Annotated in this window: 121 protein-coding genes, 10 tRNA genes, 2 riboswitches and 2 other annotated features (1 of these 135 cut by a window edge); of the genes, 52 read left to right on the top strand and 79 right to left on the bottom strand. The window is 52.8% G+C overall.

Annotated elements, in window-relative coordinates:
• Positions 1-97: 97 nt before the first annotated feature.
• The 18 genes from KNP84_RS08370 to acpS form a co-directional block, all read right to left on the bottom strand.
• A tRNA-Ile gene (locus KNP84_RS08370) sits at positions 98-174 on the bottom strand.
• Between the two features lie 10 nt (positions 175-184).
• Positions 185-261 (bottom strand) — tRNA-Arg (locus KNP84_RS08375).
• A 4-nt stretch (positions 262-265) separates the two neighbouring features.
• A tRNA-Leu gene (locus KNP84_RS08380) sits at positions 266-353 on the bottom strand.
• Between the two features lie 31 nt (positions 354-384).
• A tRNA-Lys gene (locus KNP84_RS08385) sits at positions 385-460 on the bottom strand.
• Between the two features lie 10 nt (positions 461-470).
• Positions 471-542, bottom strand: a tRNA-Gln gene (locus KNP84_RS08390).
• A gap of 7 nt (positions 543-549) precedes the next feature.
• Positions 550-625 (bottom strand) — tRNA-Asp (locus KNP84_RS08395).
• Between the two features lie 23 nt (positions 626-648).
• Positions 649-724: transfer RNA gene (locus tag KNP84_RS08400), tRNA-Val, on the bottom strand.
• A 6-nt stretch (positions 725-730) separates the two neighbouring features.
• Positions 731-805 (bottom strand) — tRNA-Glu (locus KNP84_RS08405).
• Between the two features lie 27 nt (positions 806-832).
• Positions 833-924: transfer RNA gene (locus KNP84_RS08410), tRNA-Ser, on the bottom strand.
• Between the two features lie 9 nt (positions 925-933).
• Positions 934-1008 (bottom strand) — tRNA-Asn (locus KNP84_RS08415).
• A gap of 209 nt (positions 1009-1217) precedes the next feature.
• Positions 1218-3344, bottom strand: a complete 2127-nt coding sequence (locus KNP84_RS08420; protein WP_215114727.1) for a Tex family protein — start codon at positions 3342-3344, stop codon at positions 1218-1220.
• A gap of 75 nt (positions 3345-3419) precedes the next feature.
• Positions 3420-4220, bottom strand: coding sequence for an RNA polymerase sigma factor SigB (gene sigB / locus KNP84_RS08425; protein ID WP_021068185.1), 801 nt, complete (start codon positions 4218-4220; stop codon positions 3420-3422).
• Entirely contained in the window at positions 4186-4662 is a 477-nt protein-coding gene (gene rsbW, locus KNP84_RS08430; RefSeq protein WP_021068184.1) for an anti-sigma B factor RsbW, read from the bottom strand. Before rsbW ends, sigB begins: the two co-directional genes overlap by 35 nt.
• Positions 4659-4985, bottom strand: coding sequence for an STAS domain-containing protein (locus KNP84_RS08435; RefSeq protein WP_021068183.1), 327 nt, complete (start codon positions 4983-4985; stop codon positions 4659-4661). The genes rsbW and KNP84_RS08435 overlap by 4 nt, the downstream gene beginning before the upstream one ends.
• 140 nt (positions 4986-5125) lie before the next feature.
• Entirely contained in the window at positions 5126-5476 is a 351-nt protein-coding gene (locus KNP84_RS08440) for a type II toxin-antitoxin system PemK/MazF family toxin (RefSeq protein WP_029596222.1), read from the bottom strand.
• A gap of 5 nt (positions 5477-5481) precedes the next feature.
• Complete coding sequence (locus KNP84_RS08445) at positions 5482-5760, bottom strand: hypothetical protein (RefSeq protein ID WP_021068181.1); 279 nt, start codon at positions 5758-5760, stop codon at positions 5482-5484.
• A gap of 129 nt (positions 5761-5889) precedes the next feature.
• Positions 5890-6966: an alanine racemase gene (gene alr, locus KNP84_RS08450; protein WP_215114616.1), complete on the bottom strand. Its 1077-nt coding sequence runs from the start codon at positions 6964-6966 to the stop codon at positions 5890-5892.
• Complete coding sequence (acpS, locus tag KNP84_RS08455; RefSeq protein ID WP_029596224.1) at positions 6944-7321, bottom strand: holo-ACP synthase; 378 nt, start codon at positions 7319-7321, stop codon at positions 6944-6946. Before acpS ends, alr begins: the two co-directional genes overlap by 23 nt.
• Before the next feature lie 63 nt (positions 7322-7384).
• Between acpS and KNP84_RS08460 the strand changes: the two genes are divergently transcribed.
• Positions 7385-8110, top strand: a complete 726-nt coding sequence (locus tag KNP84_RS08460; protein ID WP_215114617.1) for a rhomboid family intramembrane serine protease — start codon at positions 7385-7387, stop codon at positions 8108-8110.
• 47 nt (positions 8111-8157) lie between these two features.
• On the opposite strand, the gene argF is transcribed toward KNP84_RS08460, so the two are convergent.
• The 10 genes from argF to KNP84_RS08510 all read right to left on the bottom strand — a co-directional run bounded on the left by argF (position 8158) and on the right by KNP84_RS08510 (position 18526).
• Positions 8158-9084, bottom strand: coding sequence for an ornithine carbamoyltransferase (gene argF, locus KNP84_RS08465; RefSeq protein ID WP_215114618.1), 927 nt, complete (start codon positions 9082-9084; stop codon positions 8158-8160).
• Positions 9081-12101: a carbamoyl-phosphate synthase (glutamine-hydrolyzing) large subunit gene (gene carB, locus KNP84_RS08470; RefSeq protein ID WP_215114619.1), complete on the bottom strand. Its 3021-nt coding sequence runs from the start codon at positions 12099-12101 to the stop codon at positions 9081-9083. The genes argF and carB overlap by 4 nt, the downstream gene beginning before the upstream one ends.
• Positions 12094-13143, bottom strand: a complete 1050-nt coding sequence (locus KNP84_RS08475; RefSeq protein ID WP_215114620.1) for a carbamoyl phosphate synthase small subunit — start codon at positions 13141-13143, stop codon at positions 12094-12096. Before KNP84_RS08475 ends, carB begins: the two co-directional genes overlap by 8 nt.
• Positions 13140-14285, bottom strand: a complete 1146-nt coding sequence (locus KNP84_RS08480; protein ID WP_214836824.1) for an aspartate aminotransferase family protein — start codon at positions 14283-14285, stop codon at positions 13140-13142. The genes KNP84_RS08475 and KNP84_RS08480 overlap by 4 nt, the downstream gene beginning before the upstream one ends.
• Positions 14245-15024: an acetylglutamate kinase gene (gene argB, locus KNP84_RS08485; protein ID WP_215114621.1), complete on the bottom strand. Its 780-nt coding sequence runs from the start codon at positions 15022-15024 to the stop codon at positions 14245-14247. Before argB ends, KNP84_RS08480 begins: the two co-directional genes overlap by 41 nt.
• Complete coding sequence (gene argJ, locus KNP84_RS08490) at positions 15021-16238, bottom strand: bifunctional glutamate N-acetyltransferase/amino-acid acetyltransferase ArgJ (RefSeq protein WP_215114622.1); 1218 nt, start codon at positions 16236-16238, stop codon at positions 15021-15023. The genes argB and argJ overlap by 4 nt, the downstream gene beginning before the upstream one ends.
• Positions 16239-16251: 13 nt before the next feature.
• Complete coding sequence (gene argC / locus KNP84_RS08495; protein ID WP_215114623.1) at positions 16252-17277, bottom strand: N-acetyl-gamma-glutamyl-phosphate reductase; 1026 nt, start codon at positions 17275-17277, stop codon at positions 16252-16254.
• 147 nt (positions 17278-17424) lie between these two features.
• On the bottom strand, positions 17425-17742 hold the full coding sequence (locus KNP84_RS08500) for a hypothetical protein (RefSeq protein ID WP_021068170.1): 318 nt from the start codon (positions 17740-17742) through the stop codon (positions 17425-17427).
• Positions 17743-17775: 33 nt separating this feature from the next.
• A complete protein-coding gene (locus KNP84_RS08505) occupies positions 17776-18243 on the bottom strand; it encodes a hypothetical protein (protein ID WP_021068169.1) in 468 nt (155 codons plus the stop codon).
• A gap of 7 nt (positions 18244-18250) precedes the next feature.
• Positions 18251-18526, bottom strand: a complete 276-nt coding sequence (locus KNP84_RS08510) for a 4a-hydroxytetrahydrobiopterin dehydratase (RefSeq protein ID WP_021068168.1) — start codon at positions 18524-18526, stop codon at positions 18251-18253.
• Positions 18527-18668: 142 nt separating this feature from the next.
• Here KNP84_RS08510 and KNP84_RS08515 point away from each other — a divergent pair, with 142 nt between their 5' ends.
• Together KNP84_RS08515 and KNP84_RS08520 are read left to right on the top strand one after the other, a co-directional pair.
• Complete coding sequence (locus tag KNP84_RS08515; protein WP_021068167.1) at positions 18669-19202, top strand: cysteine hydrolase family protein; 534 nt, start codon at positions 18669-18671, stop codon at positions 19200-19202.
• Positions 19203-19224: 22 nt separating this feature from the next.
• On the top strand, positions 19225-20670 hold the full coding sequence (locus tag KNP84_RS08520) for a nicotinate phosphoribosyltransferase (protein WP_058765505.1): 1446 nt from the start codon (positions 19225-19227) through the stop codon (positions 20668-20670).
• Between the two features lie 39 nt (positions 20671-20709).
• On the opposite strand, the gene KNP84_RS08525 is transcribed toward KNP84_RS08520, so the two are convergent.
• Positions 20710-21012, bottom strand: a complete 303-nt coding sequence (locus tag KNP84_RS08525) for a hypothetical protein (RefSeq protein WP_021068165.1) — start codon at positions 21010-21012, stop codon at positions 20710-20712.
• Positions 21013-21083: 71 nt separating this feature from the next.
• Here KNP84_RS08525 and KNP84_RS08530 point away from each other — a divergent pair, with 71 nt between their 5' ends.
• Positions 21084-21599, top strand: a complete 516-nt coding sequence (locus KNP84_RS08530; protein WP_251131196.1) for a YwpF family protein — start codon at positions 21084-21086, stop codon at positions 21597-21599.
• 74 nt (positions 21600-21673) lie between these two features.
• On the opposite strand, the gene KNP84_RS08535 is transcribed toward KNP84_RS08530, so the two are convergent.
• The 3 genes from KNP84_RS08535 to KNP84_RS08545 form a co-directional block, all read right to left on the bottom strand.
• A complete protein-coding gene (locus KNP84_RS08535; protein ID WP_021068163.1) occupies positions 21674-22150 on the bottom strand; it encodes a DUF456 domain-containing protein in 477 nt (158 codons plus the stop codon).
• A gap of 10 nt (positions 22151-22160) precedes the next feature.
• Entirely contained in the window at positions 22161-22760 is a 600-nt protein-coding gene (locus KNP84_RS08540; RefSeq protein ID WP_215114624.1) for a histidine phosphatase family protein, read from the bottom strand.
• A gap of 66 nt (positions 22761-22826) precedes the next feature.
• Positions 22827-23762: an alpha/beta hydrolase gene (locus KNP84_RS08545; protein WP_214714980.1), complete on the bottom strand. Its 936-nt coding sequence runs from the start codon at positions 23760-23762 to the stop codon at positions 22827-22829.
• 172 nt (positions 23763-23934) lie between these two features.
• On the opposite strand from KNP84_RS08545, the gene KNP84_RS08550 reads away from it, so the two are divergent.
• Positions 23935-24942 carry a metal ABC transporter solute-binding protein, Zn/Mn family gene (locus KNP84_RS08550; RefSeq protein WP_215114625.1) on the top strand — a complete coding sequence of 336 codons (1008 nt, stop codon included), beginning with the start codon at positions 23935-23937 and terminating at the stop codon, positions 24940-24942.
• 43 nt (positions 24943-24985) lie between these two features.
• Here KNP84_RS08550 and KNP84_RS08555 read toward each other — a convergent pair whose 3' ends face one another.
• The 5 genes from KNP84_RS08555 to KNP84_RS08575 form a co-directional block, all read right to left on the bottom strand.
• Positions 24986-25438 (bottom strand): hypothetical protein, encoded by a 453-nt coding sequence (locus tag KNP84_RS08555; RefSeq protein WP_214801489.1) that lies wholly within the window; start codon positions 25436-25438, stop codon positions 24986-24988.
• 65 nt (positions 25439-25503) lie between these two features.
• The gene (locus KNP84_RS08560; protein ID WP_251131197.1) at positions 25504-25962 is read right to left on the bottom strand and encodes a DUF1877 family protein; all 459 of its coding nucleotides are present in this window, start codon (positions 25960-25962) and stop codon (positions 25504-25506) included.
• An 81-nt stretch (positions 25963-26043) separates the two neighbouring features.
• Positions 26044-27486 (bottom strand): alanine/glycine:cation symporter family protein, encoded by a 1443-nt coding sequence (locus tag KNP84_RS08565; protein ID WP_021068157.1) that lies wholly within the window; start codon positions 27484-27486, stop codon positions 26044-26046.
• Between the two features lie 181 nt (positions 27487-27667).
• Positions 27668-30136, bottom strand: coding sequence for a CoA-disulfide reductase (locus KNP84_RS08570; protein WP_215114626.1), 2469 nt, complete (start codon positions 30134-30136; stop codon positions 27668-27670).
• The gene (locus KNP84_RS08575; RefSeq protein ID WP_021068155.1) at positions 30133-30438 is read right to left on the bottom strand and encodes a rhodanese-like domain-containing protein; all 306 of its coding nucleotides are present in this window, start codon (positions 30436-30438) and stop codon (positions 30133-30135) included. Before KNP84_RS08575 ends, KNP84_RS08570 begins: the two co-directional genes overlap by 4 nt.
• A 286-nt stretch (positions 30439-30724) precedes the next feature.
• On the opposite strand from KNP84_RS08575, the gene KNP84_RS08580 reads away from it, so the two are divergent.
• From KNP84_RS08580 to KNP84_RS08590, 3 genes are all read left to right on the top strand, one after another.
• Positions 30725-30991, top strand: a complete 267-nt coding sequence (locus KNP84_RS08580) for a metal-sensitive transcriptional regulator (protein ID WP_021068154.1) — start codon at positions 30725-30727, stop codon at positions 30989-30991.
• Positions 30992-31057: 66 nt separating this feature from the next.
• A complete protein-coding gene (locus tag KNP84_RS08585; RefSeq protein ID WP_016509669.1) occupies positions 31058-31489 on the top strand; it encodes a type III secretion system chaperone family protein in 432 nt (143 codons plus the stop codon).
• Between the two features lie 90 nt (positions 31490-31579).
• Positions 31580-32524: a DUF4003 family protein gene (locus KNP84_RS08590; RefSeq protein ID WP_251131198.1), complete on the top strand. Its 945-nt coding sequence runs from the start codon at positions 31580-31582 to the stop codon at positions 32522-32524.
• 21 nt (positions 32525-32545) lie between these two features.
• Here the strand turns inward: KNP84_RS08590 and KNP84_RS08595 are convergent, their stop codons facing one another.
• The 4 genes from KNP84_RS08595 to KNP84_RS08610 all read right to left on the bottom strand — a co-directional run bounded on the left by KNP84_RS08595 (position 32546) and on the right by KNP84_RS08610 (position 37256).
• Entirely contained in the window at positions 32546-33268 is a 723-nt protein-coding gene (locus tag KNP84_RS08595; protein ID WP_058765494.1) for a YwiC-like family protein, read from the bottom strand.
• Between the two features lie 80 nt (positions 33269-33348).
• Positions 33349-33984, bottom strand: coding sequence for a YitT family protein (locus KNP84_RS08600; RefSeq protein ID WP_215114627.1), 636 nt, complete (start codon positions 33982-33984; stop codon positions 33349-33351).
• Between the two features lie 253 nt (positions 33985-34237).
• The gene (locus KNP84_RS08605) at positions 34238-36361 is read right to left on the bottom strand and encodes an MMPL family transporter (RefSeq protein ID WP_029596244.1); all 2124 of its coding nucleotides are present in this window, start codon (positions 36359-36361) and stop codon (positions 34238-34240) included.
• A gap of 103 nt (positions 36362-36464) precedes the next feature.
• Entirely contained in the window at positions 36465-37256 is a 792-nt protein-coding gene (locus tag KNP84_RS08610; protein ID WP_021068149.1) for a hypothetical protein, read from the bottom strand.
• A 140-nt stretch (positions 37257-37396) separates the two neighbouring features.
• Here KNP84_RS08610 and KNP84_RS08615 point away from each other — a divergent pair, with 140 nt between their 5' ends.
• Positions 37397-37561 (top strand): YycC family protein, encoded by a 165-nt coding sequence (locus tag KNP84_RS08615; RefSeq protein WP_021068148.1) that lies wholly within the window; start codon positions 37397-37399, stop codon positions 37559-37561.
• 18 nt (positions 37562-37579) lie between these two features.
• On the opposite strand, the gene pulA is transcribed toward KNP84_RS08615, so the two are convergent.
• On the bottom strand, positions 37580-39574 hold the full coding sequence (pulA, locus tag KNP84_RS08620) for a type I pullulanase (protein ID WP_215114628.1): 1995 nt from the start codon (positions 39572-39574) through the stop codon (positions 37580-37582).
• Between the two features lie 70 nt (positions 39575-39644).
• On the opposite strand from pulA, the gene KNP84_RS08625 reads away from it, so the two are divergent.
• The gene (locus KNP84_RS08625) at positions 39645-40136 is read left to right on the top strand and encodes a YajQ family cyclic di-GMP-binding protein (protein WP_021068146.1); all 492 of its coding nucleotides are present in this window, start codon (positions 39645-39647) and stop codon (positions 40134-40136) included.
• Positions 40133-40711, top strand: a complete 579-nt coding sequence (locus KNP84_RS08630; protein WP_214715006.1) for a metallophosphoesterase family protein — start codon at positions 40133-40135, stop codon at positions 40709-40711. Before KNP84_RS08625 ends, KNP84_RS08630 begins: the two co-directional genes overlap by 4 nt.
• A 38-nt stretch (positions 40712-40749) precedes the next feature.
• On the opposite strand, the gene argS is transcribed toward KNP84_RS08630, so the two are convergent.
• Entirely contained in the window at positions 40750-42432 is a 1683-nt protein-coding gene (gene argS, locus KNP84_RS08635; protein ID WP_021068144.1) for an arginine--tRNA ligase, read from the bottom strand.
• Positions 42433-42484: 52 nt separating this feature from the next.
• Positions 42485-42697, bottom strand: a binding site (T-box leader).
• Positions 42698-42851: 154 nt separating this feature from the next.
• Between argS and KNP84_RS08640 the strand changes: the two genes are divergently transcribed.
• Positions 42852-44531, top strand: a complete 1680-nt coding sequence (locus KNP84_RS08640; protein WP_021068143.1) for a GGDEF domain-containing protein — start codon at positions 42852-42854, stop codon at positions 44529-44531.
• Positions 44532-44627: 96 nt separating this feature from the next.
• A riboswitch (SAM riboswitch) is annotated at positions 44628-44723 on the top strand.
• Positions 44724-44775: 52 nt separating this feature from the next.
• Positions 44776-46077: a Na+/H+ antiporter NhaC family protein gene (locus KNP84_RS08645; protein ID WP_034797487.1), complete on the top strand. Its 1302-nt coding sequence runs from the start codon at positions 44776-44778 to the stop codon at positions 46075-46077.
• A gap of 27 nt (positions 46078-46104) precedes the next feature.
• Here the strand turns inward: KNP84_RS08645 and KNP84_RS08650 are convergent, their stop codons facing one another.
• Positions 46105-46749: a TVP38/TMEM64 family protein gene (locus KNP84_RS08650; protein WP_021068141.1), complete on the bottom strand. Its 645-nt coding sequence runs from the start codon at positions 46747-46749 to the stop codon at positions 46105-46107.
• Positions 46750-46974: 225 nt separating this feature from the next.
• On the opposite strand from KNP84_RS08650, the gene trhO reads away from it, so the two are divergent.
• From trhO to ald, 4 genes are all read left to right on the top strand, one after another.
• Positions 46975-47916, top strand: coding sequence for an oxygen-dependent tRNA uridine(34) hydroxylase TrhO (trhO, locus tag KNP84_RS08655; protein WP_034804313.1), 942 nt, complete (start codon positions 46975-46977; stop codon positions 47914-47916).
• Between the two features lie 116 nt (positions 47917-48032).
• Entirely contained in the window at positions 48033-48458 is a 426-nt protein-coding gene (locus KNP84_RS08660; protein WP_029596250.1) for a divergent PAP2 family protein, read from the top strand.
• A gap of 102 nt (positions 48459-48560) precedes the next feature.
• The gene (locus tag KNP84_RS08665) at positions 48561-49784 is read left to right on the top strand and encodes a PucR family transcriptional regulator (protein ID WP_215114629.1); all 1224 of its coding nucleotides are present in this window, start codon (positions 48561-48563) and stop codon (positions 49782-49784) included.
• Positions 49785-49913: 129 nt separating this feature from the next.
• Entirely contained in the window at positions 49914-51044 is a 1131-nt protein-coding gene (gene ald / locus KNP84_RS08670) for an alanine dehydrogenase (RefSeq protein WP_021068137.1), read from the top strand.
• A gap of 93 nt (positions 51045-51137) precedes the next feature.
• Here the strand turns inward: ald and murB are convergent, their stop codons facing one another.
• Positions 51138-52058 carry a UDP-N-acetylmuramate dehydrogenase gene (gene murB, locus KNP84_RS08675; RefSeq protein WP_021068136.1) on the bottom strand — a complete coding sequence of 307 codons (921 nt, stop codon included), beginning with the start codon at positions 52056-52058 and terminating at the stop codon, positions 51138-51140.
• Between the two features lie 155 nt (positions 52059-52213).
• Complete coding sequence (locus KNP84_RS08680; RefSeq protein ID WP_029596251.1) at positions 52214-52864, bottom strand: diacylglycerol/polyprenol kinase family protein; 651 nt, start codon at positions 52862-52864, stop codon at positions 52214-52216.
• A gap of 149 nt (positions 52865-53013) precedes the next feature.
• Here KNP84_RS08680 and KNP84_RS08685 point away from each other — a divergent pair, with 149 nt between their 5' ends.
• A complete protein-coding gene (locus KNP84_RS08685) occupies positions 53014-53637 on the top strand; it encodes a DUF1836 domain-containing protein (RefSeq protein ID WP_029596252.1) in 624 nt (207 codons plus the stop codon).
• A gap of 69 nt (positions 53638-53706) precedes the next feature.
• Here the strand turns inward: KNP84_RS08685 and KNP84_RS08690 are convergent, their stop codons facing one another.
• The gene (locus KNP84_RS08690) at positions 53707-54186 is read right to left on the bottom strand and encodes an LURP-one-related family protein (protein ID WP_021068133.1); all 480 of its coding nucleotides are present in this window, start codon (positions 54184-54186) and stop codon (positions 53707-53709) included.
• Positions 54187-54403: 217 nt separating this feature from the next.
• Positions 54404-54889 (bottom strand): restriction endonuclease, encoded by a 486-nt coding sequence (locus KNP84_RS08695; RefSeq protein WP_241764639.1) that lies wholly within the window; start codon positions 54887-54889, stop codon positions 54404-54406.
• A 134-nt stretch (positions 54890-55023) separates the two neighbouring features.
• Between KNP84_RS08695 and KNP84_RS08700 the strand changes: the two genes are divergently transcribed.
• Complete coding sequence (locus KNP84_RS08700; RefSeq protein ID WP_029596254.1) at positions 55024-57198, top strand: PAS domain-containing sensor histidine kinase; 2175 nt, start codon at positions 55024-55026, stop codon at positions 57196-57198.
• Positions 57195-58265, top strand: coding sequence for an SDR family oxidoreductase (locus KNP84_RS08705; RefSeq protein ID WP_214801501.1), 1071 nt, complete (start codon positions 57195-57197; stop codon positions 58263-58265). The genes KNP84_RS08700 and KNP84_RS08705 overlap by 4 nt, the downstream gene beginning before the upstream one ends.
• 17 nt (positions 58266-58282) lie before the next feature.
• Here KNP84_RS08705 and KNP84_RS08710 read toward each other — a convergent pair whose 3' ends face one another.
• On the bottom strand, positions 58283-59662 hold the full coding sequence (locus tag KNP84_RS08710) for a TrkH family potassium uptake protein (protein ID WP_058765479.1): 1380 nt from the start codon (positions 59660-59662) through the stop codon (positions 58283-58285).
• Between the two features lie 480 nt (positions 59663-60142).
• Here KNP84_RS08710 and motA point away from each other — a divergent pair, with 480 nt between their 5' ends.
• Both motA and KNP84_RS08720 read left to right on the top strand, forming a co-directional pair.
• The gene (motA, locus tag KNP84_RS08715; RefSeq protein ID WP_021068127.1) at positions 60143-60925 is read left to right on the top strand and encodes a flagellar motor stator protein MotA; all 783 of its coding nucleotides are present in this window, start codon (positions 60143-60145) and stop codon (positions 60923-60925) included.
• Positions 60903-61679, top strand: coding sequence for a flagellar motor protein MotB (locus tag KNP84_RS08720; protein ID WP_021068126.1), 777 nt, complete (start codon positions 60903-60905; stop codon positions 61677-61679). The genes motA and KNP84_RS08720 overlap by 23 nt, the downstream gene beginning before the upstream one ends.
• 33 nt (positions 61680-61712) lie before the next feature.
• Here KNP84_RS08720 and KNP84_RS08725 read toward each other — a convergent pair whose 3' ends face one another.
• The 4 genes from KNP84_RS08725 to KNP84_RS08740 form a co-directional block, all read right to left on the bottom strand.
• The gene (locus tag KNP84_RS08725) at positions 61713-63137 is read right to left on the bottom strand and encodes a dihydrolipoyl dehydrogenase family protein (protein ID WP_215114630.1); all 1425 of its coding nucleotides are present in this window, start codon (positions 63135-63137) and stop codon (positions 61713-61715) included.
• Entirely contained in the window at positions 63134-63499 is a 366-nt protein-coding gene (locus KNP84_RS08730) for a DUF1499 domain-containing protein (RefSeq protein WP_058765475.1), read from the bottom strand. Before KNP84_RS08730 ends, KNP84_RS08725 begins: the two co-directional genes overlap by 4 nt.
• A 64-nt stretch (positions 63500-63563) precedes the next feature.
• Positions 63564-64943, bottom strand: coding sequence for a sensor histidine kinase (locus KNP84_RS08735; protein WP_021068123.1), 1380 nt, complete (start codon positions 64941-64943; stop codon positions 63564-63566).
• Positions 64940-65632: a response regulator transcription factor gene (locus KNP84_RS08740; RefSeq protein ID WP_021068122.1), complete on the bottom strand. Its 693-nt coding sequence runs from the start codon at positions 65630-65632 to the stop codon at positions 64940-64942. The genes KNP84_RS08735 and KNP84_RS08740 overlap by 4 nt, the downstream gene beginning before the upstream one ends.
• A 125-nt stretch (positions 65633-65757) precedes the next feature.
• On the opposite strand from KNP84_RS08740, the gene KNP84_RS08745 reads away from it, so the two are divergent.
• Positions 65758-66579, top strand: coding sequence for a Cof-type HAD-IIB family hydrolase (locus tag KNP84_RS08745; RefSeq protein WP_214801505.1), 822 nt, complete (start codon positions 65758-65760; stop codon positions 66577-66579).
• 35 nt (positions 66580-66614) lie between these two features.
• Positions 66615-67604 carry an alpha/beta hydrolase gene (locus KNP84_RS08750; protein WP_215114631.1) on the top strand — a complete coding sequence of 330 codons (990 nt, stop codon included), beginning with the start codon at positions 66615-66617 and terminating at the stop codon, positions 67602-67604.
• Between the two features lie 40 nt (positions 67605-67644).
• Here the strand turns inward: KNP84_RS08750 and KNP84_RS08755 are convergent, their stop codons facing one another.
• The 4 genes from KNP84_RS08755 to KNP84_RS08770 all read right to left on the bottom strand — a co-directional run bounded on the left by KNP84_RS08755 (position 67645) and on the right by KNP84_RS08770 (position 71528).
• Positions 67645-69207 carry an aromatic amino acid hydroxylase gene (locus tag KNP84_RS08755; RefSeq protein WP_215114632.1) on the bottom strand — a complete coding sequence of 521 codons (1563 nt, stop codon included), beginning with the start codon at positions 69205-69207 and terminating at the stop codon, positions 67645-67647.
• Positions 69208-69260: 53 nt separating this feature from the next.
• Positions 69261-69457, bottom strand: a binding site (T-box leader).
• Positions 69458-69579: 122 nt separating this feature from the next.
• Entirely contained in the window at positions 69580-70257 is a 678-nt protein-coding gene (locus KNP84_RS08760) for a uracil-DNA glycosylase (RefSeq protein WP_215114633.1), read from the bottom strand.
• An 81-nt stretch (positions 70258-70338) separates the two neighbouring features.
• Entirely contained in the window at positions 70339-70974 is a 636-nt protein-coding gene (locus KNP84_RS08765) for an FMN-dependent NADH-azoreductase (protein WP_029596264.1), read from the bottom strand.
• Positions 70975-71096: 122 nt separating this feature from the next.
• Entirely contained in the window at positions 71097-71528 is a 432-nt protein-coding gene (locus KNP84_RS08770; protein ID WP_021068116.1) for a MarR family winged helix-turn-helix transcriptional regulator, read from the bottom strand.
• 159 nt (positions 71529-71687) lie between these two features.
• Here KNP84_RS08770 and KNP84_RS08775 point away from each other — a divergent pair, with 159 nt between their 5' ends.
• The 3 genes from KNP84_RS08775 (at position 71688) to KNP84_RS08785 (ending at position 73623) form a co-directional block, all read left to right on the top strand.
• Positions 71688-72062, top strand: a complete 375-nt coding sequence (locus KNP84_RS08775) for a hypothetical protein (protein ID WP_021068115.1) — start codon at positions 71688-71690, stop codon at positions 72060-72062.
• A 92-nt stretch (positions 72063-72154) separates the two neighbouring features.
• On the top strand, positions 72155-73042 hold the full coding sequence (locus KNP84_RS08780; protein ID WP_021068114.1) for a diacylglycerol/lipid kinase family protein: 888 nt from the start codon (positions 72155-72157) through the stop codon (positions 73040-73042).
• A gap of 56 nt (positions 73043-73098) precedes the next feature.
• Positions 73099-73623, top strand: a complete 525-nt coding sequence (locus KNP84_RS08785) for a GNAT family N-acetyltransferase (protein WP_029596266.1) — start codon at positions 73099-73101, stop codon at positions 73621-73623.
• Positions 73624-73657: 34 nt separating this feature from the next.
• Here KNP84_RS08785 and cbpA read toward each other — a convergent pair whose 3' ends face one another.
• The gene (gene cbpA / locus KNP84_RS08790) at positions 73658-74293 is read right to left on the bottom strand and encodes a cyclic di-AMP binding protein CbpA (RefSeq protein ID WP_021068112.1); all 636 of its coding nucleotides are present in this window, start codon (positions 74291-74293) and stop codon (positions 73658-73660) included.
• 188 nt (positions 74294-74481) lie between these two features.
• Here cbpA and pdxK point away from each other — a divergent pair, with 188 nt between their 5' ends.
• Genes pdxK through bshB2 form a run of 3 tightly spaced genes read left to right on the top strand, consistent with a single transcriptional unit; the run spans position 74482 to position 76381 of the window.
• Positions 74482-75306, top strand: coding sequence for a pyridoxine/pyridoxal/pyridoxamine kinase (gene pdxK / locus KNP84_RS08795; RefSeq protein ID WP_021068111.1), 825 nt, complete (start codon positions 74482-74484; stop codon positions 75304-75306).
• A 53-nt stretch (positions 75307-75359) separates the two neighbouring features.
• Positions 75360-75731, top strand: a complete 372-nt coding sequence (locus KNP84_RS08800) for a YojF family protein (RefSeq protein WP_029596267.1) — start codon at positions 75360-75362, stop codon at positions 75729-75731.
• Entirely contained in the window at positions 75728-76381 is a 654-nt protein-coding gene (gene bshB2, locus KNP84_RS08805; RefSeq protein ID WP_215114634.1) for a bacillithiol biosynthesis deacetylase BshB2, read from the top strand. The genes KNP84_RS08800 and bshB2 overlap by 4 nt, the downstream gene beginning before the upstream one ends.
• 165 nt (positions 76382-76546) lie before the next feature.
• Here bshB2 and KNP84_RS08810 read toward each other — a convergent pair whose 3' ends face one another.
• From KNP84_RS08810 to KNP84_RS08825, 4 genes are all read right to left on the bottom strand, one after another.
• Positions 76547-77380, bottom strand: coding sequence for an undecaprenyl-diphosphate phosphatase (locus KNP84_RS08810; protein WP_021068108.1), 834 nt, complete (start codon positions 77378-77380; stop codon positions 76547-76549).
• A gap of 88 nt (positions 77381-77468) precedes the next feature.
• Positions 77469-78599, bottom strand: a complete 1131-nt coding sequence (locus KNP84_RS08815; RefSeq protein ID WP_215114635.1) for an MFS transporter — start codon at positions 78597-78599, stop codon at positions 77469-77471.
• Between the two features lie 130 nt (positions 78600-78729).
• Positions 78730-79242, bottom strand: coding sequence for a type 1 glutamine amidotransferase domain-containing protein (locus tag KNP84_RS08820; protein ID WP_021068106.1), 513 nt, complete (start codon positions 79240-79242; stop codon positions 78730-78732).
• 68 nt (positions 79243-79310) lie between these two features.
• Positions 79311-79901 carry a DNA-3-methyladenine glycosylase gene (locus KNP84_RS08825; protein WP_214756390.1) on the bottom strand — a complete coding sequence of 197 codons (591 nt, stop codon included), beginning with the start codon at positions 79899-79901 and terminating at the stop codon, positions 79311-79313.
• A 124-nt stretch (positions 79902-80025) separates the two neighbouring features.
• Between KNP84_RS08825 and KNP84_RS08830 the strand changes: the two genes are divergently transcribed.
• Positions 80026-80499, top strand: coding sequence for an NUDIX hydrolase (locus KNP84_RS08830; RefSeq protein ID WP_215114636.1), 474 nt, complete (start codon positions 80026-80028; stop codon positions 80497-80499).
• Between the two features lie 58 nt (positions 80500-80557).
• Here KNP84_RS08830 and nhaC read toward each other — a convergent pair whose 3' ends face one another.
• Entirely contained in the window at positions 80558-81934 is a 1377-nt protein-coding gene (gene nhaC / locus KNP84_RS08835) for a Na+/H+ antiporter NhaC (protein WP_021068103.1), read from the bottom strand.
• A gap of 208 nt (positions 81935-82142) precedes the next feature.
• Between nhaC and queC the strand changes: the two genes are divergently transcribed.
• The 4 genes from queC to queF are packed head-to-tail and all read left to right on the top strand — an operon-like array spanning position 82143 to position 84434.
• Positions 82143-82787 (top strand): 7-cyano-7-deazaguanine synthase QueC, encoded by a 645-nt coding sequence (gene queC, locus KNP84_RS08840; RefSeq protein WP_021068102.1) that lies wholly within the window; start codon positions 82143-82145, stop codon positions 82785-82787.
• Positions 82784-83239, top strand: a complete 456-nt coding sequence (queD, locus tag KNP84_RS08845; RefSeq protein ID WP_021068101.1) for a 6-carboxytetrahydropterin synthase QueD — start codon at positions 82784-82786, stop codon at positions 83237-83239. The genes queC and queD overlap by 4 nt, the downstream gene beginning before the upstream one ends.
• Positions 83239-83934 carry a 7-carboxy-7-deazaguanine synthase QueE gene (gene queE, locus KNP84_RS08850; RefSeq protein ID WP_251128948.1) on the top strand — a complete coding sequence of 232 codons (696 nt, stop codon included), beginning with the start codon at positions 83239-83241 and terminating at the stop codon, positions 83932-83934. Before queD ends, queE begins: the two co-directional genes overlap by 1 nt.
• An 11-nt stretch (positions 83935-83945) precedes the next feature.
• Complete coding sequence (gene queF / locus KNP84_RS08855; RefSeq protein WP_215114637.1) at positions 83946-84434, top strand: preQ(1) synthase; 489 nt, start codon at positions 83946-83948, stop codon at positions 84432-84434.
• Between the two features lie 29 nt (positions 84435-84463).
• Here queF and KNP84_RS08860 read toward each other — a convergent pair whose 3' ends face one another.
• The gene (locus tag KNP84_RS08860; RefSeq protein WP_215114638.1) at positions 84464-85120 is read right to left on the bottom strand and encodes a TVP38/TMEM64 family protein; all 657 of its coding nucleotides are present in this window, start codon (positions 85118-85120) and stop codon (positions 84464-84466) included.
• A 79-nt stretch (positions 85121-85199) separates the two neighbouring features.
• Here KNP84_RS08860 and KNP84_RS08865 point away from each other — a divergent pair, with 79 nt between their 5' ends.
• Positions 85200-85745, top strand: coding sequence for a hypothetical protein (locus tag KNP84_RS08865; RefSeq protein WP_251131200.1), 546 nt, complete (start codon positions 85200-85202; stop codon positions 85743-85745).
• A gap of 32 nt (positions 85746-85777) precedes the next feature.
• On the opposite strand, the gene KNP84_RS08870 is transcribed toward KNP84_RS08865, so the two are convergent.
• The 3 genes from KNP84_RS08870 to KNP84_RS08880 all read right to left on the bottom strand — a co-directional run bounded on the left by KNP84_RS08870 (position 85778) and on the right by KNP84_RS08880 (position 87643).
• Positions 85778-86272 carry a hypothetical protein gene (locus KNP84_RS08870; RefSeq protein ID WP_215114639.1) on the bottom strand — a complete coding sequence of 165 codons (495 nt, stop codon included), beginning with the start codon at positions 86270-86272 and terminating at the stop codon, positions 85778-85780.
• Between the two features lie 92 nt (positions 86273-86364).
• On the bottom strand, positions 86365-86820 hold the full coding sequence (locus KNP84_RS08875) for a GNAT family N-acetyltransferase (protein ID WP_021068095.1): 456 nt from the start codon (positions 86818-86820) through the stop codon (positions 86365-86367).
• Between the two features lie 58 nt (positions 86821-86878).
• Complete coding sequence (locus KNP84_RS08880) at positions 86879-87643, bottom strand: TrmH family RNA methyltransferase (RefSeq protein WP_214762494.1); 765 nt, start codon at positions 87641-87643, stop codon at positions 86879-86881.
• Positions 87644-87864: 221 nt separating this feature from the next.
• On the opposite strand from KNP84_RS08880, the gene KNP84_RS08885 reads away from it, so the two are divergent.
• The 3 genes from KNP84_RS08885 (at position 87865) to KNP84_RS08895 (ending at position 91635) form a co-directional block, all read left to right on the top strand.
• A complete protein-coding gene (locus tag KNP84_RS08885; RefSeq protein ID WP_058765444.1) occupies positions 87865-89493 on the top strand; it encodes a PTS transporter subunit IIBC in 1629 nt (542 codons plus the stop codon).
• Between the two features lie 52 nt (positions 89494-89545).
• Positions 89546-90337 (top strand): endonuclease/exonuclease/phosphatase family protein, encoded by a 792-nt coding sequence (locus tag KNP84_RS08890; RefSeq protein WP_021068092.1) that lies wholly within the window; start codon positions 89546-89548, stop codon positions 90335-90337.
• A gap of 116 nt (positions 90338-90453) precedes the next feature.
• Positions 90454-91635 (top strand): MFS transporter, encoded by a 1182-nt coding sequence (locus tag KNP84_RS08895; protein ID WP_251131201.1) that lies wholly within the window; start codon positions 90454-90456, stop codon positions 91633-91635.
• 33 nt (positions 91636-91668) lie between these two features.
• On the opposite strand, the gene KNP84_RS08900 is transcribed toward KNP84_RS08895, so the two are convergent.
• The gene (locus KNP84_RS08900) at positions 91669-92373 is read right to left on the bottom strand and encodes an alpha/beta family hydrolase (RefSeq protein WP_214756396.1); all 705 of its coding nucleotides are present in this window, start codon (positions 92371-92373) and stop codon (positions 91669-91671) included.
• A gap of 75 nt (positions 92374-92448) precedes the next feature.
• On the opposite strand from KNP84_RS08900, the gene KNP84_RS08905 reads away from it, so the two are divergent.
• Positions 92449-93714 (top strand): purine/pyrimidine permease, encoded by a 1266-nt coding sequence (locus KNP84_RS08905; protein WP_029596280.1) that lies wholly within the window; start codon positions 92449-92451, stop codon positions 93712-93714.
• A gap of 21 nt (positions 93715-93735) precedes the next feature.
• On the opposite strand, the gene KNP84_RS08910 is transcribed toward KNP84_RS08905, so the two are convergent.
• The 4 genes from KNP84_RS08910 to KNP84_RS08925 are packed head-to-tail and all read right to left on the bottom strand — an operon-like array spanning position 93736 to position 96689.
• On the bottom strand, positions 93736-94128 hold the full coding sequence (locus KNP84_RS08910) for an RDD family protein (RefSeq protein ID WP_029596281.1): 393 nt from the start codon (positions 94126-94128) through the stop codon (positions 93736-93738).
• A complete protein-coding gene (locus tag KNP84_RS08915; protein WP_021068087.1) occupies positions 94125-94772 on the bottom strand; it encodes an NAD(P)H-binding protein in 648 nt (215 codons plus the stop codon). The genes KNP84_RS08910 and KNP84_RS08915 overlap by 4 nt, the downstream gene beginning before the upstream one ends.
• A 34-nt stretch (positions 94773-94806) precedes the next feature.
• Positions 94807-96111 (bottom strand): nucleobase:cation symporter-2 family protein, encoded by a 1305-nt coding sequence (locus tag KNP84_RS08920; protein ID WP_215114642.1) that lies wholly within the window; start codon positions 96109-96111, stop codon positions 94807-94809.
• On the bottom strand, positions 96108-96689 hold the full coding sequence (locus KNP84_RS08925; protein WP_021068085.1) for a xanthine phosphoribosyltransferase: 582 nt from the start codon (positions 96687-96689) through the stop codon (positions 96108-96110). The genes KNP84_RS08920 and KNP84_RS08925 overlap by 4 nt, the downstream gene beginning before the upstream one ends.
• Before the next feature lie 77 nt (positions 96690-96766).
• A riboswitch (purine riboswitch) is annotated at positions 96767-96868 on the bottom strand.
• Between the two features lie 131 nt (positions 96869-96999).
• Here KNP84_RS08925 and KNP84_RS08930 point away from each other — a divergent pair.
• The 7 genes from KNP84_RS08930 (at position 97000) to KNP84_RS08960 (ending at position 103504) form a co-directional block, all read left to right on the top strand.
• Positions 97000-97608: an NAD(P)-dependent oxidoreductase gene (locus KNP84_RS08930; RefSeq protein ID WP_215114643.1), complete on the top strand. Its 609-nt coding sequence runs from the start codon at positions 97000-97002 to the stop codon at positions 97606-97608.
• 60 nt (positions 97609-97668) lie between these two features.
• On the top strand, positions 97669-99222 hold the full coding sequence (locus KNP84_RS08935; protein WP_021068083.1) for an ABC-F family ATP-binding cassette domain-containing protein: 1554 nt from the start codon (positions 97669-97671) through the stop codon (positions 99220-99222).
• Between the two features lie 21 nt (positions 99223-99243).
• On the top strand, positions 99244-100362 hold the full coding sequence (locus KNP84_RS08940; RefSeq protein WP_215114644.1) for a DUF418 domain-containing protein: 1119 nt from the start codon (positions 99244-99246) through the stop codon (positions 100360-100362).
• A 108-nt stretch (positions 100363-100470) separates the two neighbouring features.
• Positions 100471-101475, top strand: coding sequence for an ABC transporter ATP-binding protein (locus KNP84_RS08945; protein ID WP_215114645.1), 1005 nt, complete (start codon positions 100471-100473; stop codon positions 101473-101475).
• Entirely contained in the window at positions 101472-102266 is a 795-nt protein-coding gene (locus KNP84_RS08950) for an ABC transporter permease (RefSeq protein ID WP_215114646.1), read from the top strand. The genes KNP84_RS08945 and KNP84_RS08950 overlap by 4 nt, the downstream gene beginning before the upstream one ends.
• A complete protein-coding gene (locus KNP84_RS08955) occupies positions 102263-103054 on the top strand; it encodes an ABC transporter permease (RefSeq protein WP_021068079.1) in 792 nt (263 codons plus the stop codon). The genes KNP84_RS08950 and KNP84_RS08955 overlap by 4 nt, the downstream gene beginning before the upstream one ends.
• 24 nt (positions 103055-103078) lie before the next feature.
• Positions 103079-103504 carry a GNAT family N-acetyltransferase gene (locus KNP84_RS08960; RefSeq protein ID WP_215114647.1) on the top strand — a complete coding sequence of 142 codons (426 nt, stop codon included), beginning with the start codon at positions 103079-103081 and terminating at the stop codon, positions 103502-103504.
• Positions 103505-103561: 57 nt separating this feature from the next.
• On the opposite strand, the gene KNP84_RS08965 is transcribed toward KNP84_RS08960, so the two are convergent.
• From KNP84_RS08965 to KNP84_RS08985, 5 genes are all read right to left on the bottom strand, one after another.
• Complete coding sequence (locus KNP84_RS08965) at positions 103562-104491, bottom strand: manganese-dependent inorganic pyrophosphatase (RefSeq protein ID WP_021068077.1); 930 nt, start codon at positions 104489-104491, stop codon at positions 103562-103564.
• 96 nt (positions 104492-104587) lie between these two features.
• Positions 104588-104725: a hypothetical protein gene (locus tag KNP84_RS08970; RefSeq protein WP_021068076.1), complete on the bottom strand. Its 138-nt coding sequence runs from the start codon at positions 104723-104725 to the stop codon at positions 104588-104590.
• 94 nt (positions 104726-104819) lie between these two features.
• Entirely contained in the window at positions 104820-105101 is a 282-nt protein-coding gene (locus KNP84_RS08975) for a HesB/YadR/YfhF family protein (RefSeq protein WP_021068075.1), read from the bottom strand.
• Between the two features lie 67 nt (positions 105102-105168).
• On the bottom strand, positions 105169-106128 hold the full coding sequence (locus tag KNP84_RS08980; RefSeq protein ID WP_214801566.1) for a LacI family DNA-binding transcriptional regulator: 960 nt from the start codon (positions 106126-106128) through the stop codon (positions 105169-105171).
• Between the two features lie 11 nt (positions 106129-106139).
• On the bottom strand, positions 106140-106373 hold the full coding sequence (locus tag KNP84_RS08985) for a hypothetical protein (protein WP_131471640.1): 234 nt from the start codon (positions 106371-106373) through the stop codon (positions 106140-106142).
• A gap of 236 nt (positions 106374-106609) precedes the next feature.
• Here KNP84_RS08985 and KNP84_RS08990 point away from each other — a divergent pair, with 236 nt between their 5' ends.
• The 4 genes from KNP84_RS08990 (at position 106610) to KNP84_RS09005 (ending at position 110973) form a co-directional block, all read left to right on the top strand.
• Positions 106610-107899, top strand: coding sequence for an NCS2 family permease (locus KNP84_RS08990; protein ID WP_131434651.1), 1290 nt, complete (start codon positions 106610-106612; stop codon positions 107897-107899).
• 238 nt (positions 107900-108137) lie between these two features.
• Positions 108138-108875, top strand: a complete 738-nt coding sequence (locus KNP84_RS08995) for a (Fe-S)-binding protein (RefSeq protein WP_029596292.1) — start codon at positions 108138-108140, stop codon at positions 108873-108875.
• 2 nt (positions 108876-108877) lie between these two features.
• Positions 108878-110281: a LutB/LldF family L-lactate oxidation iron-sulfur protein gene (locus KNP84_RS09000; RefSeq protein WP_483299380.1), complete on the top strand. Its 1404-nt coding sequence runs from the start codon at positions 108878-108880 to the stop codon at positions 110279-110281.
• Positions 110278-110973, top strand: coding sequence for a LutC/YkgG family protein (locus tag KNP84_RS09005; RefSeq protein ID WP_215114649.1), 696 nt, complete (start codon positions 110278-110280; stop codon positions 110971-110973). Before KNP84_RS09000 ends, KNP84_RS09005 begins: the two co-directional genes overlap by 4 nt.
• 48 nt (positions 110974-111021) lie before the next feature.
• Here KNP84_RS09005 and KNP84_RS09010 read toward each other — a convergent pair whose 3' ends face one another.
• Together KNP84_RS09010 and KNP84_RS09015 are read right to left on the bottom strand one after the other, a co-directional pair.
• Entirely contained in the window at positions 111022-112047 is a 1026-nt protein-coding gene (locus KNP84_RS09010; RefSeq protein ID WP_021068068.1) for a DUF4097 family beta strand repeat-containing protein, read from the bottom strand.
• Positions 112044-112364, bottom strand: a complete 321-nt coding sequence (locus tag KNP84_RS09015; RefSeq protein ID WP_021068067.1) for a PadR family transcriptional regulator — start codon at positions 112362-112364, stop codon at positions 112044-112046. The genes KNP84_RS09010 and KNP84_RS09015 overlap by 4 nt, the downstream gene beginning before the upstream one ends.
• Before the next feature lie 191 nt (positions 112365-112555).
• Between KNP84_RS09015 and KNP84_RS09020 the strand changes: the two genes are divergently transcribed.
• Positions 112556-112654: the 5' portion of a sensor histidine kinase gene (locus KNP84_RS09020; RefSeq protein ID WP_215114650.1), read on the top strand. It continues 1857 nt past the right edge of the window; 99 of the gene's 1956 nt are visible here — the first part of the coding sequence; the start codon lies at positions 112556-112558; the stop codon falls past the right edge of the window.

Raw genomic sequence — 112654 nt, forward strand, 5'->3', positions numbered from 1 at the left:
ATATAGCTCTTTAAAAATGACGAAGCTTGCGCTTCATTCAAAAATTGTAAAACTTTTTTTGCCTCATCGTTCAGTTTTCAAAGTTCGTCAGTTTAAATGGTGGGCCTAAGTGGACTCGAACCACCGACCTCACGCTTATCAGGCGTGCGCTCTAACCGGCTGAGCTATAGGCCCATAATAAAAATGGTGCACCCTGAGAGATTCGAACTCCCGGCCTTTAGATTCGTAGTCTAACGCTCTATCCAGCTGAGCTAAGGGTGCATATTGGTGCGGTCGAGAGGACTTGAACCTCCACGGTGTTAACCACCACTAGGCCCTCAACCTAGCGCGTCTACCGATTCCGCCACGACCGCAGCGTATTAAGGTGTTACGAGGGATAAAAAATGGTGAGTCATGCAGGGCTCGAACCTGCGACCCTCTGATTAAAAGTCAGATGCTCTACCAACTGAGCTAATGACTCAAATTATAAGCTGGGCCGGAAGGGATCGAACCTTCGCATGTCGGAATCAAAATCCGATGCCTTACCACTTGGCTACGGCCCAACGTAAATGGCGGTCTTGACGGGATTTGAACCCGCGATCTCCTGCGTGACAGGCAGGCATGTTAACCCCTACACCACAAGACCGTTATACGTGCTTAAATTTGAAATGGTGGAGGATGACGGGATCGAACCGCCGACCCCCTGCTTGTAAGGCAGGTGCTCTCCCAGCTGAGCTAATCCTCCGTATGATGGTGACCCGTACGGGATTCGAACCCGTGTTACCGCCGTGAAAGGGCGGTGTCTTAACCGCTTGACCAACGGGCCAGATGTATGTGTTTTCTAAAAATTAAGTGGCGGAGACGGAGGGATTCGAACCCTCGCACCGGTTTCCCAGCCTACTCCCTTAGCAGGGGAGCCCCTTATAGCCTCTTGGGTACGTCTCCAAAATAAAATGGCTCCGCAAGTAGGATTTGAACCTACGACCTACCGGTTAACAGCCGGTTGCTCTACCACTGAGCTATTGCGGAACGTTGCTTGAATTTATCGAAGTAACGATTTAAATTGTAACCGCAAACCAGAAACCTGTCAATCACTTTTTTAGAAAAGCTTTAATATTCCATGTCGTCTCTCGGCGACTTCTATAAGATAGCACGGGCAGAAAAGACCGTCAACACTTTTTTATAAAAAAACCCGAGCAAAATGAAAAACATTTTGCCCGGTACTAGTTCCTTCTTATTTAACGCTTCGGCTCCAACATCGTGAGACTGATCCGTCCACGATTGGCGTCCACTTGTTCAATCCATACGGTGACGATATCACCGACTGCAACGACATCAAGCGGATGCTTGACGTAGCGATTCGACAATTTCGAAATATGGACGAGTCCATCTTGCTTCACCCCGATATCAACGAACGCCCCAAAGTCGATGACGTTTCGCACCGTCCCTTGGAACTCCATCCCCACTTGAAGGTCCTCCAAGTTCATAACGTCGGTCCGAAGCAATGGTTTCTGAATATCTTCGCGCGGGTCACGTCCAGGCTTCGCGAGCGACTTCAAGATATCTTCGACTGTCGGTAATCCGGCATCTAGCTTCTCACTTAGCACTTTGGCATCGACCGTCTTTAATCGTTCCCGCAGTTCGGCCGTGCCTACCGCTTGCTTTGAAACACCGAGTTCCTTCAATAGAGAGAGTGTCAGTTTATAGCTCTCTGGATGAATCTCCGTCTGGTCGAGCACATCACTCCCGTTCGTGATCCGTAAAAAGCCGGCTGCTTGTTCATACGCCTTCGCTCCAAGACGTGGTACTTTCTTGATTTCTTTCCGTGTGTCAAAGCGGCCGAACTCGTCACGATACGCGACAATGTTTTTAGCCGTCGTCTTATTCAATCCGGATACATACGTGAGCAGTGACTCCGAAGCCCGGTTCACATCGACGCCGACCATGTTGACGACACTCTCGACAACGAACTCGAGCGATTCTTTCAACTTGTTCTGACTGACGTCATGCTGATATTGCCCGACCCCGACAGACTGCGGATCGACTTTGACGAGTTCCGCCATCGCGTCTTGAATGCGTCGAGCAATTGAGACGGCCGAACGTTCTTCCACTTTCAATTCCGGGAACTCTGATCGGGCAATTTCTGAAGCCGAATAGACACTCGCCCCCGCCTCGTTGACGATGGCATATGCTATCTCGCGTTCCGCCTTCTTTAGCCAGTTCGATACGAATTGCTCCGTTTCACGGGATGCGGTCCCATTCCCGATGACGATAACCGAGATTGGATAACGTTTCACGAGCGACGCCAACACTTTCTCTGAGCCCGCGACATCGTGTTTCGGTGCCGTCGGATAGAAGACACCGACCTCTTCGACTTTTCCAATTTCATTGACGACGGCCCATTTACAACCTGTACGATAGGCCGGGTCAATTCCTAGGACGACGACCTCACGAAGCGGTGGTTGCATGTAGAGCTGTTTCAAGTTTTTTGAGAACACATCGATTGCCTGTTCTTCAGCCGTCTCGGTCAACTCACTCCGGACTTCGCGTTCGATGGCCGGGAACACCGACTTCTTGAAGGCATCCTTCACGGCGAGCGTAACGAGTTCGCGTTTCTCCGTTGGCAAGCGGTCAAACTTACCGAGCGCTTGTCGCATGAAACCCGTCTCGTCGAAGACGATCTTCACTTGCAACACATCCGTGCGCTCTCCACGGTTCAAGGCGAGGATTCGGTGTGGGACGATTCCTGCGATTTTCTCTTCATATTCATAATACTGGGCGAACACTTCTTTCTCATCTTCCGCCTGCTTTTTCTTCTGTGAACGAAGGAGCGCCTCTTTCCGGACTCGTGTACGGAGTGATTGTCGAAGCGTCGCCACTTCGCCCCACTCCTCTCCGATAATCGATTGGACGAACGGAAGTGCTTCTTCAAGCGAGAGGTCCCCTGCTAACGACTGCGCTTCGGTCACCGAATATGGTGTTGGTTGACGATACCAGTCAGCGAGCGGTTGGAGCCCTTTCTCCCGACCTTGTTCGGCTTTCGTCCGTCGCTTCGGACGATACGGAAGGTAGATGTCATCGACTTGTTGCAGGCTCGTCGCCGTTTCAAGCGCACGGGTCAACTCTGGTGTCGCCTTCTCGAGTTCCTCGAGTTTGGCGAGGACGTCCGTCTTACGTTTGTGCAAACTCTCTTCATATTGTAAGGCATCGAGAATGGCTTTGATTTCCACTTCATCGAGATTATCGGTCATTTCTTTACGGTACCGGGCCATGAACGGAATCGTCGCTCCGTCCGCGGCAAGTTGTTGCACCGTCTCGACTTGACTCGTCTTCAACTTCAAATCTTTCGCGACTTTCGTAATCAATCGAATCACTTCCTTTTCTCTTCTCTCTTGAAGTGTAGCAAACTCACGCGTGGACGACAAAAAAACGATGACCGTTTAGTCATCGTTTGAGAATACTTCATTGAGCGGGACTTTGATGGCCTCGCGTAATTTTTCGAGCGCACGACGCTGTAAGCGCGATACGTGCATCTGTGAAATCCCAAGGAGCTCACCCGTCTCTTTTTGGCTCATGTTTTTATAATAAGCACATTCCAGAATCGCCTGTTCCCGTTCATTCAACACGCTGAACGCTTTTTCAAGGATGAGGCGCTGGTCAACCGATTCGTAACCACGTTCTTGACTCCCGACGAGGTCGAGGAGCGTGACGGTCGAACCTTCGTTGTCCGCTTCGATTGAGCTGTCGACGGAAAGGGCTTGGTAGCTCTTACCCATCTCGAGCGTTTCGAGAATCTCTTCATCGGAAACACCAAGGTGATCGGCGATCTCATCGATGCGTGGTGAACGTTGCAATTCGGTCGTTAACTCTTCGACCGTCTTCTTGATTTTCGGTCCGAGCTCTTTAATCCGGCGTGGAACGTGGACGCTCCACGTTTTGTCACGGATGAAACGCTTGATTTCACCGATAATCGTCGGAACGGCAAACGACTCGAAACTGCGTCCAAACTCAGGGTCGAAACGACGAAGGGCAGCGAGAAGTCCGATCATGCCGACTTGAACGAGGTCGTCATGAATGGCCCGGCCTCGCGAAAACTTTCGTGCAAGCGCCTCAACGAGGTCCGAGTATCGGTTGATGAGGAGCATTTGGACTTCTTCATTTTGATCGTCCTGTTGATAACGCTCGATCCACTCTAATACTTCATCATCACTGTGATGGCGTTGTTGAGATTTTGCTGGCACTCTGATCCACCTCGTCCCTGTTAAGGAGTTTCGTCATCGTCACCTTGACACCATTGTCCTTGTTGATCGAGACGTCATCCATTAAGGCTTCAATGAGGAAAAGACCGAGTCCCCCTTCGTGAAGCGATTCGATTTCAGCCGTCTCTTCGACTGGTGCCGCTTGGCGTTTCACGTCGTCGGCAAATGTTTTGCCCGAGTCCTCAATCGTCATTTCGAGACGATCTTGATGGACGCCACACGTAAGCTTCACTTCACCTTCTTGATCTTCATAGGCATGTTGAACAGCATTGCCACAGGCTTCCGAGACCGCGATTTTAATATCCTCGATCTCGTCGTACGTATATCCCATACGGTTAGCGATTCCTGAGACGACTAAACGGACCACACCGACATACTCCGGTTTGGCCGGGAACGTCATCACCGTCTGTTCGATGTTACTCATTGCGTGCCACCTCTTACGTTTGTATTGATCGAAAGCAACTTGTGCAGTCCTGTCAATTCAAAGAGACGGTTGACGCGGTCGGTGACGCCGACGAGCGACAACTCTTTCTCGTTACGTTTGGCTATTTTAAGGGCACCGACAAATACGCCAAGACCAGTTGAATCCATATAGTCCACTTCATCCAAATGAACGGTAACATCCTGCTCCGTAATAGCCGGGTGCAAGACTTCCTTCAATTTTGGTGCGGTATATGTATCCACTTCTCCGGATACGTAAAGGTGTAATTGTTCTCCAATGACTTGCTCGCGAATCGCTAAATCCATCGTATATTCCCTCCTAATGTGCGTACAGAAAAATTGAGTACGATTAAACTAAATTCCCGTTTTACAGAATTCTAAACTATTTTTTGAAGATTTTTTTGAAAAAAAACCGATACCCATGTATCGGTTTCTTTATATGTAAGCTAGAGAGGGATTAATCCCAGACTAATCTCTAGCGCTCGGTCAACTTTGTGCATCGTCTCATCATCGAGATGAGTGACTTTATCTGTCAGACGACGCTTATCAATCGTTCGAATCTGTTCAAGCAAAATCACGGAATCTCGTTCGAGACCATGTTTGACTTGATATACCTCTACATGAGTCGGCAGTTTTGCTTTCTGGATCTGAGCCGTAATCGCAGCGACAATGACGGTCGGGCTAAAGCGATTGCCGATATCGTTTTGAATGACGAGAACCGGACGAACTCCACCTTGCTCTGAACCGACTACGGGCGACAGATTCGCATAAAACACGTCACCACGCTTTACGATCACTCCGCTCACACCCCGCTTACTTGACGTAAGAGAGCATGTTCGGCTTCCGTCTCAATCATCAGCATCTCTTCTGCCATATTCAAATTAAACGCGGCCATCTCTTGATAGCCTCTCGCCAATTCTTCGCGCAGTGTTTGTTGTCGATCAGCAATTTCTTTGGACAAGTACGTCACTACATCGTTCAATGACAATGATTCACGATCTTTCATCGAAATCGGACCCACATGTTGCGAGAACCGATCTGGAACGGACGCTAAAGCACCCGCAGTTCGCTGTTTCAACATCTTACACCTCCAGAATCGTTTCAATGACTGGCGGAAATCTTCCCGCGTTCTTTACCAATATAACACGCGAGTTTGGGAAAATATAGAGGATTCCCGAAAGAATTCAGATAATTTCACACGTTTTCCGCTTTACACATAACGTCGTGGGAGGCGGCTCGTCAATTGACAGACGACCTCGTAGTTGATCGTCTCGAGATGCGTGGCCAGTTCATCAATCGCGACCGGTCCACCGATGAGCGTGACGATCGTCCCGACCGGAACTGACTCGGGAAGCCTCACCATGAAGCGGTCCATACAGACACGACCGACAATCGGACAACGGTGACCGTTTACGTCGACTTTGAAGCCGCTCGCTTTACGAATCCAGCCGTCGGCATATCCGACCGGCACGGTACCAATCCACTCATCTTCAGTCGTCGTATACGTCGCCCCGTAGCTAATCGTCTGTCCGGCCTCGAGTTGCTTCACTTGCATGAGCTTACTCTTCAACGTGAAGGCTGGACGTAAGAATGAATAGAAGGAAGCCATCTCAGCCGACGGATACAATCCATAGAGCGCGATGCCGACCCGGACCAAGTTATACGGCACATCTTGTCCGGCCATGCGGATCGCTCCGGCCGAGTTTGACGTATGAATGTAGCGGAATCGCGAGTGGAGTCCATCTATCAACTGACCGAACCGCTCCTGTTGCTCATAATATAGCTGGCTGTCCGGCTCATCCGCTGTCGCAAAATGCGTATAAATCCCTTCGACGATAAAACGGTCATCTGCCGCTTCTAAAAGGGCATCAAGTTCGGCGCGGGTCCGCAAACCGAGACGACCCATCCCCGTGTCGACTTTCACATGAACGGTGAGTGGACGGTCAGATAGATGTGTGCACGCCTCACGCAACCAGTCGGCCGAAAAGACGGACAACGTCACATCGTGTTCGGCTGCGACGCCCGCAGTTTCTGGGAACTGGGCCTCCATGACGAGAATCGGCGCTTTAATCCCGGCCTCTCGGAGCTCGATGGCTTCTTCAAGCAAGGCCACGCCGAGCATCGTTGCCCCGTTCTCGAGTACGATTTTCGCGACTTCGATGGCTCCATGTCCGTAAGCGTTCGCTTTGACGACGGCCATGAGCGCTTGCGGGATCCGTTTTTTGATTTCGATTACGTTATGCTTGATCGCCGCCCGATCAATTTCAATCCAACTTGGACGAAACATCGTGATCCCCCTCTTCAATGATGACTTGTGCCACGGCGTATTGCTCGCTGTGGCTGATACTCACATGAATCCGGCCTGAGTAAGGCGCCGTCATATGTGGTCGCCCGGCCTCATCCGGTAAGATTTCGATTTGTTGCCACGACAGGCCCCGGGCAATCCCGGTCCCGACCGCTTTGGCATACGCTTCTTTCGCCGCGAACCGTCCAGCGACGAATTCGATGCGGCGTTGTTCTGGATAGGCGTCGGCGAGCGCCCGCTCAGCTTCGGTCAACAGACGCGCGACGAAACGGTCATTCTTGATCGAGCGAGCAATCCGCTCGAGCTCGACGATATCGATTCCGATTCCCACAATCACAGGACACTCGCTCCTTTCCTTTTTCACTCGTTTCCTTATACAATTAAGGAAAGAGGTGATGCTATGTTTAGTCGTACTGAGAATGTTCAAACGTTCGTCCGAGCGTATCCGCTCGTAACGCTGTTCATTGTAATCCAACTGCTCGTGTTTGTCATCGATTCTTTGGTACCTGACCTCCGAATCGTCGCACTCGGTGGGTCGTTCCATCTCGCGCTCGCCCAAGGGGAATGGTACCGTCTCTTGACGGCCAACTTCATCCACTTAGGGCTCGGTCATTTGCTGTTCAACTCGTTCGCTTTGATTATCTTCGGACCTGCCATGGAACGCATGGTCGGCCATATCCAGTTCGCCGTGTTCTATATCGTCGCCGGTGTGCTTGCCAACCTGCTCACGTTCTTCACGGTAAGTGAACTGTTCTATCTGCAAGCCGGTGCGTCCGGTGCGATTTTAGCGATTCTTGGCTTCTACGTGTACATCGGTCGGTTCCGCCGAACGCTCATCTATAGCCAGGACGCGCGACTCGTCTATATCTTCGTCGCCATCAGCGCCGTGTTCACGCTCATCGGGGCGAACGTATCACTGTGGGGACATGTGTATGGTTTCCTCGCCGGATTTGTGCTCGCAATCCCGCTCTCCCGGTTCGCGGTCCCATACTCGCGCCCGCTCCGCTACGGAAAGTACAAGCCGCGCAAATATTCACCCCCAATCATTCATACGGGTGAAGGCAAATGGATTTTCTACGTCATCGTCGGACTGGCCGTGTTCGGTTTGTTCGCCCGCTTCTTATGACAGTAATAAAGAGAGGATTCGCCCGAGCGGCGAATCCTCTCTTTTGTTTAGGCGAGCAAAGTGAGCATGAGCGCCTTTTGCGCGTGTAAGCGATTCTCGGCTTGATCGAACACGACCGACTGCGGACCATCGATGACGTCGGCCGTCACTTCTTCGCCGCGATGGGCCGGGAGGCAGTGCAGGAAAATCGCCTCTGACTTCGCTTGCTGCATGAGCGAAGCATCGACTTGGAACGTCGCAAACTGCGTCAACCGTTCCGCCGCTTCCGCTTCTTGCCCCATGCTCGCGAACACATCCGTGTAAATGACATCCGCACCCGTGGCGGCAGCAACCGGGTCTTGCCAAAGCGTGATGCTCCCCCCTGTCGTTGCCGCGAGTTCATTCGCTCGTTCGAAAATCTCGGTCTCGACCGTATATGCTTCTGGCGAGGCGATGCGGATGTGCATCCCACTGAGCGCGCCCCCGATCATGAGCGAGTGGGCCATATTGTTCCCGTCGCCGATGTACGTCAACGTCTTCCCTGTTCTCGTGCCGAACACTTCCTCGACCGTCAACAAGTCGGCGAGTACTTGGCACGGGTGATGGGAATCGGTCAATCCGTTGATGATTGGAATCGAACCTGCCGAAGCGAGCGTCTCGACCGTCGCGTGGGCGTACGTCCGAATCATGAGCGCATCGACATAACGGCTCATGACTTGTATCGTATCCGTCAGCGGTTCCCCACGCCCGATTTGTAAATCACTGCTGCTCAAGAACAGCGGATAACCGCCGAGTTCGACGACACCGACCTCGAACGACATCCGGGTCCGGGTCGAGGCCTTCTCGAACAAGAGCGCCACTTTCTTGCCGGCGAGCACCGACTGGAACGCTTCCGGTTGTCGTTTCACCTCGGCCGCCAGTGCAAGCAAGTCGTCGAGGGCGGACGGCGTCAGCTCCTCGAGTGTCAGTAGATGATTGATCGTTTTCGTCGTCATAATGGTAGTCCCTCTCCTGTCTGCATCGTTTGAAGTGAACGGACCCGCATCGGTTCCGCTTGCATCGCTTGTTGATAGTATTCGGCAAGATGTGTCTCCGAGATGACGTGGACGCCATTTCGGACCGCCGTCTCACGTGCCGCTTGCTCTTCTGGTGCGTTCGAGAATAGGACCGACACGTTTTGGAACTCGGTCGTCTCATCAAGCGTTTGATCACTATATGACGACCAGCCTTGGCCGGCTACGGTCTCAGTCCGATTCATGACGCGCGTCGTCGTCGCATCGTAACAGAACCGTTCGGACACGTAAGGGGTCATGCTGAATTGGAGTGTCTCTCCGGTCGAGCGCATGACGGGTCCGGTGAGCGGGTCGACGCCTGGCAATTTCAAACTCGAGAACACCGGTGTCTTGATGGCATAGCCGCTCCATACCGGACGTGCCTCTGGGACGACGGTTGCCAACTCATGGCCGAACGCCGCGAGCGTCGCCCATTCGATGAGTGGTTCCCCGGTCACTTTACTGACGATTGGGACCGTCCGAGATGCACGCGGATTGATTTCGAGCACGTAAATGACGTCGCCCTTCAAAACGAATTGGATATTGAGCGCGCCCCGGTACGTGAGTGCTCGCCCGATTGTTTGAACGATGGCTTCAATCTCGGCTTGTTGCGCGAGTGACGTCTTGATCGGCGGCAGAATCATCGTCGAATCGCCCGAATGGACACCGGCTGCCTCAATCTGTTCGAGCAAGGCCGGAACGTAGACGGTTTTCCCGTCAGTGACACAGTCGACTTCGAGTTCACGTCCATCGACATACGCATCGACGAGGAGCGGATAAGTCAAGTGCGGTTCGACTTGAGCCAACTCCGCCGCAGTCCGGATGATATACATGCCTTTTCCACCGATGACGTAGGAGGGACGGACGACACATGGATACCCGAGACGATCGATCGCGGACGTCAACTCGTCAACTGATCCGACCTCTTCTCCAGGGATGTGGGCCACCCCGATTTCGTCAAGGAATTGATAGAACCGATCCCGGTCCTCCATTTGATCGATGACGTCTGCCGTCGCCCCGAGCAAGTGGTAGCCTTTGGTTTCTAGCGCACGGGCGAGTGAGATGCCGGTCTGGCCGCCGAACTGGATGAGGACGTCCTGACAGCCTTCTGCCTCCAATACGTGGACGACATCTTCAAACGTCAACGGTTCGACGTACAGTTTGTCTGCGACCGTGAAGTCGGTTGACACCGTCTCCGGATTGTTGTTGATCATAATCGTCTCGACCCCGAGCTTTTGAAGGGCCCAGACAGCGTGCACCGAACTGTAATCGAACTCGATACCTTGCCCGATGCGAATCGGCCCTGACCCGATGATGGCGACTTTCGGGCGCTCGCTCGGCACGACTTCAGACGTCCCGTGCCACGACCCGTAAAAGTACGGTGTGTGGCTCTCGAACTCGGCGGCACACGTATCAATCATCTGATAGACCGGATGGATGTCGTGTTCGAGCCGCATCGCTGCGACTGCGTCGGCCGTGACGTTCATCTGTTGCGCAATCTGGGCGTCAGTGAAACCGAACCGTTTCGCTCGCAACAAGTTTTCTTTCATAGACAGGTCCAGACGGATTGTCGTCACGAGTCGCTCGAACGTCATCATGAAGTGCGGGGCGATACCCGTCAGCGCTTCAAGCTGTGACGCCGTGGCGATTCCCCGATCGAGTAACGCGAGGCACGCCAGGAGACGACGATCGGTCGGTGCCGAAATTTCAGCGTAGAGCGCGTCAGGATCAGCTGTCGCCATCCAACTCGGATAGAGCGGACTCTGCTCGACACCGGCACCGCGCCACGCTTTCTGTAGCGCTTCTTCGAGTGCTTTGCCCATCGCCATGCTCTCCCCGGTCGCTTTCATCTGCGGTCCGAGCGTCCGGTCCGTCCCATTGAACAAATCGAACGGGAACGTCGGCACTTTCGCCGTCACATAATCGAGGGCCGGCTCGAAGCTCGCCATCGTCCCGTTCGTGACGGGATTGATGCAATCGTCGAGTCGTTCCCCGAGGGCAAGACGGGTGGCAATCTTCGCAATCGGATAACCGGTCGCCTTCGAGGCGAGCGCCGAGCTACGTGAGACACGCGGGTTCACTTCAATCACGTAATAGGCGTCTTCCGTCGGATGAACGGCGAACTGGATGTTACACCCGCCGACGACACCAAGTGCCGAGACGATTCGGAACGCGGCGCTCCGTAACGTCTGATGCATGACATCCGATAGTGTCTGGGCCGGGGCGAACACGACCGAATCGCCCGTATGGACGCCGACCGGGTCGATGTTTTCCATGTTGCAGACGATGATACACGTCCCGTTGGCGTCGCGCATGACCTCATATTCGAACTCTTTATACCCGGCGATACTCTGCTCGATTAAACACTGCGAGATGGGACTCGCCTCGAGACCACGTTGCGCAAGCGTGTAGGCGGCATCAATCGTCTCCGCAATCCCGCCGCCGGTACCGCCGAGCGTGAACGCCGGACGAACGATGAGCGGGACGCCTGTCTCGGCGATAAAGCGATCAAGTCCATCGATCGATTCGATGGTCGTGCTGACCGGGAGCGGTTCCCCAAGTTCGTTCATCTTCTGTTTGAACCGTTCGCGGTCCTCCCCGTCGCGAATCGTCTCGAGCGACGTCCCAAGGAGGGCGATCCCGTATCGTTCGAGCACACCGGCCTCGTCCAAGGCGAGCGCCAAATTGAGGGCGGTCTGCCCGCCGACCGTGGCAAGCAAGTGGGTCGGACGTTCTGTCTCGATAATCAACTCGGCCTTCTCTAACGTCATCGCCTCGATGTATGTGTGATCGGCCAAACCGGGATCGGTCATGATCGTGGCCGGGTTCGAGTTGAAGAGCACGACCTCACAGCCTGCTTCTCGAAGCGCTTGGCACGCCTGTGTGCCCGAATAGTCAAACTCGGCCGCCTGTCCGATGATAATCGGACCTGAACCGATGACGAGTACTTTCTTATGCATAGACGTTCACCCCTTGCTGAATCATTTCGTCGAAGCGGTCAAAGATGGCTTGTGCTTCCTTTGGTCCCGGACTGGCCTCCGGATGAAACTGGGCCGAGAGAATCGGGGCCGTCCGGTGCAATGTCCCTTCGACCGACAAATCGTTCACGTTCTCAAATAGTAGCTCGAGCGGCGTCGCTTCCAAACTGTCCCGTTTGACGACGTACCCGTGATTTTGCGACGTCATCCACACTTCACCCGTCTGGACGTTCCGGACCGGATGATTGGATCCGCGGTGTCCGTAAGCCTGTTTTTCAATCTCACACCCGAAGGTGAGCGCGAGCAGTTGATGGCCCATACAAATGCCGAGCGTCGGATACGCCAGTGACACTTCACGCACATCCTCGAGGTAGTCGATTAAATCACGTGGGTCTCCCGGACCGTTCGACACGAGAATCCCGGTCGGCGCGAGCGCGTGGACTTGGGCGGCCGTCGTATCGAACGGAACGACTGTCACCGCGTACCCTCGCTCCACCATCGCTTGAACCATCGACGCCTTCACGCCGAAATCAAGACAGACGATATGTCCGCTCGCCCCGTCGCCGTGACGCACATGACGTGGCGTCGAAACGGTCTCCGTAATCTGATGTAGGTCCCCATCGAACGACACATCCGATTCCGACGTCATCACACCCCACTGATCCCCGTGTTCACGGAGGGCATGGACGAGCGAGCGCGTGTCGACGTCAGACAGTACCGGCACACCGGACTGCTCCAACCAATCCTTCAAGTCGGTCGCCGCCCCGTTGCCAGCTAACGTCTGGACGAGCACGCCCGCCACTTGAATGTCCGCACTTTCAGATGCTGCGTCGGTCAACCCATATTGTCCGATGAGCGGATATGTGAACGCGACGATTTGACCGGCGTACGAAGGATCGGTCAACACTTCTTGATAACCGGTCATCCCTGTGAAGAAGACGACCTCCCCTTTCGCCGAGCGCGCACTCGTCTCCCACGTCCCGTTGAACTGTTGACCGCTTTGTAACGTCACTGTCCCCGTCATGACACCATCTCCTTTGTAATCACATGTCCAATGATTGCGAGCGCCTCATCCACTTCGGCTTCTGTAAGCAACAAAGACGGCAAGAAGCGAATCACGTCAGGACCTGCCGCAACGACCAAGAGGCCAGCGTCTCGCAACTGTTCGATCCATGCCGCGACCGATTGCGTCGCGACGAGCCCGAGCATCAAACCGAGTCCACGTACCTCGGTGAATGTCTCTCCGTCGACAAATTGTTCCAAGCCCGCTCGTAATCGCGCGCCCATCGCATTGACGTGGGCAAGTGCGTCCGCCTCGAACAAAATGTCGAGCGTCGCTTCCGCCGCGGCCATCGCGAGCGGATTGCCGCCGAACGTCGAACCGTGACTGCCAGCCGTGAAGACGTGTTCCGCACCTGCTGCTGTCAAAATCGCTCCGACAGGAAAACCACTACCGAGCCCTTTCGCGAGCGTGACGACGTCCGGTTTAAGCGGTGTCTGTTCGAACGCGAAACGGGTACCTGTGCGGGCAATCCCGGTCTGCACCTCATCGACGACGATTTTGACACCATGCTCAGTCGCTTTCGCTTGAAGCGCTTCGAGCCATGCCGCGTCAGCGACGACGACCCCACCCTCGCCTTGGACGATTTCGAGCCAGACCGCAGCCGTCTCGTCATCGATCATGCCGAGTGCATCCATATCGTTGAACGGCGCGTGTACAAAATCAGACACCATCGGGCCGAATCCGGCTTTGACCTTGTCTTGTCCGGTCGCCCCGAGCATGGCGAACGAGCGACCGTGGAACGATTTCGTGAACGTCACGATTTTTGTCTTGTTCGTCCATTTCCGAATCAATTTGAATGCCCCTTCGTTCGCCTCGGTCCCGCTGTTACAGAAGAACGCATGCGTCAAATGCGTCCCTGACATGAGCGTCTCGGCGACGCGCGCTTGCCCGCTGATGTTGTAAAGGTTCGAGGTGTGCCACACTTTTTGAAGCTGCGCCTCTAGCGTTTGGCTCACGTGCGGATGACGATGACCCGTCCCGCAGACGGCGATGCCCATGACGAAATCGAGATACCGCTTCCCCGCCGTATCGGTCACGTAGGACCCGCTCGCCTGCTCAATCTCAATATGTCGTTGTCCGTATGTCGGTAGTAGTGAATGCATGGTGCACCTCCTGTAGTGTTGTCCCGGGATGAACCGGGTCCTTGCCGTCACGGATGACGGCGACTGCAATCCCTCCTGCTAGAGCTGCTAAGAGCGCCTCGGTTTTCGGGATCATCCCCCCATAGATATCCCCTGTGGCGATGGCCGTTTGGACGTCTTCACGTGTCAGCGTTTGACGGAACGTCCCATCAATCCGGATACCTGGGACGTCAGTGATCATTTCGAAGCAGTCGGCCTGCAGCGCGACCGCGACGGCAATCGCACAATCGTCCCCATTACAGTTCAACGTGCCTTCCGTACCGTGTAATAATGATGTCACGACAGGCACGTAGCGACCCGCGAGCAACAGCTCGAACAAGTCTGTCTCGACCCGGTCGACTTCACCGACCGCCCCGAGTTCCACCAATTGCTTTCCTGTCAGCGTCTGTCCGTCCACACCCGAGAGACCGACCGCTTGAATCTGATGACGACCGAGGGCAGCGACGATTTCGGTCTGCATCTCCCCCGCGAGCACGCGCTCGGCACCGGTCAACACCTCCGCTGTCGTGACACGACGTCCGTCTTGAAACACCGGTTCGATTTGTTGGTGCTCGCAATAAGCGGACAACGCAGGTCCACCCCCATGAACGATCACAAGTTCATGTCCCGCCTCGAGCCATGCCTGCCATTCTTTGAAATAGTCCGGATGGAGCGTGTCCCAAACGCTCCCGCCGAGTTTGACGATTTTCCGTTGTTTCATGTCCGGTAACTCGCGTTGATTTTGACGTAATCGTAAGTCAAATCGCAGCCGTACGCCTGACCTTGTCCGGTGCCGTCCTTCAATCGGATTTGGATCGAGACGACGTCTTGTCCCATCTCTTCTGTCGCGAGCGCCTCATCGAACCAGACCGGCGCACTTTCCATCAGCACATGCTGTGACCCGATGCGGATGTCGACGTGGTTCACGTCAATCGGTTGCTCCGATGAACCGATGGCGGCGATGATGCGTCCCCAGTTCGCATCTTGTCCATAGACGGCCGTCTTCACGAGCGACGAGCCGACGACTTGTTTCGCAATCATCCGAGCCGCCTCATCCGTCTTCGCCCCGACGACCTCGACCTCAATCAATTTCGTCGCCCCTTCCCCGTCACGAGCAATCGCCTTGGCGAGATCTGTGCACACGTCCGTCAACGCTTGGCAGAAGCAGTCATAGGCTGGTGTCCCTTCGATGATTTCATCCATCTCGGTCAGTCCGCTCGCCAAAGCGAGCACCATATCGTTCGTCGAACTGTCCCCGTCGACGGTGATGCTGTTAAACGAGGCGTCCACGCTCTGTTTCAGCGCCCGTTGTAACACGTCGGGCGCGATGACGGCATCGGTCGTGATGAAGCCGAGCATCGTCGCCATGTTCGGATGAATCATTCCCGAGCCTTTGGCCACACCTGCGATTGTCACGGTCGCGCCTCCTTCGGTGTACTCGACGCCCGTACATTTTGTTCCCGTATCGGTCGTCAAAATCGCTTCCGCGAACGACTCCGCCCCCGTCTCCTCATGGATCGGTTCAAGCAAATCGATCCCGTTCAAGAGCGTCTCCATCGGCAACAGTTGACCGATGACACCTGTCGAGGCAATCGCCACTTCTTCCGGTTTGACCCCGATATGTTCGGCCGCCTTATCGCGCATCGTATACGCGTCCTCGAGCCCTTGCGGACCGGTGCAGGCGTTGGCGTTTCCACTGTTAATCAAGACGGCACGAATCTTCCCGCTCGACGCATGTAGCGTTTCTTTCGTCACTTGAATCGGAGCCGCTTGAAATTGGTTCGTCGTATACACCGCGGCGGCACTAGCCAACTGTTCGCAGACGAGCAGGGCTAAATCCTTACGCTTTCGTTTCAGTCCGGCGTGAACCCCGCACGCTTGAAACCCTTTCGGCGTGACGACGTGGACGACAGGGCTGATCGTTGTTTCAATCATTCGTTCTACCTCCTTATATGTACTGGGGTTGTTCATTCAACCCGGCTGTTTCGTTTAATCCAAAGCGGACATTGGCGTTTTGAATCGCTTGTCCGGCCGCACCTTTTTGCATATTGTCGATGACCGAGATGATGGTCAGTCGATTCGTTCGTTGGTCGAGATACACCCACAAGTCGCAGTAGTTCGACCCGACGGCAGTTCGAATCTCCGGTTCGCCTTGTTGCACCCGGATAAATGGTTCATCCGCGTAAGCCTGTCGCAATGCGTCCACCCAATCCGCTTCGCTCTGCTCAAGCGTCGGGACGACGCTCATCGTCGCCATGATGCCTCGATTGATGGGCAACAGGTGTGTCGAGAGTGACACGGTCGCTTGCGTCCCGCTCACTGCATAAAGCGTCTGTTCAATCTCCGGGATGTGTTGATGCGTATGGATTTTATACAGTTGCACGTTTTCGTTGGAGCGGGCGTGGTGCGTCTTGGCGCTGAGTCCCTTCCCGGCTCCCGTAATTCCGGAGCAGGCCGAGACGATGATTTCGTTCGGGTCGATCCAGCCTCCGTTCACGAACGGCAATAAGCCGAGCGCGACCGCCGTGGCGTAACACCCGGGATTGGCAATCCAATCGGCCGACCTTACAGCGTCTCGATTCCATTCCGTCAATCCATATACCGCCTGTGCTTGAAGCGATGCCGGTACGGCCGGTTTGCCATACCACGTCTCGTAGCTCGATGCCGGCAGACGTAAGTCTCCACTCAAATCGATGACGACCCCTTCATATTCCGTCAACTGCGTCACGTAATGCGCCGACACTCCGCTTGGCGTTGCTAAAAAGATGACGTCGATGTCGTCCAATGCGTCCACCCGGAACGGCTCGAGCGTCAAATCCTCAATCTCTAACCACGGATACAGTTGCGCGAGCGTCAACCCGGTGCTCGAATCGCTCATCGCCCGGACGAGCGTGAACTCGGGATGTTTCCCGATCAGCTTTAACAGCTCCATCCCGGCGTACCCCGTGACGCCGACGATTCCACAAGTGATCATCTGCCGAACCTCCTTAAAAGAATAAATTGATTAAAACATACGTATATTTATACTGTCAATTGTATTTTTATACAAAATAAACAAAGAGAGTCTTTCCAGAACATGAAAAAACAGCCCGGTGCAACAGCACCGGACCGTGGAGATGACTTAGATTTGATTTTTATGACGAGCGTCTTGAAGCGCATCGACCAAGTCTTTCACGTCCTCGACGAGATTTTGAATCGTATCTTGGTTCTCTTCGTAGAGCGCCTTCAAATCCATGACGCGATCTTTCAAACTCGCTTTCGAAGAGGCTTGAAGGCCGACCGAATGAGCTTGTGTAGACGTATCGTGTGACTTGAGTCGTGATTTCATATGCTTGAGCTGGCTGACTTGTTGCTCGCGCGTCTCTCTGTGGAGAAGCGATGCCCCGGCTCCGATGACGGCACCTGCGGCCATACCTAACCAGAAATAGTTCTTGTTCATAAAAAATCCTCCCCTAACGTGACGTTATGTTTATTATAGGTCATCTGTTGCATCGACGACATAGTGTTTTATGATCGGACCTGCTCCTTTTTGTTCGACGGCTTCTTTCAGCCATTCTTGGAACAAGATGTAGTCGGTCGAATCACGAAAACGATTCCCGCCTTCGGTGAATTGGATGAAAACAACCCCGTGGTTGTCTTCTGGGTCGACACCGAGCCGATAGGCGGCAAAACCGCTATGGCCAGACCCAAGACGTGATTTGTCTTTCAACAAACGATGGAACAAGAGCGACCGGGCGTTCGAATCGACCGGAATGTTCGCATAGACAATATTCCCTTTCGGGGCGAATTGTCCTTCTGCTTCTTCGATTTGAAACGTCTTTCCGCTCTGGAACGGAGACTTGTCCCCTTCGGCGAGTAAAATCGTTTCCGTTCCGTTTGCGACGAGCACACCCGGTTGTTGACGCAATCGTTCAGCGACCGTACCTGAGGCAAATGTCATGAATAGCTTAGACAAGCTCCTCACAACCTTTCGCGAGCATGATGTCTTTCTCCGTGATTCCACCTTCGTCATGCGTCGACACGGTCAACGTGACGTTCCGATACTCGATTAAGATGTTCGGATGGTGATCGAGCGACTCCGCCAAATCGGCGACGAGATGGACGAATTGAATCGCCTCTGGAAACGTCTCGAGACGATACGTCTTTTGCAATTCCCCTTCGACAACGTCCCAGCCGTTTAAGCGGGACAGTTGCTCTGACAGTTCGGTTGATGACAGCAGCATGTGCTGATTCCCCTTTCGCAAACAGTTCTTCTTACACCTAGTACCCGACCGCAATCAAAAATAATCTTTTTCGCTTTACGCAAAATGATTTAGAATAAAAAGGATAGCCAACTATTCTTCACATGAGAGAGGAGATCTCGCCATGCGAGCATTGATTGTGATCGACTACACGTTTGATTTTATCGCAGATACGGGTCGTTTGACTTGTGGAAAACCAGGGCAAGACATAGAAGAACGAATCGTCCAGTTAATCGAGGAGTTTGCGGACGAGGATTATGTCGTCATCGCGAACGATGTCCACGACGCCGGCGACACGTATCATCCTGAGACGACGCTCTTCCCGCCCCACAACATCCGCGGCACGGAAGGCCGTGAACTGTATGGAACCGTCAAAGCGGCAGCAGCGCGGGCCGACCATTGGATCGATAAGACACGCTACAGTGCCTTCGCCGGGACCGACCTTGATTTGCGTTTACGCGAACGGGCCATCACGGAAATCCATCTCGTCGGTGTGTGCACGGATATTTGTGTGCTCCATACGGCAGTCGACGCGTACAACCTCGGCTATACAATCGTCGTCCACGCAGACGCCGTCCAAAGCTTCAACCCAGTCGGCCACGATTGGGCGCTCGAACATTTTGTCACGACACTCGGGGCCACTGTGACCGGGAAGTGACGTAAAACAGAAAGGAACGATTATGTTACATCGCAACTTAGCGCTTCACACCGACCTATACCTCCCACGTTGGATGTATATCTATTGGAAACAAGGCCGTCACAACGAACGAGTCGTGTTCGACCTCTATTATCGCTCGAACCCGTTCAGCGGAGGATATGTCGTCTTCGCCGGCCTGCAAAACATCGTCCACTACTTAGAGAACGTCTCGTTTACGGAAGAGGACATCCGTTACTTGAAACAACAACTCGACTTCGAGGACGAGTTTGCGGACGTACTCCGCAACTTCAAGTTCACCGGCTCGCTCTATAGCGTCCGTGAAGGAGAAGTCATCTTCCCGAATGAACAAGTCGTCCGCATCGAATCGACAATTTTTGAGGCGAAGCTGTTCCAGACGGCGCTCTTGAACATCGCCAACCATGAGTCACTCATCGCAACGAAATACGCGCGCATCCGTCAAGCCGCGCCGAATGAGACGTTGCTCGAAGGCGGCGCCCGCCGCGCTCAAGGCGTCGATGCTGCGTATTACGGGACTCGGGCCGCCTATATCGCCGGTTTCGACGTCACGAGTTTGGTTTCGGCCGGACGCGATTTTGATGTCCCTACCGGCGGAACGATGGAACACGCCGACATCCAGTTCCATGATGAGGAGCTTGAGGCGTTCCGCTCGTTCGCCGAGATGTATCCAGACAACACGAGCCTGTTGATTGACACGTACGATACGCTCAAGTCCGGTCTTCCGAACGCGATCACGGTCGCCAAGGAACTCGAGGCGAAAGGTTATCGCTTGAAGTCCGTCCGACTTGACTCGGGTGACTTGGCCTACTTGTCGAAACGGGCCCGAAAAGCATTGAATGCGGCCGGACTCGACTACGTCAAAATCGTCGTCTCGGGCGACCTTGATGAGTACGTCATTCAAGACTTGCGGATGCAGGGCGCTGAAGCCGACACATTCCTCGTCGGGACGCGCGGCATCACAGCCTACGAACAACCCGCGCTCGGCATGGTGTACAAGCTCGTCGCCCGCGAAGGCGCCGACGGGAAACTGAAGCCGGTCATCAAAGTCTCGTCTTCGAAAGTGAAGACGACGACACCGCACAAGAAAGAATTGTATCGCATCATCGATAACGAGACCGGGAAATTCAAAGGGGATTATATCGCCCTAGCTGACGAGCCGGTCGAGACGTATAAAGAGATCGACTTGATTGATGTGCGCGACCCAGCGTTCCGCATCAAGACACGCAACTTTAGTGTCAAACGTTTGCTCGTCCCGATTTTCCAAGACGGCGAACGCGTCTATGACTTACCGAACGCGACAGACATTCGCGCGTATCATCATGAGCAAATGAACGGTTTATGGGAAGAGTATAAACGCCTCCGCTTGCCGGAAGTGTATTCGGTCACCTTCAGTAAACCGCTCTGGGACTTGAAACTCGAAATGATTCGTCAAACACGGATTCCGAAATAAAAACAAGAGGCTGCGGATTTTTTTCCGTAGCCTCTTGTTTTATGCCGTCGTCATCTCATTCGCATGGATTTTATCTTCTTTTCTCCGAAAGTAAAGTGCGATTGAAAGAGAGATCAAAATCAATATGAAGTAAACGGTCCGTTGCCAAAACGTCGCTTCCGTATCCCCTTGGAACAACGCGATGATATAATCACTCCCGCTCACGAAAAACAATCCCGCGAGCAAGAGAAAGATTCGATATCCGGCCCGACTCCGCTCCTGCTTTACTTTGAAGAAAAGGACACCATAATAACCGATTGCTAGAATCGCGATATACCCGATTATGCCAACAACCCAACTCATCTTGATGCCTCCTTGTCCTCTATTTTTTACGTCGCTTCCCCGCTATCGTAACACAATCTTCGAACCAGACTATGTTAAGATGGATTAAAGAAAATGTGGAAGGGATCGATACGATGAAAACGTTCCGCCTAGTCCAAGTTCGCCTCGTCCAAGACGAGTATGGCAACGAGTTGAACCTCCCCGTCGAACTGCTCGATGGGTTGATTATCTCGAAAGAGCATGACAACGAATGGCTCCTCGAGATGCTCGTTCCGACCGAATTTGCCGTCACGCTTCATCACTATTTGAATAAGCGAATCCTACTCCTTGCCGAAGCCGTCATCACGTCACCGGCGAACCGCCCGGCCGCACTCGCGCTGACGTTCACGAGCGAACGGTCGCTCAGCGACCACCACACATTCGTCGCGGAAGGGCTCATGCTGATGCCGAAACAAGACCCGACCAAGCAAGTGCTCGATTCGTTGATTTCCGAAGGCGTGGCGAACGCCGAACTCAAACCGTCCTTCTTCGAAAAACAAGTCGAACAGCAGCAGTCGTTCAGCCGCTCCGCCTTCACACAGCTCGTCAAGACAGGATCGTTCGAATAAGTCGAACGGTCTTGTTTTTCTTTCCCCGTTTTTATAAATAACTCAACCCAAAAAGGCGAAGAAATTTCTTCGCCTCAAATGTAGATGAAAAACAAGATGACCATCATCGTCATCCCGACAACTTTGAGCACCGTGCTGCCGAGGAAAGCGAGTACGGTCCCGACACCGATACTCCACGCTTCACGCGTCGACTTCCCGAGCGTGAGTTCCGCTAAAAATGCGAAGATGAACGGGAAGATGAGTACCCCGACGAGCGGGAAGATGAACGGTCCTGCAATCAAACCGATCGTCGCTCCCCATTTCGCCCGTTCAGAACCGCCTCGTTTATCGACCGTAGCCCGGGTGACGATATAGTCGACCACGAACAGGAAGATCAAGAACAAAATCTGCCAGAGCCAAAATGTCCACGTGAGCGGCTCGAACGAGAAGCCGAAGCCGTAAATCACATAACCGATGAATAAGAACAAGACGCTCGGGATGACCGGATAAATCAATCCTGCGAACGCGACAATAAATGATGCGATGATGAATATCCAGAGCAATGTCGTCATGAGTTTCTCCTCACTTTGCGACAATCACATTCGTAATATGGTCGGCGACATTGACCGCCTTGACCACGAACTGACCATCTTGATGTTCGATATAGTTCGAGCAGGCGTTGCGCATGGCATGACGGAACGTATACGTGTCGTCAATCGCCGATAGCGCAGCTTTAATCGCATGTGAATGACAGACGACAATGACACGTTTTCCGGCATGCGTCTCGACGAGATCGTGCATACCGCTCAAGACACGGGCGCGCATCTCGTCTTCTGACTCGAGACCAGGTACGCGGTCTTGGTGATCGGCTTGGACGGCTTCATAGATGCCCGGCACCGGTTTTCCCGACGCAGCCCCGAATTCACGCTCGATGAAACGCTCGTCTCGGATGATATGTGATTCGTCGATGCCGCACGCCTCCGCGATGTAACGCGCCGTGTCGACGGCCCGTGACAACGGGCTCGCCACGATGACGTCCCATGATTCTTGACTTAAAAAGGCCGCACTCTCTTCGGCCTGCCGATGTCCGAGTGCGTTGAGCGGGATGTCTTCCCGTCCTTGAATGATTTCTTGAAAGTTCCAATCGGTCTGACCATGTCGGACCAAGCAAAGTTCTGTCACGCGAGTCACTCCTTTATGATTCCTAAATCCTACCCCATCGTACCATCTTTGCGAAAAAGCGCAACGTCACATCATCGCGTCATCGATGAAACGATCGATGCGGGCCATGAGTTGCGTTTCTTTGATCGGGTTGTCGGATTGGAGAAAGCTCGCTAACGAATGCGTACCGTTCGGGAAGGAAATCAGTTGCACGTTCGCACCGACTTCGCTCGCATGTTCCACGAAATGGAGCGCCTGTCCGAACGGGACGATTGGGTCTTTCTTTCCGTGCAAGATGAGGATGGGCGGGGCGTCGTCATAAAGATGCGTGACCGGTGAACACTTCACCATCAGCTCGCGCCACGCCTCCCGGCTCCCCTCATAAAATTTCAAATGCGCGAGCCACGTCTGGATGAACTTGAACAATAAGAAATTCGTCGGCGGATAGAGGGCGATGACTCCTTTGATCGGTGGCACGTCATCACCTAGTTCACCGGTGAACTGTTTGCTTCGATCGAGCGCCGTCGCTAAGACGAGGGCCGCACCTGCCGAGTCACCCCAGACGATCAGTCGGTTAATATCCAAGTTGAGCAGACCATCGTGCTGTTTCAAGTAGCAAAGCGCATCGGAGACGTCGATAATGTTATCCGGGAAATAGACCCCGTCCTCGAACAGACGATAGTCGATGCTGATGACGGCGAACCCTTTGGCGAGAAAATGGTCGAGCAACGGATGGAACAATGTCACCATGCCTCGATTCCCTCGTACGAACGCCCCCCCATGGGCATAGACCGCGACCGGGAACGGTCCATCCCCTGGCGGATAATACACGTCAAACTGGAGCGGACGGTCATTGACAATCTTGTACGTGTGAGTCCGGCGTTTGCGGGTCGAGGGGCGCACCGGCAACTCGGGCTCTTGCCAACGCACGAGCGATCCATACTGGTTCCACACGCTGGCCCCGGCTGCCGTGGCGGCCGCGAGCGCCGCGCCACCGACGAACCAGGCGGTCTCCTTTCTCATATACATCCACTCCTCGTTCTTTTTTTAATCATATTCCCTTTTTCTCGAAAAACCATCCATCTGAAGTCGGACTTGACGTGCACGGATTCGCCACCTATAATATAACTCGCAGTCACAGAACGTAACGGTTACGATTTAAAGGTTCACATAGAGAGGACAGGTGGAAGAGTTCATGAATAAAAAGTTATTAAGTGTCGCCGCTGCCGGCACACTTCTATTAGGTGGATGTGCAAGTAATGAAGAGAGCGGTGCGACGGAGGAGACGAGCGACCAGTTGACCGTCTACGCGTCAACGTTCGCCCTGAAATCATTCGCCGAGGAAATCGGGGGCGATCGCGTCCGTGTCGAGATGGTCATCCCGCCTGGCGCTGATCCCCATACGTACGAGCCGACCTCAAAGCAGATGACCGACATCGCCGAGGCGGACTTGTTCTTGACGGTCGGCCATGACCTCGAACCATACGTCGAGTCGATGGAAAAGAGCTTGGCCAATGAGAACGTCACGTTCGTGAAAACGGCCGAGGACGTCACACTCCTCTCGGCAGAAGACACGGTCCACGTCCATGGTGAGGACGAGCATAGTGAGGACGAGCACGGACACGAGGAAGATGACCATGCCGATGAAGAGGCCGGTCATAGCGAAGATGATGGCCATAACCACGGCCAGTACGACCCACACGTCTGGCTCGATCCAATGAATGCCGTCTCGATGGCTGAAGCGGTCGAAGCGGCATTCAGCGAACAGGCCCCTGACTATAAAGATGAGTTCGCGGATCGTTTAAGCACCTTCAAAGAAGAGGCCGACACGCTCGACGCCGAGCTCAAAGCAGCAGTCGACGGCGGCTCGAAGTCTGAGCTCCTCGTGACGCATGCAGCCTACGGTTACTTGGCGGAACGGTACGGCTTTGACCAACTTCCAATCACGGGTCTCACACCTGCAGAAGAACCGTCGCAACAAGCGTTGAAGCGCGTCATCGAAGAGGCACAACTTCACGACTTGACGCACATCGCTTTCGAAGACACGGTGACACCAAAAGTCGCCCAGGTCGTTCAAAACGAAATCGGTGCGGAGACGGTGACGATTTACAACTTGGAATCGGTCACGAAAGAGCAAATGGATAAGACTTACTTCGACCTCATGCGCGAGAACGTCAAAGCGCTTGAGACGGCATTGAAATAAGAGTCTCAAAAAAAAACAGCTCGGCGCGTTGGCGTCGAGCTGTTTATGTGTGTTCTGGTTCCCGGTCGATTTGTCGAAGCCTCGCCCAAATGACGCCGCATACGAAAATCGGCACCGTCAGCATCACTGTTTGAAGAAGCGTATCGCTCATCACGTTCGTCGGGTACATCAGTTCAATGAACACGAAACAGAGCACCGTCAAACAGAGAAGCGTCGCGAGCAGCTTCTTCAAACTCAGCAATGGATTGCGTTCGCGTAGGAAGAGCACACTATTCCCTATGGCGAAGCCACAGTTCACTACAATCAAAGCGTAGAAGAGCATCGAAATCGGATGATTATAGGCTGGACCCGTCGAGATGACGTAAAACCATATAATCAAAAATGCAAACACAGTGACGAGATTGATTCGACCTAACTGTTTACGACCTGCCCGATACGCGAAGATTGGGCTTAAGATACCGATGACAAACGTCATTTGGGCAAAGAAATCAAGCATACGTCCACTCCTTGAGAAACCATTTGTAATAGTTTACCAATTTTCAAGTTGTTTTCATAGCCTGTTCATTCATAGTAAATCAACACGAGCTCATCCCGCTCACTCGCCTCTTCACAGAATCGTTTCAACAGCGTCCATTTGAGCCAAACTTCATCGAACCCGTCATGGTCGACGAACGCCATATCGGCCACATCTTCTTTCGTGAATGCGTTCATCGCATCTTTGACGATATGGAGGAGCTGCGGCGTCAAAATCCCGACAACGACCGCCTGCTTCTCATTGACGATCAACTCTTCCCCGATGACGGCCATCTCTAAGTTATACGTGTCATCCCCATCGATATAAATCTCGATTTGTCCAAGAATCTTTTGGAAGCGTTCGATCCTAGGGAGCGTCAATGTCTCATACGTGTCACGTTGTTGACTGTGCACGTGCAGCAGCCAATCTAAAATCATTTCCGGGTCTTGGCCGAACGAGACCCATACTTCCGGGGAAATGCGTATATAGTGTGTCGTCTCCATCATTGAACGCCCCCCTTTTCTTCAGTTTACCCATCTTTCGGGCGCAAAAAAACCGTCTACGCGCTTTCGTAGACGGTTTGTCGTTTATGAACGGATCGTGCCTGTTTTGACTTCTTCTTCTGATTCCCAAGCTTCGATGTACTCGCGACCTGGCAGATCTTCAATCGAATCGGCGTAGAAGACCGGATCTTCACCTTGACGGCGTTGCTCCAAGTAATCGTCGAGGACGAGACGGGCAACTTTTGCGAGACGGAAAATCGCATACAAATTGACGAGTGCCATGAGACCCATGAACACGTCCGCGATTGACCAGACGAGACCGGCCGAACGGACGGCTCCAAAGAGGACCATGCCGACGACACCGATGCGGTAGAGTGTGACGTAAATCTTTTTATCCGAGATGAACTGGATGTTCGTCTCACCATAGTAGTAGTTTCCAAGAATCGAGCTGAACGCGAATAAGAAAATCGCGATCGTGAGGAACGATGTCGCCATCGGACCAATCTCTGCTGTGAGCGCTGCTTGTGTCAATTCGACACCTGCGAACGACTCTGAACCGGCGACACCTGACAACAGGATAATCATCGCTGTCGACGTACAGACGAGAAGCGTGTCGACGAAGACGCTGAACGATTGAATCAATCCTTGTTTGACCGGATGCGATACTTCAGCAGTCGCCGCTGCGTTCGGGGCTGAACCCATCCCCGCTTCGTTCGAGAAGAGACCGCGTCGGATTCCTTGGAGCACCATCGCTCCGATGGCACCACCGAACAATTGTTGAAGTCCAAAGATTCCTTCTGAGAAAATCAAGCCGAAGACTTCCGGCAACAATGAGGCGTTCGAAATCATGACCCACCCGGCGAGCAAGATGTAACCGCCAGCCATAATCGGCACGATGATACTCGAGAGCACGGCGATTGATTGAATCCCGCCGAAGATGACGATGGCTGTCACGACAGCCAAGACGAGACCGACTGTCGTCGTGCTAATCCCGAACTGGTTGCTGACTGACAACGAAATCGTGTTCGATTGAACCGAGTTGAAGGCGAAGCCGAACGAGAACGTGATCAAGATGGCGAATAAAATCCCGAGCCAGCGCTGACCGAGCGCACGTTCCATATAGTAAGCCGGACCACCGCGCCATGTGCGACCGTCGCGAATTTTATATACTTGCGCGAGCGTACTTTCGACGAATGCCGAAGCCGATCCGATGAGCGCGATCAGCCACATCCAAAAGACGGCTCCCGGGCCTCCGAGCGCGATGGCAGTCGCGACACCGGCAATGTTCCCGGTCCCGACGCGTGCAGCCGTCCCGATGGCGAACGCTTGGAATGACGAGACTTGGCCTTTTTCACGCTTCATGCCGTCTTTGAACAAGAGGCGGAACATTTCAGGCAACATCCGGAACTGGACGAACCCCATGCGAACGGTGAAATACAAACCTAAGGCGACAAGGACAACGATTAGCACTGACGACCAGAGCAGGTCGTTGGCGTTTGTAACGAGATCTTCTACGAATTTCTCCATCTTTAAATCCTCCGTGTATGTGTAAGTTATAAGAAAAAGTTATGTTAACTTTCTTTACATGAGTAGAATTATAGGAAAAACGTTAAAAAAATGCAATCTTTTTCGACAATTTTCATTTTCGGTGTCGAACAACAAAAAAGCGACCGGTCACGTGACCGGTCGACTAGATTATCTCATTTGATTAGATAAAGAGGTTCAAGTTACCACCTTCGGCTGCCCCGAGGTATGCTGCCACACCACCGAGATCGATGCCGTCGATTAACTCTTCTTCTTTAATTCCCATGACGTCCATCGACATCGTACAAGCGACCATTTTGACGCCTGCCTCTTGAGCCGATTTAATCATTTGATCGAGTGACGGGACATTTTTGTCGCTCATCACTTTCTTCATCATCTTCTGACCAACGCCACCGAAGTTCATGTTCGAGAGCGGAAGCTCACCTGCATGAGATGGCATCATCATGCCGAACATCTTCTCGAGGCCTTGCTTTTTCACTTCTGGTGCATCTGGTTTACGGATGACGTTGAGTCCCCAGAACGTGAAGAACATCGTGACGTCTTTACCCATTGCCGCTGCACCTTGCGCGATGATGAACGATGCGAGTGCACGGTCGAGGTCTCCACTGAACACGACCATCGATGCGCCGTCGCCTGCCGGTGCGCCCGCTTGGACGGCTGCAGGGCCTTGGCCTTTTTGAAGGACGGCTTCGACGCGACCGTTCACAAATTGTTTCGAGACGAGCTTGTTGCCCGTTTTCTTCGCCCATGCTTCGATGTCCGCAAAGAAGCCAGGATCACTTGCGAGGACGCGGAGCGTCTCGCCTTCGCCGAGTTCGGCTACTTTTTTATTGACTTCTAAGATTGGTCCCGGGCATTGCAGACCGCACGTATCTAGGAAAATCGGTTCCCCGATCGGTTCATTCATCATTACTGGTGGTGCCTCCTCCGTTGCTGTTGCGGCAGTCTCATTTGCTGCCGATGCGTCTGCCTCGATGGCATCGAAATCGCGTTTTACTTGTGACCACGTCTTGTAGCCACCGCTCAAGTTTTTAACCTTGAATCCGTTTTGACGCAAGATGCGGGATGCGAGATATCCGCGAAGTCCGACTTGGCATGTCACATAAATCGTTTCGTCTTTGCTGTAGTTGTCCAAGTGATCGCGTAGCGAGTTGAGCGGAACGTTGATTGAACCAGGAATTTTGCCAAGTTCATGTTCTGACTCGTCACGGACGTCGAGCAATGTCGCGCCGTTTTGGACCAACTCGTCAATCTCATTCCAGTGCACGACTTCGTTATCGCCGAGGACGACGTTCGACGCGACGTAACCGATCATGTTGACCGGATCTTTCGCTGAGCTGAACGGTGGTGCGTAGCTGAGTTCAAGGTCTGGAAGGTCAAGGACCGTCAAGCCACCTTTCATCGCTGTCGCAATCACATCGATCCGTTTATCGACGCCGTTCATCCCCACGCCTTGCGCGCCGTAGATTTCACCTGTCGTCGGATGGAACAAGAGTTTGAGTGATACGGGTGTCGATCCTGGGTAATAACCCGCATGTGAACCCGGGTGCACGTGGACGGCTTCGAACTCTTTACCGGCTGCTGTCAAACGCTTCTCGTTCCAACCTGTCGAGGCGACGGTCATATCGAATACTTTGGCAATCCCAGTCCCCATCGTTCCGTTGTATTTAACGTCACGACCGTTGATGATATCGGCGACAAGACGACCTTGGCGGTTGGCCGGCCATGCGAGTGGAACGACCGTCGGCTCTTTAAAGATATAATCGAGCACTTCGACGGCGTCACCAATCGCGTAGATGTTCGGGTCTGACGTGAGCATCTTCTCGTTGACGCGGATGGCGCCACGAATACCTGTCTCAAGACCTGCTTCCGTTGCAATCGACGATTCGGGCACGACACCGATTGATAAGACGACCATATCGGTCTCGATGACGCGACCGCTCGTCAAGTGGACACGTTTCCCTTTCTCAGAGAACGAGTCGACACCGTCAGAAAGCTGAAGATCGACGCCGTGAAGGCGCATGTGCTCGTGAACCGGTGAGACCATCTCGCGGTCGAGCGGTGTCATGACTTGATCGGCCATCTCGACGAGCGTGACGTCGACGCCACGCTCCCGTAAGTTTTCAGCCATTTCGATTCCAATGAAGCCGCCACCGATGACCGTCGCGTGTTTTGGCGCTTGATCATCGACGTAGCTACGGATTTTATCCGTATCTGGGATGTTACGGAGCGTGAAGATGTCTTCTGCTTCTTCAATCCCAGGGATGTTCGGACGAATCGGTTTCGCCCCTGGTGACAAGACGAGCACATCATATGACTCATCGTACGTCTCACCTGTCTTGACGTTTTTCACCGACACCGTCTTCTCGGCACGGTTGATTTTCGTCACTTCCGTCAAGTTACGGATGTCGAGTTGGAAACGCTTGTTCATCCCTTCGACGGTTTGAACGAGCAATTTTTGACGGTCTTGAATCACGTCACCGATGTAATAGGGAAGACCACAGTTCGCGAACGAGATATACTCGCCCCGATCGAACATGACGATATGATTCTCTTCATTTAAGCGACGAAGGCGGGCGGCTGCCGAAGCACCACCGGCGACCCCACCGACGATTACGATTTTTTTACTCATTGCGCATTTCCTCCTTTGACGACTTCACCTGGCCAGCTCATCAAGCCATCTTCTATATTGACCACTTTATAACCTTTCGCTTCCATTTGCCAAGTCGCCTGCGTGCTGCGAGCACCTGAGCGACAAAGGACGATGTACTCTTCTTCAGGATTGAGCGTCTCAATCCATTCCGACATTTCGGAGAGCGGATAATTTGTCGCGCCAGCAATGTGCGCTTCTTGGAACTCGTCACGTTCACGAACGTCGACGATGTTGACTGGTACTTCAAAATCCATTTGACGTTTCAAGGCAGATGCTTTCATGTTTGTTTACCCATCCTTTTGATCTATAATATTTCACTTATTTATTCGTCAGCTTGGTAGCGGGCGTTCGACGAAAGTTTGTGATTCGTTGAACATATCGCTTCCACGTCATTAATATACCCCCTGTGGTATTTGATTGCAAGGGATTTGTTTGTCGAATCGGTAAACGTTTGAAAAAGTTTCACATCAAACGTTGTTGCTCGACACATACTCCCCCACGTATTAAGATGAGACTACACAATAAATAGTTGGGTTACTGAACGATTTGAATATAGAGGTGAATCTAATGGAACAGTATCAATACGATGCAAAAGTGTTGAACCGGATGAAACGGGTCGAAGGACAAATCCGGGCCATCATCCGCATGATGGAAGAAGGGAAAGAGTGCCGTGACGTCGTGACACAGTTAAGTGCGGCTCGATCAGCGCTTGACCGCGCCTCGACCATCATCGTCGCGAAGAACTTGGAGCAGTGCATCATCACCGCCCAACAAGATGGCGAAGATACGTCAGAAACCGTCGAAGAAGCCATCAAAATGTTGATGAAACGCTAGTTCCCCTTGCTTTCCCTCCGCAAATGGGCGAAAGTTAGAGTAACGACTTTTAAGGGGGACTTGTTTGTGAACTTCGAAGAAAAAGTAGAATCATTTAAAGCGCTCGTCGCTGAACGCAATATGACGTTCAAAGAGAGCGAAACTGAAACGCATGTCACATTTTTGACGCGTGAAACGACTAAATCCGGGGCTCAGCCCGTTATGATTATCGCCTTCAATAAAAAGACGACAGATGCGGAACTGTATGCCGCGACGGTCACACACGTGCCGGATTACGTCGAAGACCTACCGATTCTGAACGCCTTGAACGAGTTCAACCAAGAGTTCAAATACTTCCGCTGCGTGCTCGACAGCGACCGTGATGTCACGCTCGCCTCGACGCTCGACCTCGACCTCGGCTTCTCGCCAGAGATCATCTTGCAACATTCATTCATGATGTTCCAAGCGGCCGACGAAGTGAACGAGTACATGCAGAAGTTGTATACGCAAGTCCAATAACAAACAGCCGCCCCGGACGAATCCAGGGCGGCTGTTTTTGAATCATTCTTTCGATTGGGCACGTATAAGGAGAAAAAGGAGGAATTGCTGATGATGACACACTATACGCATTACCTCGAAGCGCTCGAGGCAATCAGAGGAGCGACAAAGTGGTTCACCGATGATTTCCGACGCTTGATGGCCATCAATTATGCCATACACGACACCCCGTTCGATGAAACGCGGTTTGAGCAGGCTCAAGCGGCCGTCAAACGGAAAACGAAAGCCTTCTCCAAGTTTCGCGGCAGCAATAATTTCGTCTGGCTGTCGTTTCTCGATGCCAAGTATGAAGACATCGAACCGGCCATCGACGAGGCACTCCGGCTCGATACGTTGCTCGACCGGAAACACTTCCGCTTCAGTATGTTGCGTCCCTTCATCGCGAGCCAACTGATTAACGTCGATGAGCCCGAGCGCCGGCTTGACGAGGCGAGCGCACTCTATCAAACGTTCAAACGAAACCATCCTTGGCTGACGAGCGAAGAAGACCTTCTGTCTGCCCTCGTCCTCGTTCAAGCGTTCAATGACCACGATACGTTGAGTCAACGGATTGAGACGCATTACGAAGCGTTGAAAGCCGAGTTGCCCCGCTCAAACGAGCTCCAACTCGTCTCCCATCTGCTTGCTTTTAGCGACTTGCCTTCAGACGAGGTCATCAACCGCCTGCTCGAGTGGCGCGCGCGGCTCCAAGGACAAGCAATCGCCGTCAAAAATGAGCATCTGCCAGCGCTCGCCCTCTTGGCCATCGTCGCGGCTCCGAACGACAACGACGAGCGCGACCTGATCGACATTACGAACGCTGAGAAGGAAAAGCATCGCTGGTTCCACACCCACGCGTTGACGGTCGCCCTGCAACTCGTCGCGGCAAACAACATCAAGGAAGATGCGAGCGATTTACTGTTGCACGGGACGTTCGCCCATCTGCTCGCCATGCAACAGGCAGCAACGGCAGCGGCGACCGTGGCTATCATTTCGAGCACATCTTCGAGCGACTAAAAAAAGAAGGGTTTCCCCTTCTCAACTAAATAAATACCAACTGAGACAACCGAGCACGAACACTGAGTTGGCGATTTCAACGATCCCGATCTTCATGATGGGGATCGTTTTGCCGTAGAATGCGACCGCCCGGACGAGACTCGGCACGTAAGCGAGTGCCAAGACCGGATAGCCAAACGCGATGAAGATGGCGACGAGCAAAAAGTGATATCCCCATGATACGTTCCGATAAAACAAGCTCTTCTTCTCCCGAATCATCGTTTTGACGAAAAAGATACTTCCGAGGAAATATAAGTACGGCAAAGCGAACATCCACACTATCGTCCCGTCCAAAGCATGTGACCCGAGATAATAGCTCGCCATCCCGCCGATGCAAAATGAGGTGACGGCGCTGACGTCGTTCCAGACGTTGCGCTCATCCTTAATTTTGGCGAAGTAGGCGTTGGTGAGACCGAATGGAATCATAGCAAGGACAAACCAGACAAGACGCCACTCGGACAAAAACACCGGGATGGCGGCTACAATCGCAATCGTCAAATACGTCACGACCGTGCGCAACAGCTCTTGTGACTTTTTTCGTTGCTTAATGTATTGGAACAAGAAAAATGTACCCATATAAACGAACAACCAGGCGATGGCGAACGGGATGTGCGCGAGCGTCCACCCTCCGACAATGCCGCCGAGTAAGAACGGTAAGATTAGCATCGACCAAGCGCCGTGCTGTTTTGGAATCATCCATTTCATGTGACTCCCTCCTTCTATGTGTAGTGTAGAAGAAAGATGACTATAAAACTGTGATAAATTTTACAAAACAAAAAACGATCTCACGCGAGATCGTTTTTTGTTTTTAGTTTGGTCACACTTGGCACGGTTACTTCGACCACATCGTCCGTCAACATTTTCGTGACGACACGACCTGCAATCGAGACCGCGAGAAGCGTATAAAGCGCATTCGACAATGGCAAATAGATGAGCGAGATCGCCAAAACGATGACATCAAATATGATGAGAATCGTCCCGACCGATATGCCGGTCCATTTTGATAGGCCGAGTGCGAATAAATCGTCGCCCCCGGTCGCCCCGCCCGATTTCAAGACGAGACCGAGACCGTAACCAGTCACAATCCCGCTCGCGATGGCGGCGAACAACGTCGCCGGCCACACTTGGATATCGAACGTGAGTAAATCCAACCGATCCCACATGGCGTAGCTGAGCGACAGTGACGCCGCGGCAAGCACGGCTTGCCCGACGAAGCGCCAGCCTTTCCACCAAAGGGCGATTAAAAAGAAGGGGATATCGAGTACGATCATCGAGATCGCCGGATCGATATCAAATAAATAGCGGCCGAGCAATGCTAGCCCGACGAAGCCCCCTTCTGCCAAACCAAACTGTTCATTCAAATAATAATAACCGAACGCCATGATCAGCGTTCCGAGCACTATGGTAGCAACTCGTTTCATTCCGATTGTCCTCCCCGTTTTCAACGGAGAGGAGGATCCTCAGTCGTAGCCGCGGTTCCATCTGTTCCATCTCCGATCTTCCGTTTGTTGATTTTTACATTGATGTCGCTTGTAAAAACTCAACGCTAGAAGTCCGGTAATTGAAACAGAGGCCATGTCCTCTCGGTATCCATAAAGACCTTCCTTTCCCAAATTGCGCGTAATCATGAGACTATTTTAACATACTCTCGCGATTGTTTCATTAAATGTATATTTAGTGTAGATTACGTTTCGGTAAATCTTTCTTACCGAACCACCACCAGTTCCAGTCCCCGAGCAGTTTCATCAAAGATGGGACAAGTAAAATCCGGATGATTGTCGCATCGATAAAGATCGCGAGCGCGATGCCGACACCGAGCTGTTTGATCGGACTGACACCAGTAAAAGCGAACGCCCCCGTGACGACAATCATGATGACTGCGGCCGACGTGATGATTTTACTCGTCTTGGCGAGTCCCATCTCCGTCGCGTAATCGTTATCCCCGGTCTCCCGATAATATTCCTCAATCCGCGAGACGAGAAACACCTCGTAGTCCATCGATAGGCCGAACACGAGCGAGAAGATGAACACCGGGGTCAAGATACTGATCGTCTCGGCATCGTACACGTAGCCTGATTCGAAGATGATGACGAGCAGACCGAACGTCGCCCCGAGACCGAGCACGTTCATGATGATCGCCTTAATTGGAATCAAGACCGAGCGGAACGCCCACATGAGAATGACCATCGTCGCCAAGATGACAGTCACGACCGCATACGGGATACTGTCATAAATCTCTTCATAAATTTCTTCGTTGAACGCGGCTGGTCCCCCGACGTCAAAACCGCTCTCGCGCCAATCTCGGACGAACGCCTGCGCGTCTTTATCACTCGGCGGGACGTTGAAACTAACGTTGACGAGGGCAAGGTCTGTATTCCCTTCGAGCGTGACGAGACGTTCGAACGCCTCGAGTTGCTCTGGTGCCGCTTCAGCGAGTTGTTGGAATTCGGCTGGTTCGAGACCGGATGCCGTCAAGAACGTCGTGACGTTGTCGACAATCGGATCCTCGGATAGCTCATCGGTGAGTGCAGTCAATTCATCGAGAATCATCGAATCGGTCAAGTCATTCGTCTCAAACAAGAGCACCGCATCGGTCGACGTCTCCCCAAACACGTCGTCCCACCGCTCAAGGGCGGCCCGTGACTCGTACGAGGTCGGGAGTGCATCGGCGTCCGGGATGTTCAGTTCGAGGTCACGAACGAACCAGAGGCTTGGCAGTAGCAGCAAGAGCGCGACGAGCGTCATCGTGACGGGGCGTCTCATGACGAAACGGGCCAACTTCTGCCACCGTACTTCAGAACGCGTCTCATTCGTTTTGATAAGACGCCCTTTATTGATCGCATCTCCGACGATATATAAGGCGGACGGCAACAGCGTGAGCGCTGATAAGACCGCGCCCGCCACCGCAATCAGCGCACCGAGCGCGATGGCTTGGAACACGTCGACTTGGATGAATAGCAACCCGGCCAGTCCGACGAACACGCAAAGCCCTGAGAACAGAATCGAACGTCCGGCCGTCGCGACCGTTCGGACGATGGCTGCCTCTCGCGACTTCCCATGTGCGAGCTCTTCCCGGTAACGGTTGACGAGCAATAGGGAAAAATCGATGCCGAGCGCGATGGCGATCATCGCGACCGCATTCAAGACGAAAATGGATAGTTCCATCGTCTGGGCAAAGAAGAACAACGAGCCGGCAGCCACGATGAATGTAATCAATCCAACGAATAATGGCATGACCGCGGCGAGCGGCGTCCCGAAGACGAGCAAGAGGACGAGCAACGCGACCGGGATTCCAATCAACTCGGCCCGAATCAAGTCATTCTTCGACGCTTCATTCAAGTCATCCGCGAAGACCGGCTCTCCGGTCAATCGCACGTCTGTATCCGTATCTCGAATCAAGGCGTTGCGAACGTCATCGATTGACGCCTCGGCCGTATCGTAATCCTCGAACTCGAGCAATAAGTAAGCTGCGTCCCCTGAGCGAGCATCGGGATTCTCGGCTGGCGTGATCACGCCGTCGACCCCATCGACGTCAATCAGTCGATCCCGTTGCTGCTCGATGACCGTATCAAGGTCGCCACCTTCCAACAAGACAATCATCGAGGCCCCGGCCCGGTCGAACCGGTCGTTCAACGTATCTTCCACTTGGGCGAAGCGCCCGTCTTGAATCGCAAATCCATTGCCGCGCAGTTCACTTGGCAACTGTAATCCGAAATATACCGATACCGCGAGCAATACCGTCCAAATTAACACGACAGCGTAGCGCCATCGGACTAACGCTTGTCCTAATCGTTCCATCCCTGTCCACTCCTCTCCATCTAAGAAGACTGTTCCCGTTTTTAGACGAGATTCTGTAAGCCTTCGTAAAAAAAATCCTGAACCATGCCCTGGTCCAGGATTGTCAACGCTCGAACACTTGCAGCCAACTATGGCAGAAGCGACGCGGCGTCGATAGGACGACAAGTCTGTCGCCCGGCTCGTCCAATAAGACGACTTTCAACAATTCGGTCTCGGCACATACTTCTGATGAGAACACTTCACAATCGCGCTCAAACAGTTGGAACGATGTCATCGAGGTGATGGCGGTCGTCACACCCATTTGATCGACGATGACCAAGTCACGGTCACCCCCGTATGGAATCTTCCAACGCGCGCCCGCTTCGACGTCCTCGACCATGAACTGTTGATTCCGTTCATCGTACAAGGTCACGAGGCCAGGTGCCGTGAATCGTTCGAAATCATAGGTCGATTGATATGCGAGTTCGATGATGTTCCCGAACTCCGGGATCTCCTCGTAACGGCTATACCGAAACGTGTGATCGTTCAAGTTCAAGGCGACGATATCTGATTCGGCCGAGTACAAATACAAATCGTCCCCTGACCAGTAGTGCAGGTTACTGAACCAATCGTCATGGAACGTCCGTGGAATTGGGTGACGTTCCATCGTCCCGTTCGTCAAATCCATGACTCCGTATGTCTGCAAATCTCGAAATAGCGCGACGGCTCTTCTACCATGTGGTTCAATATATAGTGCGCAAGGTGCCCATTTCCACTCGAGTTCCCATCGGATTTGGAACGTCTCGTCAAAAAACAGAAACCCGGTTTGCGCCAAATACAACATCCATCCTCCACCAACGCGCTCTAACCATTCAACCGTTTGATGAAATTGATAGTCTGCTACTTGTTTGTACATTTGATCACTTCCTAGTTTCAGCTTAGCAACGCACGACGCATTTTTCGATTTTGAATGTGTTCACAGAACACATTCTCCATCTGTCCACTTTTCCTGTATACTGGCAGTAGCATACCCGTAATTGGAAAGGAGGAACCCTCATGCGCCCACTTCAACTCTCTCCCGAGACGGCGGTTGAGCTTGCCAAAAAGCTAAACGTCCCACTCGAGGAACTCATGCATATGCCAAAACACATCATCGTCAAAAAGATGATGGAGCTCGAGGCAGCCAAAACTGAAACGAACGAGGAAAAGGAGACGGAATGACGTCTCCTTTTTTCGCGCTTACTTTTGTTTCGGTTTCCGTTTTTTCGCAACATACCAGAGACCGAGGATAGCCAAGGCAGCTCCACCGGCGACCGCATATTTGCTGTAATCCGGACGGCGTTCCGTCACGACGAGTGTCGATAACGGCGCGACCGTGACATGCCGCTCCTCGAGGAGACGTGGTGCCGTCAAATTGACGGTGTGATCTTCGACATGGACCTCGAACTTGCCGGACGGTAGTTTCACCTCGACCGCTTCTTCGAGTCCGTTATGGTATACGAGATGGCGTTCGACGTAACCTTCGACGTGGCGACTCAGTTCAAAGGCGATGACGCCCTCGTCTTCATCGAAGAAACGTAAATGTTTACGAATCTGTTCCGCGTTCTCAAGACGGAACAACGGATATTGTTTGCGCAGGCTGATCAAGCCCTTCACATATTCGACGCTCGGCGTCTCTTGCTCGGCCCGCGTCCAATCCAAACGGTTGACGACCTCCCCCGAATTGAAGCTGTTCTCGTCCCCGTCTTTCGTGCGGAAGAACTCTTGACCGCTATGCAGGAACGGGATGCCTTGACTGAGCAACACAATCGATGTCGCGAGACGATGCCGGCGGCGGCGTGTCGTCTCATCGTCGTCCGGATTCGTAACGGCCAGTTTGTCCCAAAGCGTCAAGTTGTCATGGCACTCGACATAGTTCACGACTTGGTTCGGTTCGTCAGCAAAGCTTTGGCTCGTGACTGCACCGGCAATCCCACGTTTGACGTCCGCCGTCATATCCGCGTTGCCGCTGATCCAACCTGGCAAGTCTTCGATGAACACATCCCCACGGACACCGTCGCGAATCGCGTCGTTGAACTGGGCGATGCGCGGCATCTTGTGGGCGTTATGTTGGTTCGCTTTTTTACGGACCGGAAGCGGTGTGTCGAGATCCCAGCCTTCTCCGGTCACGAGAATCGATGGGTCGACGCGATCGAGCGCCCTGCGGACCTGGTTCATCGTCTTGACGTCATGGAGTCCCATCAAATCGAAGCGGAAGCCATCAATCATGAACTCTTTCGCCCAATACGACACACATTCGACGATCAATTTGCGCATCATCGCCCGTTCGGACGCCGTATCGTTCCCGCACGCCGAACCGTCGGCGAGCGTACCGTCCTCGTTCAAGCGGTAATAGTAGTCCGGTACGAACTGTCCGAGCGGCGTCGTCAATGCATCATACGTATGGTTGAACACGACGTCCATGATGACACGGATGCCACGATCGTGAAGTGCTTGAATCATCGCTTTCAACTCGATGATGCGAGCGGCCGGATCATCCGCTGAGGAAGCGTATGAGCCTTCGACGGCAAAATAGTGGACCGGGTCATAGCCCCAATTATAATTCGCCTCACTCTCGCGTGACTCATTCACTGAACCGTAATCGAAGAACGGCATGAGTTGGAGATGCGTGACGCCAAGCCCGGTAATATAGTCGAGACCCGTCGGATAACCCGTCGGTGTCTTCGTTCCGACTTCGGTCATCCCGAGGAATTTCCCGCGATGCATGACACCACTGTCCGGATGACTCGTCAAATCACGGACGTGCGCTTCATAGATGACCGCTTCTTGTGACGAGTGGAAGAGCGGACGTTCTTTGACCCAATGGTCTGGGTTGAGCGTAGATGGGTCGAGCAGACACCCGCGCTTCCCATTGACCCCGACGACTTTTGCATACGGGTCGAGCGATTCGATACGCTTCCCAGCTACGACCGCCTCGAACACATAAAACTGACCTTCGAACAAAGCACGATCGAGTTCGATGACCCACGTCCCTTTCTCGGCCCGTTCTAACGACAACCGTTCGAACTTCCGCGCTCGCGGTGTCCGGTAAAGTTTTACCGTCATCTCTTCGGCAACCGGTGACCAGACCCGCAACCGGATGAGGTCACTTTTAAACGTCACCCCGAGGTCTTTGCCGTGATATGCCATATGGTCTAAATCTACATTTGTCTGTTGATCGATAGTATGTTCCATCTCTTTCACTCCTTCACTACTTCAAATCTGCTATCATTATAACAAAACCCTTGTAAAGGATGGATGAAACATGGCAAAAGACAATTCTTTTGATATTGTGTCAGAAATGAACCTCGAAGAAGTGAAGAACGCGATTCAAATCGCCGAGAAAGAAATTTTGAACCGTTACGACTTTAAAGGTTCGAAGAGTGAGATGTCACTCGATAACGGCGACCTCGTCCTCGTCTCAGATGACGACTATAAACTCGAGCAATTGAAAGACGTCATGATCACGAAATTGATTAAACGTGGCGTACCGACGAAAAACCTTGATTATCAAAAAGTGGAACGTGCGCTCGGCGGCACAGTTCGTCAACGCGTCAAATTGAAGAGCGGCATCGATAAAGACGATGCAAAAAAAATTAACAACGCCATCAAAGAATCAAAACTGAAAGTGAAGTCACAAATTCAAGACGATCAAATCCGTGTGACAGCCAAGTCGCGCGATGACCTTCAAGCCGTTATGCAGCTCGTCCGTGAGCTCGAATTGTCCGTCGATGCCCAATTCACAAACTACCGATGAAACTCGCCATCATCAGTGACCCACATGGTTCGTTTGATGATTTGAAAGCCGTGCTCGAGTCGGTCCGCCGCGAGACGGAGCACATCCTTTGCCTCGGCGATCTGTACGAGTGTCATATCGGTAAGAAACGGCGCAACGAGCGCTTCCATGAAGTGTCCGATGTGGTGACGTACGACCCTGACTACGAGGCGCTCCTCACCTTCCCTAGCCTGCGCGGCAATCAAGAAGAGCGGATTGACGAAGTGCTCGTGGTCTCGCATCCGGTCAAGACACGAATCGCCTTATTACCGGAGCAGACGACGCTCGATGAGGCGCTATTCTTGCATGGACACCAAGTGAAATGGAGTCCGGACTGGGAACCGCTTGTCGAGAAAGGGAAGTATCCGCTCGTCTTTATCGGACACAGCCATATTCCGGGGATTTACCGGAAAGGCCGCTCGATTCCCTGGGAAATCGGACAGCCGTTCGTCCTAAAGAAAAAACGTTACGTCATCAACGTCGGCGCCGTCATCTTCGACCGGGAGTGGTGTCTGTATGACACGAAAGCTCGGACGGTAACGCGGATGAAAGCATAAGAGAAGGGACCCCACGAAACGGGTCCCTTTTGTCGTCCTTACATTTCTTCTGGAGCTTGAACACCGATCAAACGGAGTCCTTCCGTCAATACGATCGTCACCGCTTTGACGAGGGCGAGACGTGATTGTTTGCCTGCATCTTCTTCAAGGACACGGACATGACCGTAATACTTGTTGAATGCTTGCGCCAAATCGAGCACGTAACGGCTAATGATCGATGGTTCGCGGCGTTCGTGGGCACGTGTGATGACGTGCGGGAACGCGTTGAGCATCGTCACGACGCCCCACGTGTGGTCGTCGTTTGCGCCAGTGAACGTCGAGCCGTCATAGTTGCCTTTACGAAGGAGCGAGTTCGCACGCGCGTTCGTGTACTGCACGTACGGGCCCGTCTCACCTTCGAATTTGAGCATGCTATCGAGGTCGAACTCGATGTTGTTGATGCGTTCATTCTTCAAATCGTGGAAGATGACCGCGCCGACACCGACCATGCGTGCCACGTCGTCCGCGTTCGCAAGTTCCGGGTTCTTCTGAGCGATGTTCGCTTGTGCTTTCTCGATTGCTTCTTTGAGCACTTCCTCGAGCAAGACAATGCGACCTTTACGTGTCGACATCTTCTTCCCTTCTTGCAAAATCAAGCCGAACGGCACGTGATGCATGCCATCGACGAAGTCATAGCCGAGCTTGCGCAAGACTGAGAACAGTTGTTTGAAGTGAAGCGCCTGCTCACCGCCGACGACGTAGTTCGCCTGGACGAAGTTGTACGTCTCATGACGATAGACGGCAGCTGCCAAGTCGCGTGTCGCATAAAGCGTCGCGCCGTCTTTCTTTTTGATCAAGCATGGCGGTAAGTTCTCGTCCTCGAGTGAGACGACCATCGCCCCTTCACTTTCGACGAGAAGGTTTTTCTCTTCGAGCATGGCGACGACACGATCCATCTTGTCGTTATAGAACGCTTCCCCGTTAAAGCTGTCGAATTCGACACCGAGGAGGTCATATACTTTTTGGAACTCTTTGAGTGATTCTTCGCGGAACCACGTCCAAAGCTCAGTCGCTTCCTCGTTGCCGTCTTCGAGTTTCTTGAACCACGCACGGCCTTCGTCCTCAAGTTCCGGTTGTGTCTTCGCTTCTTCGTGGAAATGGACGTAAAGCTTCAAGAGCTCAGCAATCGGATGTGCCCGGACCGCTTCCTCGTCGCCCCATTTTTTATAGGCGACCATCAGTTTACCGAACTGTGTGCCCCAATCCCCGAGGTGGTTGATGCCGACGACGTCATAGCCGTTTTTACGGGCGATTTGGTTGATGGCATTCCCGATCACCGTTGAACGAAGGTGTCCCATCGAGAACGGTTTGGCGATGTTCGGTGACGAGAAATCGGTGACGATTGTCTCGTTGCGTGTCGCATGCGTCGCATAGTCCGCTTGTTCATCGAGCACCGTGTTGATGATTTCTTGTGAGACGACGTCACGGCTCAAGAAGACGTTCACATACGGGCCGGCCGCCTCGACTTTCGTGAACAACTCGTCGTTCAAGTCGTTTGCGATATCCGTCGCGATCATAACCGGGGCTTTACGATAGGCTTTCGCAAGTTGGAAACACGGGAAAGCAAGGTCCCCGTGTGCCTCATGTTTCGGTTTTTCAATCAATGCTTCAATCTGGTCGAGCGTCAACTCGTCCCCGATGACACGGGACAAGGCTTCCGCATATTTGCGTTCATAACTCATTCTAATTCCTCCTTATCATTTGTTCATAAAAAAAACGCCCTTTGCACAGATGCAAAGAGACGGGATGGCCCGCGGTACCACTCTTCTTGCCTGCTTGACGCAGACCGCTTTATCGGTGATAACGGGGGTCCCCCGGCTACGCCTACTCAAGTTCGGATAGCATCTCAAAAGTGCGTTTCGCGATGTTTGTCAGCCTAGGCTCTCACCAATCCCTAGGTCGCTTTGTTGACGGAACGATCGTTACTCTCTTTTTCATCGACTTTCGTCTATGTGGTTGAAAAGCAATTTCATTATAGAGGATATTTCATATAGACTCAATGCTAGAATTCCGCCATTATGATGGATAGGCAGGACTCAGGCGTGATTGTGCCGAATCTCCTACCATACATAATTGAATTTTTCCCACATAGGAGGGAACCATGAACCATTTCCGCAAGATGTCCGTCCTTGGTTGGAGTATTTGGAGTATGCTATTCGGTTTGACGCTCATCTTGTTCGCTACAGGCGTATTGAACATGCCGGCCATCGAGCCGTTACCGTTCATCTTGATCGCGTTGCTCGTCATTATTTTTCAAATGGACTCCATTGAACGGAAAGGCGTCTACTTTACCTTTTCAGAAAGTATCGTCTTAATTATTTTTTTATTCTTTGATTTTGAGACAGCGCTGTTCGTCAATCAGATTGGACTACTCGTCTTCCAGTTCGTCAACTTGAAACCGCGCGTCGCGCTTCGACGGTTCCGTTTTACGTATCCGTGGAATGCCATCACGTCATTTTTGGAAATCGCCATCCCGGCCAGTGTCTACTTGGCACTTGGTGGTGTGACCGGTCTCGGATTCTATTCCCAAGACTCGTTCCTTCCGCTTGCCGGTTTGATTATTGCCATCATTTTGAACACGGTCGTCCAAAAGTATCAAGTCGGCTGGTGGTTCCGCGTCGACATCCCGGTCCGTGACTTTTTAAGCATCGCGTTTTACACGTATATCGTCAGTCTCGTCTTCATTTTGGCGGCCTCGCTCTTCCGAGAGACGAACTTGCTCGTCGTCAGCAGTATCGCCGCCGCACTCACGTTCTTTATTAAGCGACTCATCATTCAAAAAGGTCGACAAGACGCCTTCAAATCGTTGATTGAACAATATGATGAAGCAAAAGAAGCCGTATCGCTATCGCAAAGCGAGGCACAAGCCATCGAAGTGTTCCTCAGTCAATGTGAGCGACTCAACGAGTACGATGAAGGGTACGTCGAGTTCAAACTGTTTGATCGCACACTTTACTTTGATTTGAAGACGCGCCAGCCGATCGATCGCCATGTCGTCTTTGAATTACTCGATGCAACCTATCCGAACGAAGCCTCGGTCGAGTACGAGATGCGCTTCGAATGGGACGCCCCGCTGTCGAACGAATTTAATGAAGACTATCATAGCTTCATCTCGGTCCGTTCCGAGGAAATCGAAGGAATCCGCACGTGGATTGTGATGACGGGCGAGCACGTCTATGGCTATCCGCCCATCATTCAACGCGAGATTGTCAAACTGCTCAAGTCGTTCAATCGGACGATCAGTCGTTGTCATGAACGCGACCGCCTCTATACCGAGAGCCGGACGGACAGCTTGACGCTGCTTGCCAATGCGCGGGCTTTTTATGAATACGGGATTCAACAGATCTCGGACGGCTCGATGTATCCGATTTCCGTCGCGATGCTCGATATCGACTTCTTCAAAAAAATCAATGACACGCACGGTCACCAAGTCGGAGACAGTGTGCTCCAAGAATTCGGTCGCCGCATTCGTCAAGTGCTCCGCACCGAAGACTTTGCCGCCCGTTACGGCGGTGAAGAGTTCATCTTGCTCTTAAACCGTTGTGATGTTGAGGCCGCCGTCGAGATCGCCGAGCGCATCCGCCAACAAATCGAGAACAAACCGTTCCACGTCGACGGAATCGATATACCCGTCACCGCTTCAATCGGTGTCGATACGATTCAGTCGTTCGGCGACAAACGTCTTGACGATACGATTCGTAACGCCGACCGCGCGCTCTACGTCGGCGGGAAATACGCCGGTCGCAACCGCGTCGCCCATTATAATTTCTTAACGACCTGACTCGCCCCCACGTTCATCGCGTGGGGGTTTGCTATTGACAAGCAGATTTGAAACAGGTACGTTAGGGAACGTGTCTTATAACTAAATATCACAACTTTTTTATCAAGAGAGACTGAGGGACTGGCCCGATGACGTCTCGGCAGCGGGTAACCTGTGCCAAATCCAGCGAGCGGTCTGCTCGAAAGATGAAAAAAGTGTTTCTTGTCGAGAGAGCCTTTTTTCAGAAGGCTCTCTTTTTATTTTTATGAATGAGGTGAATCGATTGGAACAACCAACAGCTAACAAATGGGCGCTCTTGCCCTTACTCGTCTTCCTCGTCTTCTTTATCGGGGCAGGCATCTACTATGACGACTTTTATAAATTCCCCGTCTTGATCGCGGCCTTGATTGCCGTCATCGTCGCGGCGATGATGACGAAAGGGAGCGTCACCCAGACGGTCGAACGCGTCGCCCAAGGTGCCGGGAACCCGAGCATCCTCATCATGGTGTTCATCTTCTTGCTCGCCGGTGCGTTTTCAAGCGTCGCCGAAGCAATCGGTGCGATTGACGCGACCGTCAATGCGGCATTGACGTTACTACCGCCCTCGCTCCTATTGAGCGGCCTATTCGTCATCGCAGCCTTCATCTCGATGGCGATGGGTACATCGACCGGGACGATTGCCGCACTGGCTCCGATCGCTCTCGGCATCCATGAGGAGAGCGGCGTCAATATCGCTATCGCGGCGGCAGCCGTCGTCGGGGGTGCCATGTTCGGGGATAACTTGTCGTTCATTTCAGACACGACGATCGCAGCCGTCCGCACCCAGCGGACGAACATGCGCGACAAGTTCCGGACCAACTTTTGGATCGTCTTGCCGGCAGCCGTCATCACAACGATTTTACTCGCTGCCCTATCGAGCGGAGAATCGACCATCGAGCCGGCGGCGTTTGAATGGTATAAGTTGATTCCGTATCTAGCGGTTATCGTGCTCGCTTTGACGGGAATGAACGTCATCCTTGTCTTGCTCGGCGGCATCGCCCTGACCGGCATCATCGGTCTATTGGATGGCAGTCTAGCCGTCACCACGTACGTCACCGCCATGGCGGACGGCATGATGGGCATGGCCGAGATTTCACTCCTGACATTGCTCATGGGTGGGCTCGTCGGACTCATCTCGCACAACGGCGGACTCACGTACTTGCGTGACGCGCTCACGTCCCGAATTAAAAGACGGGCCGGCGCGGAGTGGAGCATCGCCGGGCTCGTCAGTGCGACAAACGTCGCGACGGCGAACAACACGATTTCGATTCTCGTGGCTGGTCCGCTCGCCGCGAACATCGCCGACGATTATGACATCGAACGTAAAAAGTCTGCGAGTGTACTCGATATCTTCTCGTGTGGGGTCCAAGGTCTGTTGCCTTACGGGGCACAGCTTCTCATTGCGGCCGAACTGACGAACACAGCGTCGCCGGCGCTCGTGCCGTATATGTTCTATCCGTTCTTGTTGTTCATTTGCGGAGGATTGGCCATCGCCTTCAACTTCCCGCGTTTCAAAAAACGCGCTTAACGAAAACGACCTTGTGAAGCAGTCGCTTCACAAGGTCGTTTGTCGTTTCGCTTCAAGTTCACGTTTCAGCTGCTCGTTACGTTTTCTGAAGGCACGCCGTTTGAGCAGTTCTTCGAGTCCGCGGCTGATTACCCACAAAACGAACAGCAACAGGACGAGCATCGATAATCGGAACGGGCTTTGAATAAACTCTTCCCACTGGTCACCGATGACAGAGAAAATCAAGACGACGAGCAACTTCCCAAACCCGGCCGCCATAATGAACGTCCGGAGCGGCATTTGGATGAGGGCGAGTAAATACGTAATCAAACTGACCGGAATGAACGGGAGCGAGTAAAGAAACCCGAGCGAGACCGGACTCATATGATTGATGCGTTCGAGCCAATAGACGCCTTGTTTATGCCTCTCGAGCCATCGCGTCATCGGCTTTCGAAAGACGTAGCGAACAGCTGCAAACACAAGAATCGTCCCGAGCAAGCTTCCGACCCACGACAATAACGTCCCGAGCCAAAAACCGTACGTTGCTGCGTTCGCCGAGATGATGAGGACGAGCGGGAGAAATGGAAAGATGGCTTCCAGGAAAGGTGCCCCGAGTCCTGCCCAAGGTCCGCCCGGAAGTCCTTGTAGCCATTCAATCAAGTTTAAAATATATTGTTGGAGTGATGTCAGCATGTCAGTTTCCACCTTCAACTTTCGTTATTCCCTTTTTACCCGATTTCGCTCAGGAAGACGCATCCCCCTGCCCACCGCCGTAAAAAATTAAAAAGTATTTGCGAAATTCCGCTGTGATATCTATCATATAATATGGACTTGTGGTTGCAGGCAAGTCCGTTCGTCGAACGACACAACCCAACGTTCGTTTTCCTGCAAAAAACTGAACACAGGGGAGTAACACACATGGAAACAAAACCAATGCGGGTCTTGCTGTACTATAAGTACGTCAATATCGAAGACCCAGAAACGCTCACACAAGAGCACCTCAAGTATTGCAAGGACCTCGGTATCAAAGGACGCATCTTGATTTCTTCCGAAGGAATCAACGGGACGTGCTCTGGGACTTGGGAACAGACCGAGCAGTACATGAACGACTTGAAAGCGAACCCGCTATTCAGCGACATCGAGTTCAAAATCGATGAAGTCGAAGAGCATGCGTTCTCGAAAATTTTTGTCCGTCATAAGAAAGAGCTTGTGACGTGGCGCTTTGATGGTGAGTTCGACGTGCCTAAACAGCACGGTGCATACCTCGAACCGGCAGAATGGAAAGAGATGATGAATCGCGACGATGTCGTCATCCTCGACGTTCGTAACAACTACGAGTACGATCTTGGTCACTTTAAAAACGCGATCAAAATCGATGTAGAGGCTTCTCGTTACATGCCAGATTGGCTCGAAGAGAACAAGGACCTCTACGAAGGGAAAACGTTACTCACGTACTGTACCGGAGGCGTCCGTTGCGAGAAATTTACCGCATATATGCGTGACCAAGGTCACGACAACATTTTCCACCTTAAAGGCGGCGTCGCCATGTACGGCAAAGACGAAGCCACGAAAGGCGAAGACTGGGAAGGTGAGCTTTACGTCTTTGACGAGCGCATCAACGTCCCGGTCAACACGGTCAACCCGTCCGTTGTTTCGGAGTGCATGCACTGCGGAACGAAGACGGTCCGCTACGTTAATTGTGCCAACCCGGTGTGTAATGCCCAACACTTCTGTTGTGAAGAGTGTGAACCGAAACAAATGCGTTCATGCTCGAAAGAGTGCCAGGAGCATCCACGTAACCGCTATATCATCGAGAATATCGCGGACAAACTTCAGGAGACTGAAGGCGTCGTCGGGTAACAAAAATCGACCAGAAAGCACTTCGAGCCTACGCTCGAGGTGCTTTTTTGACAGAAACTTTACGTCTAGCCAATGACAGAATCGGGTATAGTGTAGATACCATTGTCAGACAGGAAGTGAATCGATTGCTCTTTAACGAACCTTTACTCGCCGCCTTGCTCGCTTGGTTCATCGCACAAGCAGCCAAGCTCGTAACCGAACTCATTAAAACACGAGATTTTGAATTAGAAATCATGTTTGCCTCGGGTGGGATGCCAAGTTCCCACTCTTCGACCGTCGTCGCCTTAGCGACCGTCATCGGTCGAATCGAAGGGCTCGATTCCAGCATGTTCGCGCTCGCCTTGATTTTTGCGACGATCGTCATGTACGATGCGACCGGCGTTCGTCAGGCGGTCGGATTCCAGGCCCGCTTGTTGAACGACTACTTCAAAGGAATCAAGCACGAGACGCCCATCTTAAATGAGCTGGTCGGTCATACCCCGTTCCAAGTCATCGTCGGGGCTTTACTCGGTCTCGTGGTCGGACTGTTTTTCCCAATTTAATGTGAATGATGCAGGCATGTCGTTCCCCCCTTCTAAAAACTCACCATCTTTTTGTGAACTTTCACAACAGAGACGGTATAGTGAGAGAGAGGAGGAATCGACATGCCTTTTTTGCAGAAATCTTATGAGTCGCTCGATACGCTCGCCGAAGCAATCGGACAAGCGATTCGGGCCCCCATCACGATTGAAAATCGACACCATCAGTTGCTGGCCTATAGCACCCACCCCGACTCGACCGACCCGGCACGAATCGCGACGATTATCGGCCGCCGTGTCCCGGAAGCGGTCATCGAGGACTTGTGGGAAAGTGGAATCCTTCAAGAAGTGATCGACCGCGACGAACCGGTCGTCATCCCGGCCCGAATGGCCGTCGGTCTCGGTGAGCGGGCGGCCGTCGTCATCAAGCAACAAGGGGATGTGCTCGGTTATATTTGGAGCCTGGCCCGAACGACGCCGTTTTCAGAACAGGAACTCACCGTCCTACAAGAAGGGGCAACCATCGCCAAAAAATTGCTGATGACCATCGCGATGCACGAACGACGCATCGACGCCGAATTGGAACGCTTCTTTTTAGAAGTGCTGGCCACTCCCGTCTTATCGCCATCCCACCGCGATCGCTTGAATGAGCTCGCACCGATTGCCGTCGCCAGCCGCCTCACCGTGATTGAATGTGCCCAGCCGGTCACCCCGCAACTGGCGGAACGACTGTTTTATGTATTGGCGACCCAGCAAGCGATTGAAGTCGTCCTGCACGCGATCGATGGCCAGCAGTTACTCGTCTGGCATTATATGAAATCGGACTTGGCCGAGGAAGAAACGGCGCTCTTGCAGTGGGCCGACCGCTTTGAAACGCAGCTCCGAGACAAGTTCATTGAAGCGGAGCCGCGCCTTGGCATCAGTCGACGCTTTTTTGAGAGCGACATGCTCTATGCGGCGATGGAAGAAGCACGACGCGTCACGTCGCTTCGCCGAAAGTTCCCGTATGAGCTTGCGACATCGCGCACGTTCGAACAGATCGGAATTTATCAGCTCGTACCCGATTTGGCCCGACGCATCGGGCTTCGTCTCGAGACGCATCCGACCATCGAGCGCCTACAGGCGTATGACGTCACGCATCATACCGAGCTCGTCACGACGCTCGAATGGTATTTCTATTTTGATGGGAACGTCAAGCGTGTCGCCGCTCATCTTCACATCCATCCGAACACCGTGCTCTACCGGATTCGGCGGATTGAAGAACTGACGAACATCACACAAGTCTCGCTCCCTGAACGGGCCGCCGTTTATCTCGCCATTAAGGCCGGTCAATACCGCCAAGACGATTAACGCCTACTTTGTGTTTTTTCACAAAGTGGGCGTTATCACTTTTAGAATCCATGCTAAAGACAGCGTTTTCGGATGGGTCTATACTAGAGGTGTGAACAAATTGTGTCAGTAGAGAAAGGGGAACTTTACATGAAAATCGGGGTATTGAAAGAGATTAAAAACAACGAAAACCGCGTCGCCTTGACGCCGATGGGTGCAGCTGTATTAACTGAACTTGGACACGAGGTCCTCGTCGAGACGGAAGCGGGCGTCGGTAGCGGCTTCACAAATATGGAGTATGTCGATGCGGGGGCAACCATCGTCGACACCGCTGCGGACGTTTGGGGAAACGTGGAATTGGCGTTGAAAGTAAAGGAACCGCAACCATCGGAATATCGTTATTTCCGTCCTGACTTGACCCTCTTCACTTATTTGCATTTGGCGGCCGAACCAGAACTTACGAAAGCACTCGTCGATTCCGGTGTGACGGCCATCGCCTATGAGACGGTCGAGATCGACCGCACATTGCCGCTCCTCACACCGATGAGCGAAGTGGCCGGACGGATGGCTGCTCAAATCGGCGCCCAAATCCTTGAAAAACCGCACGGTGGAAAAGGGATTCTCTTGTCTGGCCTGCCAGGCGTACCACGTGCGAACGTCACCGTCATCGGGGGCGGTGTCGTCGGGATGAATGCCGCCCGCATCGCGATTGGTCTTGGTGCCAACGTCACGATTATGGACATCAGCCCGGCTCGCCTGCGCCAAATCGATGATCAGTTCGGCAACACAATCAACACACTCATCTCAAACAGCTACAATATCGCCAAACAAGTCGCTGAAAGTGACCTTGTCATCGGTGCCGTCCTCATTCCAGGCGCGAAAGCACCGAAGCTCGTCACGAAAGAAATGGTCCAACAGATGTCACCAGGTTCGGTCATCGTCGATGTCGCCATCGACCAAGGCGGAATCTGCGAAACCATCGACCATATCACGACGCATGACGCGCCGACGTACGAGCGTTACGGGGTTCAACACTATGCCGTCGCCAACATGCCAGGTGCTGTCCCACGCACGTCGACACTCGGTTTGACGAACGCCACGATGCCGTATATCGTCGAGTGCGCACAAAAAGGGATTTTCCCGGCACTCCGCGAGAACGCAGCCTTGCTTAAAGGATTGAACGTCATCGACGGGACGGTCACGTATGAAGCCGTCGCCCGCGACCTCGGCTACACGTTCGTCGCTCCAGCCGAAGCCATCACGAAGCAACTACAAGCGTAAACGTAAATCCGCCAGCAACGATGCTGGCGGATTTTTTGTTGTTCTCGTCCCATTCAAAAACGCTCGAACCGATCGGTTCGAGCGTTTTTGTGCTTATGCGTTCTCGACGGCGATGTCCTCACCGATGATTTTCACTTCTGGTTCAAGCTCAATCTCGAACTTCTCCTTCACCGTCGCCTGGACGTGTCGGATGAGCGAGATGTACTCAGTCGCTGTCGCTTCATCGATATTGACGATGAATCCGGCATGTTTGAGTGAGACTTCCGCTCCACCGATCCGCTTCCCTTGCAGGCCACAGTCTTGAATCAATTTGCCGGCGAAGTAGCCCGGTGGTCGTTTGAAGACGCTACCGCATGATGGATACTCGAGCGGTTGCTTCGACTCGCGCTTGTACGTCAAGTCGTCCATGACGTCTTTGATCGCTTCATAGCCGAGCGGTTCGAGTTCAAACGTCGCTTCGAGCACAATCAACCCGTCTTTCGAAATCCGGCTCGTCCGGTAGTCGAGATCGAGTTCGTCTTTCGTAAGTGTCATGAGCTGCCCTTCAGGCGACAATACGACCGCACTCGTGATAACGTCTTTCGTTTCTCCACCGTAGGCGCCTGCGTTCATATACACCGCGCCACCGACCGTTCCCGGGATGCCACAGGCAAATTCTAAGCCAGATAACTCTTCGGTCAACGCTTGACGTGAGACGTCGATGATGGCCGCACCGGCTTGGGCGATCAGTTGATTCCCGTCTCGACGAATCGTTTTCAGTTCGTTCAAGTTTAAGACGATGCCACGAAGGCCTCCGTCACGGACAATCAAGTTCGACCCGAACCCGAGAATCATGAATGGGACGCTCTCGCGATGGGCGAGCTCAAGCACGGCTTGAACTTCTTCATACGTGTGCGGGGCCACGAAATAATCGGCCTGCCCACCTAATTTTGTATACGTGTGTGCCGACAGCGGCTCATCTTGCTTCACGCGATCGGCCGGAATGATAGTGAGTAGTTGATTTAAAAAGCTCATGCGTTGCCTCAATCCTTTACGTTCAATTTTAAAGCATGCCTCGGTTCGTCAAGAGAGAGGCAGGCACGTCACTGAATGATTTCAGTACGAAACACAGTATACAAATCTTTGACAGGGGTGACAAGCAACGTTTTCTTTACAATGAAGGAATTGGTTTATAACAATAATGATGTAGCAACGGCAACGACGATAGGAATTGTAAAGTTATCCCAATCTCGATACGAAATTGCTTCTGTGAGTGTGGCAATGATTGAAATAATGAATCCATATGTTACCACTTGCCAAAGTGGAATATCATCCCACAAAAATAATAAAAAGAGAACGGCATACGAGCTGAGGAACATGGCCATGCTACCTTGGAACGAGCGCTTCTGTCCGTATAAATCATAGGTCACTGTCCCGTACTTCCGACCGATGAGCGCGGCCAGGCCATCGCCCCACGCCAAGACGAGCGATCCTGCCAAAAAGGCGAGCGGCTCTGATTCAAAGAAGAAGAACAGGATGACGAGCAAGGCGATCGGATAATAGACGGTGCCGAGCGATTTACGTTCCGTCTGATGAACCGGTGACGGACTCTTATAAAGAAGGAACGCGTTCGCGAACGTGAAAAAGACGAGCGGCACGGCGGCGACGTACCAAGTTTCCATTAACCAAACTGCAAGCAGCGACCAATGGCCGACCGCGATATGTACACTTTTACGAATTGTCTCATCCGTCCAGCCGAGGCGTTTGCCAATCTGTTCAAGACCGACGAGAAACACCAGGACAATGACGATGGACAGGATGGAACTGACCCATTCATTCATCTTTGAACCACCTTTATCTACATTTTTTTGTACGTTTTCATTATACCTTAATCGAGCGATAGCCTAGCTTCCTTTTCAAACATTTGGTAGAATGAGGTCAAATGACTGTATAGCCAACGAACGAAGGCGGCTATAGAAAGGATGCCTGTATGCGCGACGCAATTTCGATTCAAACTTTGGCTGATTGCCTTCACTATATGCGGGTTGGCGACGTTGACCGGGCCATCTCGCTCTTTCCCGAGGACGTGCGCGAGCATTTCCCGAAAGAGCTTCGCAAAATCCACTTGTTTCATATTGAAAAGAACGGACTGTCAATCAATCAAATCGTCGCTTTGGCGAACACGTTGACCGGAGAACATTTATCCGCGACCACGATTCAAAACTGGACGAAGCGAGAAGTCCGCAAAATCATCGGGGTCCCCCGGGTCGGAAAGAAATACTCGCTCCAACAAGCGGCTATCATTTATTTGCTGGATGATTTGAAGCACTTGTTCTCACTTGAAGAGACGAGTTCTCTCCTCGCACTCATCTTCAACAATCCTGACCGCGACGAGGACGACCTCATCTCGCCCATTGACTTTTATCGTCTCTATGCCGAGTACGCCAAGTCGACGAGCCCGATCGAGCTCCTCGACACGCGTGCGAAGCGCTCGATTGAAAAGATGGGGGTCACCCACCCGAACATCTTGCACGTCCTCAAACTCTGTCTATACGCCCATCGCGTGACGACACTCGAGATCGAGGCGAAACACTATTTGAACCGCTTCATTTGATCTTCGTCGAATGAGGCTTTTTTTTAGAAAAAAAACACCAGTCGCAGTGACTGGTGTTCGTCATATTGGTTACACCGATACCGCGATTGGCATCCGTGATTTGACTGTCAACGTTTTAAGGACAGACAACAACTCGAACATCGAGAGTTGGTCGGCCTCTTTCGTCAGGCAGAAGCAATCATCGTCTTGTTTGCGGAGTTCCGCCACAAGCTTACCTGCTTTGTCTCGAACGCTGAACTTGTAACGCTCGACATCGTATTGAATCGTATAGAGACCGCGTTCGTAGACGTTGTACTCACACTTTTTCCCGAATAACGAGAATTTGTCCTTCAACTGACCAATCGCTTGTCCATCGTGGTTCATGACGACCCACTTCTGACAGTTCGGGATATACTTCCCGTGAGCGATTTGACGGCCTGACAAGTTGTGCACTTGAACACTGCCCTCCGCGTCGCGGTGAACAGATCCGATCGCATCATTTGTCTCGTCATAAATGGTCGCTTCTCCTTGCGTAAAGACGCAACCTTTTACATAAATTAATTTGCGCACCGCTTTTCCTCCTAATACGTTCCAACCGTTGATTTGTGTGTGTTTGGTTGGTATTTCTATGAAACCCCCAAATTGGTACTGCGCGTCGCTTTTTCTCGTTTCAGCGACTACATATTTCATATGACGAAGATGATTATTGCACCTATTCGTGAAAAAGACAACCCCTTTTTCTTCGACACAATCCGCCATTCTGTCAAACTTGTGAACACGCCTGATATTATCGCTTGAAACCGGCCTGTTTCAACATCTCTTCGAGCTCCGTTCTTGCAATCAGACGAACTTGATTTGGCTCCGCCAATTCGTATGCACTATCGGTATAAAATGAGTTCGTCACGACCCAACCTTCGTTCACCCCATAGTATGGAACGGAGGCTGCGACTTGTTGGACTGCCTCAAGCCCGACCGCTTTTTCATAGCGCTTCGCTTGGACCGCGATTGACCATCCGTCCTCCGCTTCAAGGAGCAGATCCGCCCCGAAGTCACGCGACGCCGGCGTCACCGTCACCGTGTAACCGAGTGCGGTGAACACTTCTTCTAAAAATAACTCAAATTCACGACCGTCCATCCGATCGATGCGGTGAATCGTCGACAGACGCATACGCCAGATGAGCCAGAGCAGGCCGATTCCTAAACACGCGACGATACTCCATATCGGCGCATCTCCCCACCATAATCCGATGGCGATCAACAAGCTGAGCCCCATTCCCTTCACATCTATCGTCCTCTCTATCTGTTCTTGTCTTCACTTTACCGTTTGGAGGCAGGAAAACAAAGGGGGAGCTGTCGAATGTATTGAAGATGTACCCGTGTGACATACAGAAGGAGGGATCATCGTTAATGGAGAACCGAGGACATCTCCAAAACGAATTGCTGCACGCCTTGCCTTACGGTGTAGCGTTAATCATGACGGACGGGACAATCGTCCAAGCGAACCGGCCGTTTTTAGAGCAATTCCCTGAAGACTTACAAACGAGAACAAACATCTTTCATATGGTCAACCAATCACCGATTACGATGGAGCTATCGAGACGAATGGAGCAAGGCTTGCCTTGGACGTACGAGATGCCGACAATTCGCATCCACGCCATCCCGAACGGTGACGTCTATATCTTATCGATTGAACCTCTCCCGCTCGATACGCGGGTGACCGTCCAACATAACGCTTTCGAAGCGATGATGCACACCGAACTCGACATGGCGATGGTTATGACCGATGCCAATCTGTTAATCAATCGCTTCAATAAAGGGGCGACCGAGCTGTTCGGTTACGAGCCGCATGAAGTACTTTACGAAATGACCCCGTTCGGTCTATTCGAGTCGCGCGAGCTGAGCGAGAAACGGACCCATTATCAAGACGAGACAGAGCGGTTGTTGTCATTCGAACAGATGCTGCGTGTGGCACTAGACCGTGGCGACCGTGAATGGAAGTTCCAACGAAAAGACCGGACCCATTTCGTTGGAAAACTGTTCATGCATCCGGTCTACGAACAAGCTCGCGTCATCGGCTTTTTCTTTTTCGTTTTCGATGTCAGTCCTGAAATCGCCTTGAAAGGCGAATTGCTGCATAAAGAACAACGGTATCGCATGTTCGCCGAATCGGTCATCGAAGCCGTCCTGTTTCACGAGGGCGGGACCATCTTAGATGCGAACAAGGCGGCCGAATCGATTTTCCGAATCCCGGCCGAACAGATGGTCGGTCGCCAAACGATTGAATTTATCGCTGAAGGCTATCGGGCCGACGTGTTGCGCCGGATCCGGAACCACATCCAGACACCTTACGAGGTCATCGGCCGTCGTGAGGACGGGACGTTCCTCGAGATGGAAGTGTATCCGAAAGAAGTGACGTTCCAAGGCCAGACGCTCCGGGTCGCCGTCATGCGCGACATTAGCGATCGGAAGAAAGTCGAGCGGATGCTCGAGCGGGAGAAGAATGCCATCGCCCGGCAACGAGATATCATCCAATCGATTTTACAGGCCTCCAATGAAGCGTTCGTCTTGACCGAATCGAACGGCAGCGTCCTGTTCATGAACGTGCACGCCCGTCGCCTGCTCGATTTGCCAGGAATCGCCCCGAACAAGATGCAAGAGCGGATCCCGCTCCTGTCGACGTTCCGCACGCGCGACCGCACCGAGATGTTGAAAAAAATCGACTTATTACTCGACGGCTCTGCCCGCGAAGTGTCGATGCGTTTCTCCATCCCGCAGCCGAACGACCGGGATGAACAGTATTACGAGATGTACGGGACCGGTATGGATACAAAACGCCAAATCGGAATGGACAGCGGCTTCTTATTCGTGTTCCGCAACCGGACCGAGGAAGAGCGGATGGACCAAATCAAAAACGAACTGGTCAGCACCGTCTCACACGAACTTCGCACCCCGCTCTCGTCACTGTCGGGATATATCGAGCTGATGCTTACCCGCGACTTGAATCCCGAGAAGCGCGAGCGTTACTTAAAGACGATGGCGAAAGAAGCGAAGCGTTTGACCGACTTGTTAAACGATTTTCTCGACATTCAACGCATGGAAGACGGCAATCAAGAGTATAAGAAAGACCATTTCGTCTTGAACGAACTCGTCCGTGACGTCGTCGAACGCTTCCGCGAGACGAGCAACCACTCCATCCATTTCGATGATGCCGATGAAGTGCTCCACCTCGTCGCCGATCAGGACCGCATCGAGCAGGTCATCATCAACTTGTTATCGAACGCCATCAAGTATTCGCCGAACCATCACGAAATCGAGGTACGGGTGCGCAAAGAACGAAATCAAGCCCACGTCTCGATTCAAGACTTTGGTATCGGGATTCCGGAGCATGCGTTCGAAGAACTGTTCAAGAAGTTTTATCGAGTCGACAACTCGGATACACGCCAAATCGGCGGGACGGGTCTCGGGCTATCCATCTGTAAGGAAATCATCGAATCGCACGGCGGAAGTATCGAGGTCGAATCGAGCGTTGGCGTTGGCTCGACATTCACGTTCACGTTGGACTTAGCGGAGGAGACACTATGAACCATTACGCTTTCACCGGTTTCCCCGGCTTTTTAGCCGGAAAGATGATCACGCACCTCGCGTCATTGCCGAATCAGATCGGGACGATTTACGCACTCCACCTCCCGACCGAACGTTCCGGCGCACATGCTTTAAAACAGGAGCTGTTGGAAGCGACGTCGTTACGAGATGATCAGCTCGTGCTCGTCGAGGCCGATATCACGCTACCTGAAGTCGTGCTTGATCCAATCATGCGCTCCGTCATCGAGCGTGAAGTGAATTACGTGTTCCATTTGGCAGCCGCTTACGATTTGAGCATCCCGTATGATGTCGGATATCGCATCAACTTGCTCGGGACGAAACACATCACCTCATTGGCGAAACGGGCACCCTATTTAAAGCGGTACGTCTACTTCAGCACCGCCTATGTGTCTGGACGTCGTCAAGGGACCGTTTATGAGAACGAGTTATGGCACCGCGTTCGTTTTAAAAACCATTACGAGGCGACGAAGTATGAGGCCGAGGCCATCGTCTCGCGCGAGCTCGGCTCGATGCCGGTGACCATCATCCGTCCGGGCATCGTCATTGGCCATAGCGAGACCGGCGAGACGAAGAAGTTTGACGGGGTCTATTTCGTCTTAAAGTTAATGGACCAACTTCGTCAAGCTGCCCCGCTGCCTTACATTGGACGACAGAATATCGAAGTAAACCTCGTTCCTTATGATTACGTCGTCGAGGCAACCGCTTATCTCGCTCACGCTCCGGTCGGTTTGAAGCGGACGTTTCATTTGACCGACCCGTTTCCACACGGGGCCCGCGAAGTGTACCGTATGATTCACGAAGAGATGTTCGGTCGCCCTCCACGCGGGACCATCCCGCATGCGGTCGCGGAGACCGGATTCTCGGCGCTACATCTGTCGGAACGTTACGGCGTTCCGCGTGAGCTACTCGCCTACTTTAAGCATCAAGTCCATTTCGATACGACACAGACGCTCCGCGCACTCAGCGGCACTGATATCGTCTGTCCGGATTTAAAGGACTATCTGCCAAAAGTCGTTGCCTATTACGAGACACACAAAAAGCCCTAATTAGGGCTTTTTGTGTGTCATCCGATTAGCAACTTCTCTTTTGGATAGCGAATCTTCCGGTCCATCTGGCGTGCGACCGTGAAGAGGATCGTCAACGAACCGACACGACCGAGTAACATCATGAACATGATAAAACTCTTACCTGCATCGTTCAGTTCCGCCGTGATCCCGAGTGATAACCCGACCGTCCCGAAGGCCGAGACTGTCTCGAACAAGAGTGCTGTCGCCGGAATATGACCGTTCGTCAAGATAGTCAGTGCGGTAATCAATAAGATGAAGAAGAAACTCGTAATAGCCACGATGTACGCTTTTTTAATTTGGAACGCGTCAATCGTCCGCTCGAGGATGACCGTCTCTTTTTTCCCGACGATGAACGCCCACATATCGGCCAAGATGACGGCTACGGTCGTCACTTTAATCCCAGACCCAGTGGAAGCGGCTCCAGCACCGATATACATGAGAATCAAGACGACCCCGATTGAGATCGGCGCCATCGTCGTGAGGTCGATTGTATTGAAGCCTGCGGTCCGTGTCGTCACAGCCTGGAAGAAGGTGACGTGCATCGCTTCTCCGAACGGACGGCCATACAGTCCGCCCTCATTCGATACCCACTCAAACAACATGAGCGAGAACCAGGCAATCCCGTTGACGATGGCAAGCGAGGCAATCATGATTTTCGAATGGAGGGCGAGGCGCTTCCAACGTTTCACCTCGGTCGCATCCGCGATGGTCGTGAAGCCGAGACCCCCAATCATGAGCAGCACAGCAATCGTGATCACAATGGCCGTATTCTGCTCGAACTGCATCAAATTGTCCGGCCATAGGGCGAACCCGGCGTTGTTAAACGCTGAGACCGCGTGGAAAAAGCCATAATACAGCGCCTCACCAAAGCGATACTCACCGGTGCTGTACAGTTCGACCGTCAAAAACAACATGCCGAGAAACTGGACGATGAGCGTCGTGAAGACGATGTTGCGGACGAGACGGACCGTGCCGCCGGGTCCCGACAGGTTGAGTGATTCTTGGAGCAAGATGCGCTGCTTTAAACCGATTTTCTTTCCGAGCACACTAAGCAGCATGAGCGCGACCGTCATAAAACCTAAACCGCCGATTTGAATCAAGGCGACGATGACGAGCTCACCGAACGTATTAAAGGAAGTCCCAATATCAATTGTCGATAATCCGGTCACCGTTCCGGCCGACGTCGCGATAAACAGACAATCAATCCAGGACACGGGCTGTGTCTGTGCGAACGGCATATAGAGTAACGTCGCCCCTAAAAAAATGGCGAGCAAAAAGCCTGTCGCGATAAAACGGGCCGGCTTTTCAAACACGAGCCGGTAAAGCGCCTCAATTCGTTTTATGCGCAATTCCCGTACGGTCAATCGATGTCGCATCTCGCTATCTCCTTCAAATCAAGTTTTCTAAGGCTCATATTACTCCTCACTTATAAAATTGCCAACTAGAAAAATGTATCGCTAACTGTTTGCCAGATTTTTTGGTAATATGAGAGATAGACTTTATGAATGTTGAGGAGGTTGAATGAAACCGTGGACCCTAGTACGGTAGATCATTCGCTAACGGATGTCTCGCGAAGGTTGGAGCGTCAGTCACAATGTATGCCCGCCCATCTTTATTTCCAGCTCGAAGAACTGCTACATTGGTCACTTGATCAAGAAGTTGTGAATCAATTGTACGCATTATTAAAAAAATACGACGTGTTAACCGATATAGAGCGTGAAGAACGAAATATCAGCATCCAAATGCTGATTGACGAAAACGGCGCTTAACCATCGGGAACGCATTTGCGGGAGACGAGTTAAGTCTCTCGCTTTTTTTGTCTCCTGATTTTTTTTAGAAAGGTGGAAAACATAGACATGGATGTCGTCACGTTAGTAGGACTCATACTTGGGTTCCTCACCCTCGTCGGAGGGATGGTATTGAAAGGAGCCGGGATTGCCCCGCTCATCAACCCGGCAGCACTCGTCATTATTTTTGTCGGGACAGCGGCCGCGGTCAGTATCGCCGTTTCCAAAGAACAGCTGCAAAACGTACCGAAGTTGTTCGGAATTCTCTTCAAAAAGCAGGAGTTACCAAGTAAATCCGGGCTTTTGACACAGTTCGTCGACTTGTCGACGCAAGCGCGTAAAGAAGGACTCCTGTCGCTTGAGACAGCGCTCGAACAAGTTGAAGAGCCGTTCTTGAAACAAGGGATGATGATGGTCATCGACGGCCAACCATCCGAATATATCGCCGAGGTCATGTCGCGCGATATCGAGAACATGGAGCAACGCCATAAAGCGAACTCGGACATCTTTACACAAGCCGGCACGTACGCGCCGACACTCGGCGTTCTTGGAGCCGTTATCGGTTTGATTGCGGCCCTAAAAGATTTGTCTGATATCGAAAAGCTCGGTCACGCGATTTCAGCCGCGTTCGTCGCGACGTTGTTCGGGATTTTCACAGGATACGTCCTCTGGTTCCCGTTCGCCAATAAATTAAAGCAGTATTCGAAGAGCGAGGTCATCATCAAAGAGATGATGATTGAAGGGATTCTCTCGATTCAAAGTGGGGAGTCTCCGAAGACGTTAGAAGATAAATTGTCTGTGTATTTGTCTCCAAAGGAGCGAGCCGACTATGAAGCGCAAAAAGAAGCATGATCATGAGGAACATATCCCGGAAGGTTGGTTAATCCCTTACGCCGATTTATTGACGCTCTTACTCGCCCTCTTCATCGTCTTGTTCGCCTCGAGTAACATCGACCAGACGAAGCTCGAGAAAATGTCTCAATCCTTTAACCAAGTGTTCTCTGGCGGGACGAGCGTGTTCCAAGCGTCAACCGCCTCGAACAGTGACATCAGCCGTACGAACAAGACAGATACGACGGCGAATCCCCGGACATATGAGCTCGCCAAACTGGATGAGTTAAAAGAAGAGGTCAATCAATACATCAAAAAGAACGGGCTCGAACAAGAGATTGAAGCGACCATCAACTCAAGCGGTCTCGTTTTGACGATTCAAGACCGAGCCTTGTTCAGCATGGGGGAAGCGACGCTTGACGCCGAGGCTAGAACGGTGGCCGGCTCGATTAGCGGTATCCTGGAAAAAGCCGGCAATCGTGAAATCGTCGTATCGGGTCACACCGATAACATCCCGATCAACACGGCCCGGTTCCCGTCGAACTGGGAACTCAGTTCAGCCCGGGCCACGGCTTTCATGCGCGGCCTGTTGACGAACGATGCTTTGAATCCCGGACAATTCACGCTTGCCAGTTACGGAGAATACAAACCGATTGCGACGAACGACACCGAAGCAGGGCGCTCGAAAAACCGCCGCGTCGAAGTGTTGATTAAACCACTCGTCGATTTATCAGAAGGCTCACCGAAGATGCTCGAAACGATCGTCTTGCCATAAAAAATCCCACTCTGTCGAGAGTGGGATTTTTCGTTATCGGGTCCATTCGAAGTACTTGCGTGACAAATCCGTGAGCGGGCTGTTGAACAAGCGCTTCCGCCAGTAAAGGTCGGCCACTTTTTTCACGGCCTCGCTCCGCGACGGATACGGATAAATCATGCGGGACAGCTTGCCGATTTTATCGCCTCGTTGCATCGCATAGACGACGATTTGCATCCAATCCCCGGCTGTCATGCCGATGGCGTGTCCGCCGATGATTTTTCCGTTCTTACGCGTAATGATTTTGACGAAACCTGTCTCTTGTCGGTCGGCGACGAAGCGGTCGACCTCGGACAGTTTCGCTTCAAACACCTCGACATCGTCACCATGACGCTCCCGTGCCTCAGCTTCGGTCATGCCGACGTGGAACACTTCCGGTTCCGTGAACGTGATCCACGGCATCTTCGTGTAGTCGACCTTGTTCCAAAGTCCGAACAAGGCGTTGGCCACGACCGCTTTTCCTTCCTCGCCAGCTGCGTGCGTGAACGGTAACGTCTTAATCGTATCGCCAATCGCAAAGATATGAGGTTGTGACGTGCGGTACGTCGACGTGACGTCGACGAATCCGTCTTTGACGTGGACGTGAGCCCGGTCGAGTCGAAGCTCATCGATTCTCGGTTTCCGTCCTGTCGCCACGAGCAGCTTGTCCGCCTCGTACGTGACCGTTTCGCCATCGATTTCGCCGGTGACGTGAACGCGTCCCTCGACTTCCGAGACTTGATTGATGTTGATGCCGATTTTAAGGCGCATCGCCATCTCGAACTGCGAACGGAGCAACTTACTGACCGATTCGTCCTCTCGCGGTAAGAACGTGTCCTGAGCCTCGAGCACGGTCACTTGACTACCAAGACGAGCGAACGACTGGGCGAGTTCGAGACCGATCGTCCCGGCCCCGATGACGATGATGCTCTCCGGCAACGTCTCTTCTTCAAACACTTGCTCATTCGTTAAGTATGACACGTCGTCCAAGCCGTCAATCGGCGGTATGGTCGGTTGCGAGCCGGTCGCGATGACGAATTTCTTCCCAATCAGTAAATCGTCACCGACTTTGAGTTCGTATGGGCTTTGGAACGAGGCCTCGCCGATATACACGTCGACCCCAAGTTTTTCGAAACGTTCCGTCCCGTCATGGTCTTGAATGATGGCACGGGCACGGTCGACGCGTGCTTTCGTCGTCTGGTAATGGTCGCGGCCGTCAAACTCGGCTCCGAGTACTCGGGCAGCTTGCATCATGCTGCTCGCTTCTTTCGAGGCGGCGATCAGCGCTTTCGACGGGACACACCCAACGTGAAGACAGTCTCCACCCAGGTGTTTTTTCTTCTCGACCAAAGCGACTTTCGCCCCTAAATTTGCGGCACCGGCCGCGACCGTCATCCCGGCCGCACCCCCACCAATCACAATCAATTGATAATCCTTCATCTCATCAACCTCCGATAGCGTTCACTCACGTCTTGCATCCGTTTCCGGTTCACTCCAAAGTCAGAGTGACCGAGTCGTGATGCCGAGCGGAATTCAATTTGTCTTGTCTCATCGTCGAATCGAAATTCGACGTCATCTTTAAAGCGCATCAGTTTCGTCGTGACGACATAATGGAGCGTGTCCTCCGTCTCCTTGACGAGCTCGGTCCGAGGCAGTTGCCCCATCACCATCTTGATTGTCTCGATGCTCTCGGCGCGGTCTCGCCCGTACGGGAGCGGCTCCATGCGTAGCGCTTCGATTGTCGTTTCGGTCGAGACGGCGTTCGGACTACCTGACAATGGCTTCAATGATTTCGTTGCCATGAAAAAAACCTCCCTCATTCTACATACAATTACATGTATCCTGAATTCGGAAGGTTTAACCCTTTTAATGCAGTTCGCTCGGGTCGAGCGGCAAGAGAACGGTCACCGTCGTCCCATGACCGATCTCACTTTCGATGACGAGCTTTCCTTCGTGGGCCTCGATTAACTCCTTAGCAATCGCCAGGCCGAGCCCGCTGCTCCCTTTCGTCACTTGCGCCTGATAGAACATTTCAGTGATGCGCTGCAAGTGTTCCCGTGAAATACCAGGTCCCTCGTCAATAATTGAGATGAACGCGACTCGCTCCGATTGCACGAACCTTACCGTCAACGTCCCACCTTCTGGCGAGAAGCGGATGGCGTTCTCGAGCAAGTTTAAAAATACTTGCTTCAGTCGGTTCTCATCGAACAGTCCGATCGACTTTTGCGGATATCGCTCAATGAGCGTAATCTGTTTGTCTTCGAGTGACTGTTTCAATTGAATCGTCACTTTCCGTAACAACGACACGAGATCAAGTTCTTGCCGATACAAGACGAGCCGGCTCTCTTCAATCTTCGTGTAATCGAGCAGCTGCTCGACGAGCCCGATCATCCGCTCCGTCTCCGAATGGATGATGCTCAAACCGAGCTCGGTCTCGTCCGACACTTTCTCGTCCCCGCCTCGAATCGTCTCCGTCCACCCTTTAATCGAAGTGAGCGGCGTCCGCAACTCGTGCGACACGTTGGATAGAAATTCATTTCGCGTCGATTGGTGCTGCTGGACTTTCGCACCTAAATATGTGAGCGTCCGGGCCAGTGCCCCGAGCTCATGTTTTTCATTGGAATAGACTTCAACATCGAAATCACCTTGCGCCATTTCATCGGCCGTCTCAATGATGTCTCGAATCGGTCGCACGAATCGGTCTGCAATCCGAATGACAGCATAGAGCGCGACCAACCAAATCAAGACGCCAATCATGACGACAGCCATCCAAATCTCGCGAATCAACGTGTCAAGGTCGGCGAGCGGCCGCGTGAAGCTGATGGCGAATTCACTCGTCTCTTCCGTGATGATTGGACTCGTCACCGACAAATAGTGATTCCCATCGGCATCGTAGTCTTGGACGACGGACTCGCCTCGAGCGAGATCTTGCAACTGTTCGGTCGAAAAGGCCGCCTGTTGCGCCCGCTGTCCCGTCGTTTTGATGATTTGACCGGTCCGGTCGACAATCGTTAAGTCGGTACCGGGATAGCCGAACGTCCGAACGAGCACCGAGAACGCGCTCGGTGTCTCGAATCCGACTTGCGCCTGTGGATACAGATAGGCGCTCGTCGTCGCATGGCTGAGTAGTGCCTCTGATTCATATTCATAGTAATAGCGGTACGTTCCGTACGACAGGACGCTCACGAGCAAGACGAGCACGAGCGTCATGACGAGCATAATCCGAATGACGAGCTGTTGCTTCATCCGTCATGTCTCCGCCACTTGTACCCATGCCCCCATAGCGTCTCGATATAAGCCGGGTGACTCGGGTCGTCTTCAATCTTTTGACGGAGACGACGGATGTTGACGTCGACAGTCTTTCTGTCCCCGAAGTAATTGATGCCCCAGACGGCATCTAACAGCGCGTCACGCGATAAGACGACTTCCTCGTTTTGGACGAGGTGACAAATCAAATCGTATTCGGTCGGGGTCAAATCAATCGCCTGCCCATACTTCGTCACTTGCTTCGCCGCCAAATCGATGGCGAACGGTCCGGACTTCAACCGTTTCTTTTCTTTACGCTTCACTTTCTCGACACGGCGCAGGAGTGCTTGAATCCGTGCCACAAGCTCACCTGGGCTAAACGGCTTGGCGATATAATCGTCCGCCCCTCTGCCGAGCCCTTCAATCTTATCTTCTTCAAGCGTGCGTGCCGTCAGCATGATGATGCCGACGTTCTCATCTAAGTCGCGGATGGCGGCGCATGCCTCGAATCCATCCATCTCAGGCATCATCACGTCGAGCAAGACGACATCGAACGGCTCACGGTCGAACGCTGTGACCGCTTCGCGTCCGTTCGTCGCCTCAAAGACGTCAAATCCGGCTCGTTTTAAATTAACGATGATAAAGCTGCGAATCGCATGCTCATCTTCGGCTACTAATATTCGATTCATATATCCACCTCTTCTGAAGTTCACTACTCTACATTATAGTTACGTTTTTGCGACAAGGTTGTCAATTGACCTCAAATCGTATTAGGATGGAGTCATTAGATTCTGAAGGAGGACTCCTTACCATTATGAGTTACAAGATGATTGTTTTAGATATGGACGATACGCTCCTCACGAGCGACCATACAATTTCCGCCAAGACGAAAGCAGCCTTGCTAGATGTACAAGAACGCGGACATAAAGTCGTGCTCGCGAGCGGTCGCCCGACATACGCGATGTGGGATGCCGCCCGTGAACTCGAACTTGCCAAATATGGTAGCTATATTCTCTCATTCAACGGTGCCTCCATCATCAATTGTGAGACGAATGAAGAAATCTTCTCGAGTACGTTGCTTCCGGAAACGGTCGCCCATCTCCATGATATCAGTGTCCGGGAAGAAATCGCGATTCATACGTACATCGGTAACGAAATCGTAACCGATCAACCGAACCCGTATACTGATATCGAAGGTGAATTGACGGGGATGCCGGTCATCCATGTCGCCGACTTCAAAGAAGCGGTCAAGACGCCTGTCGTCAAATGTCTCATGCTCGGTGACGGCGACACGCTCGCTCCAATCGAAACGAAACTGCAAGTCGAACTCGAAGGGAAACTTGCGGTCGCACGTTCGAAGCCGTTTTTCCTTGAGTTCACGGAAGCGGGTGTGACGAAAGGGACGAGCCTTGCTTTCCTCGCCGAACACGTCGGAATCGAACAGGCCCACGTCATCGCTTGTGGTGACGGGAACAACGACCTTACGATGATTGAATGGGCCGGCCTCGGTGTCGCCATGGGCAATGCCAACACGACAGTCAAAGGCAAAGCCGACTTCATCACGAAATCAAACAACGAAGACGGGATTGCCCACGTCATTGAGACGTTCATGGGAACGGTCCTCGTCGATCGGTAAGTGAACAAACTGGATTGTACCAAGGAGGAATTACGATGAATAAAGGATTGAAACGAGCAGGACTTGGACTGGTCGGTACAGCTGTCGCAGGTGCCGCCTATGTATTTTTGTCCCCGAAACCGACCTCACGTCTCGTTAAGACCTCATTTGCCGGCGGGAACGAAGTGGCCATCAAAGGGTTTGATGAAGTCGTTCAAAAAACATCGGTCCGGAAAGATATCGACTATCATTCAGCCTATGAGAACGGGACGTTCGACTTGATTCGCTATGAAGGCGAGAAACAAATTGTTCCGACCATCTTTTGGGTGCACGGCGGTTCGTTCGTCGGTGGCGACAAGGCCGACGTCTTCAAATATGCGACGTCAATCGCGAGCAACGGCTATAACGTCGTTAGCGTCAACTACGCCCTTGCCCCTGACGTCACGTATCCCGTCCCGCTCCAGCAGCTTGAAGAAGCATACACGTATATCGCGGAAAACAATGACCGCTTCCGTCTCGACCTCGACCGCGTCTTTTTTGCGGGCGATTCGAACGGGGCCCAACTCGTCGCTCAGTTCGTCGGTATTCAATTGAACGACGACTACGCACCATCGGCCGAAGTGAATCAAGTCGTTCCGAAAACGTCGATCCTCGGCACGATTCTCATGTCAGGTCCTTATGACTTGAAACGAAGCATCATCGAGTCATCGAAGGCGGTCAACCGCTTCTTGTTCAAACGGATCGGTTGGGCTTACTTCGGAACGTACAATTGGGAAGACTTGCCGGTCGTCGCGGAAGCGTCGCCGCTCGTGAATATCCCGGCCACGTTCGTTTCGACGTTTATCACCGATGGCAACACCGGTTCGTTCGAAACGCAAGCGAAAGAATTTGCGACGATCCTCTCAGGTCGTGCGGACGTCACGAGCGTCTTTTATGACCGAAACGAGCACACACTCGGCCACGACTACCATTTTGAGATGGATAAGCCGGCAGCCAGTGCAACGTATCGCCGTTTAATCACGTTCTTGCGTGAAACGACGCGTTAACAAATAATCCCCGCCCATCATTGGGCGGGGATTATTTTTGTCAGTTGAGCAATGCGAGCGCGCGGCCAATCAACTCATGCCGCGACGGTGACGTCTCACGTAACGCGTGCAACCGTTCCGTCAACGCCTGTCGAAGCGCATCAGACTCGACGAGCTCCAAACATTCGATGTGGAGCAACCAAGCATCGGGATGATCGGTAAGAATCGTCGGCACGAGCTCATCAATCGACTCGCCTTGCTCCCGCATATTGCGGACCCGATTGAACATCGGGTCATCGTTCGTCCATACTCGGGCGTCACGTTCGATCTGGACCGGCTTCTCCAAGATGACGAGTTCTTCAATCTCAGTGCCCGGGAAAATCGACGGCAGCGTATCTTGTCTCACTTCGAGTGTCTCCAGTGTAATCTGTCGTCCTTCGATGGTGACGACGACGTCTTCGAGATGCAACGCCTCTGTCGTTTCGCTGACGACTTGACCGTCTAACCGAATGTCCGCTGTCGCCAACACGTCTTGAAGCGGTCCATCGAGCACGAGCAGGCCATGATTATGCAAGTTCGTCAATTGACCGTGATTGACGTTCACACAGTCGTCCCATTGGATGAGGGCATGGGCCCCGGAGCGTGTCACGTGACGAATCACACCGACGCGGTCCGTCCCGTCTTCTAGTCGGACGGTCGATTGACTGCCCGACGCGAGCGCCTTCTCGAGCGAAGCGATCCCACCTTGGTTGACCGCCATCCGTGACTCGAGTTCGTCTAGCGCATCCTTCAACGCTTCAAAGTCTGGAATGACGAATAACTCGCGTTGCATATTCGTCACGTCTTGTTTCGTCTCAAGGGCGTGCTCCAAATTGAATGGATGCTTCGTGACGGCGTCTGTCAAACAGTGACGGCTCTCTCCGACCGAAGATAACAGGCCTGCCCCGTAGATGAGCGGATTGTCTACATCACCGATGAGACCGAACTCAACCGTCCACCAAAAGATGCGGGCGACTTGTTGTGCTTCAGAGAAGCCAGTCACTTGGGCTTTGGCCGCATGAACAGCCGCTTCGGCGGCTGCAATCTCCTCGTCCGTCGAGTTCGCATTCTCCTTCACGACGGTCAATCGTTTAAGTGCTGCGAACGAGGCATGTTCTTCTCGATTCATGAATGCCCTCGCCCCGAGCTGACCGAACCGCTTCACAATCTGTGAAAATTCAGGATCCATCAACATCGGTGCATGGCCGGCCGCCTCGTGGATGATATCCGGTGCCGGACTGTATAAAATATTCTCGACTTTTCGGATATCGGTCGCGACCGGCAACATCCCGTTGCCTTGGAAATCAAAGAAAGCGACGCCTGGAATGAGACCATCGACTGCGACCGTCGACCAACCGGCCGACCGCATCTCTTCGGTCATCTGTTCGACGTTCGGGAGACGCTCCGGTCCCATCCCCGTCTTTTTCAACCCTTCGATGTAGAACGGGTGGGCCTTCCCTTCAAGCGTGTGCAAGTTCAGTCGTAAGACGAAGCGCCAGACAGCATGATCGGTCGGCGTGTACTCGTCGTAGAACTGTGGCGAAATATGAGGGGCCAAATGGCGTGGAATGATTTGTGTGAGCATGATGTTTCCTCCTTTAGTTGACTGAACGTAAAAAAATCCCTATCGATTCACTCGATAGGGACGACGATGCCGCGGTACCACCCTGATTACTAGACGGACGTCTAGTCACTCTACTCCGATAACGGGGGACCGCTCAACACGTGAGAGCTCGCGAACTGTAATTCGATTCATCCTATGGGCGTGTTCACAGCACCACACGCTCTCTGGGCCAGGGAAGATGTCTCTACTTCGGTTCGGTCATCGCTTTTATACTGTTATACAGTTATGCTTCTATGCACATTCGCTTTTAAGTACTAAAGTATCTTGTTGCTAGTAACGATAACAGACGATTTGGACGCCGTCAACAAAAAAACAGTCCGCATCTGCAGACTGTCACAAACACCAATCGATTTCAGGTTGACCCCACTCACTCAACTTCGCATTCACTTGCGAGAACGGCTTCGATCCGAAAAAGCCGCGATGCGACGAGAGCGGACTCGGGTGGACAGAGGTCAAGACGGCGTGTTGCGGGCCAATAAATTTCTGTTTCTTCTTCGCGTCGTTCCCCCATAAGATGAACACGAGCGGCTTTTCCCGCTGCCCAAGTCGCTCGATGATGGAGTCGGTGAACTGCTCCCATCCCTGTCCCCGATGCGAACCGGCTTTGCCTGCTTCGACCGTGAGCGCGGTGTTGAGCAGCAACACGCCTTGGCGGGCCCATGCTTCTAAATTCCCGCTGGTCGGTACGGGACAGCCAATATCGTCATGCAATTCTTGAAAGATATTTCGAAGCGACGGTGGGAAACGTACACCGTCTTGGACCGAGAAGCTCAGTCCATGCGCTTGGTTTGGCCCATGGTATGGATCTTGTCCGAGAATGACGCATTTGACGTCCTTGAACTTCGTATAGACGAACGCATTCCAAATGTCTTCTCGGGCCGGATATACGGTCGATGACGCATACGCCTCATCAACGAACGCTTTCAAGTTAGTAAAATAAGGCTCGGCCATCTCGGATGCGATGATGTCGCTCCAATCCCCGAGCAGGCGATCTGATAACTGTTCTCCCATGTGTTTCTCCCCTTTCCGTCTTATCATACCCGAATCGATGGCACACAAAAAGGCGAGCCCGATTGGACTCGCCCTTGATCATTATACTGTGACCGCGCCTGCGACTTCTTTCGCAAGTGCTTCGGCTTTCGCTTTTGCGTCAGCAACGATTTCTTCGATTTTGTCTGGGTATTGGTTCATGCCTTCAACTGGAAGTGTCGTCACTTCTGTCACGCCTACGAATGCGAGTGCTTGACGAAGGTATGCGTCTGCGAAGTTGAGGTCTGTACCTGTGTAGATTCCACCCGTACCTTGGATGTGGATCGCTTGTTTGTTCTCGAGAAGGCCGACTGGGCCTTGTTCTGTATAACGGAACGTTTTACCAGCAGTCAATACGCTGTCGAGGAACATTTTCATGCGAGCTGGGAAGAAGAAGTTCCACATCGGTGTTGCGAACACGTACATGTCAGCTTCCATGAATTTCTCAAGCATGCCGTTCATCGTCGCGACTTTAGCCGCTTCGACGTCAGTGAGGGCTTCGCCTGAAGCGAATTTGCCCCATGCGCTGAGGACGTCGCCGTCGATTTCTTGAACATCGACATCGTATAATTCGATTGCTTCGACTTCGAGTGACGCATTCTCATTCGTGAGTGTCGTCATGAACGTTTCTGCGACTTGTTTGCTGTATGACAATTCTGTTGGTTTCGGGTTAGCCGATACGTATAATACCTTTTTCATAAATGGGTTCCTCCATAAGTGTGATCTCTATTTTGTAACAACAGTTAGAACTATATCATCTGTATATCTCGCAGTCAATTAGTTTAACTTCAAGATAAATAGTCAAAAAAAACAGGCAGGCGTTATTTGCCTGCCGCGTTATAACCGACTCGTTTCAATAAATCGATTAACTGTTCAGTCTCTTGGTCGCTAAGGGGACCATAGATGTCTTTAAAAATCTCGATGTGCTCTGGATAGACGACGTCCATCAAGCGTTTGCCTTCCTCTGTCAACGAGGCGTATGTGACGCGTCGGTCAGACGGGCAAGCCACACGCTCGATTAAGCCACGTTTTTCAAGCTTATCAATCACGTACGTGACGCTTCCGCTCGTAATCAAAATTTGGTCTCCGATTTGCTGGAGCGGGGTATCCCCTCGTTTATACAAGACGGATAAAACACCGAACTCTGTTGAATTCAATTGGTGGCGTCGTAAATCGTCCTTCACACGGTCACTGATCGCGTCCATCGCTCGTGCCAAGACGATCCATGCCTTCAATTCGAGTGATTCAATCATGTCGGTTTCACCTCAATTCGTTCATCATTTACCTTTAGTATAGCAGGACATGAGCAGTATACGGTGGGAAAAACGCTTCGTCAAGAAACTTCTTCGTTGTCGCCCCTGTCTGAAACGTATAGAATGGAATTATTGCGATTTTTAGAAAGGGTGGACGGTATGCGTGAGTATTACGAGATATCATTGACGATTAAACAAGCCTATTTGAGTACGGTCATCGAGTTGTTGAACCGGGAAGGGATCGCCCCAGACTATGCGCTCGAAAAAGAAGGCGCGGTCTTTTTACTATTCAACCACTTGCCATGGCCGAACGTCACGCGCGAACCCCATGCGGTCGAACGCTTTTTATTGACGTTGTCGCGTGAGGACTATTTGTTCGTCAAAACGAAACGTAAGTCCCCCGTCCCGGACCATGAGCCGGTCGCCTGCATGGGTGCATTCGACTCGCCGTTCCATGAACATTTGAAAATTGAACTCGCCGTCGACGAATCAGATGCAAGCCACCTCGATATGTCGGCATTCCGCCATTATTAAACAACACGTCTGTGTTGTTTTTTTATGACTAGCCTCGCCACAGGACGGGAATAGATGACAATATCTGAATGTGAAAAGGGGAATGTGCTTTGATGGATACAGTCATGTTAATCGTCAACCCGTCGTCCGGGAAAGAGTTAGGGAAAGAACACGCCGCGGCCGCGGAGGAGGTCTTGCGAGAGCGTTACGGCAACGTCGATGTCCGGTTCACGGAGAAAGCAGACGATGCCACACATTTTGCGAAAGAAGCGGCATCGAAACAATATAAAGCTGTCATCGCGATGGGTGGCGACGGGACACTGAACGAGGCCGTAACGGGGCTCGCCGAAGCGGATCATCGTCCTGATTTCGGCATCATCCCGCTCGGTACCGTCAACGATCTCGCACGCGCGCTCGGCGTCCCGAGCGACCCCGCAGATGCCATCGAGGCACTCAAGACGGCGCAACCGACACCGATGGATATCGGCAAATACGAGAACGGCTACTTCATGAACGTCATCGCGATCGGCCTCATTGCCGAGGCTGTCGACGAGGTCAGTGTTGAAGAGAAGACAAAATGGGGCCCATTCGCCTACTTGATTGAAGGCATCAAAGCGTTCCGTGAGCATAGTCCATACGCCTTGTCGGTCCAAGCCGAAGAGCATACGTTCGATGGAGACGCCTATTTGGTCGTCATCGCACTCACGAACTCGGTCGGCGGGTTTGAAAACTTTGAACCGGACGCCGAACTGAACGACGGGTTACTTCACGTCTATCTGTTTGAGAACCTCGGCTTTAAAGACGCCATCCAACTCGCGCCGGCCCTCTTCACCGGCAAGTTGAAAGAGACGGACAGCGTCACGTCGTTCACGACGAAACGGGTCCATGTCGACTCGCCAGAATCACTTCCGGTCAATGCCGACGGAGATACGGGCGGTAAACTCCCGCTCACGTTCGAAGTGCTTCCGAGCCACCTCAACGTCTTGAAGCCGATTCAGTAAAAGGGAGAGTTTTCAGTTCGAGGGCGAAGAAGTATGCCTGAAAGGAGGGGGACTCGATGCCCATCTCGCTCGTCCCATTGCGAGAAGCGTCCGACGCCATCGTCGCGACGTTCAATCGTTGGAATAATGATCCCGCCATCGTCCATTTGATTCGTCCGGCCCGATCCGAAGCCGAACTCGTTGCGGAACATCAGATGACGGTCGCAGACTTGACGGAACGTCTGGACACGCACGATATTTTCTTGATTTACGACGATGACCGGCTCGTCGGCGAGGTGAACGTCATCTATGACGCCCCGCACTTGTATGACAAAGAACGCGGCAGCGCTTGGCTTGGTCTGGTCATCGGTGAACAGACCGGTCGCGGGAAAGGCGTCGGCACCGCAGCCCTCACGTTGCTGGCAGATCGACTTCGTGCCCAAGGTGTGCCACGCATCGAGCTCGGTGTGTTCGGATTCAACGAAGCGGCGCATCGCCTCTATCAAAAGCTCGGTTATCACGAAATTGCCCGTATCGAAGCGTTCACGTACTGGGACGGTCAATTTTGGCCGGATATCCGGATGGAAAAACGATTGGATTGAATAAGGCCTTCCTCGCATCGAGGAAGGCCTTTCGTCAGTTATTTAAATTCTCGACTTCGACGACGCGGAACCCTTTTTGTTCGAGTTTGGCGACAATCTTGTCTTTTGTCTTCTCGTCACAGTCCGGCGGCAACGTGATTAACACGCGACGCAACACCTTGCTCTTGGCATCAAGCGTCATGAGGCTGGCGATTGATGAATATTTGCTGATGACTTTCGTGATTTTCTCGAGCGCCCCTGCCTGCTCACTGAGTGCAATCGTGACGACATAGCTCCCCGTGTCACGGCTCCATGCCTCTTCGAGCATGCCGAGCATCTTCCCGTGTGGCAAAATCCCGTAAAATTCGTTGCTCTCGTCTTTCAAGACCGCGATATACGGAAGTTCTTTGATTGAGAAGAAGACTTTGAAAAAGCCGTCTGACTCGTGAACGTACTTTTGCGTGTTCTTGATGAGTTCCATGACGTTATCGTCTAGGCTCGCCCCACTCATCCCGTGGCGATAAATATGCATTTTATAAATATTACCGCGGAAAAACGTTCCCGTCTCATCGAGTACAGGGACACAACGGTAGCCTGTCTTTTCGAGCGTGTCGAGCGCCTCGCGCAATGTCGCCTTTTCACTGATTGTGACGACATCTTTCTTCGGAATGCATAAGCTATGCACTAACATGCGGTTTTCCTCCTAGCCAAATTGAAAGTGGTCTTCACCCTATTCATTACTATTCCCCAAATACGATTGAAATCCTGCCATCAATTTTTGAAACTTATTCGAGCTTTAATGCGACCTCGGGATTTGTCGTAGCGCCAAAAAGTCGTTATAGTGAAACTATCCAAACAGACAAAGGGGATTGAACGACTATGACGATGAAAAAAGCTTTAACAATCGCTGGCTCGGACACGAGTGGCGGTGCAGGCATCCAAGCTGACTTGAAAACGATGGAAGAGCTCGGTGTTTACGGCATGACCGCCCTCACGGTCATCGTGGCTCAAGACCCACATAACGCGTGGCACCACGAAGTGTTCCCAATTGACACGACGTTGATCGAGAAACAGATTGATACGGTCCTCGCTGGGATCGGTGTCGATGCCGTCAAGACAGGGATGCTCCCGACTCCAGAGATTATCGAACTCGCTGCCCGTAAAATTAAAGAGTACGGCATCCAAAACGCGGTCGTCGACCCAGTCATGGCATGTAAAGGTGCCGACGAGATTCTCAACCCGGACGTCGCGGTCGCGATGCGCAAGCACCTCGTACCGGTCGCTAAAATCATCACACCAAACTTGTTCGAGGCGCGTATGCTCGCTGGCCTCGATAAGACACCTTCAACGATGGAAGAAATCAAAGAGGCTGCTCGTTTGATCCATGAACTCGGCGCTGAAATCGTCATCGTCAAAGTCGGTGGCAAGCTCGGCTTCGACACAGCATTTGACGTGCTTTACGACGGCAACGAGTATCGCCTCCTCGAGAGCGAAAAAATCGACCCTGCCTTCACACACGGCGGCGGCTGCACGTTCTCGTCAGCGATCGCGGCTTCACTCGCGAACGGTCACTCGGTCGATGAAGCCATCGAAATCGGAAAAGAGTTCATCACGGAAGCGGTCCGTCACTCGTTCCGCCTCAACCAATATGTTGGGCCAACGAACCATACCGGTTACCGCAAAAAACTAGCAACACAATCATAACGGGTGGCCCGGGACGCATGTCTCGGGTCATCGTTTCCATTGGAGGGAACCGCGTGAAATCAATTCAACCTACAACCATCCAGACTTATTTGGACGCGCATGTATCCATGCCGCTCTATGTCCATGTCGAGACGACGAACGGGGCGTATGCGACGCATAACGACCCTGATTTTCATAACGCCGGTATGTTTATCCGCAACGTCGTCATCGAATATAGCATCGGCCAAATCAAGGGCGATGGACCATACCGGGTCGGCTTGAAGCTCGATCATGGTTGGCTTTACGTCGAAGGTTTGACCGACTACGAACAGCACGGAGACCAGCTCCTGCTCGCCGGCCATGACCGTCTCGGACGCCTCGCCTGCGCCTTACACTTAGACATCAAACCACTCCCACAAGGAGCCTCGGAGGTGGAAAGCCAATGAATGGACCATTACTCGTTATTTTTCCGCATCCCGATGATGAAGCGTTCAGCTCGGCCGGGACGATTATCCAACACCATAAACACGGATTCCCGGTCACGTACGTCTGTCTGACGCTCGGTGAGATGGGCCGCAATATGGGCTCGCCGATTTTCACGACGCGTGAAGAGTTGCCGAAAATTCGTAAACATGAGCTCGAGGAAGCGTGTGCCGTCATGGGCATCGACGACCTCCGCATGTGGGGACTTCGCGACAAGACCGTCGAATTCGAAGACGAAGCGGAACTCGCGGCACGTTTCAGCGCCTTAATCGAGGAAGTACAGCCGACACGCGTCATCTCCTTCTATCCGGGTTACGCCGTCCACCCCGATCACGAGGCGACGGCACGTGCGGTCGTCCGAGCGTTGCAAGACATCGATGCCTCGAAGCGTCCTGAATTTTTAGGAGTCGCGTTCGACCATCGCACCGACGCCGAACTCGGAAAACCGCACGTCGTCATCGAAGTCGGTCAAGAGAGCGCGGCGAAGCGTGAAGCGTTGCTCGCCCACCGTTCACAGACGGAAGGCCTGTTACGCGCCATCGACAACGCAGAAAACGCCCACGTCATGGAGTTACTCCAACGTGAGCGCTTCTATCACTATCCGTTCTCATGATTCATAGGCAAGGCGTGTCACGTACAATAATGTACCGACAGCTCCTAAGCCGATTAACGTTCCCAATACGACAACGATATGTTCCATGTTCTCACCTCTACTTGGTTATACGAACTTGATGGATCATTGGTTTCAAAGCGCATGTGCTGACATGCGCTTTTTTTCTTAGAAGTACAAGAAGTAAATCACAGCCGCCAACACGATGCGATAAATCGCGAACGGCGTCAACTTCACTTTGTTGATCAACTTCAAGAAGAACTTAATCGACAAGAGCGCAAACAAGAACGCGCTAATGAATCCGACAACGAAGACCGGGAGGGTCGCCATCGTAAAGTACTCCCATTTGCTGTAGAGCGACAGTGCACTAGCACCGAACATGATCGGTACGGCCATAATGAACGTGAAGTCCGCTGCGGCCCGGTGACTCATCCCTAAGAGGACGCCCCCTGAGATGGTCGACCCTGATCGTGAAAAACCTGGCCAGAGCGAGAAACATTGAATCAAGCCGACACCGAGCGCTTGTTTATACGAAATCTCATCGAGCGTGGCCGTCGTTTGACGCTTCACGCCTGACAAGTCCGCTGCAATCATGAAGAATGCCCCGATGACGAGCCCAATCAAGACGGTCTTGATGGAGAACAAGTTCTCATCGATGTAGTCTTCAAACAACAGTCCAAGCACGCCTGCCGGGAGCAGCCCGATGAAGATATGTAGCAAGTTCAGTTTCTTTGTCGGCCCGCTGCTACGAATCGCGAGCAATTCCTTCGGATTCAACAACTCCTTGAACCGATTTCGAAATACGACGATGACCGCTAAAATCGAACCGAGCTGAATTACGATCTTAAACGTGTTCGCCACCTCTTGGCCGAGAAAGCTGCTCGAGTTGAGCCACAGGTCGTCCACGAGGATCATATGTCCCGTTGACGATACCGGAGCAAACTCGGTCAGTCCTTCGACGACGCCTAACAAAAAGCCAATAAATAATTCATACCATTCCATTGTTTATCTCCTACTCCAGTATTGTTTCTTATCATACACAACTTTAACCTCACCCGCCCTAGGTCTTAAGGCGTAAAAAAGAGGAAGCTCATGAAGCATCCTCTCTCCGCGCTATGACCGTGACAATCGATTGATGCAGACAAACGATGATCCCGATGAACAAAAAGGCGGCAAAAAGCGTCATACCTGCCCCGGCGGCGAACAACAGACCGAACAGGATGATCCCGCCATGCAACAACATCGAGACGGACGATTCCGTCGTCGCCCTGATTCCGGATGGGACCCGATGATGCAACACACCGAGATAGAGCGGTTCAACAATACCGATGAGACAGGCCATTCCGACCATAATCACGAGACCAATCGGCCCCGGATAGAGCCCGAGAACGACAAAACCAACGCCGATTCCCCAACCGATCCAGCGTAGCCAACGCTCGGCCGTGGCGAAGCGTAGCAGCACCGGTGCGACCAACTGTCCCGGTATTTGGATGAGCAGCAGGATCGTTGACATCATCCCGAACCAATAAATCGGAAGCGCGACGTCGCGCGCATACAGTTGCCAGAACTCATCGATAAAATTGAACGCACTAATGGTCACGACAAACAACGACGTCACGATGAACAGTTGCCGATGCTGCCGGATGAAGCGGAAACCGGCCGCGATGTCCGCCCACGTCAAGCGCTCGTCCGACACGACTCGTCTCGGTTCGACAAGGCCAAAACTACATGCTGTCGCGATGAACAAACTGACAATCGACAGCACGTAGTTCAGCTCGAACGGGAAGCGTGTCGCCAGCAGACTACCACTGATGGCAGCGAGAACGGCTGCGACGATTCCAATGACATTCAATCGACCGATCGTGCGTTCAAACGTTCCCGCCTTCCCGTCCTGTTCGAGCGTCTCATACAACAACGCGTTCTCGGCCCCGCTCCGAAACGCCGCCCCAATGCCCGACAAGGCGATGGCTAAGGCAAAACCGCCAAACGAAAAGGAAACAAGCAACACGACAAAGGAACCCCACTCGAGCGCAGTCCCAATCTGCAACAGACGTCGACGTTCGAAGCGATCGGCCAACACACCCGTCGGCACTTCAAGCATCACGACGAGGACGGCGTAAAGCATTTCCAGATAGACGACCTCTTGAATTGTGATCGTCCGCGACTCCCAAAACAGACGTTCAATCGTGTAGGCCGGGATGAGCGCATCGAACCAACGCATCCAACCAAGCAACACAACGTTTCGACCGACTTAACTAGGCGAACGTGCTCGTTTCATCATGCATCTCCTCCTTATTTGTCTATTCCCGCTGGCACAAAAAAAGCCACGGAAAAATTCCGTGGCCTGCAAATTATTTAAGCAGATTGAGCATCTCCCGATTGAACGCCGGGATGTCATCCGGTTGTCGGCTCGTCACAAGCTGTTCTTGGCAGACGACGACTTCTTTGTCCGCATACTTCGCTCCAGCGTATTCCATGTCGACTTTAATCGACTTGTAGCCTGTCGCATCGCGGCCTTCGAGCGTCTTCGCCGTAATCAACAGCTGTGGTCCATGGCAGATGGCGAATACCGGCTTTTTCGCGTCCATGAACGCCTTGGCGAACTGGACGAAACGGTCATCTTCGCGTAACAAGTCAGGTGAGAATCCGCCCGGTAAGAGCAGTGCGTCAAAGTCTTCTGGTGAGACGTCGTCGATGGCTTTGTCGATTGTGACCTTCGACTCCCCTTGTTTGCCTTCGACTGTATTCCCAGATTTTTTTTCAATCGTGACAACTTCGTGCCCCGCTTCCACCAATGCGTCGCGTGGACCCGTGAACTCTACGTCTTCAAACATGTCTGTGATTAGCGTTGCTACTTTTGCCATATTGAAACACTCCCTCATTATTTTTATGCACATAGGGAGTGTTCCACACCTAACCGGAGCATAAACATTCAGCGAAACTTGGAGACGTACGGATTCGAGCGTTCAAAGAAACGATACGGATAGTCACGCGCTTCACCCGTGTTAGGAATGCCGATGCGCGGACCGGCCTCGATGTCTGGAATGACGTCCCCTTCGACGATATAGAGCGGTTCATGTTGGAGCGAATGCCCATACAGGTCCATCGTGATCCCGAGCGCTTTCGTCAGCTTGCCGGGACCGTTCGTCTGATCGAACCGTTTGATGCCAGGACGATTCATGTCGATGATGGCCTGTCCTTCAATCGGCTCGATGGCTCGGATGAGGACGGCTTCCGGCGTGCCGACCGGACCGCTCACGACGTTCAAGAGCGTATGCGTGTGCATCTGATACGTATAGACGTGTCCCGGCAATCCGAACATGACCTCGGTCCGATTCGTCCGTCTGCCCCCGAAGCTATGGGCCGCCCGGTCGACGGCACCAAGATACGCTTCGGTCTCGACAATCTTTCCGACGATTTGTCCGTCTAGATGATCGTGGACGAGATAGTGACCGAGCAATGAGCGTGCCAATTCAATCGTCGGTTGCTCGTAAAATGATGGATCGAGTCGTTTCATCGTCATCCCTCCTTCGGTTTATTTTCTCAAATGAAGACGGGGTGACACAAAGAAGATGCCTTTTCTGATCAAAGGGATTTCATGATGAGAGCCGAACTATATGACATACGAGAAAGTGAGGCGAAACAAGGTGGGGTATCTATTAGAGTTAAGACAGACAGTCGGGAGCAGGCCGCTCATCAGTGTCGGGGCGACCATCCTCGTGTTGAATGAATACGGGGAGCTGTTGTTCCAACACCGGTCCGATACGAATGATTGGGGATTGCCCGGGGGATCGATGGAGTTGAATGAGACGTTAGAAGAAGTGGCCGCTCGTGAATTGAATGAAGAGACTGGTCTTGAAACCAATCAATTTGAACTCGTCGGTGTTTGTTCGGGACCGAAGTTTTACTTCAAGTATCCGAACGGGGACGAGACGCATAGTGTCATCAATCTTTTCCATGCAAAGCGCGTGCAAGGGACGTTAGCCATGAACGACGGAGAAAGTCTGGACTTGCAGTATTTCTCCAGAGCCGACTTGCCATCGGACATCGAATCGAGGGCTCAGGCGCTCATCGACCAGTTCGGGGATGCGCTATGGCAACTCGAGAGCTCTTTTACTTGAGACACTCAAAAACCATCCAGGACCTTTAATTGTCCTGGATGGTTTTTGAGTGATTCGATTAAGATGCGATTCGCATCGTCTCACGCTGCTTTCCCAACTTCACGTATCCGAGAATAATCGAGAAAATCGGGCTGAGCCAGAGGAAGAAGGCGAATGGTGCGTATTCAAGCACCGGCACCCCGAGCGTGGCCGCGAAGAACGCACCCGACACGCCCCATGGGATGAGCGGGTTGATGACCGTCCCACCGTCTTCGAGGGCACGTGACAAGTAACGGGGATCGATGCCGCGATCGATGAACCCTTGCTTGAACGCTTGACCTGGGAGCAAGATTGACAAGTACTGTTCGCCCGCGAGCAAGTTGACGCCAATCGAGCTGAGGACGACCGACAACACCGAGCTGCCTGGTGATTTCAATCGTTCGAGCAACGCATCGACAATCGCTTGGAATACGCCGAGCTCACGGAGCAAGCCACCGAACGCGAGCGCAATCAAGACGAGACTGACCGACCAGAGCATCGACTCGAGTCCGCCACGATCGAGCACAGCTGCAATCGTCTCGTTCTCGACACCCGACTTGAACCCGGCCTGCATGACACCGAACCAGTTTGTGACGTTCCAGTTGCCTTGAACGAAACCAGCTGTCAACACTCCGGCGAACATCCCGACGAGCATCGTCGGCAAGACCGGCATGCGACGGAACGCAAGCACCGCGACGAGAACCGGCGCGAGCAGCGTCAACCATGACAAGTTGAATCGTCCAGCGAGTGCTGCCTGCGCTTCAGCGATTTGCGTCGTATCCGCCGCTTGACCGCTCCGACCGAGAAGCGTGAACAAGACAAGGGTGATGAGGATGGCCGGTACGGTCGTCCCCATCATAAAGCGGATATGGTCGAACAGTTTGACACCAGCCACGGCCGGTGCGAAGTTCGTCGTATCCGATAGCGGACTCATCTTGTCACCGAAGAGTGCACCCGAAACGATGGCCCCGGCCGCGAGCGCCGGAGAGATTCCGAGCGCCATCCCGATTCCGAACAAGGCGACCCCGACCGTACCGACTGTCGTGAAGGCACTACCCGTGAACGACGAGACGATCATCGTGATGAGCAGGACGCTCGGCAAGAACCATTGTGCTGAAATTGTATCTAAACCGATGGAGAGGATTGTCGCCACCGTGCCAGACATTTGCCATACGCCAATCAACATCCCGATCAACAGTAAAATCAAGACCGGCATGATGGCTTCACGAATCCCGCTAATCATCGCCGCTTCAATTCGTTTGAAATCACGCGTCCGATAATACGCGTAACCCCCTATTAATACCATTGTGCCAAAGATCGCCATATGTGGCGTCGCTTTGGCCAAAAACATCAGTGCGAGCAGGGAAATACCGCTCATCAGCACGACGAATACAGCCTCTTTTCCTTTCATCTGCATCGACGTCCCCTCCTTTCAGTTCCATTATTTTCTACCTAACCGCTTAAACGCTTTTATGCGCGAAAGTGTTTCAGTGATGTCCTTTACTATACCTGCTTCTCTTTTCCCTGTCAAACGTCTTTTTATGGTAAAGTAAACGCTCGAGGGTGACCTCCGGAGTTCGTAACCTCCTCCGACATCAAAACTAGCGAAAAAGGAAGTGTGCACGTTGCAACACGAAAAAGCATTGGTCGTCTTTAGCGGCGGTCAAGATTCAACCACCTGCCTATTTTGGGCAAAACAACAATTCTCTCATGTGGAAGCGGTGACGTTCGCCTACGGGCAACGCCATGACGCGGAAATCGAGGTCGCAAAAGAAATTGCGGCCGAACTCGATGTCCCGCACCACATCCTCGATTTGTCCTTACTCGGACAACTCACCTCTAACGCGTTGACGAGACATGATCTCGACATCGACAATGCGGATGTCCCAAACACGTTCGTCGATGGACGCAATCACTTATTCTTATCCTTTGCGGCCGTCATGGCCAAACAGCTCGGTATGCATCACATCGTCACCGGCGTGTGTGAGACCGACTTCTCAGGTTATCCGGATTGCCGGGACCAGTTCGTCAAATCCTTGAACGTGACGCTCAACTTAGCGATGGACTATCCGTTCGTCATCGATACACCGCTCATGTGGCTCGACAAAAAGCAGACGTGGGAACTCGCGGATCAGCTCGGTGCGTTCGATTACGTCAAAGAACGGACGCTCACGTGCTATAACGGCATCCTTGGATCAGGTTGTGGCGAATGTCCGGCTTGCGTACTCCGTCAAAACGGCCTCGCCGCTTATGAGGAGGTGCGCGTATGAAGAACGCTCCATTCCTCGCCCCGACGAGTGTCGAAGCTAAACAAGACGGCTCGCTCATCTACTGTCCGCACCGCGTCCAAATCGTCAAAGAAGTGACATTCGATGCCGCCCATCATTTGTTCGATTACGACGGCAAATGCCGCGCGCTGCACGGACATACGTATAAATTGCAAATGGGCATCAGCGGTTTTCTCGACAACCGTGGCATGACGCTCGACTTTGGTGATTTAAAAGCCATCTTTAAAGAAGAACTCGAACCATACCTCGACCATCGTTATTTGAATGAGTCGTTACCTTATATGAATACGACTGCCGAAAACATGTGCTACTGGATTTTCGAGCAGCTCGCCAAGCACTTGCCTGACGAGCGCGACGTCCGCGTTGAATTCGTCAAACTGTACGAGACGCCGACGTCGTACGCCGAGTTCCGCCGCGAATGGTTGGTGGACTGATGAAAATCCCTGTCCTCGAAGTGTTCGGCCCGACGTTTCAAGGGGAAGGCCGCGCCATCGGGCAAAAGACGATGTTCGTCCGGACCGCCGGTTGCGATTATCGCTGTTCGTGGTGCGACTCCGCCTTCACTTGGGACGGCTCGGAAAAACCTGACATGCTCACAGCCGACGAGGTGATCGAACGGCTCGACGCGCTCGGCGTGTACGACTATGTCACCATCTCGGGCGGCAACCCGCTCCTCATCGCCGCGATGAAAGACTTGGTGACGAAACTGAAAGCGCGTGACGTCAAACTCGCCGTCGAGACGCAAGGCAGTCGCTATCAGGATTGGCTCGCTGACATCGACGACGTGACGCTCAGCCCGAAACCACCGTCTTCCGGCATGACAACCGACTGGGAGAAACTAGACGCCATCGTCGAACGGCTGCGCCCCGAACAAACAACGTTCAAAGTCGCCGTCTTCGACGAGATTGACCTCGCCTATGCGAAATCGGTCCAGACGCGCTACACCCCCGACGTCATGTACTTATCGGCCGGCAATCCTGAGCCCGGTGCTGACGGTGACATCACCGACGCCCAGCTCCGTCGCTTAAAAGAACTGTGGGAAGACGTCGCTCGTGACCCGTCATGGCAAAGCGTCCGTGTCCTGCCGCAGCTGCACACATTACTGTACGCCAACGAACGTGGCGTCTAAGGAGAATAACTATGAGACCAGAAGACTTACAAGACTTGTCGCTCCTCGGACAGAAGAGCGTCCCATACATTTTTGAATACGCACCGGACGTCCTCGAGGCGTTCCCGAACCGTCACCCGGAGAACGACTACTTCGTGAAGTTCAACGCCCCGGAGTTCACGTCACTCTGCCCGATCACGAATCAACCGGACTTCGCGACGATTTACATCTCATACATCCCGGACGAGAAGCTCGTCGAGTCGAAATCGCTCAAGCTGTACTTGTTCAGCTTCCGCAACCACGGCGATTTCCACGAGAACTGCATCAACGTCATCGGGAAAGACCTCGTCAAGTTGATGGAGCCACGCTATCTCGAAGTGTGGGGCAAGTTCACGCCCCGCGGCGGTATCTCGATCGACCCGTACTACAACTACGGAAAACCGAGCACGAAATACGAAAGAATGGCTGAACATCGTTTGTTCAATCACGACTTGTATCCTGAGACAGTCGACAACCGATAAATCAAAAAGTAGGCGCTCCCGTTGAGCGCCTACTTCTTTTTATAGCGATTAATTTGTCGTTTGATCGGTTCGCGGAACACGGTCGCAACGAGCGTCAGGACGACTAAGACGACGAGGGCGAGGATGATCATCTTAAAGTCTCCACTCGCGATGCTGCTGCCGAGGAAATTGTTGGCGAACGCTCCTGGAATCATCCCGACCGTGGTCGCGAAGATATAACCTGGGAGGCGCACTTTCGCGAGCCCTGAGGCGTAACTGACCAAGTCAAAGTTGACGAGCGGAATCAAGCGTAAAATCAACACATAGAAGAACCCGTCCTCTTCAATCTTATGCTGCACCTTCTCATAGCTGCTCGTCTCGAAATGATGGAGAAAGCGGTCACCAAAGCGAATCGCGATATAGTAAGCGACGAGCGCACTGAGCGTGGCCCCGATGACCGTATAGACGACACCGGGCAAAGTCCCGAACGCCAAGCCACCGGCGACGGACAAGACGGACGTCGGGAAGAGGATGAGCGGACGGAACGTGAACAAGATGATATATACGAGCGGGGCGAGCCAACCGAATTGAACGATATAATCTCGAATCTCACTCGGACGCAAGTCAATCCACTGATAAAGGAACGTCACAGTACCGAATACGAGCAAGACGACGGCAATGATCCATTGGGTTTTCCATTTTTCCATCGGTCGCCCTCCTCTCTTTCTTTCATCATATCGCCTCGTCTCAAAAAAGTAACGCCTTCCTTTTTTTAGGAGTCACATTATGGTACGGTTAGAAAAAGCAGAAGGAGGAATCCCTATGTATTTGGCAGACGCCATTAAACTGAAACAACTGCTGCTGAAGCAGATTGATAAGTTGCTCGAAGAAGTCGAACGCGTCGCGTTCATCGAACTCGAGAAAGATGAACCGCTCCCGACGATTCAGTCCCGGTCGCTCGAGGATATCGAAGTCGAGCTCGAGTCGATTCGTTGTGACATGCGCCGCCTCGATCGTCTCGTCTGTGAGGCGAACTTGCGTACCGTCGTCGAGACGAATGACGGACCGCTCCCGCTCGTCGAAGCGATGGAGTTCGCCATTCAATTGCGGGCTCAGGCTCGGATGTATCAGGATTTGGCCGAACGTCCGAAGCGCGAGTTCCGAACCGGGTACGGAGAAGGGACGAGCATCATCAAACACGCTCTCTATGACCCTGAGCTGTATCGGTTGAAAGCCCGTGACGTCGAGAAGCGGGCCAACCGCATCGCCAGCGCCATCGAGACGGCCAACCATCGGACCGAGATCGACTTTGATGCAAGCCGCTATATGTAAGAAAAACGCGTCGGGAACGTTCCCGACGCGTTTTACATGTGGTGATTATGATGGTCGTTGTGATGATGATGCGTGCTCGAACTACGTCGCGGAGCCGGCTCGTCGGCGAACTTCTCCCCGTCCAAGATGCCGAGCCGTTTGTATTGGCGGTCGACCCGCTCTTTCGTCTCGTCGTGCACGTGCGACGACTCCATAATCAAGTGATAGCTGCCGAGCGCGACCCGGAACGGCTCCATCTGTGTCCGCTCGACTGGGAACGACGTCACGTCTCGCAAGTAGTCAGCGAGACGGTTTGCCGATTCGTCACTCGGATGGTCGGCCAAGTCTGACGCGAACTGTTGCATGTCTTTCAATAGACTGTTCGTCTTCACTTGCTTACCGATGCCTCCAATAACAGCGAACACGATAATACCGATAATCAGGAAAAAGAATATCGGGAAAATGATTGGTACTCCACTAAAAAACGAATCCCCCATCCCCGTCGAATCGATGTATATTTCTTCTCCAAATGCAAACGCATGGACCATGATGTCTCCCCCTTTTTTTCTATAATACGGATGCGGTCCCATTTGGTTTCATGCCCACAAAAAAACCGTGGCATAAGCCACGGCTTCAGCTGTCAGTTCAATTGTTTCTCCATCATGATGCGAGGCTCGTTATCCTCTGTATACGCCCCCATGATGTCGTAGCCACACAACAGATTTAAAATGATGACCCCTTTGTTCGTGTTGCGCGCTTTCGTTCGAATCGAATGGAACCCTTGTGCTTTCACCCACTCGAGTTGCGTGTCCATCAGCTTGCGGCCGATGCCATGCTTTTGAAACTCAGGGTGGACGCCGCCGGCCCAGCTATAGAAGCGATATGGCTCGGCCTCGTAACCGATTTTGAACCCGACGAGACGCTCGTCTGAAAACGCGAGCAACACGAGCGGGTTCGCATGGCGATACAGCCGTTCTTTAAAACGCAGTTGATCGATGTCCCCGTAAAGCGTGCGGTACAGGTTAAAGAATTCCTCTTCATAGTCTTTGAAATTCGTCGTCACATCTTTCACGATAAATGAACTGGTCGTACTCATCTTTCCATCCCCTTTCCGAATATGGACAAGTTGCTCGTACGCCTGTACCTTTCGCCGTTTACTCTGTTTTTCCTGTCTCGCGCGCAAAAGCGGTCAAACCTTTTTGCTTATACACGCCGAGCGACCGCTTCGGAAGACTCTTCACCATCCAATTTTTTAAGATGCGTTGCTTGTCTTCTGCCTTCAGTCCATAGCCGTCCGTCACGACGTGGCGCGCCCGCGTCGTCACATCGTATAACGAGATGGCAGCAGCGACCGAGATATTTAAGCTTTGGACGTAGCCTTGCATCGGAATCAAATAATTGCCGTCCGCTTTGGCGAGCGCCCGTTCCGATACGCCGTGATGTTCATTCCCGAACAAGAGCACGGTCGGTTTTGACACGTCGATATCCTCGAGCGGGACCGCCTCTTCACTGAGTGCCGTCGCGAGCACTTGATAACCGTCGGCCTTCAATCGGTCAATAGCGTCCTCAATGGAAGGGTGTTCGACCACGTCGACCCAACGATCCGCACTCTTGGCGATAATCGAGTTCGGTTTGAACTTGGCCCGACCTTCGACGACGTGCAACGTCTGCACACCGAACGCGTCCGCCGAGCGGAGCACGGCCGACTGATTGTGCGGATCATCGACCCCTTCCGTCAAAATCGTGATGTGGTTCGTCCGTAACGCCAACACTTCCTGCATCCGTTTGACACGGTCTGGCATCAACATGCTATACAGTAATCGATCTTCTTCTAATAACAGGCCCGACTGCAACAACTCCTCAAGCAAGGCCGCCTGCTCTTCTTTTGATAATGCCGATGTCGTCTGTCTCCATCCCATCGTTCTCGCCCCTTTCAACCTCTAGTATTGTAGCGAGATTCGTTTCGACTGACAAGCTATGGGCGAAACGAGTCGAATCGGTTTCGATTATGAAAATCCATGAAAATTAGGAAAACGGTTGCACAAAGTTATGCAATCGATTACAATCATCTATGCAAGCGATTGCATTGACAGTCGCCATAGACAGATAAAAAGTTCCGTATAGGAAGGAAGCGTATAGCATGAAACAACTCATCTCGTTCGACTTTTGGCAGAAACTCGGTAAGGCCTTAATGGTCGTCATCGCCGTCATGCCAGCCGCAGGTCTCATGATCTCGATCGGTAAATTGATTGGCATGTCAGCCGGAGACGTCAGCATCTTGCTCACGACCGCTCGCATCATTGAAGATCTCGGTTGGGGAATCATCGTCAACTTACATATCTTGTTCGCGGTCGCCATCGGTGGCTCGTGGGCGAAAGATAAAGCCGGCGGTGCTTTCGCTGCACTGATTGCCTTCATCTTGATTAACCGTGTCACAGGTGCCATCTTCGCCGTCAACGGAACGATGCTCCAAGACCCGGAAGCGACAGTCCAGTCACTCTTCGGAGCTGACCTCGTCGTCGCTGACTACTTCACATCAGTACTCGGTTCACCAGCTCTTAACATGGGCGTGTTCGTCGGGATTATCGCCGGTTTCCTCGGTGGTGCCCTTTATAACAAGTTCTACAACTTCAACAAATTGCCGAACGCCCTCTCGTTCTTCAACGGGAAGCGCTTCGTCCCATTCGTCGTCATCCTCGGTTCGGTCGTTGCCGCGATTGCCTTGTCAATCATTTGGCCGACGATTCAAGGTGCGCTCAACAGCTTCGGTGAATGGATTGCGACGTCACGCAACACGGCACCAGTCCTCGCGCCGTTCATCTATGGTGCGCTCGAACGTCTCCTCTTGCCGTTCGGACTTCACCACATGCTCACCGTGCCGATGAACTACACGGAGCTCGGTGGCACGTACACGATTTTGACAGGTGCGACAGCTGGTTCGGTCGTTGCGGGTCAAGATCCGCTCTGGTTGGCTTGGGTCACTGACCTCGTTAACCTTCGCGCCGCTGGTGATACAGCCGCTTACAACGCCTTGCTTGCTGACGTCGTACCGGCCCGCTTCAAAGTCGGTCAAGTCATCTTGTCATTCGCTGCCTTGATCGGTGCTGCTTACGCGATGTACCGCAACGTCGACGAAGACAAGAAAGCACAATACAAACCGATGTTCTTGTCGGCTGGTCTCGCCGTCTTCTTGACGGGTGTCACAGAACCAATCGAATTCATGTTCATGTTCGTCGCTCCAGTCCTTTACGTCGTCTACGCGCTCATGGCCGGTGCCGCCTTCGCTTTAGCAGATGTCATCGACCTTCGTGTCCACGCGTTCGGTGCGATTGAATTGCTCACACGCATCCCGATGATTGTCAAAGCGGGACTCTTGCAAGACTTGATTAACTTCTTCCTCGTCTCGGCTGCCTTCTTCTTCTTGAACTTCGGTGTGTTCAACTTCTTCATCAAGAAGATGAACCTTCCGACGCCAGGTCGTAACGGGAACTATATGGAAGAAGTGACAGAGAAATCGAACGTGACAGGCAACGAACAGGTCATGGGGATTATCGCTCTACTCGGTGGGGAAGAGAACATCGAGGACGTCGATGCCTGCATGACGCGTCTCCGTGTCACAGTCAAAGATATGTCGCTCGTCTCAGAAGAGAGCGAATGGAAAAAGAACGGCGCCATGGGTCTCATCTTGAAAGACCGCGGTGTCCAAGCAATCTACGGCCCGAAAGCCGACGTATTGAAGTCAGATATTCAAGACGTCATCGGTGCATAATCAACAGGCCAGCTCGTACGAGTTGGCCTGTTTTTTCTAAAGGAGGACTATCGTGAATATTTTAACGCTGAACTGTCACGCCTGGTTAGAGGACCGTCAACAAGAGAAAATCGACTCGATCGTCGAACGGATCGCGAGCGAGGAATATGACATCATCGCACTCCAAGAAGTGAATCAACATAAAGAGGCCCCACTCATCGACGGCTTGATTCGAGAGAACAACTTCGCCTATGTGCTCGTCGAGCGTTTGAAAGAGCAAGGCGTCGATTACTACATGACGTGGGACTTCGCCCATTATGGATACGACATCTACGAGGAGGGCGTCGCGATTTTATCGCGCACTCCGTTCGTGTCGACCGAATCGTTCTTCGTCTCCCAGACGATCGACCCGAACGATTACAAATCTCGGAAAATCGTCAAGGCGGTCGTGGACGGCATGGACGCGCCGACGGCGATTTACTCCTGTCACCTCGGTTGGTGGCATGATGCCGATGAACCGGTGCGCCATCAGCTCGATGAACTGTTGCGCCGCGTCGAGGACGACGACCGCGCCTTGTTGCTCGGTGACTTCAATAACGACGCCTTCATCCGTGGCGAAGGGTACGATTACTTGATTGAGCACGGTCTCCAGGATTTGTTCCATTTGGCGACCGAGCGTGAAGGCGATGCGACCGTCCAAGGCAAGATTGCCGGCTGGGACGAGAACAAGCAGGCGCTTCGCATCGACTTGATGCTGACGAACGCCCCAATCCACGTCTCACGCCATGCCGTCGTCTTTGACGGCGAGAACGGTCCGATTGTCTCGGATCATGCCGGTGTCGAAGCAACGGCATTTTGGCGGTAAATGGCACCCTTTTCTTTTCCTCACGGAAGGGAAAAGGGTTTTGCTTTGCGTGGAAATCCTGTATGGTTGAAAACGACTGAAGTCTAACAACCTTGAACGAAAGAAGTGATTTTATTTTGACGACTACCCCATCGCTCAGTCGGACCGACTGGACGCTTATCTTATCGCTCGCCTTGCTCACGTTCGTGCTCGGGACGAGTGAATTTGTCATCGTCGGGATTTTACCCGATATCGCCGATGGCCTATCGATTTCGATTGCCACGGCCGGAACGCTCGTCTCGGCGTTCGCCATCACCTTCGCTATTGGAACACCACTAACGATGTCGTTCACAAGCCATTTGCCGAAACGAAAACTGATGCTCACACTCACCGCTGCGTTCATCGTCTTCAATTTGTTCAGTAGCCTCGCTCCGACGTACGGGATATTGCTCGTACTCCGGATGATGACCGCCGTCGTGACGGGCGTGCTCATCTCGCTCGCCATGCTCGTCGCCAGTGAATCGGTGCCGACCGGGAAGCGCGGGATTGCCGTCTCGTTCATTTTCGGTGGCTTTACGATGGCGAACGTATTCGGTGTTCCGCTCGGCACGTTCATCGGCCAACGGGCCGGATGGGAGACGACGTTCCTGTTGACGACCGCCTTGGGTGTCATCGCGTTCTTCGCCGTCTACCGTGTCGTCCCGAGTCAGTTGACGAGCGTCAAGACGTCGATTGCCGATCAGTTGCGCCTACTGACGAACCCGCGGATTTTAATCGCGTTCTTCATCCCGGCGTTCGGCTTCGGCGCTACGTACGTCGTCTATACGTATCTCGTTCCGATTTTGAAAGGTGTACTCGGCGTCCCGGTCGCCTGGATTAGCCCAATCCTGTTTGCCTACGGGTTCATCTCCATTTTCAGCAATATGGCGGCCGGGAAAATCGCCAGCCATAATCCGATCGGACGGCTCCGGTTCGTCTTTCTCATCCAAGCACTCGTCTTGGCGGCCTTGTATGTGACGACGTCGAACGTGACGCTCGGTCTAATCAATATCGCGCTCATGTCGTTCATGGCGATTCTACTGACGACATCGACGCAAATCTACTTGATCGACTTGGCCGAGAAGTTTAATCCGGACGCCAAAGGCCTGGCTTCATCGCTCATGCCGGTCGCAAGCAACGTCGGCATCGGGATGGGCTCGGCGCTCGGTGGTCTTGTCTACGCGAACGCACCCGTCATGACGCTCGCCCTCGTCGCCGGCGCCGTCGCGCTCGTGACAGCCTTGCTGACCGCGGTCAGTCATCAGCTCGACCAACGTTAAAACAGCGTGCCCCATGATGTGGGCACGCTGTTTTCATAACCAATCCAAGATTTGATCAATCGTCTCGTCGAGTTGTTGTTTGGCGCTGAGCGGGCTATCGTTATCTCCGTCCTGCGGGCCGTACATCCCGAAGTTGGCGTGATTGCCGTCTTTGATTTGATGGAAGACGGCGTCATCCGGGACGTTGTCACGGCTCGCCTCGATATCAGCCGGTGTGGCCAGACCGTCAATCTCCCCGGAGACGGACAAGACACGTAAATCGCTGTCCGCCATCGAACTGATCGGATACGAGGCGAGGAAGATGACCCCCTCGACTTGCTCCTCGTGTTCGAGCGCATAGCCGGACGCCGCCGAGCCGCCGAGTGAATGCCCGCCGACGACCCAACGTTCGATGTCTGGATGGGCGGCGATAATCGTCTCCGCAGCATCGATATCTGCTATCCCGAGATTCAAGCGCAACGATGGGATGGCGACGAAGACACCTTCCTCTGCCAGTCTGGTGCCATAGTAAGCGTACGCCTCTTTCTCGACTTTCGCCCCAGGATACAGGATGAACCCAACCTCGCTGTCCGTCTGCCCGAACTCGAGTCGATTGTCCACTTTCGTCGCCTCAGCCGCGTAACCGCGCGCTTCTTCCGTCGGTCCGTACGTCAGTTGCGTCCACACGAGGAAGCCGATGATGGCGACCAAGATGACTCCTAATAGGCCGAGGCCAATCCACTTCAGTTTTTTCTTCATTATATACCTCCATTTGCATCCACTTCCCCGTCACGGTACACTAGTATTAAAAAAGGGAAATACCAGGGGGACACCATGACCAAAAGTTCTGTAACCACGACGATTCAGTGGTTTATTTTTATTTTAGCTACAAACATTGTACCACCGCTCTCGATCGCTGCCCTATTTGAACTGTCGCCAGGCGAGACGATGACGTTCATCTCACGTTCACTGTTCGTCTTCGCACTCTTCAGCATCATCCAGACGCTTCTCGGCCACCGCCTGCCAATCTTAGAAGGACCAGCCGGGATTTGGTGGGGCGTGTTCACACTCTATGCCTCCATCGGTCCAGCACTTTATGGGAGCGGACAAGAGACGCTCCAAGCGCTCGGTTTCATGTTGTTCTTAAGTGGTGTGCTCGGTGTCGTCATGACTGTCACCGGCCTGTTGCGACGGATGCTGTCGTTGTTCACCCCACAAGTGCTCGGGGTCTATATGATTCTGCTCGTCCTGCAACTGTCGGGTGCCGTCATCAAAGGCGGCTTTGGCGTGACCGAGGACGGCATTAATATCGTTCAAGCCGTCGCGACGGCCGGTCTCGTGTTGTTCGCGCTCACGCTCGAGCGGAGCCGGTTCAAACAGTATGGACTCGTCATGACGCTCATCGCCGGATTTTGGTTGTTCAACTTGCTCGGACTCGGCAACCCGATTGTCCGTTCCGAGTCATTTTTCCTCGTGCCTGAACTGTTCCCGTTCGGAACGTGGGTGTGGGATTGGAACTTACTTCCGACTGCATTCGTCATCACGCTCCTTCTCATGACGAACGTCCTTGCCAATATCAAATTGATTGAACGCATCGTCAGCTCACGTGAGAAGCGTCAAATCGAAGGCAACGTCCCGGCGTCTGGTGTCGTCAGTGGGATCAGTCAAATGGTGGCGGGCATGTTTGGGACACCCGGACCGGTCGCCATCTCTGGAACGGCTGGTTTCTTATCCTCGACGGAGAGCGTCCATCGCTCACCCCATCTCGTGGCCCATGCTGTGATGATGGTGCTCGCCCTCATCGGTCCGTTCGTCTCGCTGATTGCGAGCATCCCAGCCGCCGTCGGATACGCCATCGTCACCCCGCTCATCGCGACGATGATTATCATCGGAATTAACGAGGCAGCGTTCGAATTGAACCAAAAGACGGCGTCACTCACTGTCGGTCTTCCACTTGTGATTGGGGCCGGCGCGATGTTGCTCCCACCTGGGGCGATGAACGATTTGCCGCCGCTCTTGGCGACCGTGTTCTCGAACGGACTCGTCCTCGGAACAATCGTCGCCTTGACGACAGCCATCCTCAGCCGTATCAAAGACTAAAAAAACTGACCTCGTGTGAGGTCAGTTTTTTTCGGTTACGTGCATATGGAACGCAGCGTCGTGCGGCAAGACGGCACCGTCTTCGGCCTCGAAGTGTGCGCGGTCCTTGACGTAGGCGGCAATCGAGATCGTGTCGCGGTGAAGCGCCCGTTTGAACGCTTGCTCGGCCGTCACCGGTGTCCCATCGTCATTTTTCAACTCGAGACCCATCAGCTTATACCCGAGCGTCTGTCCGCCACGGCGCATCTGACATGCCTCGAGCGCGTAGGCGATGAGTGTCGGCGTGATGACGACGTGGACGAACTCGCTCTTCACTTTCTTGCGGACGAGCTGCTCGACACCAAAACTTAGCAATCCGGCAATGACACCGTCAATCAAGACGGCTTTGGTCCGTTTCTTCGTTAATGGGTTCATTGGCTCATCCTCTGCATCATGCCAGACGTCAATACTTCGATGCCTTGTCCTTCTTCCGCGGCCATAATCAACGCGCGCGCCACATGGAGCGCTTGAATCGGTGCAGCATCTGGTAATTTATCGAGCAATAACGGTTGGAGCGGACGGCTGACGACCTCGGCTGCTTTCTCGCCGAGACGGAACTCCTCGCGATCTCCGAGCAAGAGCGACGGACGGGCGATAATCAAGTGTTCGAAGCCAAACACTTTGAGCCCGTTCTCGAGCTCCCCTTTCACCCGGTTGTAGAAGAAAGGTGACCGAAGTGACGCGCCTTGCGCCGAGACGACGGCGTAACGTGTCGCCCCGTGTCGTTTCGCGACACGTGCCACTTCAAGCGGCAAGTCGAGATCGACATGTTTGAACGCCTGACGTGAACCGGCGACGGCAATCGTCGTCCCAAGTGCGCAGTAGACATCATCAATGTGCGGCAACGCCTCGTCCATTCCTTCGAACCCGACGACTTCATGCAGTTTCGGATGACTCCATCGTTTCGAGCGGCGGACGATTATCCAGACTTGATCATACCGTTCTTGTTCGAGCAACTGTTCGACGAGTTCGCGTCCAATCAATCCGGTGGCGCCAACGACAAGTGCAGTTTTCCCCATGCTTGTTCCCCCTAGTTACGTAGTTCCTTTCAGTCTAGCTGACTTGCCGGTTATCGGCAACGACCTCGGCCGGACGGAACCGGTCGACGAGTCGGAAGAACCCGTTCAATAACAAGGCAGTGAACGATCCGGCGACGATGGCACTGTCCGTGAACAACTGCACCGCTTCCGGCATATTTGCGACGATGGCCGGGTTGGCCGTGATGCCAAGTCCGACACCGATCGACAAGGCGATTGTAATCAAGTTCTCATTTTTCGCAAAATCGACTTGGCTCAAAATCCGAATCCCTGACGCGGCGACCGTGCCGAACATGACGAGCATCGCCCCGCCGAGAACCGGTTTCGGGATCAATGTCGTGAACGTCGCGACTTTCGGCAAGAAGCCCAGCAAAATCAACAGACCGCTCGTCCAGAAGATGACGCGACGTGATTTGACGCCTGACAATTGGACGAGACCGACGTTTTGACTGAACGTCGTGTACGGGAAGCTGTTGAAAATCCCTCCGAGAATCGTTGCCACACCCTCGGCCCGATACCCTTTCGTCAACTCGTTCGAGCCAATCGGTTTTTTCGTGATATCGCTCAATGCTAAGAAGACACCGGTCGATTCAATCATCGAGATGATGGCCACGAGCGTCATGACGAGGATGGCCGAGACGTCAAACGTCGGCATCCCGAAGTAGAACGGTTGTACCATTTGGAACCAACCGGCCTCACGGACCGGGCTGAAATCGACGAGACCGAGGAACGCGGCGACCCCTGTGCCAATCAAGACCGCGAACAAGACTGCGGCCGCCCGTGTGAACACGGTACCGATTCGGTTCAAGACGAGAATCAAACCGATGGTCAAGCCACCGAGCGCCAAATTTTGCATCGAAGCGAAGCCAGGCTCACCTGGCGTCCCACCGCCGATATCATTGACAGCGACTGGGATGAGCGAGAGACCGATAATCGTCACGACCGAGCCGAGCACGACCGGCGGGAAGAAGCGAGCCAGTTTCCCGACAAAGCCTGAAATTAAGATGACAATGATTCCGCTCGCGATGAGTGCCCCATAGATGGCGGTGATGCCGCTCGAACTACCGATGGCAATCATCGGACCGACCGCGGTGAACGTACAACCGAGTACGACTGGCAGACCGACACCGGTGAAACGAGTCGTCCAGACTTGTAACAGCGTCGCGACACCACACATGAACAAATCGATTGCGACGAGATACGCGAGTTCCGTCGGACCGAGTCCGATGGCGCCACCGACGATGAGCGGGACAATGGCCGCGCCCGTGTACATGGCAAGTAAGTGTTGGAAACCAAGGCTGGCTGTCTTAAACGTATTCATCGGACCACCTCCACGAAGGAAATCTCACCCGCTTCAAGCTTTGCAATTCGGGCGAGTGACTCAACTTGATAGCCTCGTTCGAGCAACTTGTCCCGTCCCGGTTGGAACGACTTCTCGATGACGATGCCGACACCGGCGACGACCGCCCCGGCGGATTCGACGAGCTGCGTCAAACCGAGAGCGGCTTCCCCGTTGGCAAGGAAGTCATCGATGACGAGCACGCGCTCCCCGGGTTGGACGAAGCGTCGGCTCAAACTGATGCGGTTCGTCTCTTGTTTCGTGAACGAATAAACGTCCGCTTCAACGAGATCGTCTTGGAGCGTGAGTGATTTACGTTTACGTGCGAAAACGAACGGGATGTTCATCTCAAGCGCCGTCATCATGGCCGGAGCGATTCCACTCGATTCCAATGTGACGATGCGGTCAATTCCCGCGTCACGGAACCGGTCTGCGAACTCACGACCAATCGCCTGCATCAAGACAGGATCGACTTGATGGTTCAAGAAGGCATCGACTTTCAATACGTGTTCGGACAACGCTTGCCCTTCATCTCTGATTTTGTCTTCTAACTGCTTCATTGTTTTCCCTCCAATAAAAAAATGCGATTCGTCACCCCAACCCGGGGACGACGAACCGCATGGAAACAAAACGAATGCACACGACAAGCGTCACCCGTAGTCGAACCATTTACGGTGGTTCGGTAGAGACTTGTGAGCCATATTCTCACGGATATACGAGTGCGAATCTTTTATTTATATAAGATAGGACTTATTCTAGACGATATTTTATAAATTGCAACCCGTTTTGGAAAAGACGGCTAAAAGTTCGATTTTTCTGAAACTGCTGTATACTAAAGATACTGGAAAAACGAGAGGAGCCACATCCATTATGAAGCTATTCGTTTTAGGTGCCACCGGCCGGACCGGTCATCAGTTTGTCGACCAGGCCATCGAGCATGGCCACCATGTGACCGCCTTCGTGCGGGAACAGAAAAAACTCATCCGGACCCCGCAACTTGAAATCATCGAAGGCGATGTCACGGACAGTGCCGCACTGACAGACGCCCTCGCTGGTCATGATGCCGTCATCAGCTGTCTCGGGACTGACTTGAGCGACACTGACTTCTTGGCCCGCGTCACCGACGCACTCGTCCCGGCGCTGAAAGCGAACGCCATCAACCGGGTCGTCTATCTCGCTTCTGCCGGAATCGACAAAGAGATTCCCGGAATCGCTGGTACGGTCGTGACGTTCATGCTCCGGAAGCCGCTCCGTGATCACCGGGCCGCGGTCGATTTGTGGCGCAACTCGTCGTTCGATTACACGATCGTGCGGCCGATGCAACTGACGGACGGTCCCCGGACCTCGGTGTATCGAACGTCTATCGACAGCATTCCAGACAACGGAAAACAGATTTCACGAGCCGATGTCGCCCAGTTCATGCTGAACGCCGTTGAAGAACAACTCTTCATCCGCCAATCAGTCGGACTGGCGTACTAATTTTTTTGAATCCATGCTACAATATCGGATAGTCAACTTTGAAGGGAACGAATAAGAAATATGAGTATATTAACAGTACAAAACTTGAGCCACGGTTTCGGTGACCGCGCCATTTTGAACGACGTGTCTTTCCGTCTATTGAAAGGCGAACACATCGGCCTCATCGGAGCGAACGGTGAAGGAAAATCAACGTTCATGAACATCATCACACGTAAGCTCCAACCGGACGAAGGCAAAATCGAGTGGGCGAAAAACGTCCGTGTCGGTTACCTCGACCAGCACGCTGTCCTCGAGCGTGGGATGACGATTCGGGACGTGTTAAAGAGCGCATTCCAATACTTGATTGACACCGAAACACGAATCGGTGAGCTCTACATGGAAATGGGCGATGCAACGCCTGAACAGATGGACGACATGCTCGCCGAAGTCGGCGAACTGCAGGAAATGCTCGATTCGAACGACTTCTATATCATCGACGCGAAAGTCGAAGAAGTCGCACGCGGTCTCGGTATTTTAGATGTCGGACTCGACCGTGACGTCACGGACCTCTCAGGTGGTCAGCGGACGAAAGTATTGCTCGCGAAATTGCTTCTTGAGAAGCCGGACATCCTTCTCCTCGATGAGCCGACCAACTATTTGGACGAGGCCCACATCGAGTGGTTGAAGCGTTATCTCCAGAACTACGACAACGCCTTCATCTTGATTTCGCACGATATCCCGTTCTTAAACAGCGTCATCAACTTGGTCTACCATATGGAGAACCAAGACTTGTCACGCTATGTCGGGGACTACGACAAGTTCATGGAAGTGTACGAGATGAAACGCTCGCAGCTTGAATCGGCTTATAAACGCCAGCAGGCAGAAATCGCCGACTTGAAAGACTTCGTCGCCCGCAACAAGGCACGCGTCTCAACACGGAACATGGCGATGTCGCGCCAGAAGAAACTCGATAAGATGGACGTCATCGAATTGAGTGCGGAACGTCCAAAACCAGAGTTCCGGTTCTTGCAGGCACGCACGTCAGGTCGTCTCATCTTTGACGCCAAAAATCTCGTCATCGGTTATGACGAGCCGCTCTCACGCCCGCTCGACCTCCAAATGGAGCGCGGTCAGAAGATCGCCCTCGTCGGTGCGAACGGGATCGGGAAAACGACGCTGTTGAAGAGTCTTCTCGGCATGATCAACCCGCTTGAAGGAACCGTCGAACGCGGTGAGTTCTTGGAGATCGGGTACTTCGAACAAGAAGCGGCCGTCAGCAACAACACATGTATCGAAGAGATTTGGAGCGAGTTCCCATCACTCAACCAGCAACAAGTCCGTGCCATGCTCGCGAAATGCGGTCTCATGACGAAGCATATCGAGAGTAAAATCGCGGTCCTCAGTGGTGGAGAGAAGGCGAAAGTCCGTCTCTGTAAGCTCCAAAACAACGAATCGAACTTGCTCCTCCTCGATGAGCCGACGAATCACTTGGACGTCGACGCGAAGGAAGAGTTGAAGCGCGCGTTGAAAGAATATAAAGGCAGTATCCTACTCATCAGTCACGAACCGGAGTTCTATCAAGACATCGTCACCGACGTCTGGAACTGTGAATCGTGGACGACAAAAGTATTCTAATCCGTGTAGAGGAAGTGGCGTATGGCTGGCCCGATTCAAGTAAACGAACGCATCGTTCTGTATGATATCATTCGAGGGTTTGCCCTATGCGGCATCTTCCTCGTCAACATCCCAAGCATGCTCGGGAGCGACTGGATTTTCGGTAATCCGATGTATGAGGGAAGCGACCTCTTCGTCCGGACGCTGTTCGATTTGTTCATCCAGACGAAGTTTTACACGATTTTCTCGCTCTTATTCGGAATCGGCTTCTCGATTTTCCTCGAGCGCTCGTATGCGCGCGGGGATTCGGTCGGCCGTTATATCCGCCGCATCGTCATCTTGTTTCTATTCGGACTCGCTCACCTGGCCATTTGGTCGGGTGACATCTTACATACGTATGCGATGTGGGGCTTGTTGCTCCCGTTGTTTTATGGATTAAGCAACCGGGCGATTTTAACGTGGGCATGGGGTTTGTTGATCACAAGCTTTGTATTGTTTTATGGCTCATCAATCTATCTGGAATGGGCATTAGGGTATACGTCTATTGCAGGACCATTCCCGACTGCATTCAATTCTGGATTCGGACCTTGGTTCGACTATCGCTTGGAAACTGAAATCTTCGATATGTTCGTCAACTCGTTGTTCGCCGGTTTTGAAATCTTCAGCCTGTTCTTGTTCGGACTTTATATCGGACGGGAACGGAAACTCCTCACGTGGAGCATCCGAGGATTGACACGGACGGCCATCATCTGTATGATAGCAGCCCTACCGTTCTTCGCAGTCATTATTTGGCATCACTACGGAGACGGCGCGGCATACGGTTCGACAAACTCAGCCGCCGTCCTCATCTCGGGCAAACTGCTTGCGACTGTGTACGTCTGTCTGTTCACGATCGCCGTTCGCAACGGACGTGCATTCCGTCCGCTGCAGGCGCTCGGCCGTATGGCGCTGACGAACTATTTGACGCACACGCTCGTCGTCGTCCTGCCGGTCATCGCTCTCGGCTACTACGGTCGCCTGTCGTTGACGGAAGGATTGTTCTTAAGTATCGCGATTTTGATTGCCCAGGCGTTCTTCTCGATGTGGTGGCTCAAATCGCATCGATACGGCCCGTTCGAGAAACTATGGCGCATTGGAACGTATGGTACACAGGCTAAATAATCATCAGACCGGACTTTCTTGTCCGGTCTTTTTTTATGCAGGTAGGAAATCCCAGAAACTCATGCTATCCTAATTGAGGAAAACGCTTGCATAAACAAGGAGGAACGTATGTCACAGTTAGCCATCGAGGTGAAAGGCCTCGTCAAACAATACAAAATCATGGAACGCGATGCCGGGCTAAAAGGCGCAATCAAGGCGCTCTTCACGCGGAAATATCGCATCAAAGAGGCCGTCAAAGGCATCGACCTCTCGATTGCGCCTGGTGAACGCGTCGGCTATATCGGCTTCAACGGCGCCGGTAAATCGACGACGATTAAAATGTTAGCGGGTGTATTGCGTCCTGATGCCGGCTCGGTCCACGTCTATGGAATCGACCCGCATGAAGAACGGGTCAAAAACGCTCGGCAAATCGGGGCCGTGTTCGGTCAGCGGACGCAGCTGTTCTGGGACATCCCGGTCCGCGAATCATTCGACTTGCTTTGCGAGATTTATGAAGTACCGCGTGACGAATTTCAAGAGACGGTCGCCTGGTTCATCGAACGGTTGCAACTTGAACCATTGCTCGACGTCCCGGTCCGCCAGTTATCGCTCGGACAAAAGATGCGCTGCGAGCTCGCCGCCGCCTTCTTACATCGCCCGCGCGTCGTCTATTTGGACGAACCGACAATCGGTCTCGATATCGACATCAAAGAGACGATTCGGGCGTTCATCCGTGAGATTAGCGATGCTTGGGGAACGACCGTCATCTTAACGACGCATGACATGCAAGACATCGAGGAAGTGTGTGACCGGGTCGTCGTGCTCGATGAGGGGCGAATCATCTATGACGACCGCATCGAGACCCTCAAGCAGACGTTCAATAACGAGCGTACGCTCGAAATCACACTCGACGAAGGAAGCACGTTCGAGTTGCCTCCGGCTGTGACAGGAAGCGTCATGCGACTCGAGACAGAGGATGAGACGATTCAGCTCGCCTTCAACCACCACGAGATCTCGAGCGGACAACTGATTCGTGAAATCGTCAACTGCAATCAAGTGAAAGACCTGTCCGTCGTCGTGCCGAAAATGGAGGCGCTCATCCGGAACTTGTATAAGACCGGGGTGAGCGCATGAGACTACGAAAATATATCGCGCTCGCCGTATCACAAATCAAAGTCGACATGGCGTATGCCGCTTGGTATTGGGCCAGTATGTTCTCAGTGACGATGCGCTTGTTCATCCTTTATTTCTTTTGGCAGGCCGTCTATGAGAATAAGACAGACGTCTCGGGGATTGCGCTCTCGACGATGTTGACGTATGCCATCCTCGCGACGATGCTAGACCAATTTCGCGGCAGTGCCGGCCGTGAGCTCGCCCATCTGATTAAACATGGTGGTGTCGCCATCGAGTTGTTGCGTCCGTATCACTTGCTCGATAAATTGCTCGCCCAAGACCTCGGTGCCAAGACATCGACGTTCTTTCGGGCGACGTTGCCGCTCCTCGTCATCGCGATGGTGTTCATCGGTGTCGATTCGCCGACATCGATGGAGGCCGCGTCCGCTTTCGCCGTCAGTGTCGTGCTCGCCGTCCTGCTCGCGACGTTAATCGATCTGCTTGTCGGGGTGTTATCATTTTACACGGTCAACGTTTGGGGGCTGTCCGTCCTACAGGAAGCCGTCATCACTATCATGTCGGGCGCACTCGTGCCGTTGACGCTCTTCCCGGACTGGTTTCAAACGGTCAGCCTCTACTTGCCGTTCGCATCGCTCGTCTATGTCCCGGTCGCCATCTATACGGGTGAAATCACTGCATCCGGCATTTGGCCATCCATCCTCATCCAACTCGGATGGGTCGCGGCGTTCTTCATCTTCGTGCGTCTGTTGTTCGCCTATGCGGTTCGGAAAGTGACGGTGTTCGGAGGATGAAACGATACGCAAAACTATATTGGTTATATGCCAAAAATCATTTCAAAGTGATGATGGAATATCGGATGGACTTCTTGATTGGGGTCTTGTCCGTCTTTGGTCAACAGTTCGCCGCCCTCTTCTTTTTATCGATCGTGTTTCGTCATATCGAGTCACTGAATGGCTGGGGCTTTTATGAAATCTTATTCATCTACGGCATCGCCTTTCTAGGCCGGGCCATCCACCACATCTTCTTCGATAACTTATGGACGATTGGCTGGCAGTACATTCGGACGGGAAACTTGGACCGGATTCTCATGCGCCCGGTCAATCCGCTCTTTCAAATCATCGCCGAGCGTGTGCAACAAGACGGCTTTGGTCAGCTGTTGATTGGCGGAAGCGTCCTCTGGCTCGCCTCGAACGAGCTCGGCATGGTGTGGAATGTCATTGATTATCTCGTTTTGCTTGTCATGGTGCTCGCGAGCGGCATGATTTATATCGCCGTCAATCTGTTCTTCGCGACGTTCTCGTTTTGGATGATTGACAGTTTGCCTGTCGTCTTCGCTGTCTTCAGCTTGAGTGATTTCGCCCGCTATCCCATGACGATTTACTCGAAAGTCATCATGTTCGTGTTGACGTATGTGATTCCGTTTGGATTCACCGCGTTCTATCCGGCCATGTACTTTTTCGAGGGTCGCGGCTTCACACTGTTCGCACTGGCAACACCGTTCGTGGCTGCGTTCAGTCTCATCCTCGCCTATCGATTTTGGCTGTTCGGGCTTCGGTCGTTCGCCAGTACAGGGTCATAACTCCATGGAGAAAGGAATCATGACATGAACATCACGAAACAGTGGAATCAGGAAGATAGTGAATGGATTCGGCAGCGATTAATCGAATACAATTCAGCTCAACTTCCCGAAGAAATCAAACACCCCGTCCAACAAGTCAGCTTCATTATGAGAAATGAGGATGAAGACATCGTCGGTGGTGTGACGGGAACCATCTTTTGGCAGACGCTGCACGTCAACTTTTTATGGCTCGATGCGAGCGTTCGCGGGTTAGGATACGGAAAACAATTGATGCGTGACATCGAACAATTGGCCATCGACCAAGCCTGCAGACTGATTCAACTCGATACGTTCAGTTTTCAGGCACCGGAATTTTACATCGCCCTCGGCTATGAGGTCGTCGGTGTGATTCACGGCCATCCGACACCGGAGCACCAGCAGTATTACTTGAAAAAATCGCTAACTGTCTAATCGATCATCAAAAAAAGGCTCGAAGCAGATCAATCTGCTTCGAGCCTTTATCGTTTCTTAGTTCGTCGCCGCTGCTGTGAGCACCGGTACGATTTGCTTTTTACGTGAGACGACACCAGGGAGTGTCGCAAGACCATCGACCAATTTGACGTTGAACGCCTGCTCGAATAGATCCGTCTTCTTACCGACAACGAGTGCCTCCGAATCGTTCGTCAAGATGTTCGTGATGGCGAAGACAAACAAATCGAGTTCTTTGTCTAACATCTTCACGGCCATTGCCGCTTCGACTTCAGCTTTACGGCTCAACACATCGTTCGCGTCGACCGTGTTCACTTGAGCAATCTCAATGCGGTAGTCACCCATCGCAAACTCTTTCGCGTCGAGCGAGATGAGTTCTGGAATTGTCTTTTGGCTAAGGTCAGCTCCAGCTTTCAACATCTCAAGACCGTATGTCTCGATGTCTGTACCTGAGATAGCTGCGAGTTCTTTTGCCGCTTTGATATCCTCGTCCGTGCATGTCGGTGACTTGAACAAGAGCGAGTCCGAGATGATCGCCGATAGCATCAATCCTGCCATGTCAGGCGCGATTTCGACACCGTGCTCTTTATAGAGTTTGAGCAAAATCGTCGCCGTGCATCCGACCGGCTCCGCCCGATAGTAGAGGGCATCTGCTGTTTGGAAGTTGGCGATACGGTGGTGATCGACGACTTCAAGGATGCGCACGTCTGCGATGTCTTCCGCACTTTGTTGGAACTCGTTATGGTCGACCAAGATGACCGAGTTCACTTCGTCTGAGACGCGTTCCACGAGGCGTGGTGCCTTGACGCGGAAGTGGTCGAGCGCATATTGCGTCTCCCCGTTCACTTCACCGAGGCGGATTGCCTCGGCGTCCATCCCTAACTTTTTCTTGAGCTCCGCGTAAGCGAGCGCCGAGCAAATCGTATCCGTATCTGGATTTTTATGTCCAAAGACTAGTACTGTACTCATCATACATTCTCCTCACTATGATAGTTTTCCCTTATCCATTATAACGTCTATACTCATTCTTTCAATTCCCAAACAAAAAGAGCCACTAGGGGCTCTTTACGCTTGTTCGTCTTCGTCCGTCTCTTCGAGGTCCGAATGATCCCCTTTTGAATCTTCTTCGTGCGAAATATCCGGTTGGTCTCGTTTCAACTTCTCTTGTTCTTCTTGTTCACGCTTTTTATCTTGTTCTGACATCTGTCTCATCCTTTCGGTTTTGTCATGTCGTAGACTGTTCCCCGAGCTGGATGGCTTCAAACGGATGTATTCTTTCTGTTAACAAACTGTGATGTCACGCTTGAACGAAGACGACCTCGTCGCCTCGAATCTCGACGTTGACGTCTTGTCCTTGGAATAACCACTCATCCTGTTCAGCCACGACGAAGCGAATCCCGTCCGCTTCCGTTTCGACCGCCGCGTTGTCGATATCTTCTGTGATGACCCCCACTGAGAAACCGTGCGTCAAATCGGTCGAACCCCCATATTTAGCGAATAAACGCACCGTCTGGCCTGCCTCGACCTCCATCTCATCTTTAAAAAATTGGAGTGCTTCTTCTGTCACGTTAATCTTCATCTGTCATCCTCCTCTCGACTTCTGTCTCCATTCTAATCGTTTCAGAAAAACCGAGCGAGGAAGTTGCTTAAAGGGTCGTACCCGGCAAATACGTGACGGTTAAACTATTTGTGACTGAAGCCCCACCGCTCATCTCCTCGAACGTCACATCGAACAACGTCCGTCCGATGTCTTCATTTGGCGAGTACATCGTCGACAGACCGAACGCCTGACCGATCGGATGACCATCGAAGCCCAGGATGGCGACTTCATCGGGGATGCTGACACCGCGACGGCGTAATTCCCCTAAAAAACCGAGCGCCACATAATCCGACGAGAAAAAGAGCGCTCGAGGACGCTCTTGTTGACGCAGAAACGCATCGGCCAGTCCGATTCCGTCCTCGCTCGTCAAGTAACCGGTCCAGACCCACCGCTCACGCGCAAGTTCGACTTCATCGAAGTACGCTTGCTGACGCGCGATCGAGCTTGGACTGTCTTGTCTTGACAACACGATGCCGATTTCGGCATATCCCGCTTGCGCCAACACGCGCAAACCGGCGACGAACGCGGTGTAATGATCGACGTGGACCGAAGAAATCGTCTGCGGCGCTCCGACGGTCGCGACCGCAATCGGACCAAACTGTCTATACGTTTCCATCTCATCGAATGACATCGTATGGGATAACAGAATCGCCCCATCGACTTCACGGTGCTTCAATAAATCAAGCGCTTGCCGCTCTTGGTCGAGTTGATATTCTGTCTGCCACATGACGAGTCGATAATCTCTTTGGAGGGCAGCTTTCGCGAGCCCGTTGACGAACAGTCCATAATACGGATGATCCAAATACGGCAACACGACGACGAAACGCTGTGTGCGACCGGTCGATAACGTCAGCGCCTGCTGATTCCGTAAATAGCCAAGTTCGGCCATCGCCCGTCGCACCCGTTCCCGCTTCTCTTTCGACACATACGGATGCTCATTGAGCACGCGCGATACCGTCGTCACGGATACGTCCGCATATTTCGCGATATCTCGGATGTTCGCCATTCCGCTTCACCTCAATCTGTCAGTCTTTGCATATAGTGTACCCACTCTGACTCCTGACTGTCACCTTTCGCAATCACTTGTTTCCGGATGGCTTGGACGAGACGAAACCGTTCTTCGACGGGTAGATGAAGAAACTCGTCTTGGAAACGGGCGCACAACATTCTTCCGAGCGGCGTATACAACTGATTGATGACGAGTTCGTAGACGATCCCACTACACCATGTCTTCCACGTTGTCGGATTCATGAGCTTTCCCTCCTTTGACTTAACCGTACAGTCTGAAACGCGTTTCAGAGCAAGTACTATTTTTATTTTGTCTATTTCCGAACATTCAGCGCTTACATGAGAATATTTTAGGTATTTTCACTCAAAATCATTGACGACAGCCAGCTCATTTTGTATAGTCATCAAGTTGATAACGTTAATTCGAAGATTGACGAACATTATTGTTCGGAAATTACTAATGATAGGGAGTTTTATTCATGAACTTTTTTCAATTGAAACAACATGGGACGAACGTTAAACAAGAAGTGATGGCCGGCATCACAACGTTCGTGACGATGGCATACATCTCCGTCGTCAACCCTGCGATTCTGTCAGATGCCGGCATCCCGTTCGCACAAGCGTTCACGGCGACCATCATCGCCATCTTGATTGGTACCGGACTCATGGCGTTCTACGCCAACCTCCCAATCGCCGTTGCACCAGGGATGGGACTGAACGCATTCTTCGCGTATACACTCGTCGCCCAGCAACAGATCACGCCGTCCGCTGCGCTCGGCGTCGTCTTCGTCTCATCAGTCTTCTTCTTGATTTTGTCGCTGTCACCGATTCGGACGAAACTGATTCAAGCCATCCCGGCGTCACTCAAGCATGCCATCACGACCGGTATCGGGTTGTTCATCGCCTCGCTCGGATTGAAGTTGTCAGGTCTCATCGTTGCGGATGAGGCGAACCTTGTCCGGCTCGGGGACTTGTCATCGCCGAGTGTCTTGCTCGTCCTCGGTGGCTTGATTGTCTCGGCGCTCTTGTTCTCTCGGAACGTCCCAGGGTCGCTCCTCATCGGGATGGTACTTACCGGAATCGCCGCCTATTTCATGGGTCTCTTGAAGATTGAAGGCGTGACGGCGATGCCGACATTGCCGGAAGGACTGATGGTCAATCCGCTCACGGCGTTCTCAGACGTCATCCAATACGGCTTGTTCGGTGCCGTCTTGTCATTCTTCCTCGTCACGTTATTCGATACGACGGGAACACTCGTCGGTGTCGGAAAACAGGCCAACCTGTTGAAAGAGGATGGGACGATTGAGAACGGTCACCGCGCCTTGTTCGCCGACTCGCTCGCGACGATGGGTGGCTCGCTCGTCGGGACGAGCCCATCGACGGCCTACATTGAATCAGCTGCCGGTGTCGCCCAAGGCGGACGGACCGGTCTCACGACAGCGGTCGTAGCCGGTTTGTTCGGACTGACTTTGTTCTTCAGCCCGCTCATCGGTGCCATCTCTGGTGTCGCCGCCATCACGGCGCCGGCGCTCATCATCGTCGGAGCACTCATGTTGACGAACGTCCGCTATATCGACTGGACGGACTTCAGCGAATACTTCCCGGCGTTCATGACGATTCTGATTATGCCGCTCTCGGGCAGTATCGAACGCGGGATTGCCTTCGGATTCATCCTGTACCCAATCTTTAAAGCGATGAACAAAGAGACGGTCCACCCGCTCATCTACTTGTTCGGCGCGCTATTCATCTTGGAAATGTTTTTCTTATAAGTTAAATTCGAACCCTCGTCGACCAACGAGGGTTTTTCTGTTATTCAGCACGGGAACACTGTCGTATATCAGTTCTAGCCTGAATCTTGATTCATTATCATTTAGTTCTCAATTAGGTAGGATTTTACATTTATTTGAGAGATTCGTCCCATTTTTCTGTTTTGTGGCTATTTGTTATGGAATAATAACTGTGAAACCGTTTACGAATAAAACTATGAACAGGAAAGAAGGAATGGACATGCCTAAAGTGGCACTGTTCGTCACTTGTCTCTCTGATACGTTGTTCCCATCGGTAGGACAAGCGACGGTCGAACTATTAGAACATCTAGGTTGTGACGTCAGTTTCCCGTTTGAGCAGACGTGTTGCGGTCAGCCCGCCTATAACAGCGGCTACCATGAAGAGACGAAGAAGATTGCGAAGCATATGATTGAGACGTTCGAGAAGGCCGATGCCGATTATATCGTCGGCCCGTCCGGTTCATGTGTCATGATGATGCGCGACTATCCGCACTTGTTCAAAGATGACCTGGCTTGGAAGATGCGGGCCGAGGCCCATGCGGCGAAGACGTTCGAATTGACGCAGTTCATCGTCGACGTGCTCGAAGTGACGGACGTCGGGGCCAAGTTCTCCGCCAAGGCGACGTACCACGCCTCGTGCCACATGACGCGCCTGCTCGGCATCGAGGCCGCACCGGGGCAGTTGCTCAAAAATGTCGACGGCTTGACGATGCTCCCGCTCGACAATGTCCACAACTGTTGCGGCTTCGGGGGGACATTCTCCGTCAAGATGCCAGATGTCTCGGTGCAGATGGTCGATGAGAAAGTTGAATCGATCTTGAACTCGGGGGCCGAGGTGCTCATCGGGGCGGACGCCTCGTGTTTGATGAATATCGGGGGACGCCTGCATAAACAAGGTCATCCGATCAAAGTGATGCATATCGCGGAAGTGTTGAACGAAGGGGTGAAACAAGCATGAGCATGGGGATTCGGTTAGATGAGAAGTTTCAAGATCGACGCAAAGACGGGATTGATAATCCATTCATGCGCCAAGCCGTAAGTTCGGCCCAGAACCGATTACGTGACGGAAGGCTGAACGCGGCAGGTGAGCTTGGGGATTGGGAAGCGTTTCGGGACCATTCGGAAGAGATTCGCCAACATGTGCTCGAACATCTTGACTATTACTTGTATCAATTGAGCGAGAATATCTCCAAACGGGGCGGCAACGTCTTTTTCGCCGAGACGCCGGAAGAAGCGAACCGTTACATCCGGGAAGTCGTTCGCGCCAAGAATGCCAAGCACATCGTCAAATCGAAATCGATGGTAACAGAAGAAATCGAGTTGAATGAGGCGCTCCATGAGGAAGGATGCACGGTCGTCGAGTCCGATCTCGGGGAATGGATTCTGCAGCTCGACAACGATCCACCGTCGCACATCGTCGCCCCGGCCTTGCACAAAGACCGAAACGCCGTCCACGAGACGTTCACGGCCCACGGCTATGAAGGATCGAACGACCCGACCGAGCTCGGGCGTTATGCTCGCCGTGAGTTGCGGAAAGACTTTTTGAAAGCAGAAGTCGGCATCACGGGCTGTAACTTCGCCATCGCCGAGAGCGGTGCCGTCGGGCTCGTGACGAACGAAGGGAACGGTCGCATGGTGACGTCGCTTCCGGACACGGTCATCTCGGTCATGGGCATGGAACGGATCGTGCCATCGTATGAAGAGTTCGAGGTGCTCGTCAATATGCTATGTCGGAGCGCCGTCGGTCAACGACTCACCTCGTACATCACGACGTTCGCTGGCACGCGCGGTCACGGCGAAGTCGATGGACCAGAGGAGTTCCATCTCGTCATCGTCGACAACAAACGCTCTGGTATCCTCGGCACACAGTTCCAGTCTGTGCTCCAATGCATCCGCTGTGCGGCCTGTATCAATGTATGCCCAGTCTACCGCCATATCGGTGGTCACGCCTACGGCTCGATTTATCCGGGCCCGATCGGTGCCGTGCTCGCCCCGCTCCTCGATGGATACGAGAATTATAAAGAATTGCCATACGCCTCGAGCCTATGCGGTGCCTGTACGGAAGCCTGTCCGGTCAAAATCCCGCTTCACGAGCTGTTGATTGAGCATCGCCGGGTGATCGTCGAAGAGAAGAAACAATCACCGTTCGTCGAGCGCATCGCCATGAAAGGCTTCGCCGTCACGTCCTCAAGTCCGTTCTTATTTGAAGCGGCCGAACACATCGCCCCTTATGCGTCGTCGCCGTTCACGAAAGCGGGACAAATCGATAAAGGGTTACCGGCATGGACGGATTCGAAAGACTTACCGCAACCGGCTAAACAGACGGTGCGGGATTGGTTCAAGAAACGGGGGAATGCAGAATGAATCCAGGCACAATCACCAATCGCGAGGATTTTCTAAAACGGATCGCGGGGCAACTCGGACGTGACGTCGACTTGACGCCGCCGAAACGAGTATACAAGTACCGGCCGCAAGACGAGGTGTTGAAAGACGCGTCAGACGAGGAACTGCTCGAGACGTTCCGTATGGTCGCGACGCGCATCCACACCGACGTCGTTGAATGCGAGTCGGCCAACCTCGATGATACGCTCCGTCTGTTAATTGATCGGTATGAAGGGAAAGCCATCATCGCTGAACATGACGACCGGATTCAGGCGTGGGCCCCAAACACGAGCGAATCGTTTGACTGGTGGGATGTGGAGCGACCGGAAGACAGCCGTTCCCTCGCCATAAAAGCCGATATCGGCATCACGATTGCCGACCAGGCCCTCGCCGAGAGTGCAACCATCGTTCAATACGCAGCACCCGGCAAGTCACGTACAATCAGCCTATTGCCGCGCGACCATATCGCCATCATCCCGAAATCGGTGCTCGTCCCGCGGATGACGCAGGCGGCCAAACAACTAGCCGACCTCGACCGCTCCGGTGAGCTCAACTCGCCGAACGGGGTCAACTTCATCTCAGGTCCATCGAACTCGGCCGATATCGAGATGAATTTGATTGTTGGGGTGCACGGACCGGTCCGTGTCGCCTACTTGCTTGTCCACGATCTGTAAACAAAAAGACTCGCGCGTGAATAGCTCACGCGCGAGTCTTTTTCATGCTTATTCGACGGTGATGCTCCCGTTCGAGCTCGTCAGTTTGAGTTCGACCGTCCCGTCCCCGAACGTCCGCTCGTTCGCCCGGTCGCCGAACAGTTCGACTTTGCCGTTTCTCGTCTTGGCCCGGATGACGGCGTCACGCGGATCTCGCTTCAGACGCACATCGATGCGTCCGTTGTTCGTTTTCAGACGGACCGGATGCTCGAGCACATCTATGACACAGTCGATGCGTCCGTTCGATGTCTTCGCCTCGACTGCCCCTGTCACGTCATGGATATCGAGACGGCCGTTCGACGACTGAACCTCGAGACGATCCACAGTCGAGCCAAGCACTTCCACGCGTCCGTTCGACGATTGCGCGTCAAGGTCCTGCCCTGTCATCGACGTGAGACTGACTTTCCCGTTCGAAGAGCGGAACGAGCCTCGCTTGGCGCTAACAGTATGGGCCGTGATGCTCCCGTTCTCACTCTCAACTTCGACCGATGCGGCCTCGAGATTGCGCACGTCACAGGAGCCGAGACGATTTTTCAAGACGACTTGCTCATATGCATGGCGTGGTAACTCGACGTGTAATACCGGTGCCTTGGTCACCGCCCAGGCGAACAAGTTCGACAGACCAAACCGGCGCTCTGATTCGATTCGAATCTCCAGGGTGTCCCCGACAATCTCCATCGTCACCCCGTGGTCTCGTTCCGTCTCGAGCGTGGCGTAGGCAAAGCCGTCATGAGACGGCACGACTTGGACGTGCGCTTGCAGGACGTTAATCGAGACGTTGCGAAACGCCACGTTCTGGCTTTTGACAACGGCCGGTTCTTTGCGTACCTCAGACGAGAGCTCGTTTGATTCGAGCAACTCGCTCGCGAGCGCGCTTGGCGCCCCGAGTTCTTCAATCATCGCCGCATCTGTCTTCCCGTCAACCCGTCCGCTCGCAAAGTATTCCGACACATCCCGTAAAATATCGACCCGCTCGATGACGCTCATGCCCATCAGTAACCGTTCGAGTTCCAATAAATACTGTTCTTCTGTCATTTGTCCGTTCCCCCTTCAATCAATTCGTTGACACCGGTCGTGAACGCTTCCCATTCCGCACGTAGTTCTGCCAAATGAGCTTTCCCCTGCTCTGTGATCGTGTAGTACTTTCGCGGTGGTCCTTCTGCCGACTCCTTTAAGTACGTTGTGAAATACCCGTCCGAGGTGAGTCGCCGCAGGAGCGGATAGACGGCCCCTTCCGAGATGGCGACTTTTGCCGAGATGGCTTGCACGAGCTCGTATCCGTAACGGTCATGCGTCTCGACGAGCGCGAGCACGCACAAATTGAGCACGCCTTTCTTGAACTGAGGATTCATTTCCTCGCCTCCTCTACTATATATTAAACAATAGCTCATCATTCACTATTATTCAATAGATAATAGTTAAATTTCCGCTTATTTCTTGATTGGTGGAAACAACTGGTTTAAATCTGTACAATGAAGGAACGACACTCGTAGGATATTTGTCATAGTAGGAATGTACGCAGTTCCAGAAAGGAACGGTCTTTATGAAAGCATGGATTGACCAGCGGATCGGAAGACAGTTTTTATTCGTCTTCTATTTATTCATCGGACTGATCCTCCTGACCTCACTCGCCGTGTACATG

The organism is Exiguobacterium sp. s70 (assembly GCF_018618315.1).
GTDB lineage: Bacteria > Bacillota > Bacilli > Exiguobacteriales > Exiguobacteriaceae > Exiguobacterium > Exiguobacterium chiriqhucha.

Bases quoted from the DNA above. Each gene is read 5' to 3' on its own strand.
- KNP84_RS08435 (WP_021068183.1), bottom strand. From the start codon at position 4,985: ATGGATTTAGCGATTCGCGAGCAAGTCATTGGAGAACAATTACACCTT.
- carB (WP_215114619.1), bottom strand. From the start codon at position 12,101: ATGCATAAGAAAGTACTCGTCATCGGTTCAGGTCCGATTATCATCGGA.
- KNP84_RS08980 (WP_214801566.1), bottom strand. From the start codon at position 106,128: ATGGCGAACATCCGAGATATCGCGAAATATGCGGACGTATCCGTGACG.
- KNP84_RS08810 (WP_021068108.1), bottom strand. From the start codon at position 77,380: ATGGAATGGTATGAATTATTTATTGGCTTTTTGTTAGGCGTCGTCGAA.
- KNP84_RS08995 (WP_029596292.1), top strand. From the start codon at position 108,138: ATGCCTAAAGTGGCACTGTTCGTCACTTGTCTCTCTGATACGTTGTTC.
- KNP84_RS08610 (WP_021068149.1), bottom strand. From the start codon at position 37,256: ATGTACAAACAAGTAGCAGACTATCAATTTCATCAAACGGTTGAATGG.
- argB (WP_215114621.1), bottom strand. From the start codon at position 15,024: ATGAAACAACGGAAAATCGTCAAACTCGGCGGGAGCGTTTGGGACACG.
- pdxK (WP_021068111.1), top strand. From the start codon at position 74,482: ATGACGATGAAAAAAGCTTTAACAATCGCTGGCTCGGACACGAGTGGC.
- argF (WP_215114618.1), bottom strand. From the start codon at position 9,084: ATGACGACGAAAACGATCAATCATCTACTGACACTCGAGGAGCTGACG.
- KNP84_RS08680 (WP_029596251.1), bottom strand. From the start codon at position 52,864: ATGAATGAATGGGTCAGTTCCATCCTGTCCATCGTCATTGTCCTGGTG.
- KNP84_RS08750 (WP_215114631.1), top strand. From the start codon at position 66,615: ATGAATAAAGGATTGAAACGAGCAGGACTTGGACTGGTCGGTACAGCT.
- KNP84_RS08705 (WP_214801501.1), top strand. From the start codon at position 57,195: ATGAACCATTACGCTTTCACCGGTTTCCCCGGCTTTTTAGCCGGAAAG.
- ald (WP_021068137.1), top strand. From the start codon at position 49,914: ATGAAAATCGGGGTATTGAAAGAGATTAAAAACAACGAAAACCGCGTC.
- cbpA (WP_021068112.1), bottom strand. From the start codon at position 74,293: ATGTTAGTGCATAGCTTATGCATTCCGAAGAAAGATGTCGTCACAATC.
- KNP84_RS08525 (WP_021068165.1), bottom strand. From the start codon at position 21,012: ATGAGTTGGGTTGTTGGCATAATCGGGTATATCGCGATTCTAGCAATC.
- KNP84_RS08730 (WP_058765475.1), bottom strand. From the start codon at position 63,499: ATGGCAACGAAATCATTGAAGCCATTGTCAGGTAGTCCGAACGCCGTC.
- KNP84_RS08600 (WP_215114627.1), bottom strand. From the start codon at position 33,984: ATGAAACGAGTTGCTACCATAGTGCTCGGAACGCTGATCATGGCGTTC.
- KNP84_RS08905 (WP_029596280.1), top strand. From the start codon at position 92,449: ATGACCAAAAGTTCTGTAACCACGACGATTCAGTGGTTTATTTTTATT.
- KNP84_RS08935 (WP_021068083.1), top strand. From the start codon at position 97,669: ATGAGTATATTAACAGTACAAAACTTGAGCCACGGTTTCGGTGACCGC.
- queE (WP_251128948.1), top strand. From the start codon at position 83,239: ATGAAAATCCCTGTCCTCGAAGTGTTCGGCCCGACGTTTCAAGGGGAA.
- KNP84_RS08970 (WP_021068076.1), bottom strand. From the start codon at position 104,725: ATGTCAGAACAAGATAAAAAGCGTGAACAAGAAGAACAAGAGAAGTTG.
- KNP84_RS08460 (WP_215114617.1), top strand. From the start codon at position 7,385: ATGTTTAGTCGTACTGAGAATGTTCAAACGTTCGTCCGAGCGTATCCG.
- KNP84_RS08825 (WP_214756390.1), bottom strand. From the start codon at position 79,901: ATGACGATGAAACGACTCGATCCATCATTTTACGAGCAACCGACGATT.
- KNP84_RS08875 (WP_021068095.1), bottom strand. From the start codon at position 86,820: ATGAGTACGACCAGTTCATTTATCGTGAAAGATGTGACGACGAATTTC.
- KNP84_RS08695 (WP_241764639.1), bottom strand. From the start codon at position 54,889: ATGGGGCTCAGCTTGTTGATCGCCATCGGATTATGGTGGGGAGATGCG.
- KNP84_RS08520 (WP_058765505.1), top strand. From the start codon at position 19,225: ATGTTACATCGCAACTTAGCGCTTCACACCGACCTATACCTCCCACGT.
- KNP84_RS08765 (WP_029596264.1), bottom strand. From the start codon at position 70,974: ATGAAAAAGGTATTATACGTATCGGCTAACCCGAAACCAACAGAATTG.
- KNP84_RS08860 (WP_215114638.1), bottom strand. From the start codon at position 85,120: ATGGAAAAATGGAAAACCCAATGGATCATTGCCGTCGTCTTGCTCGTA.
- KNP84_RS08700 (WP_029596254.1), top strand. From the start codon at position 55,024: ATGGAGAACCGAGGACATCTCCAAAACGAATTGCTGCACGCCTTGCCT.
- queD (WP_021068101.1), top strand. From the start codon at position 82,784: ATGAAGAACGCTCCATTCCTCGCCCCGACGAGTGTCGAAGCTAAACAA.
- nhaC (WP_021068103.1), bottom strand. From the start codon at position 81,934: ATGCAGATGAAAGGAAAAGAGGCTGTATTCGTCGTGCTGATGAGCGGT.
- KNP84_RS09005 (WP_215114649.1), top strand. From the start codon at position 110,278: ATGAATCCAGGCACAATCACCAATCGCGAGGATTTTCTAAAACGGATC.
- KNP84_RS08570 (WP_215114626.1), bottom strand. From the start codon at position 30,136: ATGAGTAAAAAAATCGTAATCGTCGGTGGGGTCGCCGGTGGTGCTTCG.
- KNP84_RS08865 (WP_251131200.1), top strand. From the start codon at position 85,200: ATGGTACGGTTAGAAAAAGCAGAAGGAGGAATCCCTATGTATTTGGCA.
- KNP84_RS08780 (WP_021068114.1), top strand. From the start codon at position 72,155: ATGGATACAGTCATGTTAATCGTCAACCCGTCGTCCGGGAAAGAGTTA.
- KNP84_RS08775 (WP_021068115.1), top strand. From the start codon at position 71,688: ATGCGTGAGTATTACGAGATATCATTGACGATTAAACAAGCCTATTTG.
- KNP84_RS08590 (WP_251131198.1), top strand. From the start codon at position 31,580: ATGATGACACACTATACGCATTACCTCGAAGCGCTCGAGGCAATCAGA.
- KNP84_RS09000 (WP_483299380.1), top strand. From the start codon at position 108,878: ATGGGGATTCGGTTAGATGAGAAGTTTCAAGATCGACGCAAAGACGGG.
- KNP84_RS08815 (WP_215114635.1), bottom strand. From the start codon at position 78,599: ATGCGTTGGTTCGATGCGCTCATCCCGGCCTACACGATTGAACGTCTG.
- argS (WP_021068144.1), bottom strand. From the start codon at position 42,432: ATGAGTTATGAACGCAAATATGCGGAAGCCTTGTCCCGTGTCATCGGG.
- KNP84_RS08725 (WP_215114630.1), bottom strand. From the start codon at position 63,137: ATGAAGGATTATCAATTGATTGTGATTGGTGGGGGTGCGGCCGGGATG.
- KNP84_RS08505 (WP_021068169.1), bottom strand. From the start codon at position 18,243: ATGACATTTGCCTCAGGTACGGTCGCTGAACGATTGCGTCAACAACCG.
- KNP84_RS08565 (WP_021068157.1), bottom strand. From the start codon at position 27,486: ATGGAGAAATTCGTAGAAGATCTCGTTACAAACGCCAACGACCTGCTC.
- KNP84_RS08785 (WP_029596266.1), top strand. From the start codon at position 73,099: ATGCCCATCTCGCTCGTCCCATTGCGAGAAGCGTCCGACGCCATCGTC.
- KNP84_RS08950 (WP_215114646.1), top strand. From the start codon at position 101,472: ATGAGACTACGAAAATATATCGCGCTCGCCGTATCACAAATCAAAGTC.
- KNP84_RS08665 (WP_215114629.1), top strand. From the start codon at position 48,561: ATGCCTTTTTTGCAGAAATCTTATGAGTCGCTCGATACGCTCGCCGAA.
- KNP84_RS09015 (WP_021068067.1), bottom strand. From the start codon at position 112,364: ATGAATCCTCAGTTCAAGAAAGGCGTGCTCAATTTGTGCGTGCTCGCG.
- KNP84_RS09010 (WP_021068068.1), bottom strand. From the start codon at position 112,047: ATGACAGAAGAACAGTATTTATTGGAACTCGAACGGTTACTGATGGGC.
- motA (WP_021068127.1), top strand. From the start codon at position 60,143: ATGGATGTCGTCACGTTAGTAGGACTCATACTTGGGTTCCTCACCCTC.
- KNP84_RS08550 (WP_215114625.1), top strand. From the start codon at position 23,935: ATGAATAAAAAGTTATTAAGTGTCGCCGCTGCCGGCACACTTCTATTA.
- KNP84_RS08885 (WP_058765444.1), top strand. From the start codon at position 87,865: ATGAAACAACTCATCTCGTTCGACTTTTGGCAGAAACTCGGTAAGGCC.
- KNP84_RS08530 (WP_251131196.1), top strand. From the start codon at position 21,084: ATGTTAAGATGGATTAAAGAAAATGTGGAAGGGATCGATACGATGAAA.
- KNP84_RS08920 (WP_215114642.1), bottom strand. From the start codon at position 96,111: ATGAATACGTTTAAGACAGCCAGCCTTGGTTTCCAACACTTACTTGCC.
- KNP84_RS08560 (WP_251131197.1), bottom strand. From the start codon at position 25,962: ATGATGGAGACGACACACTATATACGCATTTCCCCGGAAGTATGGGTC.
- KNP84_RS08910 (WP_029596281.1), bottom strand. From the start codon at position 94,128: ATGAACCCATTAACGAAGAAACGGACCAAAGCCGTCTTGATTGACGGT.
- pulA (WP_215114628.1), bottom strand. From the start codon at position 39,574: ATGGAACATACTATCGATCAACAGACAAATGTAGATTTAGACCATATG.
- KNP84_RS08580 (WP_021068154.1), top strand. From the start codon at position 30,725: ATGGAACAGTATCAATACGATGCAAAAGTGTTGAACCGGATGAAACGG.
- KNP84_RS08685 (WP_029596252.1), top strand. From the start codon at position 53,014: ATGCGCGACGCAATTTCGATTCAAACTTTGGCTGATTGCCTTCACTAT.
- KNP84_RS08990 (WP_131434651.1), top strand. From the start codon at position 106,610: ATGAACTTTTTTCAATTGAAACAACATGGGACGAACGTTAAACAAGAA.
- KNP84_RS08500 (WP_021068170.1), bottom strand. From the start codon at position 17,742: ATGAACAAGAACTATTTCTGGTTAGGTATGGCCGCAGGTGCCGTCATC.
- KNP84_RS08985 (WP_131471640.1), bottom strand. From the start codon at position 106,373: ATGAATCCGACAACGTGGAAGACATGGTGTAGTGGGATCGTCTACGAA.
- KNP84_RS08575 (WP_021068155.1), bottom strand. From the start codon at position 30,438: ATGAAAGCATCTGCCTTGAAACGTCAAATGGATTTTGAAGTACCAGTC.
- KNP84_RS08640 (WP_021068143.1), top strand. From the start codon at position 42,852: ATGAACCATTTCCGCAAGATGTCCGTCCTTGGTTGGAGTATTTGGAGT.
- KNP84_RS08870 (WP_215114639.1), bottom strand. From the start codon at position 86,272: ATGGTCCATGCGTTTGCATTTGGAGAAGAAATATACATCGATTCGACG.
- KNP84_RS08755 (WP_215114632.1), bottom strand. From the start codon at position 69,207: ATGCTCACACAAATCATTCCACGCCATTTGGCCCCTCATATTTCGCCA.
- KNP84_RS08925 (WP_021068085.1), bottom strand. From the start codon at position 96,689: ATGAAGCAGTTAGAAGACAAAATCAGAGATGAAGGGCAAGCGTTGTCC.
- KNP84_RS08940 (WP_215114644.1), top strand. From the start codon at position 99,244: ATGGCTGGCCCGATTCAAGTAAACGAACGCATCGTTCTGTATGATATC.
- KNP84_RS08650 (WP_021068141.1), bottom strand. From the start codon at position 46,749: ATGCTGACATCACTCCAACAATATATTTTAAACTTGATTGAATGGCTA.
- queF (WP_215114637.1), top strand. From the start codon at position 83,946: ATGAGACCAGAAGACTTACAAGACTTGTCGCTCCTCGGACAGAAGAGC.
- KNP84_RS08930 (WP_215114643.1), top strand. From the start codon at position 97,000: ATGAAGCTATTCGTTTTAGGTGCCACCGGCCGGACCGGTCATCAGTTT.
- KNP84_RS08740 (WP_021068122.1), bottom strand. From the start codon at position 65,632: ATGAATCGAATATTAGTAGCCGAAGATGAGCATGCGATTCGCAGCTTT.
- KNP84_RS08445 (WP_021068181.1), bottom strand. From the start codon at position 5,760: ATGTTGAAACAGCGAACTGCGGGTGCTTTAGCGTCCGTTCCAGATCGG.
- KNP84_RS08710 (WP_058765479.1), bottom strand. From the start codon at position 59,662: ATGCGACATCGATTGACCGTACGGGAATTGCGCATAAAACGAATTGAG.
- KNP84_RS08555 (WP_214801489.1), bottom strand. From the start codon at position 25,438: ATGCTTGATTTCTTTGCCCAAATGACGTTTGTCATCGGTATCTTAAGC.
- rsbW (WP_021068184.1), bottom strand. From the start codon at position 4,662: ATGAGTAACATCGAACAGACGGTGATGACGTTCCCGGCCAAACCGGAG.
- trhO (WP_034804313.1), top strand. From the start codon at position 46,975: ATGGAAACAAAACCAATGCGGGTCTTGCTGTACTATAAGTACGTCAAT.
- KNP84_RS08605 (WP_029596244.1), bottom strand. From the start codon at position 36,361: ATGGAACGATTAGGACAAGCGTTAGTCCGATGGCGCTACGCTGTCGTG.
- KNP84_RS08645 (WP_034797487.1), top strand. From the start codon at position 44,776: ATGAATGAGGTGAATCGATTGGAACAACCAACAGCTAACAAATGGGCG.
- KNP84_RS08625 (WP_021068146.1), top strand. From the start codon at position 39,645: ATGGCAAAAGACAATTCTTTTGATATTGTGTCAGAAATGAACCTCGAA.
- KNP84_RS08745 (WP_214801505.1), top strand. From the start codon at position 65,758: ATGAGTTACAAGATGATTGTTTTAGATATGGACGATACGCTCCTCACG.
- KNP84_RS08615 (WP_021068148.1), top strand. From the start codon at position 37,397: ATGCGCCCACTTCAACTCTCTCCCGAGACGGCGGTTGAGCTTGCCAAA.
- KNP84_RS08720 (WP_021068126.1), top strand. From the start codon at position 60,903: ATGAAGCGCAAAAAGAAGCATGATCATGAGGAACATATCCCGGAAGGT.
- KNP84_RS08735 (WP_021068123.1), bottom strand. From the start codon at position 64,943: ATGAAGCAACAGCTCGTCATTCGGATTATGCTCGTCATGACGCTCGTG.
- KNP84_RS08760 (WP_215114633.1), bottom strand. From the start codon at position 70,257: ATGGGAGAACAGTTATCAGATCGCCTGCTCGGGGATTGGAGCGACATC.
- murB (WP_021068136.1), bottom strand. From the start codon at position 52,058: ATGAGCTTTTTAAATCAACTACTCACTATCATTCCGGCCGATCGCGTG.
- KNP84_RS08545 (WP_214714980.1), bottom strand. From the start codon at position 23,762: ATGAGAAAGGAGACCGCCTGGTTCGTCGGTGGCGCGGCGCTCGCGGCC.
- bshB2 (WP_215114634.1), top strand. From the start codon at position 75,728: ATGAATGGACCATTACTCGTTATTTTTCCGCATCCCGATGATGAAGCG.
- alr (WP_215114616.1), bottom strand. From the start codon at position 6,966: ATGTTTCGTCCAAGTTGGATTGAAATTGATCGGGCGGCGATCAAGCAT.
- KNP84_RS08955 (WP_021068079.1), top strand. From the start codon at position 102,263: ATGAAACGATACGCAAAACTATATTGGTTATATGCCAAAAATCATTTC.
- KNP84_RS08960 (WP_215114647.1), top strand. From the start codon at position 103,079: ATGAACATCACGAAACAGTGGAATCAGGAAGATAGTGAATGGATTCGG.
- KNP84_RS08965 (WP_021068077.1), bottom strand. From the start codon at position 104,491: ATGAGTACAGTACTAGTCTTTGGACATAAAAATCCAGATACGGATACG.
- KNP84_RS08915 (WP_021068087.1), bottom strand. From the start codon at position 94,772: ATGGGGAAAACTGCACTTGTCGTTGGCGCCACCGGATTGATTGGACGC.
- KNP84_RS08475 (WP_215114620.1), bottom strand. From the start codon at position 13,143: ATGACGGGGACAGTGACGTTACAAAGCGGTCAACAGTTCAACGGGACG.
- KNP84_RS08880 (WP_214762494.1), bottom strand. From the start codon at position 87,643: ATGGGATGGAGACAGACGACATCGGCATTATCAAAAGAAGAGCAGGCG.
- KNP84_RS08945 (WP_215114645.1), top strand. From the start codon at position 100,471: ATGTCACAGTTAGCCATCGAGGTGAAAGGCCTCGTCAAACAATACAAA.
- KNP84_RS08480 (WP_214836824.1), bottom strand. From the start codon at position 14,285: ATGCATTCACTACTACCGACATACGGACAACGACATATTGAGATTGAG.
- KNP84_RS08975 (WP_021068075.1), bottom strand. From the start codon at position 105,101: ATGAAGATTAACGTGACAGAAGAAGCACTCCAATTTTTTAAAGATGAG.
- KNP84_RS08820 (WP_021068106.1), bottom strand. From the start codon at position 79,242: ATGGCAAAAGTAGCAACGCTAATCACAGACATGTTTGAAGACGTAGAG.
- KNP84_RS08535 (WP_021068163.1), bottom strand. From the start codon at position 22,150: ATGACGACATTGCTCTGGATATTCATCATCGCATCATTTATTGTCGCG.
- KNP84_RS08630 (WP_214715006.1), top strand. From the start codon at position 40,133: ATGAAACTCGCCATCATCAGTGACCCACATGGTTCGTTTGATGATTTG.
- KNP84_RS08510 (WP_021068168.1), bottom strand. From the start codon at position 18,526: ATGCTGCTGTCATCAACCGAACTGTCAGAGCAACTGTCCCGCTTAAAC.
- argC (WP_215114623.1), bottom strand. From the start codon at position 17,277: ATGATCACTTGTGGAATCGTCGGCGTCACGGGGTACGCCGGGATGGAG.
- KNP84_RS08770 (WP_021068116.1), bottom strand. From the start codon at position 71,528: ATGATTGAATCACTCGAATTGAAGGCATGGATCGTCTTGGCACGAGCG.
- KNP84_RS08515 (WP_021068167.1), top strand. From the start codon at position 18,669: ATGCGAGCATTGATTGTGATCGACTACACGTTTGATTTTATCGCAGAT.
- argJ (WP_215114622.1), bottom strand. From the start codon at position 16,238: ATGATTGAAACAACGATCAGCCCTGTCGTCCACGTCGTCACGCCGAAA.
- KNP84_RS08595 (WP_058765494.1), bottom strand. From the start codon at position 33,268: ATGAAATGGATGATTCCAAAACAGCACGGCGCTTGGTCGATGCTAATC.
- KNP84_RS08900 (WP_214756396.1), bottom strand. From the start codon at position 92,373: ATGAAGAAAAAACTGAAGTGGATTGGCCTCGGCCTATTAGGAGTCATC.